Annotated in this window: 105 protein-coding genes, 3 tRNA genes and 1 pseudogene (2 of these 109 only partly in view); 85 read left to right on the forward strand and 24 right to left on the reverse strand. The window is 53.6% G+C overall.

Annotation, left to right across the window (positions count from 1 at the left end; all coding sequences use genetic code 11):
* The 5 genes from FFI61_RS04500 to FFI61_RS04520 form a co-directional block, all read right to left on the reverse strand.
* Nucleotides 1–636, reverse strand: the 5' portion of a protein-coding gene (locus FFI61_RS04500; protein ID WP_200200937.1) for an AAA family ATPase. It extends 276 nt beyond the left edge of the window; 636 of the gene's 912 nt are visible here — the first part of the coding sequence; its start codon is at nt 634–636; the stop codon falls past the left edge of the window.
* Between the two features lie 7 nt (nt 637–643).
* Complete coding sequence (locus FFI61_RS04505) at nt 644–1,579, reverse strand: carbon-nitrogen hydrolase (RefSeq protein WP_200369408.1); 936 nt, start codon at nt 1,577–1,579, stop codon at nt 644–646.
* Nucleotides 1,576–2,628, reverse strand: coding sequence for an agmatine/peptidylarginine deiminase (locus FFI61_RS04510; protein ID WP_200200935.1), 1,053 nt, complete (start codon nt 2,626–2,628; stop codon nt 1,576–1,578). The genes FFI61_RS04505 and FFI61_RS04510 overlap by 4 nt, the downstream gene beginning before the upstream one ends.
* A gap of 110 nt (nt 2,629–2,738) precedes the next feature.
* Complete coding sequence (locus tag FFI61_RS04515; RefSeq protein ID WP_200200934.1) at nt 2,739–3,041, reverse strand: hypothetical protein; 303 nt, start codon at nt 3,039–3,041, stop codon at nt 2,739–2,741.
* A gap of 104 nt (nt 3,042–3,145) precedes the next feature.
* The gene (locus FFI61_RS04520) at nt 3,146–3,733 is read right to left on the reverse strand and encodes a PilZ domain-containing protein (RefSeq protein WP_200200933.1); all 588 of its coding nucleotides are present in this window, start codon (nt 3,731–3,733) and stop codon (nt 3,146–3,148) included.
* Nucleotides 3,734–3,857: 124 nt separating this feature from the next.
* Here FFI61_RS04520 and FFI61_RS04525 point away from each other — a divergent pair, with 124 nt between their 5' ends.
* Together FFI61_RS04525 and lolD are read left to right on the forward strand one after the other, a co-directional pair.
* Nucleotides 3,858–5,099, forward strand: a complete 1,242-nt coding sequence (locus FFI61_RS04525; protein ID WP_200369409.1) for a lipoprotein-releasing ABC transporter permease subunit — start codon at nt 3,858–3,860, stop codon at nt 5,097–5,099.
* 13 nt (nt 5,100–5,112) lie between these two features.
* Entirely contained in the window at nt 5,113–5,802 is a 690-nt protein-coding gene (lolD, locus tag FFI61_RS04530; protein WP_413785000.1) for a lipoprotein-releasing ABC transporter ATP-binding protein LolD, read from the forward strand.
* Here the strand turns inward: lolD and FFI61_RS04535 are convergent.
* A complete protein-coding gene (locus FFI61_RS04535; protein WP_227714590.1) occupies nt 5,790–6,320 on the reverse strand; it encodes a DUF2062 domain-containing protein in 531 nt (176 codons plus the stop codon). The genes lolD and FFI61_RS04535 overlap by 13 nt on opposite strands.
* A gap of 98 nt (nt 6,321–6,418) precedes the next feature.
* On the opposite strand from FFI61_RS04535, the gene FFI61_RS04540 reads away from it, so the two are divergent.
* The 9 genes from FFI61_RS04540 (at nt 6,419) to murB (ending at nt 15,315) form a co-directional block, all read left to right on the forward strand.
* The gene (locus tag FFI61_RS04540) at nt 6,419–8,824 is read left to right on the forward strand and encodes a DNA internalization-related competence protein ComEC/Rec2 (RefSeq protein ID WP_265092082.1); all 2,406 of its coding nucleotides are present in this window, start codon (nt 6,419–6,421) and stop codon (nt 8,822–8,824) included.
* Nucleotides 8,825–8,896: 72 nt separating this feature from the next.
* A complete protein-coding gene (locus FFI61_RS04545) occupies nt 8,897–9,523 on the forward strand; it encodes a MotA/TolQ/ExbB proton channel family protein (RefSeq protein ID WP_200200929.1) in 627 nt (208 codons plus the stop codon).
* Nucleotides 9,524–9,528: 5 nt separating this feature from the next.
* The gene (locus tag FFI61_RS04550) at nt 9,529–9,954 is read left to right on the forward strand and encodes an ExbD/TolR family protein (RefSeq protein ID WP_200200928.1); all 426 of its coding nucleotides are present in this window, start codon (nt 9,529–9,531) and stop codon (nt 9,952–9,954) included.
* A complete protein-coding gene (gene msbA / locus FFI61_RS04555; protein WP_200369410.1) occupies nt 9,951–11,729 on the forward strand; it encodes a lipid A export permease/ATP-binding protein MsbA in 1,779 nt (592 codons plus the stop codon). Before FFI61_RS04550 ends, msbA begins: the two co-directional genes overlap by 4 nt.
* Complete coding sequence (lpxK, locus tag FFI61_RS04560) at nt 11,726–12,763, forward strand: tetraacyldisaccharide 4'-kinase (protein ID WP_200369411.1); 1,038 nt, start codon at nt 11,726–11,728, stop codon at nt 12,761–12,763. Before msbA ends, lpxK begins: the two co-directional genes overlap by 4 nt.
* 19 nt (nt 12,764–12,782) lie before the next feature.
* Complete coding sequence (locus FFI61_RS04565; RefSeq protein ID WP_200369412.1) at nt 12,783–12,971, forward strand: Trm112 family protein; 189 nt, start codon at nt 12,783–12,785, stop codon at nt 12,969–12,971.
* A 27-nt stretch (nt 12,972–12,998) separates the two neighbouring features.
* On the forward strand, nt 12,999–13,814 hold the full coding sequence (gene kdsB, locus FFI61_RS04570) for a 3-deoxy-manno-octulosonate cytidylyltransferase (RefSeq protein WP_200369413.1): 816 nt from the start codon (nt 12,999–13,001) through the stop codon (nt 13,812–13,814).
* On the forward strand, nt 13,811–14,290 hold the full coding sequence (locus FFI61_RS04575) for a low molecular weight protein-tyrosine-phosphatase (protein WP_200369414.1): 480 nt from the start codon (nt 13,811–13,813) through the stop codon (nt 14,288–14,290). The genes kdsB and FFI61_RS04575 overlap by 4 nt, the downstream gene beginning before the upstream one ends.
* Nucleotides 14,287–15,315, forward strand: a complete 1,029-nt coding sequence (gene murB / locus FFI61_RS04580; protein WP_200369415.1) for a UDP-N-acetylmuramate dehydrogenase — start codon at nt 14,287–14,289, stop codon at nt 15,313–15,315. The genes FFI61_RS04575 and murB overlap by 4 nt, the downstream gene beginning before the upstream one ends.
* A gap of 92 nt (nt 15,316–15,407) precedes the next feature.
* On the opposite strand, the gene FFI61_RS04585 is transcribed toward murB, so the two are convergent.
* Nucleotides 15,408–17,138, reverse strand: a complete 1,731-nt coding sequence (locus FFI61_RS04585; protein WP_200369416.1) for a proline--tRNA ligase — start codon at nt 17,136–17,138, stop codon at nt 15,408–15,410.
* A gap of 99 nt (nt 17,139–17,237) precedes the next feature.
* Entirely contained in the window at nt 17,238–17,735 is a 498-nt protein-coding gene (locus FFI61_RS04590; RefSeq protein ID WP_200369417.1) for an Lrp/AsnC family transcriptional regulator, read from the reverse strand.
* 146 nt (nt 17,736–17,881) lie between these two features.
* Here FFI61_RS04590 and leuA point away from each other — a divergent pair, with 146 nt between their 5' ends.
* Nucleotides 17,882–19,588, forward strand: coding sequence for a 2-isopropylmalate synthase (gene leuA, locus FFI61_RS04595; protein WP_200200919.1), 1,707 nt, complete (start codon nt 17,882–17,884; stop codon nt 19,586–19,588).
* A gap of 84 nt (nt 19,589–19,672) precedes the next feature.
* Here the strand turns inward: leuA and FFI61_RS04600 are convergent, their stop codons facing one another.
* The 3 genes and pseudogenes from FFI61_RS04600 to xseA all read right to left on the reverse strand — a co-directional run bounded on the left by FFI61_RS04600 (nt 19,673) and on the right by xseA (nt 23,323).
* Complete coding sequence (locus FFI61_RS04600; protein WP_200200918.1) at nt 19,673–19,882, reverse strand: cold-shock protein; 210 nt, start codon at nt 19,880–19,882, stop codon at nt 19,673–19,675.
* Nucleotides 19,883–19,982: 100 nt separating this feature from the next.
* Nucleotides 19,983–21,860 (reverse strand): annotated as a pseudogene (locus FFI61_RS04605) (acetate--CoA ligase); the annotation flags it as partial.
* A 107-nt stretch (nt 21,861–21,967) separates the two neighbouring features.
* Nucleotides 21,968–23,323: an exodeoxyribonuclease VII large subunit gene (xseA, locus tag FFI61_RS04610; protein ID WP_200369418.1), complete on the reverse strand. Its 1,356-nt coding sequence runs from the start codon at nt 23,321–23,323 to the stop codon at nt 21,968–21,970.
* 223 nt (nt 23,324–23,546) lie between these two features.
* On the opposite strand from xseA, the gene guaB reads away from it, so the two are divergent.
* From guaB to FFI61_RS04625, 3 genes are all read left to right on the forward strand, one after another.
* Nucleotides 23,547–25,010 (forward strand): IMP dehydrogenase, encoded by a 1,464-nt coding sequence (guaB, locus tag FFI61_RS04615; protein WP_200369419.1) that lies wholly within the window; start codon nt 23,547–23,549, stop codon nt 25,008–25,010.
* A gap of 62 nt (nt 25,011–25,072) precedes the next feature.
* The gene (gene guaA, locus FFI61_RS04620; protein ID WP_200369420.1) at nt 25,073–26,650 is read left to right on the forward strand and encodes a glutamine-hydrolyzing GMP synthase; all 1,578 of its coding nucleotides are present in this window, start codon (nt 25,073–25,075) and stop codon (nt 26,648–26,650) included.
* Nucleotides 26,651–27,000: 350 nt separating this feature from the next.
* Nucleotides 27,001–28,605 (forward strand): phospholipase D family protein, encoded by a 1,605-nt coding sequence (locus FFI61_RS04625; protein ID WP_200369421.1) that lies wholly within the window; start codon nt 27,001–27,003, stop codon nt 28,603–28,605.
* A gap of 111 nt (nt 28,606–28,716) precedes the next feature.
* Here the strand turns inward: FFI61_RS04625 and FFI61_RS04630 are convergent, their stop codons facing one another.
* Entirely contained in the window at nt 28,717–29,748 is a 1,032-nt protein-coding gene (locus tag FFI61_RS04630; RefSeq protein ID WP_200369422.1) for a zinc-dependent alcohol dehydrogenase family protein, read from the reverse strand.
* Between the two features lie 180 nt (nt 29,749–29,928).
* On the opposite strand from FFI61_RS04630, the gene FFI61_RS04635 reads away from it, so the two are divergent.
* The 7 genes from FFI61_RS04635 (at nt 29,929) to FFI61_RS04665 (ending at nt 38,496) form a co-directional block, all read left to right on the forward strand.
* On the forward strand, nt 29,929–31,296 hold the full coding sequence (locus tag FFI61_RS04635) for an efflux RND transporter periplasmic adaptor subunit (protein ID WP_200369423.1): 1,368 nt from the start codon (nt 29,929–29,931) through the stop codon (nt 31,294–31,296).
* Nucleotides 31,293–34,394, forward strand: a complete 3,102-nt coding sequence (locus FFI61_RS04640) for an efflux RND transporter permease subunit (RefSeq protein ID WP_200200911.1) — start codon at nt 31,293–31,295, stop codon at nt 34,392–34,394. The genes FFI61_RS04635 and FFI61_RS04640 overlap by 4 nt, the downstream gene beginning before the upstream one ends.
* 25 nt (nt 34,395–34,419) lie before the next feature.
* Complete coding sequence (locus FFI61_RS04645) at nt 34,420–35,031, forward strand: TetR/AcrR family transcriptional regulator (protein ID WP_200200910.1); 612 nt, start codon at nt 34,420–34,422, stop codon at nt 35,029–35,031.
* Between the two features lie 124 nt (nt 35,032–35,155).
* A complete protein-coding gene (tadA, locus tag FFI61_RS04650; protein ID WP_200369614.1) occupies nt 35,156–35,659 on the forward strand; it encodes a tRNA adenosine(34) deaminase TadA in 504 nt (167 codons plus the stop codon).
* 6 nt (nt 35,660–35,665) lie between these two features.
* Nucleotides 35,666–36,664: a UDP-glucose 4-epimerase GalE gene (galE, locus tag FFI61_RS04655; RefSeq protein ID WP_200200908.1), complete on the forward strand. Its 999-nt coding sequence runs from the start codon at nt 35,666–35,668 to the stop codon at nt 36,662–36,664.
* 34 nt (nt 36,665–36,698) lie between these two features.
* Nucleotides 36,699–38,042, forward strand: a complete 1,344-nt coding sequence (locus FFI61_RS04660) for a UDP-glucose dehydrogenase family protein (protein WP_200200907.1) — start codon at nt 36,699–36,701, stop codon at nt 38,040–38,042.
* A gap of 22 nt (nt 38,043–38,064) precedes the next feature.
* Nucleotides 38,065–38,496, forward strand: a complete 432-nt coding sequence (locus tag FFI61_RS04665) for an HIT domain-containing protein (protein ID WP_200369424.1) — start codon at nt 38,065–38,067, stop codon at nt 38,494–38,496.
* A gap of 23 nt (nt 38,497–38,519) precedes the next feature.
* Here FFI61_RS04665 and fabR read toward each other — a convergent pair whose 3' ends face one another.
* Entirely contained in the window at nt 38,520–39,143 is a 624-nt protein-coding gene (gene fabR / locus FFI61_RS04670; RefSeq protein WP_200200905.1) for an HTH-type transcriptional repressor FabR, read from the reverse strand.
* A 197-nt stretch (nt 39,144–39,340) separates the two neighbouring features.
* On the opposite strand from fabR, the gene aspS reads away from it, so the two are divergent.
* From aspS to nadA, 32 genes are all read left to right on the forward strand, one after another.
* Nucleotides 39,341–41,143, forward strand: coding sequence for an aspartate--tRNA ligase (gene aspS / locus FFI61_RS04675; RefSeq protein ID WP_200369425.1), 1,803 nt, complete (start codon nt 39,341–39,343; stop codon nt 41,141–41,143).
* A gap of 27 nt (nt 41,144–41,170) precedes the next feature.
* Nucleotides 41,171–41,698: a crossover junction endodeoxyribonuclease RuvC gene (gene ruvC, locus FFI61_RS04680; RefSeq protein WP_200200903.1), complete on the forward strand. Its 528-nt coding sequence runs from the start codon at nt 41,171–41,173 to the stop codon at nt 41,696–41,698.
* A gap of 30 nt (nt 41,699–41,728) precedes the next feature.
* The gene (ruvA, locus tag FFI61_RS04685) at nt 41,729–42,358 is read left to right on the forward strand and encodes a Holliday junction branch migration protein RuvA (RefSeq protein ID WP_200369426.1); all 630 of its coding nucleotides are present in this window, start codon (nt 41,729–41,731) and stop codon (nt 42,356–42,358) included.
* Nucleotides 42,359–42,498: 140 nt separating this feature from the next.
* Nucleotides 42,499–43,536 carry a Holliday junction branch migration DNA helicase RuvB gene (ruvB, locus tag FFI61_RS04690; protein ID WP_200369427.1) on the forward strand — a complete coding sequence of 346 codons (1,038 nt, stop codon included), beginning with the start codon at nt 42,499–42,501 and terminating at the stop codon, nt 43,534–43,536.
* Nucleotides 43,533–43,967 carry a tol-pal system-associated acyl-CoA thioesterase gene (ybgC, locus tag FFI61_RS04695; protein WP_200369428.1) on the forward strand — a complete coding sequence of 145 codons (435 nt, stop codon included), beginning with the start codon at nt 43,533–43,535 and terminating at the stop codon, nt 43,965–43,967. Before ruvB ends, ybgC begins: the two co-directional genes overlap by 4 nt.
* A gap of 37 nt (nt 43,968–44,004) precedes the next feature.
* Entirely contained in the window at nt 44,005–44,694 is a 690-nt protein-coding gene (tolQ, locus tag FFI61_RS04700; RefSeq protein ID WP_200200899.1) for a protein TolQ, read from the forward strand.
* Between the two features lie 34 nt (nt 44,695–44,728).
* Nucleotides 44,729–45,175: a protein TolR gene (gene tolR, locus FFI61_RS04705; protein WP_200200898.1), complete on the forward strand. Its 447-nt coding sequence runs from the start codon at nt 44,729–44,731 to the stop codon at nt 45,173–45,175.
* A 22-nt stretch (nt 45,176–45,197) separates the two neighbouring features.
* Nucleotides 45,198–46,229, forward strand: a complete 1,032-nt coding sequence (gene tolA / locus FFI61_RS04710) for a cell envelope integrity protein TolA (RefSeq protein WP_413784997.1) — start codon at nt 45,198–45,200, stop codon at nt 46,227–46,229.
* Nucleotides 46,230–46,302: 73 nt separating this feature from the next.
* On the forward strand, nt 46,303–47,559 hold the full coding sequence (tolB, locus tag FFI61_RS04715; protein ID WP_413785021.1) for a Tol-Pal system beta propeller repeat protein TolB: 1,257 nt from the start codon (nt 46,303–46,305) through the stop codon (nt 47,557–47,559).
* Between the two features lie 67 nt (nt 47,560–47,626).
* Nucleotides 47,627–48,196 (forward strand): peptidoglycan-associated lipoprotein Pal, encoded by a 570-nt coding sequence (gene pal, locus FFI61_RS04720; protein ID WP_200369430.1) that lies wholly within the window; start codon nt 47,627–47,629, stop codon nt 48,194–48,196.
* A gap of 27 nt (nt 48,197–48,223) precedes the next feature.
* Complete coding sequence (gene ybgF / locus FFI61_RS04725; RefSeq protein WP_200369431.1) at nt 48,224–48,994, forward strand: tol-pal system protein YbgF; 771 nt, start codon at nt 48,224–48,226, stop codon at nt 48,992–48,994.
* Between the two features lie 83 nt (nt 48,995–49,077).
* A tRNA-Lys gene (locus FFI61_RS04730) sits at nt 49,078–49,153 on the forward strand.
* Nucleotides 49,154–49,228: 75 nt separating this feature from the next.
* Nucleotides 49,229–49,304 (forward strand) — tRNA-Lys (locus tag FFI61_RS04735).
* 346 nt (nt 49,305–49,650) lie between these two features.
* Nucleotides 49,651–50,013 (forward strand): ethanolamine utilization microcompartment protein EutS, encoded by a 363-nt coding sequence (gene eutS, locus FFI61_RS04740; protein WP_200369432.1) that lies wholly within the window; start codon nt 49,651–49,653, stop codon nt 50,011–50,013.
* Nucleotides 49,992–50,561, forward strand: a complete 570-nt coding sequence (locus tag FFI61_RS04745; RefSeq protein ID WP_227714592.1) for a EutP/PduV family microcompartment system protein — start codon at nt 49,992–49,994, stop codon at nt 50,559–50,561. Before eutS ends, FFI61_RS04745 begins: the two co-directional genes overlap by 22 nt.
* Before the next feature lie 24 nt (nt 50,562–50,585).
* A complete protein-coding gene (gene eutQ, locus FFI61_RS04750; protein ID WP_200369433.1) occupies nt 50,586–51,281 on the forward strand; it encodes an ethanolamine utilization acetate kinase EutQ in 696 nt (231 codons plus the stop codon).
* Between the two features lie 14 nt (nt 51,282–51,295).
* Complete coding sequence (eutT, locus tag FFI61_RS04755; RefSeq protein WP_200369434.1) at nt 51,296–52,120, forward strand: ethanolamine utilization cob(I)yrinic acid a,c-diamide adenosyltransferase EutT; 825 nt, start codon at nt 51,296–51,298, stop codon at nt 52,118–52,120.
* Nucleotides 52,117–53,100, forward strand: a complete 984-nt coding sequence (gene pta, locus FFI61_RS04760) for a phosphate acetyltransferase (protein WP_200200890.1) — start codon at nt 52,117–52,119, stop codon at nt 53,098–53,100. The genes eutT and pta overlap by 4 nt, the downstream gene beginning before the upstream one ends.
* A gap of 23 nt (nt 53,101–53,123) precedes the next feature.
* On the forward strand, nt 53,124–53,420 hold the full coding sequence (eutM, locus tag FFI61_RS04765) for an ethanolamine utilization microcompartment protein EutM (protein ID WP_200200889.1): 297 nt from the start codon (nt 53,124–53,126) through the stop codon (nt 53,418–53,420).
* Nucleotides 53,421–53,511: 91 nt separating this feature from the next.
* Complete coding sequence (gene eutM, locus FFI61_RS04770) at nt 53,512–53,832, forward strand: ethanolamine utilization microcompartment protein EutM (RefSeq protein WP_200201290.1); 321 nt, start codon at nt 53,512–53,514, stop codon at nt 53,830–53,832.
* A gap of 31 nt (nt 53,833–53,863) precedes the next feature.
* Nucleotides 53,864–54,169, forward strand: a complete 306-nt coding sequence (locus FFI61_RS04775) for a EutN/CcmL family microcompartment protein (protein ID WP_200200888.1) — start codon at nt 53,864–53,866, stop codon at nt 54,167–54,169.
* Nucleotides 54,170–54,228: 59 nt separating this feature from the next.
* Entirely contained in the window at nt 54,229–55,620 is a 1,392-nt protein-coding gene (locus tag FFI61_RS04780) for an aldehyde dehydrogenase family protein (RefSeq protein WP_227714593.1), read from the forward strand.
* Nucleotides 55,621–55,633: 13 nt separating this feature from the next.
* Complete coding sequence (eutJ, locus tag FFI61_RS04785; RefSeq protein ID WP_200200886.1) at nt 55,634–56,479, forward strand: ethanolamine utilization protein EutJ; 846 nt, start codon at nt 55,634–55,636, stop codon at nt 56,477–56,479.
* Between the two features lies 1 nt (nt 56,480).
* The gene (locus tag FFI61_RS04790; RefSeq protein ID WP_200200885.1) at nt 56,481–57,719 is read left to right on the forward strand and encodes an iron-containing alcohol dehydrogenase; all 1,239 of its coding nucleotides are present in this window, start codon (nt 56,481–56,483) and stop codon (nt 57,717–57,719) included.
* Between the two features lie 31 nt (nt 57,720–57,750).
* Nucleotides 57,751–59,049, forward strand: a complete 1,299-nt coding sequence (gene eutH / locus FFI61_RS04795) for an ethanolamine utilization protein EutH (RefSeq protein WP_200200884.1) — start codon at nt 57,751–57,753, stop codon at nt 59,047–59,049.
* Nucleotides 59,046–60,479: an ethanolamine ammonia-lyase reactivating factor EutA gene (locus FFI61_RS04800; protein WP_200200883.1), complete on the forward strand. Its 1,434-nt coding sequence runs from the start codon at nt 59,046–59,048 to the stop codon at nt 60,477–60,479. Before eutH ends, FFI61_RS04800 begins: the two co-directional genes overlap by 4 nt.
* Before the next feature lie 14 nt (nt 60,480–60,493).
* Nucleotides 60,494–61,858 carry an ethanolamine ammonia-lyase subunit EutB gene (locus tag FFI61_RS04805; RefSeq protein ID WP_200200882.1) on the forward strand — a complete coding sequence of 455 codons (1,365 nt, stop codon included), beginning with the start codon at nt 60,494–60,496 and terminating at the stop codon, nt 61,856–61,858.
* A 10-nt stretch (nt 61,859–61,868) separates the two neighbouring features.
* Nucleotides 61,869–62,813: an ethanolamine ammonia-lyase subunit EutC gene (gene eutC, locus FFI61_RS04810; RefSeq protein ID WP_200200881.1), complete on the forward strand. Its 945-nt coding sequence runs from the start codon at nt 61,869–61,871 to the stop codon at nt 62,811–62,813.
* 74 nt (nt 62,814–62,887) lie between these two features.
* On the forward strand, nt 62,888–63,544 hold the full coding sequence (gene eutL, locus FFI61_RS04815; protein ID WP_200200880.1) for an ethanolamine utilization microcompartment protein EutL: 657 nt from the start codon (nt 62,888–62,890) through the stop codon (nt 63,542–63,544).
* Nucleotides 63,541–64,890: a 4Fe-4S dicluster domain-containing protein gene (locus tag FFI61_RS04820; protein ID WP_200369435.1), complete on the forward strand. Its 1,350-nt coding sequence runs from the start codon at nt 63,541–63,543 to the stop codon at nt 64,888–64,890. The genes eutL and FFI61_RS04820 overlap by 4 nt, the downstream gene beginning before the upstream one ends.
* Nucleotides 64,891–64,924: 34 nt before the next feature.
* Nucleotides 64,925–65,479 carry a BMC domain-containing protein gene (locus tag FFI61_RS04825; RefSeq protein ID WP_200200878.1) on the forward strand — a complete coding sequence of 185 codons (555 nt, stop codon included), beginning with the start codon at nt 64,925–64,927 and terminating at the stop codon, nt 65,477–65,479.
* A gap of 68 nt (nt 65,480–65,547) precedes the next feature.
* On the forward strand, nt 65,548–66,609 hold the full coding sequence (gene nadA / locus FFI61_RS04830) for a quinolinate synthase NadA (RefSeq protein ID WP_200369436.1): 1,062 nt from the start codon (nt 65,548–65,550) through the stop codon (nt 66,607–66,609).
* Between the two features lie 2 nt (nt 66,610–66,611).
* On the opposite strand, the gene FFI61_RS04835 is transcribed toward nadA, so the two are convergent.
* A complete protein-coding gene (locus tag FFI61_RS04835) occupies nt 66,612–68,087 on the reverse strand; it encodes a M48 family metalloprotease (RefSeq protein WP_200200876.1) in 1,476 nt (491 codons plus the stop codon).
* Between the two features lie 159 nt (nt 68,088–68,246).
* Here FFI61_RS04835 and FFI61_RS04840 point away from each other — a divergent pair, with 159 nt between their 5' ends.
* The 7 genes from FFI61_RS04840 (at nt 68,247) to FFI61_RS04870 (ending at nt 74,271) form a co-directional block, all read left to right on the forward strand.
* Nucleotides 68,247–68,474 carry a sulfurtransferase TusA family protein gene (locus FFI61_RS04840; RefSeq protein WP_200200875.1) on the forward strand — a complete coding sequence of 76 codons (228 nt, stop codon included), beginning with the start codon at nt 68,247–68,249 and terminating at the stop codon, nt 68,472–68,474.
* Between the two features lie 16 nt (nt 68,475–68,490).
* On the forward strand, nt 68,491–69,570 hold the full coding sequence (locus tag FFI61_RS04845; RefSeq protein WP_200369437.1) for an AI-2E family transporter: 1,080 nt from the start codon (nt 68,491–68,493) through the stop codon (nt 69,568–69,570).
* Nucleotides 69,571–69,635: 65 nt separating this feature from the next.
* Complete coding sequence (dapA, locus tag FFI61_RS04850; protein ID WP_200369438.1) at nt 69,636–70,514, forward strand: 4-hydroxy-tetrahydrodipicolinate synthase; 879 nt, start codon at nt 69,636–69,638, stop codon at nt 70,512–70,514.
* Between the two features lie 47 nt (nt 70,515–70,561).
* Entirely contained in the window at nt 70,562–71,689 is a 1,128-nt protein-coding gene (bamC, locus tag FFI61_RS04855; protein WP_200369439.1) for an outer membrane protein assembly factor BamC, read from the forward strand.
* 49 nt (nt 71,690–71,738) lie between these two features.
* Nucleotides 71,739–72,452 (forward strand): phosphoribosylaminoimidazolesuccinocarboxamide synthase, encoded by a 714-nt coding sequence (gene purC, locus FFI61_RS04860; protein ID WP_200200871.1) that lies wholly within the window; start codon nt 71,739–71,741, stop codon nt 72,450–72,452.
* Nucleotides 72,453–72,497: 45 nt separating this feature from the next.
* Nucleotides 72,498–73,220 (forward strand): TIGR04219 family outer membrane beta-barrel protein, encoded by a 723-nt coding sequence (locus tag FFI61_RS04865; protein WP_200369440.1) that lies wholly within the window; start codon nt 72,498–72,500, stop codon nt 73,218–73,220.
* Nucleotides 73,221–73,263: 43 nt separating this feature from the next.
* Nucleotides 73,264–74,271 (forward strand): NAD-dependent epimerase, encoded by a 1,008-nt coding sequence (locus FFI61_RS04870; RefSeq protein ID WP_227714594.1) that lies wholly within the window; start codon nt 73,264–73,266, stop codon nt 74,269–74,271.
* Nucleotide 74,272: 1 nt separating this feature from the next.
* Here the strand turns inward: FFI61_RS04870 and FFI61_RS04875 are convergent, their stop codons facing one another.
* Nucleotides 74,273–74,668 (reverse strand): glutaredoxin family protein, encoded by a 396-nt coding sequence (locus FFI61_RS04875; RefSeq protein ID WP_200200868.1) that lies wholly within the window; start codon nt 74,666–74,668, stop codon nt 74,273–74,275.
* 108 nt (nt 74,669–74,776) lie between these two features.
* On the opposite strand from FFI61_RS04875, the gene FFI61_RS04880 reads away from it, so the two are divergent.
* Nucleotides 74,777–75,460 (forward strand): cytochrome b/b6 domain-containing protein, encoded by a 684-nt coding sequence (locus FFI61_RS04880; RefSeq protein ID WP_200200867.1) that lies wholly within the window; start codon nt 74,777–74,779, stop codon nt 75,458–75,460.
* A gap of 31 nt (nt 75,461–75,491) precedes the next feature.
* Here FFI61_RS04880 and FFI61_RS04885 read toward each other — a convergent pair whose 3' ends face one another.
* The 6 genes from FFI61_RS04885 to FFI61_RS04910 all read right to left on the reverse strand — a co-directional run bounded on the left by FFI61_RS04885 (nt 75,492) and on the right by FFI61_RS04910 (nt 80,825).
* Entirely contained in the window at nt 75,492–75,959 is a 468-nt protein-coding gene (locus tag FFI61_RS04885; RefSeq protein ID WP_227714595.1) for a c-type cytochrome, read from the reverse strand.
* A 277-nt stretch (nt 75,960–76,236) separates the two neighbouring features.
* Nucleotides 76,237–76,313 (reverse strand) — tRNA-Val (locus FFI61_RS04890).
* A 167-nt stretch (nt 76,314–76,480) separates the two neighbouring features.
* Nucleotides 76,481–77,314, reverse strand: a complete 834-nt coding sequence (locus FFI61_RS04895) for a VWA domain-containing protein (protein WP_200369442.1) — start codon at nt 77,312–77,314, stop codon at nt 76,481–76,483.
* Between the two features lie 238 nt (nt 77,315–77,552).
* On the reverse strand, nt 77,553–78,503 hold the full coding sequence (locus FFI61_RS04900; protein WP_200369443.1) for a DMT family transporter: 951 nt from the start codon (nt 78,501–78,503) through the stop codon (nt 77,553–77,555).
* A gap of 117 nt (nt 78,504–78,620) precedes the next feature.
* A complete protein-coding gene (locus tag FFI61_RS04905; RefSeq protein ID WP_200369444.1) occupies nt 78,621–79,709 on the reverse strand; it encodes a hypothetical protein in 1,089 nt (362 codons plus the stop codon).
* A gap of 39 nt (nt 79,710–79,748) precedes the next feature.
* Entirely contained in the window at nt 79,749–80,825 is a 1,077-nt protein-coding gene (locus FFI61_RS04910; RefSeq protein WP_200369445.1) for a hypothetical protein, read from the reverse strand.
* Nucleotides 80,826–81,047: 222 nt separating this feature from the next.
* On the opposite strand from FFI61_RS04910, the gene FFI61_RS04915 reads away from it, so the two are divergent.
* Nucleotides 81,048–81,464 (forward strand): helix-turn-helix domain-containing protein, encoded by a 417-nt coding sequence (locus FFI61_RS04915; RefSeq protein WP_200200863.1) that lies wholly within the window; start codon nt 81,048–81,050, stop codon nt 81,462–81,464.
* A 32-nt stretch (nt 81,465–81,496) separates the two neighbouring features.
* On the opposite strand, the gene galU is transcribed toward FFI61_RS04915, so the two are convergent.
* The gene (gene galU / locus FFI61_RS04920; RefSeq protein WP_200200862.1) at nt 81,497–82,333 is read right to left on the reverse strand and encodes a UTP--glucose-1-phosphate uridylyltransferase GalU; all 837 of its coding nucleotides are present in this window, start codon (nt 82,331–82,333) and stop codon (nt 81,497–81,499) included.
* A 318-nt stretch (nt 82,334–82,651) separates the two neighbouring features.
* On the opposite strand from galU, the gene FFI61_RS04925 reads away from it, so the two are divergent.
* The 11 genes from FFI61_RS04925 to prpD all read left to right on the forward strand — a co-directional run bounded on the left by FFI61_RS04925 (nt 82,652) and on the right by prpD (nt 97,823).
* Nucleotides 82,652–83,806, forward strand: coding sequence for a ShlB/FhaC/HecB family hemolysin secretion/activation protein (locus FFI61_RS04925; RefSeq protein WP_200369446.1), 1,155 nt, complete (start codon nt 82,652–82,654; stop codon nt 83,804–83,806).
* Nucleotides 83,807–83,888: 82 nt separating this feature from the next.
* Complete coding sequence (locus FFI61_RS04930; protein ID WP_227714597.1) at nt 83,889–85,442, forward strand: glucan biosynthesis protein G; 1,554 nt, start codon at nt 83,889–83,891, stop codon at nt 85,440–85,442.
* A 48-nt stretch (nt 85,443–85,490) separates the two neighbouring features.
* A complete protein-coding gene (locus tag FFI61_RS04935) occupies nt 85,491–85,805 on the forward strand; it encodes a hypothetical protein (RefSeq protein WP_200369447.1) in 315 nt (104 codons plus the stop codon).
* Nucleotides 85,798–87,903, forward strand: coding sequence for a glucans biosynthesis glucosyltransferase MdoH (gene mdoH, locus FFI61_RS04940; RefSeq protein WP_320159556.1), 2,106 nt, complete (start codon nt 85,798–85,800; stop codon nt 87,901–87,903). The genes FFI61_RS04935 and mdoH overlap by 8 nt, the downstream gene beginning before the upstream one ends.
* Nucleotides 87,904–87,949: 46 nt before the next feature.
* Entirely contained in the window at nt 87,950–89,536 is a 1,587-nt protein-coding gene (locus FFI61_RS04945; protein WP_200369448.1) for a glucan biosynthesis protein, read from the forward strand.
* Between the two features lie 122 nt (nt 89,537–89,658).
* Complete coding sequence (locus FFI61_RS04950) at nt 89,659–90,339, forward strand: GntR family transcriptional regulator (protein ID WP_200200857.1); 681 nt, start codon at nt 89,659–89,661, stop codon at nt 90,337–90,339.
* Nucleotides 90,340–90,355: 16 nt separating this feature from the next.
* Entirely contained in the window at nt 90,356–91,243 is an 888-nt protein-coding gene (gene prpB, locus FFI61_RS04955) for a methylisocitrate lyase (RefSeq protein ID WP_200369449.1), read from the forward strand.
* Nucleotides 91,244–91,260: 17 nt separating this feature from the next.
* A complete protein-coding gene (prpC, locus tag FFI61_RS04960; protein ID WP_200369450.1) occupies nt 91,261–92,391 on the forward strand; it encodes a 2-methylcitrate synthase in 1,131 nt (376 codons plus the stop codon).
* Between the two features lie 24 nt (nt 92,392–92,415).
* Nucleotides 92,416–95,028 carry a Fe/S-dependent 2-methylisocitrate dehydratase AcnD gene (acnD, locus tag FFI61_RS04965; RefSeq protein ID WP_200369451.1) on the forward strand — a complete coding sequence of 871 codons (2,613 nt, stop codon included), beginning with the start codon at nt 92,416–92,418 and terminating at the stop codon, nt 95,026–95,028.
* Between the two features lie 17 nt (nt 95,029–95,045).
* Nucleotides 95,046–96,224: a 2-methylaconitate cis-trans isomerase PrpF gene (prpF, locus tag FFI61_RS04970; RefSeq protein ID WP_200369452.1), complete on the forward strand. Its 1,179-nt coding sequence runs from the start codon at nt 95,046–95,048 to the stop codon at nt 96,222–96,224.
* Between the two features lie 102 nt (nt 96,225–96,326).
* Complete coding sequence (prpD, locus tag FFI61_RS04975) at nt 96,327–97,823, forward strand: 2-methylcitrate dehydratase (RefSeq protein ID WP_200369453.1); 1,497 nt, start codon at nt 96,327–96,329, stop codon at nt 97,821–97,823.
* 16 nt (nt 97,824–97,839) lie between these two features.
* Here prpD and FFI61_RS04980 read toward each other — a convergent pair whose 3' ends face one another.
* The gene (locus tag FFI61_RS04980; RefSeq protein WP_200369454.1) at nt 97,840–98,877 is read right to left on the reverse strand and encodes an ExeA family protein; all 1,038 of its coding nucleotides are present in this window, start codon (nt 98,875–98,877) and stop codon (nt 97,840–97,842) included.
* Nucleotides 98,878–98,908: 31 nt separating this feature from the next.
* Entirely contained in the window at nt 98,909–99,817 is a 909-nt protein-coding gene (locus FFI61_RS04985) for an XrtA system polysaccharide deacetylase (RefSeq protein WP_227714598.1), read from the reverse strand.
* A 302-nt stretch (nt 99,818–100,119) separates the two neighbouring features.
* Here FFI61_RS04985 and FFI61_RS04990 point away from each other — a divergent pair, with 302 nt between their 5' ends.
* The 11 genes from FFI61_RS04990 to asnB form a co-directional block, all read left to right on the forward strand.
* On the forward strand, nt 100,120–101,526 hold the full coding sequence (locus tag FFI61_RS04990; RefSeq protein ID WP_200200850.1) for a TIGR03013 family XrtA/PEP-CTERM system glycosyltransferase: 1,407 nt from the start codon (nt 100,120–100,122) through the stop codon (nt 101,524–101,526).
* 49 nt (nt 101,527–101,575) lie between these two features.
* Nucleotides 101,576–102,214, forward strand: a complete 639-nt coding sequence (locus tag FFI61_RS04995) for an XrtA/PEP-CTERM system exopolysaccharide export protein (RefSeq protein ID WP_200200849.1) — start codon at nt 101,576–101,578, stop codon at nt 102,212–102,214.
* Nucleotides 102,214–103,791 carry an XrtA system polysaccharide chain length determinant gene (locus FFI61_RS05000; RefSeq protein ID WP_200200848.1) on the forward strand — a complete coding sequence of 526 codons (1,578 nt, stop codon included), beginning with the start codon at nt 102,214–102,216 and terminating at the stop codon, nt 103,789–103,791. Before FFI61_RS04995 ends, FFI61_RS05000 begins: the two co-directional genes overlap by 1 nt.
* Nucleotides 103,791–104,669 carry a polysaccharide biosynthesis protein gene (locus tag FFI61_RS05005; protein ID WP_200369455.1) on the forward strand — a complete coding sequence of 293 codons (879 nt, stop codon included), beginning with the start codon at nt 103,791–103,793 and terminating at the stop codon, nt 104,667–104,669. The genes FFI61_RS05000 and FFI61_RS05005 overlap by 1 nt, the downstream gene beginning before the upstream one ends.
* 211 nt (nt 104,670–104,880) lie before the next feature.
* The gene (locus tag FFI61_RS05010; protein WP_413785022.1) at nt 104,881–106,029 is read left to right on the forward strand and encodes a hypothetical protein; all 1,149 of its coding nucleotides are present in this window, start codon (nt 104,881–104,883) and stop codon (nt 106,027–106,029) included.
* A gap of 55 nt (nt 106,030–106,084) precedes the next feature.
* Nucleotides 106,085–107,080 carry a polysaccharide deacetylase family protein gene (locus tag FFI61_RS05015; protein WP_200200845.1) on the forward strand — a complete coding sequence of 332 codons (996 nt, stop codon included), beginning with the start codon at nt 106,085–106,087 and terminating at the stop codon, nt 107,078–107,080.
* Complete coding sequence (locus FFI61_RS05020; protein WP_200200844.1) at nt 107,077–108,903, forward strand: carbamoyltransferase; 1,827 nt, start codon at nt 107,077–107,079, stop codon at nt 108,901–108,903. The genes FFI61_RS05015 and FFI61_RS05020 overlap by 4 nt, the downstream gene beginning before the upstream one ends.
* A 21-nt stretch (nt 108,904–108,924) precedes the next feature.
* Nucleotides 108,925–110,052, forward strand: coding sequence for a GNAT family N-acetyltransferase (locus FFI61_RS05025; RefSeq protein WP_200369457.1), 1,128 nt, complete (start codon nt 108,925–108,927; stop codon nt 110,050–110,052).
* Nucleotides 110,042–111,157, forward strand: a complete 1,116-nt coding sequence (locus FFI61_RS05030; RefSeq protein WP_200369458.1) for a FemAB family XrtA/PEP-CTERM system-associated protein — start codon at nt 110,042–110,044, stop codon at nt 111,155–111,157. Before FFI61_RS05025 ends, FFI61_RS05030 begins: the two co-directional genes overlap by 11 nt.
* Complete coding sequence (locus FFI61_RS17745) at nt 111,154–113,523, forward strand: glycosyltransferase (RefSeq protein WP_227714599.1); 2,370 nt, start codon at nt 111,154–111,156, stop codon at nt 113,521–113,523. Before FFI61_RS05030 ends, FFI61_RS17745 begins: the two co-directional genes overlap by 4 nt.
* A protein-coding gene (gene asnB / locus FFI61_RS05045) for an asparagine synthase (glutamine-hydrolyzing) (protein WP_200369459.1) crosses the window boundary here: on the forward strand, nt 113,523–115,343 show its 5' portion. The gene runs 75 nt beyond the window's last position; 1,821 of the gene's 1,896 nt are visible here — the first part of the coding sequence; the start codon lies at nt 113,523–113,525; the stop codon falls past the right edge of the window. Before FFI61_RS17745 ends, asnB begins: the two co-directional genes overlap by 1 nt.

The following is a 115,343-nucleotide window of genomic DNA, read 5'->3' on the forward strand; positions in this document are numbered from 1 at the left end:
TACACGGGTTACTTCTTCCTGAAGTTTTGCCAGGTCATTTTCAGAAAGCAGGGTGCCAAGTCGATCTGTCATTGTCCGGCGATCTTCGCCTTCCAGCAACTCCCGCTCGGCTCGGGGGTCGGGGTAGCCAAGCCTTATGCGCATCAGAAAACGATCAAGTTGGGATTCCGGCAACGGGTAGGTGCCACCTTGTTCTGTAGGATTCTGGGTGGCAATTACAAAAAACGGATGGGGTAGTGGTCGGGTTTCGCCTTCAATGGATACCTGGCGCTCTTCCATTGCTTCCAGCAGTGCGCTCTGTGTTCGTGGCGACGCGCGGTTGATTTCGTCTGCCAGGACCACTTGGGCAAAAATAGGGCCCTGGTGGAATACCAGGCTCCCTGCTTGTTTGTCGTACATGGAATAGCCCAGCACGTCTGCAGGCAACAAGTCGTTCGTAAACTGAATGCGCTGATAGCTGAGCCCCATTACTTTGGCCAAGGCATGGGACAGGGTGGTTTTGCCCATGCCAGGAATGTCCTCAATCAGCAGGTGACCGCTGGCGAGCAAGCCGCAGAGGGCCAACCGAACCTGCCGTTCTTTGCCCAGCAGTATCTGATTCAGTTCGGTAACTACGTTGTCCACCAGGTTTTTCATGCCGGGTTCAGTCCCTCACTCTTTTTAGAATGTCGCCGTAGGCGTCGATGCGCCGGTCTCTGAAGTACGGCCAGATGCGGCGAATAGATTCAGTGCGGTGGCGATCAAGTGTGACGCTCAGTATGCACTCGCTGCTGTCGTCGGCCCGGGCGAGGAATTCGCCTTGAGGGCCGCAGATGAAGCTGTTACCCCAGAACTGTATACCGTCGGAATGCCCTGTGGGATCCGGTTCTGTGCCTACCCGGTTGGGCGCAACTACCGGGAGGTTGTTGGCCACGGCGTGGCCCCGTTGAACGGTGACCCAGGCTTCCAGTTGACGGGCTTGCTCATCCTGGGTGTCTGTTATGTCCCAGCCGATGGCGGTGGGGTAAATCAGTATTTCGGCGCCGGCGAGCGCCATCAGGCGTGCCGCTTCCGGGTACCACTGATCCCAGCAAACGAGAACCCCAAGCTTACCTACCGAGGTTTCTATGGGGGAGAACCCGCTGCGGCCGTCGTTGAACTCGGCATCACCCGGGGTGAAATAGAATTTCTCGTAGAACCCCGGGTCGTCCGGAATGTGCATTTTGCGATACAGGCCGGCAATGGATCCGTCGGTCTCAAGGACTACAGCCGTATTGTGATAAACACCGTTCATGCGTCGCTCAAACACAGAACCCACGATAACGACGTTCAGTTCCCGGGCCAGGTCTGATAGCTTTTCACTTGTGGGCCCAGGGATGGGCTCAGCCAGGTCGAATATGCGAGTGTCTTCGGTTTGGCAAAAATACTGGGTTGCGTGAAGTTCCTGCAGAATAATCAGCTCAGCGCCACCGGCGGCCGCTTCGCGAACCAGCATTTCAGAAGTGGCAAGGCTGGCAGCTTTGTTTTCACTGCAGGCCTGCTGAATTGCAGCTACTACGAGCTGGCTTGAATTCCGGGTGCTGCCAAGGTTTTGGCTCATGGCGTGACAACTCCTTCCGGGATCTGCATGGTAACGCAGTGGAGGCTGCCGTGCTGTTTGACCAGCGGGCGGCAGTTAATGGGGATTATCTCTCTATCAGGAAATATCCCGTTCACAATGCGAATGGCTTCTTCATCCTGAGGCACATCGTATATCGGCAGCAGCACTGCGCCATTAATAATCAGAAAGTTAGCGTAGGTTGCAGGAAGGCGTTCGCCTTCGTCACCGAATACCGGGTCGGGCCAGGGTAGTGCTGTGAGCTTGTAGGGCGAACCATCCCGCTGGCGGAACTCCTGAAGGTCCTCTTCCATGGCGGCCAAGGCGCTGTAATGCTCATCTGCCACGTCCGGGCAGGCCACGTAGCAGATATGATCCGGTGCACAAAAGCGCGCCAAAGTATCAATATGGCTGTCCGTATCGTCGCCGGCCAGATAACCATGGTTTAGCCACAGAATCCGGTCTGTCCCCAGCATTTCAGACAGTAACTGCTCAATGGCGCCGCGGTCCATGGAGGCATTGCGCGAAGGTGTCAAAAGGCACTCGCTGGTGGTTAATAGAGTGCCTTCACCGTCAGATTCGATGGAGCCACCTTCCAGCACAAAGTCCACAGTTTGCATGGGGGTAGTGCCAAATACACCGAAGTTCGCAAGGTGGCGATTGAGCGCATCGTCTTTTTCCCAGGGAAATTTGCCACCCCAGGCATTGAAGCGAAAGTCCAGCAAGGTGGGGGTGCCATCGGTCACTACAGTGATCGGGCCGTGATCACGAGTCCAGGTGTCGTTTGCCGGCGCTGGCACCGCATGCACGCGTCCTGGCAGGTCCTGCTGGCTGGCCCAGGCGTTTAGTTCGCGCTCAAGATCCTGCAGTCGAATCACATGCTCACAGCTGATAACCAGATGCTGGAAGCGGAGAACCGAGCGGGCAATTTCCAGGAATACGGGCTCCACTTCATCAATAATCCCTGCCCAGTCGGTACCCGGATGAGGCCAGGTAAGTACAACGGCGCTTTGGGGTGCCCATTCAGCGGGCAACACGCGTAGGGATGTCACTTTACAGTCACCTTAAAATTGCAAAAGCCGCCATTCTAAACAAAAGGCGGCATGTCGTCAGGATGTGTGCCCGGAACTGGTGGGCGGGAAGAACACTGTACCGAAAAATGTCAGCGCTGTGGCGTCAGTACTGAGTGTATGACGCGATCATTTTCGAAATAGACTACAAAGTTGCCATAATTCCACTGGCTGATCGCCGGTTCGCCAACAGGGCCTTTAACGGAAGCTGGCTGGCCCCACGAAGCTCTTACCGAAGCCTGTGTTGTGCCTACCCGGGGCACATTTTGTTCGCCTCGGTCAGCTTGGCTGCCAACAGGTACACGGAGTTCTTCCGCAAGCGCGCCGGAAATCGGGGTCAGAGTCATAAACATTGCCGATACCAGGGTGCCGGTCAGGACTCGCTTTATTGTCATTGATCGTTCTCCACTCATACTTGGGTCACCGGTGAGCACTCCGGGGACATGGATAAAACGTAATATCCGAGAATTACACGCAAAAGTCACATGTTTTCGCCAGTCTACTCTTTTTGGCGCTGGCGAATCTGCCAACGCATCACATGTCTGGCGATTTGCTGACGATCTCCATCCTGTATCTGGATAAAGCCGGTATGAACCCTTGCTCCGCCTGTTTCGGTGGCCTGTACATCCAAAACCTGTGCGACGCCACGGGGCTGGAATAGTTCTGGCGGCAGGGTCATGCGAACTGCAAGCTTGTCGCCAGTCTGCCATGCTTGTGGGCTACCCGAAAAGGCCAGCCCGCCCTCGCTCAGTGTTACGTCTTGCCAGTCGCCCGGTTGCAAGGGATTTTGCTGAAAGGCCATAATGCGCGCTAGCGTATCCAGCTTGCCATTCAACGACTTTACCAGACCGGTAAGCAGGCGGTCCTGATCGGCAAGGCTGGCGAGCTGCGATTTGATGTCCTGATCCAGCCGTCTGAAGTCCGCTTTCAGCGTCTCGATATGCTCGTCGTTGAAGTGGTTGTCGTTGAACTCGGCTGAAGGCGACAGCTTACGGACTTCCAGGCCAATCCGGTCTTCGATGCGGAAAAATTCCCGGCGCTCAGGTAGATTGTCTGTGGTTTCGTAAGGCGTGTCTTCGGTGTGCATTCAGGGCTCCGCAAGCAAGGATTTCAGCCAGTAGTAAAAGTTTAGCAGTTTCCTACCGCACTGAAAGGCTGCGATGGGAATTCCAGACCACGACCGATCTGAAGGTAGCGACAGGCACCTCTCCATGTTCAGACCCTTATCGTTTTATATCGGCTTGCGTTACACCGCGGCCAAAAGGCGTAATCATTTTATTTCCTTTATATCTCTCACATCCATGATCGGGCTGATGCTCGGCGTGGCAGTACTCATTATTGTGCTGTCCGTAATGAATGGTTTTGATCGGGAACTCAAGCAGCGCATCCTGGGCATGGTTCCTCATGCCATTATTCAGGGCAGCGGGCCACTGGATGATTGGGAGTCGGTAGATGCTCAGGTGCAGAAGCATCCCAGAGTGTTAGCCGCTGCTCCGTTCATTCAGGGGCAGGGCATGGTTACCGGTGGTGGTGACGTGCAGGGCGTTATGCTCAACGGCATACTTCCTGAGGAAGAGCGCTCGGTCTCCATCATCGAAAACCACATGATTGAAGGCAAATTGGACGATCTGGTTGCTGGCGAGTTCGGCATTATTGTGGGCCGTACCATGGCGGCGAGCTTGCGTTTGCAGCTGGGCGATAAAGTGACCGTGGTGCTGCCTGAAGCCTCAGTTACCCCCGCCGGCGTGTTGCCTCGTCTCAAGCGCTTTACCGTAAAAGGGGTTTTCAGTGTTGGCGCAGAGTTGGATGGCAATTACACGCTTATTCACATGGATGACGCAGCGAAGCTGATGCGAACCGGAGGTAAAGCGCAGGGTGTTCGGTTATTGGTCGATGACCTTTTTGCCGCCCCCAAGGTTGCAGAAGAGGCCGCTAGAGAACTCTCTGGCCGTTATTACATTTCAGATTGGACGCGCACCCACGGAAATCTTTTCCAGGCCATTCGCATGGAAAAAACCATGATTGGTCTTCTGCTGATGTTTATCGTTGCAGTGGCTGCGTTCAACATCGTGTCCACGCTGGTGATGGTGGTGACTGATAAAACCGCGGATATCGCCATTCTCCGTACTATGGGTGCTACGCCAGGGCACATTATGCGGATTTTTATCGTACAGGGGGCGGTCATCGGTGTGTTTGGCATTCTGATTGGCACCACGCTTGGCGTTTTGGGTGCTCTCAATATCAGCGCATTTATTTCGTGGCTTGAAAGCGCGCTTGGGCAGCAATTCCTGAGTGCGGATGTGTATTTCATCAGTTACTTGCCTTCCCAGTTGCAATGGAATGACGTAGTCATAATCAGCGGTGCAGGCCTTGCAATGAGTTTGTTGGCGACTATCTACCCGGCGTGGAGAGCGTCGCGAGTGGATCCTGCGGAGGCTCTTCGTTATGAATAAGGAACCTGATGCCATGAAGGATGTCCCCTTGGTAATCGATTGCCGACAGGTTACCCGCACCTACACTCAGGGGCCGGAAAAGCTGACCATCTTCTCCGACATTTCGCTTGAGGTTACAGCGGGGGAAACTGTGGCCATCGTTGGCAGTAGTGGTGCCGGCAAGACTACACTGCTTAACCTTCTTGGTGGGCTCGACAAGCCCTCTACCGGTCAGATTTCTATCTGTGGCAAGGATATTCACCGCCTGTCTGAAGCGGGGCGGGCCCGTTTCCGCAACCGTCATCTTGGTTTCGTATATCAGTTCCATCATCTGTTGCCGGAATTCACTGCGCTAGAGAACGTCATGATGCCCTGTGCACTGGGCGGGATGTCCATTAATGATTCCCGTTCCCGTGCACAGTCAATTTTGCAGAGGGTTGGATTGGCGGAGCGCCTGGAGCACAAGCCTGGGGAGCTATCCGGTGGCGAGCGCCAACGTGTTGCTATAGCCCGGGCGCTGGTTAACGAGCCAGATTGTGTGCTGATGGATGAGCCCACGGGCAACCTTGACGAACACACAGGTGAAGGGGTTCGTGCACTTATAGAGTCTTTGAGGGATCAGCTTGGGATTGCGTTTGTTATGGTGACCCACGATATGAAGATGGCTCGGAGCCTGGGGCGGGTGCTGAGGCTTGAACAGGGTCGGTTGGTTCAGGAGGCCTGATCGCGGGAGCGCCGGAGCTCTCTGCGGGCCCGGCGGCGCAGTTGCCAGTCGGTGCGGATTTTCCGGCGCCAGATAAACTGAATTGCCAGATACGCTATGCAGGCTGAAATTGTGGCGACAATCAGCGAACCCAGGTAGAGGGGAATGCCGATATCCACCAAGCGCTCACTGAGCCACGACCACGAGAGATGTATATCGAAACTCAGAACGGGCCGATTTAGTGCCCAGGCTCCCACCTTGTAATTGAAATAAAACAGGGGTGGCATGGTAATCGGGTTGCTGATCCAGACCAGCACTACGGATAGCGGCAGATTGGCGTTGAACCAGATGGCAAAGAAGGCTGCGGCAATCATCTGGAAAGGCATGGGAATTAAAGCGAAAAACACCCCGATCAGGAATGCTCTGGAAACACTGTGACGGTTGATATGCCATAAGTTGGGTTCATGCAGGATATCGCCAAGAAAATCAAGCGACTGCATCGCTTGCACCTTCTCAGGTGTTGGCAGATAACGTTTCATGAACTTCTTCGGCATTGGGAATGCTCTACCTTCGAGTAGAATGAAACATCCGGCGTCAAGGAAGTCGCCGACGGATAAGGTCATCGGGAGGACACGGATTGTCCGGAAGCTCTACAGTAATAGGCGTTTTCGCTTTTTCCTGCGGCGTTATCTTACTTTATAGGTTGGCGGTGTTGCCAGCTCAAGTATGCCTGCTCCTGGCCATAATCCCGGCTTTGTTGTGGTTTTTGCCCTTTCGCAGGATGCTGCCCGGATCATTCCGGGCGCTTGTAATTGGCATGGCATTAGGTATCGCCTGGGCATTTTTGTGGGCCAGCGATCGTCTGGAACACAGGCTCCCCGAGGGGCTTGAGGGGGATCGCACCCAGGTTTCGGGTTATATTTGCGACCTCCCTTCTGTTGGAAGTTTTAACAGCATCCGCTTCAGCTTTTGCGTGACTCGCTGGTACGGGCTTTCACTGACCCCAGAGGCTTATGATTCACTGCCCACGACATTGCGTCTTGCCTGGTATGGTAAGCCCGATCTTGTGCTTCCGGATTATCGCCTGCGACTTGACGTAGTTTTGAAAAATCCCCACGGCACACTGAATCCTGAGGGTTTCCGCTACGAAGACTGGCTGTTCCGCAAGGGGTATCGTGCAACAGGTAGTGTGCGCAGTGCGATTCCTGATCCATCTGTCGTTTGTACGCCAGAGTGCCAGTATCATCGCCTTCATGCCCGACTGGCGGATTGGGTAGACAGTCAGTTTGCCGAGGCCCGTCACCTAGCATTAATCGCCTCGTTGCTGATCGGCAACCGTGGGCATTTGTCTTCGGAACATTGGGATGTGCTAAAGGCAACGGGAACCATACATCTGGTGGCTATATCGGGGCTACATTTGGGGCTGGTTGCTTTGGGCGCAGGGTTTGCAGCTCGTCGTGTTCTATTGGCAGTGTCGTCGACCCGGCTCAGCGAACGCTCTGTTCGCGTAACAGTGTTTGCTGTGGTGCTTGTTTGTAGTCTGTTGTATGCATTAGCGGCAGGATTCACGGTGCCAACCCGCAGAGCCCTTATTATGGTGGCCGTTGGTAGCTGGTATCTCTTGAACGCCTGGCAGGTGCCTGTTTGGCACTCGCTTGTGATTGCGCTTGGGGCTGTACTCCTGTTTGACCCTTTTGCGCCCCTGGACCAAGGGTTCTGGCTATCCTTTGGAGCCGTCTCTGTCCTCATGTGTGTTTTTGCGGGTCGGCTGGGAGGTACAGGCTGGCTGGCCGGCCTGTTTATTGCTCAGGTCGCTGTGTTTGCCGGGCTTTGGCCACTGCTTGAGCTGGTCGGCCAGGGGCAGCCAGTTGCTGGCCTGCTGGCGAATATTTCAGCTATTCCCTGGGTTTCTCTCGTGCTCATGCCAGTACTTCTCATTGGTGGGATTGCTGTCGCCCTGTTTCCGGCTCTGACAGGGCTGATTGTCCCGTTGATGGATGCGCTGCTTGACGTCCTTTGGAGATTTCTTGGCGGGGTTGCCAACATGAGTTGGCCCGATCTCTATGGCAGCACCCTGGAAATTATCGGGTTTGCCATATTGGTGCTGTTAACTGCATTGGTGCCGATTCGGACATTCCAGGTGGTTGGGGTTGCTATTGTGGCGACCTGGGTGGTTGCAGCGAGTTTCCAGGAGAGGCCTGATAATCCGCACCTTGCTGAGCCCGAAGTCCGGGTTTGGGATGTTGGTCAGGGCCTCTCAGCCATGTTGAGGGCAGGCGACCAGGTGTTGCTCTATGACACAGGCCCTGAAGTTGAAGGTGTGTTTTCTGCTGCAGAGTCCGTCCTGATACCCAATCTCAAAGCCTTGGGGGTAGCGCGCATCGACACGCTGGTTATAAGCCATGCCGACAATGATCATTCCGGCGGGATTAACCAGATACTGGAGCATTTTGACGTTGGCCATATTGTGACAGGCGAGCCAAAGGCTGTTCGTGACAAGCTGAAGCGGGCAGGGGCGGTAAGCATCGTTGAGTGTGGGGGCGAGGACGAGTTGGGCGGTGAGTTGGCACTCTCGTTTTGGCGTGCAAAAGGCGAGTTAAAAGGTAATGACGCATCCTGTGTTCTTACCGCCCGGCGGGGTATGGAAGCAGAATGGGTGTTTCCTGGTGATATCAGTTCCCGTGTTGAGGCGAAATATCTTAGAGTATCCCGTAACCTTGCGGCCAAAAGTCAGCCCCGTGAACGTGTTGTTATCGCGCCGCACCATGGCAGTAAAACGTCGTCATCCAGAGCTTGGGTTGATGAACTGAAACCCGACGTGGTGATCTACACGGCTGGATACCGGCATCGATACGGGCATCCCCACAAGGATGTAACGGCGCGCTACCGGAGTGCGGGCGCAACAGCGTTCAACACTGCCTGCTCGGGCGGGTTAGTGTTGACCCTGGACAGTGGCACTGTAAAAACCATCGAAGCCCGTCACTCCGCGCCCTTCTGGATTGGCGGCCCGGGTCTTACCAGGGCCGAGTGTAAAATACCGTGACATTGCGGGTGTAGCCTCGACCTGCAGCTATGCTAAAGTAGCGCGGCTTGTTAACAATCAGGGAGATCAAGCGTGTTCGAGCTGTTGAAAGCTGGTGGCATTCTTATGGTGCCAATTGTTGCCTGTTCCATCCTGGCACTCGCGATTATTCTGGAACGTTTCTGGACGCTTCGGGCGTCACGTGTCGCACCGCCGCAGACCATTAATGAACTCTGGCGCTGGATCAAGAAAAAAGAGCTTAATAGTCGCAAGCTGAAGGCACTGCAAGGCTCATCACCCTTGGGCCGCGTACTTGCGGCGGGTCTCATGAATGCCAAACATGGCCGTGAGATTATGAAGGAGAGTATTGAGCATGAAGCTACTCAGGTAATTCACGAACTGGAGCGCTTTTTGAATCCTTTAGGCACAGTTGCGACCATTACACCATTGCTTGGTCTTCTTGGTACTGTGATTGGCATGATCAAGGTGTTTGCTGAAATCCAGCTTGCAGGTGTGGGTAATGCAGGCAACCTCGCGGGGGGCATCTCCGAAGCTTTGATAACCACTGCGGCCGGGCTGAGCATCGCTATTCCTGCACTGATTTGTCACCGTTATTTTATCCGCCGGGTAGATGAGCTGGTGGTGGGGATGGAGCAGGAAGCTATCAAGCTGGTTGAAGTTGTGCACGGTGACCGTGAAATCGACGTAGAAGGGGCCTGAACGCCGTGAAGTTCACACGCCAGAGAAGCCAGGAAGTTGGGGTAGACCTGACGCCGCTGATCGATGTGGTGTTCCTGCTGCTGATTTTCTTTATGGTCTCAACGACTTTCACCCGGGAAAGCCACTTACAGGTGGTACTGCCAGAGGCCAGCGGTGAGCCGTCTGCCGCATCCGAAGTGAGGCAGATTGACGTTGTAATCAATGCTGAAGGCCAGTACATACTCAACGATAAAGCGCTCGTGAATAATCGTCGTGAGACGCTTGAGCGGGGAGTGAGTGAGCTGGCTGCAGGCGATACGGCCTTGCCATTCGTAATTACAGCAGATGCCCGAACGCCCCATGAATATGTGGTCAGAGCTATGGATGTTGCCGGGCGCCTTGGTTTTGCAAAGCTCAGTATTACGACAGAACGCGAGGCAGAAACCCAGTGAGCCAGGCTGTTCCGCCAACAGAACCCAAACCGGTTAAACCTGGCGAAAGTTGGGAAACCTACAAGCGCTTGTTGGCGTATGTAAAACCGTTTTGGCTGGCGTTCTCGCTTGCGGTTGTCGGTAACATTATTTATGCAGCGGCCTCTACGGGCATGGCCGCTGCCATGGAATATGTTATAGCGGCCATCGAAAATCCCACTGAACAAAACCGCATTTTGCTGACCGCCTTGATCATAGGTATGTTTACCTTCCGTGGAATTGGGACTTTCCTGAGCCAGTATTTCATCAGCTATGTTGGCCGACAGGTTATCAACTCCCTCCGCACGGATGTGTTCAACCGGTTGATGACCCTTCCATCCCGGTATTTTGACGAAAACGCTGCCGGAAGGCTGGTGTCCAAGCTCACGTTTAACGTAGAACAGGTGGCGGAAGCCACTACCAATGCCGTCACCATAACCCTAAGGGAAGGTCTGACAATCGTCGGCCTACTCAGCTTTATGCTGTATACCAACTGGAAATTGACCCTGATATTCCTCGCAGTTGGGCCGCTGATCGGGGCGGTTGTGAGTTATGCCAGCAAGCGTTTTCGTAAAATCAGCCAGCGCATTCAGGGTTCGATGGGTGACATAACCCACGTGGCTTCTGAGTCCATTACCGGGTATCGGGTTGTTCGAACCTTTGGTGGCGTGGAGTATGAACAGCAACGTTTTCAGAAGGTTAACGATCGAAACCTGAAGCAAAGCCTGAAGATGGCGTCAACCCAGGCGATCAGTGTTCCGGTGATTCAGACCTTGGTGGCAGTGGCAATAGCCGCGCTTGTATGGACCATGTTGTCCCCGGAGATACGGGGCGAGATGAGCACTGGTCAGTTGGTTGCCTTCATTACTGCAGCCACTACCATGGCCAAGCCGATACGTCAGGTGACTTCTGTTCACGCGCAAATACAGAAGGGTGTGGCAGCGGCCTACGATGTGTTTGAAACCATCGATGAGGCCCCCGAGCAGGATCCTGGCACTTTTGCCCCCGAGCGTGTGGAAGGCAATATTGAATTTGATGACATGTCTTTTCGCTACCGTGATCAACTTGACAATGTGCTGGAGGGTATCTCTGTTGATATTCCCGCGGGGCAGAGTGTGGCTCTGGTGGGACGCTCCGGTAGCGGTAAATCAACCCTTGTGAGCCTGCTGCCCAGGTTTTATGAATATACCGGTGGTGATATCCGCATTGATGGGCACTCCCTCAAAGATTTTTCCCTGAAAGCCTTGCGAAGCCAGATTGCACTGGTGACGCAGAACGTGGTGCTGTTTAACGATTCGATTGCCGCCAACATTGCCTATGGCGCGCTTCGGGATTGCAGCCGGGAAGAAATACGTGAAGCGGCGGCCAAAGCCCACGCGTTGGAGTTTATCGACCGAATGCCTGAAGGGCTCGACACCATGATTGGTGATAACGGTGTGATGCTCTCAGGTGGGCAGCGGCAAAGACTGGCTATTGCAAGGGCCTTGCTGAAAGATGCCCCAATTCTGATCCTGGATGAAGCCACCTCCGCTTTGGATACTGAATCTGAGCGCCATATTCAGAAGGCGTTGGAAACCGTTATTCAGGGCCGAACCACACTGGTTATTGCCCACAGGCTTTCAACCATTGAGAGCGCTGACAGAATATTGGTTATGGACAACGGCCGTATTGTTGAATCCGGTCGCCATGAAGAGCTTCTTGCCAAGAAAGGCGCTTATGCCCAGCTGCATCAAATGCAGTTTAGTGAACACTCATGACATCCCTTGTCGATCGCCTATGGTATGGCAAAGGCCGCCCCTTGGCCTTGCTGTCACCGCTTTCGTGGCTCTATCGGGTTATTGCTGAAGCGCGGCGGCGCAAAGCGATAACGGCTTATACCGAAAAGCTGCCGGTTCCGGTCGTGGTGGTGGGTAACATCACAGCTGGCGGTACGGGTAAGTCGCCGTTAACGGCCTGGCTGGTCAGCACTATGAAAACTGAAGGCTGGCATCCCGTGGTTCTTAGTCGCGGATACGGAGGCAGAGCGCCTGACCACCCGCTTTTGGTAACCCCGGATACCTTGCCTTCTCTTGCAGGAGACGAGCCGGTTATGCTGGCTCAGGCAACCGGCGTACCAGTGATTGTTGACCCAGACAGACGCAGAGGTGCTGCGTTTGTGCTCGACAATGCGCTAGGCGATGTACTGATCAGCGATGATGGCCTGCAGCACTACAAGCTACCACGGGATATCGAACTATCAGTATTTGATGGTGCCCGCGGAGTAGGCAACGGTGCCTTGATACCTGTAGGTCCATTGCGGGAGCAGGTAAGCCGGTTGGATTCGGTTGATTTTGTGATCGTTAACGGCGCAATCTCTGCAGATGAGACGGGGCGGGTGCCTCCGGAAGCACTGGCGGGCATCCAGCACCCACACTTGTATGCCATGAAGCTTCAGCCAACGCGCCTGGTAAATCTCAAAACCGGTGAAACCCGCTCTCCCGAAAGCCTGCAGGGGCAAAAGATCCGTGCCATAGCGGGTATAGGAAACCCTACACGTTTTTTTGATACGCTCAAAGGCCTTGGCGCAAAGTTGATTGCTGTGCCTTTTCCTGATCATCATCGTTTCCGCCCGGAAGATCTTGGATCCGAATCTGGTCACATGCTGGTGATGACGGCTAAAGATGGCGTTAAATGCAGCAGTTTTGCACCGGACAATGCCTGGGTGCTTCATGTTGAAGCAACATTGCCTGAGGCGTTTAAAGCGGCTGTTCTTGAAAAATTGCGGGCGAGCTCCGGAACGCCTGCTTCCTAACTGTCAGTGAGATAGCACTATGGACAAAAAACTCGTGGCTCTGCTTGCTTGCCCGGTATGCAAGGGCGAGCTGAAATTGAATGACGCAAAAACCGAACTGACGTGCTTTGCGGACGCCATGGCATTTCCGATCCGCGAGGGTATCCCGGTTATGCTGGCCACTGAGGCGCGCACTTTAAGCACCGATGAACGTCTTCACAAAAACTGAGTAAGCTCTCTGCAGGATTGAAGTCCCATGTCTTTTACGGTTGTGATTCCAGCTCGTTATGCCTCTACCCGGTTACCTGGTAAACCGCTGCTGGATATTGCAGGCAAGCCCATGATTCAGCACGTGTGTGAGCGTGCTTCAGAAAGCCGGGCAAGCCGCGTGGTTGTTGCTACGGATGATTCGCGTATCCAGGCCGCCTGTGAAGCTTTTGGCGCTGAAGTCGTCATGACGTCTCCCAACCATGTTAGTGGTACTGATCGCCTTGAGGAGGTAGTACGCCAACTCGGGTTGGATCCTGATCACCGTGTGGTGAACGTGCAGGGAGATGAACCCTTGATTCCGGCGGCATTGATTGATCAGGTGGCTGAAAACCTGGAGCGCTATCCGGAGGCGGCAATTTCAACGCTCTGTGAGCGGCTCCATGACATCGAACATGTGTTCAACCCCAACGTGGTAAAGGTTGTGTTTGATGCAGAGGGGATGGCCCATTACTTCAGCCGGGCGCCAATCCCCTGGGCACGGGATCACTGGAGTGATTTTGGAAAAGATAACCTTGCATCGCCCAATGCGGGAGCCGCCCTTAAGGATGGCACCGGGTATTTCCGCCATATTGGTATTTATGGTTACCGTGCGCGCGTTCTGAGTCAGTTCGTTTCCTGGCCGCCTGCGCCTACCGAACAGGCGGAGTCCCTGGAGCAGCTAAGAGCCTTGTATAACGGGGCGCGCATTCATGTTGAAGTGGCCGCTGGAACGCCGCCGGCGGGCGTTGATACAGAGGCTGACTTACAGCGGGTAAGAGCCTGGATGGCTAAGTCGGTTGAAACAGGAGAAAGTAAGGCATGAGTAAGCAGGTCAGTGTCCTTTTTGTGTGTCTTGGTAATATTTGTCGGTCGCCAACCGCAGAGGGGCTGTTTCGGAAGCTGGTGCAACAAGCTGGATTGCAGGACAAGGTTTTCATCGACTCCTGCGGAACCAGTAACTGGCACATAGGAAAGGGGCCTGATGCCCGCTCAATTTCAGCTGCCAACAACCGTGGCGTTGATATTAGTGCTCTTAAAGCGCGTCAGTTTACAGAAAAAGATCTGGACACCTTCGACTATATAATCGTAATGGACCGTCAGAATCTGGCTGATGTAAAGGATATATGGCACCAGAATGGAGGCACTAAACCGACGCTTTTTCTGGAATACGGCAGCTCAGACCTCACTGAAGTTCCTGACCCTTATTATGGTGGTGAAGAGGGTTTTGAGCATGTGCTTGATCTGATTCAGGATGCCGGCGAGGGCCTGCTACGGGATATTCAGGAGCGCATGGCGTGAGTTTTGGAGCGGAACTTCAGGAGAGCGTGGGGCTTTTGAAACTCAACACCCTGAGCGTGTCCGCTACAGCAAAATACTACATGGATGTCGAAAGCCTGGACGACTTGCGCAGCGCACTGGCATGGGCCCGCGAAAATGGCCACCAGACACTGGTCCTCGGAAGTGGCAGTAATCTGGTTTTTGCCGGAGACTTTAATGGCCTGGTGATTCGCGTGCGAATAGCAGCCCGATACTGGGAGCAGGTAGACGACACTGGCGCTACCCTGGTTCTGGGAGCTGGCGAGAGCTGGCATGAGGCGGTTCTCTATGCGGCTGGATCTGGTTACAAGGGCATAGAGAACCTGGCGCTTATTCCCGGAACGGCGGGTGCTGCACCAGTACAAAATATAGGTGCTTACGGCGTAGAACTATGCGATACGCTAATTTCGGTAACAGCCTGGGATCGCGATTCTGCTCAACTGGTTTGTCTTGATAACGCAGAGTGCGGCTTTGCCTACCGGGATAGCCTGTTCAAACGCTCACCCGGGCGTTACATCATTACCGAGATCAGGCTTCGTTTGTCCCGTACCAAACCTCTAAAGCTTGGATACCGAGATCTGGAAGAATACTTTGGGGATGCGGCCTCGCAGGATCTGGATGCACTGACCGTGGCTGAAGCGGTAATGGCAGTGCGCCGTCGAAAATTGCCAGACCCTGAGATAATTCCTAACGTAGGCAGTTTTTTTAAAAATCCCGTGGTCCCAGCCGGGAAGTTTGAAGAACTACAAGCTATGTATCCCGACGTAGTTGGTTATCCGCAGGCTGAGACCGTAAAGCTCGCAGCCGCTTGGCTGATTGACCAATGCGGTTGGAAGGGCTTTCGGAATGCCACCGTGGGTGTTCATAACCGGCAAGCACTGGTTTTGATAAATCATTCCGGCGGGACAGGGAAGGATGTGCTGGATTTGGCTTCAGAGATTCGCGAGTCAGTGCGGGAACGTTTTGGCGTGGCTTTGGAAATGGAGCCAGGAATTGTAGGGGGCTGACAGTCTCAAACAACGTCCAGCCCCACACATGCTAACAGTAGTCCAAGGCCATGTTTCAGGCCTTGAACCCCGCTTGGTTACTTCCGCTTACTTCAGCCTTTTTGTGGTGATGCCTTGGCAAGAACAGGCAGAGCCTCTTCAATTGCAATGTCCTGCTTGTCAGCGTCTCTGCGGCCCTTATATTCCAACGTACCGGCAGCTAGCCCACGATCAGAAATAACAAATCGGTGGGGAATGCCCATCAGCTCCATATCGGCAAACTTTACGCCAGGGCGCTCTTTACGGTCGTCCAGTAGCACATCATAACCAGCTTGCTGCAACTGTTCGTAGAGCTTCTCGCCGGCTTCCGCCACTGCGGGTGTTTTGTGGGCATTCAGCGTAACGATTGCCACCTGGAAGGGAGCGATGGCATCTGGCCAGATAATGCCTTTGTCATCGTGGTTCTGCTCAATAGAAGCCGCCACAATGCGAGAAACACCAATCCCGTAACAACCCATGTCCATGATTACGGTTTTGCCGTTCTCATCCAGTACTGTGGCGTTCATTGCCGTGCTGTACTTGTTGCCCAGCTTGAAGATATGCCCAACCTCAATGCCTCTGCGAATCTCCAGAGTGCCTTTGCCGTCCGGGCTGGCGTCGCCTTCCACAACATTACGGATATCTTCAACCCGGTCCAGTGGCAGATCACGCTCCCAGTTTACGCCCGTCAGGTGGTAGCCTTCTTTGTTTGCGCCACATACAAAATCTGCAAGGTGCGCTGCGCTGCGGTCCACGATAACCGGGACTTTCAGGTTTACCGGGCCGATGGAGCCGGCTTTGCAGCCAACAGCGGACTCGATCTCTTCATCGGTCGCCATGGTCAGAGGTTCTGCCACGCCTTTCAGGTTCTCTGCCTTGATCTCGTTCAGGGTGTGGTCGCCACGCAAAATCAAGGCGATGAGGCCCGCGTTGCCTTCTTCATCGGCTTCTGCTTTAACCAGCAGGGTTTTCACCGTGCGGGTAGCATCGATATTCAAAAACTCGGAAATGGCATCAATAGTGCGTTGATCCGGTGTTGCAATTTGCGTCATCTCTTCAGCGGGAGCCGCTCGCTCTCCCGCTGGAGCTACCGCTTCGGCCTTTTCAATATTTGCCGCATAGTCGCTGTCTGTACTGAATACGATATCGTCTTCGCCAGAATCTGCGAGTACGTGGAATTCATGGGAAGCACTGCCTCCAATAGCGCCTGAGTCAGCCTGTACCGGGCGGTAATTCAAGCCCAAGCGGTCAAAGATGGCGCAATAGGTGCGATGCATTACCTGATAGGTCTCATCCAGCGAGTCGGCATTTATATGGAAGGAATAGGCATCCTTCATGATGAACTCACGGGCGCGCATAACGCCAAAGCGTGGGCGGCGCTCATCACGGAATTTGGTCTGGATCTGATAGAAGTTGGCAGGCAATTCCTTGTAGCTTTTCAGCTCATTGCGGATCAGATCAGTAATCACTTCTTCATGGGTAGGACCGAAGCAGAACTCACGGCCGTGGCGGTCGTTCATGCGCAGCAGTTCACCGCCGTATTCTTCCCAGCGGCCAGACTCTTGCCAAAGCTCTGCGGGCTGAACTGCTGGCATCAGAACTTCCTGAGCGCCGCTTTTGTCCATTTCTTCCCGAACAATCCGTTCAACCTTGCGCAAGGTTCTCAAGCCCATGGGTAGCCAGGTGTAAAGGCCGGCTGCCAGCTTTCGGATCATACCTGCACGCAGCATCAACTGGTGGCTTATAACCTCCGCGTCAGACGGTGTCTCTTTCTGGGTTGCAATCAGATAACGGCTTGCTCGCATTGTGGTTTCCGTTCATTGGTGTTTCGTAGAAGGATGTTTCGTAAAGTGGTGTTTATTGTACGGAGCCTGCCGCACAAGGTACAGATAGCGAATGTGGTATCAGGATAAATAGCCCAGGGGCAGGGCGGTGCTGTCTAGCACTCGCTTCAAGACGAAGCTCGAGTGAACACCGCTTACCCCCGGAATCCGGGTAATGCGGTTAAGCAGAAAGTGGTGGTAGTGATCCATGTCTGGCACCACCACCTTCAACATATAATCGGCATCGTGACCTGTCACCAGATAGCATTCGAGAATTTCCGGGAATTCGCTTACCTGCTCTTCAAATGCGGCAAAGCGCTCGGGGGTGTGTCTGTCCATCCCGATGAGAATGATTGCAGTCAGCGAAAGGCCAAGCTTTTTGTGATCAAGCACGGTAACCGTGCGCACAATAATGCCGGCTTCTTCAAGGGCGCGCACCCGTCTGAGGCAGGGTGACGGAGATAGCCCCACTTTTTCGGCGAGCTGCTGGTTGGTTAAGGACGCATCTTTTTGTATCTGTTCCAGAATACGCCGGTCAATTTTGTCGATTTGTATGAGGGTTTCTTTGTTCTTAAGCATAGAATTGCCGAATCTCGTTTACTTGTAGAATATATGGCTAATAAGCTACGCTTTCTGGCGTAAGTTCGCAATCCCATGGCGCTGGCAAAGCGTTAAACTGGTGTCCTTACTGGAATACATCTGAACTGCTACGGAGTACAACAAACATGGCTTTTGATCATCGCAAATATGTAGCCTTCCGCCCGGTCGCTAAACCCGACCGTCGCTGGCCAGACAAGGTTATCGAAAAAGCACCTGTGTGGTGCGCGGTGGATCTTCGCGATGGCAACCAGGCACTGGTCAAGCCCATGAATGTTGCCCAGAAGCAGCGCTTGTTCGACTTGCTGGTAAAGCTTGGGTTCAAGGAGATCGAAATCGGCTTTCCGGCAGCCAGCCAGCCGGATTTTGATTTTTGCCGCAAACTGATTGAAGAAAATCGGATTCCTGAAGATGTGAAAATCCAGGTGCTGACCCAGGCCCGCCCTGAGTTGATTGAGCGCACTTACGAGGCGCTTAAAGGTGCAAAGCGCGCCATTGTTCACGTATATAATTCTACCTCAACGGTGCAGCGGGAGCAGGTGTTCGGGCTGGATCGTGCGGGCATTCGTGATATAGCAGTAAACGGCGCGCAAGTGGTTAAAGACCTGGCTGCCCAGAACCCGGATACCGAGTGGACATTCCAGTATTCTCCTGAGAGTTTCACCGGCACAGAACTGGATTTTGCCGTTGATGTTATTGATGCGGTATCCGCAGTATGGCGACCGGATCAAGGGCAGCCGGTTATCATCAACTTGCCTGCAACTGTGGAAATGTCTACGCCAAACGTGTTTGCGGATCAGATTGAATGGGTGTGCGACAACATTCGCCACCGGGAACACATCAGTATCAGTGTTCACACTCACAACGACCGGGGTTGTGGCGTAGCTGCGGCCGAGTTGGCAGTGATGGCCGGTGCAGATCGCGTAGAAGGCACACTGATGGGTAACGGTGAGCGCACAGGCAATATGGACCTGGTGACCATGGCCATGAACCTTTACTCCCAGGGCATCGACCCGATGCTGGACTTGTCGGGTATGGCGGAAATTACCGAGGTTGTAGAAGCCTGTACCGAAATCTCCACCCATCCGCGCCATCCGTATGCAGGTGAGTTGGTGTTCACAGCCTTCTCCGGTAGCCATCAGGATGCCATCCGCAAGTGCCTGGCTCTGAGAAAAGAGGGTGATCCGTGGAATGTGGCCTACCTGCCTATTGATCCGTTTGATCTGGGTCGCCGGTACGAAGAAGTTGTACGTATCAACAGCCAGTCAGGCAAAGGCGGAGTGGCTTATGTGCTTGAACGAGATTACAACATCAGCTTGCCACGCTGGTTGCAAATCGAGTTCAGTAAGGTAGTTCAGAAAGCTGCAGAAACCAATGGCGGTGAAATTGATTCAATGGCCATCCACAACCTGTTTGAGCAACGCTACCTGAAGGTTCACGATGCCTGGGCGCTGCGTGGTTATGATCTGCGCAGAGACGAACACGGCGTGCACGCTGAAGTAACCTTTGGTAGCGAGTCAGCGCCGGTGCGCCTCGAGGGGCAAGGGCTTGGGGCAGTAGAGGCAGTTTCTGCCGCACTTGATAAGCGTTTTGGATTGGCTATAGCGGTGGAGGCCTACGATGAGTTTGCATTGGGAGAGGGTACCCGTGCCAACGCGCTTGCCTGCATACGCCTGACAGCTGGAGGCAAGCATTGCAGCGCAGCTGCTTTGGCTGAAGATACAACGTCTGCAACGCTACAAGCACTGTTTTCAGCTGTTGCCCAAGCGGCTGGAGATATTGAATCAATGCAAGGTAAGTCGGAGAAGATTACAGCGGGCGCTGTAAGCGCGTAACCAATAAAACACTAAGCCGGCACAAGTGCCGGCTTAGTGTTGGGTCTCATGCCCGTGAGGGGCAGAGGGAGGAAAAATAACGCCTTAAACAGGTGTTACGTTTTCCGCCTGAGGGCCTTTAGGCCCCTGTGTTACGGTGAACTGCACCTGCTGACCTTCTGTCAGTGTGCGGAAGCCGCTTGAGGTAATGGCGCTGTAGTGCACGAAAACGTCACTTCCACCATCCTGAGCTATAAAGCCGAAACCTTTGGCTTCGTTAAACCACTTTACCGTGCCTGTTACTGTATCTGACATTGAACTTTCCTGTATCTCTGAGATTTCCCCCCACGGGGCACTGAAGATTTTCCACAGCAAATTGAGTATAGACCGACTTTGAAGGTCGTCAACATCAATCTCAGCGGCGGAGTTGTTCGCTGATTTCCTCCAGAATTGCCGGGTCATCAATGGTGCTTGGAACCGCATATTCTTCTCCGTCAGCGATCTGGCGGATAACCCGTCGCAGTATCTTTCCGGAGCGGGTCTTGGGCAAACGATCTACCACGAGCGCCCTGCGGAAACAGGCAATTGCACCGATTTTCTCCCTTACCATCTCAACAAGCTCTTCTTCCAGCTCGTCGTGGTCAATGGTTGCGCCGTCCTTGATGAGCACCAGGCCAAGAGGAATCTGGCCTTTCATGTCATCGTGTGCTCCAACCACGCAGCATTCTGCAATCGCCGGGTGAGAGGCAACCACTTCTTCCATTTCACCCGTAGAGAGACGGTGGCCGGCAACGTTAATTACATCGTCTGTACGGCCCATAACAAAGACATAGCCATCGTCATCAACGTAACCGCCATCACCTGAGCTGTAAAAGCCAGGTATGAGGTTGAGGTAGCTGTCCTGGAAACGCTTGTCATCACCCCAAACCGTTACCAGACACCCTGGAGGAAGTGGAAGTTTGACGGCAATCTGGCCTTGCTCACCTGCAGGTACCTGGCTACCACGCGAGTCAACAACCTGTACGTTATAGCCAGGTGACGGAAATGTCGCCGAGCCCGGTTTGGTAGGCATGGTTTCAATGCCTACCGGGTTGCAGCAAATAGCCCAGCCAGTTTCTGTTTGCCACCAGTGGTCCAGGATGGGGAGTTGCGTATGCTCTCTTAGCCAGTCGTACGTGGGCGGGTCCAGGCGCTCACCCGCCAGGAAAATGCGTCTGAGAGAGCTTATGTTATAGCGTGAAAGCTGATCGGCTTCCGGGTCTTCCTTGCGGACAGCTCGGAAAGCAGTGGGAGCGGTAAACAGCAGGTTTACATTGTGCTCCTGAACAACGCGCCAGAATGCCCCGGCATCAGGGGTCCTTACCGGTTTGCCTTCATAGAGAATGGTCGTGCAGCCAGCAAACAAGGGGGCGTACACAATATAGCTGTGACCTACTACCCAGCCTACATCTGAGGCGGCCCAGAACACGTCACCCGGGTTGGCGTCATAAACCAGCTTCATGCTGTATTTCAGAGCCACCGCATGACCACCGTTGTCTCTTACCACGCCTTTGGGTTTGCCGGTGGTGCCCGAGGTGTACAGTACGTAGAGCGGATCGGTCGCCTTCACTGGAACCGGTTCAACGGGTTCAGCAGTGGCCATCAGGTTGCTCCAGTCGTGGTCGCGGCCATCCTGCATTTGAGCTTTTACTTGCGGGCGCTGATAGACCACACAGAAATCGGGCTTGTGTGATGCCTGCCCAATGGCCTTGTCCACCAGAGGCTTGTACTCGATAACCTTGGCAACTTCTATGCCGCAGGATGCCGTGATCACCGCTTTGGGTTGCGCGTCATCGATTCTGACTGCGAGTTCGTGGGCTGCAAACCCACCAAACACTACTGAGTGGATTGCACCGATCCGCGCGCAGGCGAGCATTGCAATGGCGGCTTCCGGAATCATCGGCATATAGATGATGATCACATCGCCCCTTGCTACGCCTTGAGCGGCGAGGGCGCCGGCAAAACGTGCGACTTCGTTCGTCAGCTCTGTATAGGTATAGCTGCACTTGGTGCCTGTAACCGGTGAGTCGTAGATGAGCGCTTTTTGGTCGCCCCGGCCAGCTCGAACGTTGGCATCCAGGGCTACGTCAGACGTATTAAGAGTGGCGTCAGGAAACCACTGGCCGTGTCCATTATCGGTAGCTTGCCAGATGGCTTCAGGCGACTGTATCCAGTCAATATCGCCTGCCTTTTCACGCCAGAACTCTTCCGGTTTATCAATCGATCTCCGGAACTCTGAGTTGTAGTTCATACAATCTGCCTCGTAGTACCTGCTGGAATTTTTGTTGTCAGTTGTCCAACTTTAGGCGCTTTGAAGCAGTGAACCAGTAGACCATCGGATTAGTCGAAAGGGTTTCGGGGTTAGTCGTTTCCTTGGCTCACGGATGTTACCTCGGCTGTAATTGTACCGTTTGCAACCCTTGTGGAGATTTGATCGCCAGCTGCAAGGTCTGCTGCGTTGCGGATGATGCGGCCCTGATCATCGCGAACGATGGCATACCCACGCCCCAGCGTGGCTAATGGGCTTACAACGTTGAGCGTGCCTGCGGTGTGTTCCAGTCTGTCCTGAAGCTTTGCCAGGATTCGCTCCATGGCTTTGCCCAGTTGCAAGCAAGAGCGATCAAGCGCTTCGCGGCTGTTGGCAAGTTGTTTGCGGGGGGATTGCATGGCAAGCCGTTGGGTCAGATGCGTGCTTCGCACCTGGGAGCGATCCATGCGTTGCGCTATGGCTTTACCAAGGCGCATCTCCAGGTCGTCCAGCCTCTGGGCCTTCTCCAGCAGCTCACGCCTTGGATCGCGCAAACGCGCAGAGAGATGCTCCAGTTTTGTATTCAGACGCTGAAGGGCTCGTCTGGTAGCGTTGGCTAGCCGGAACTCGCAATCATTCACCTGCCGGAGCATGTCGTTTTGGTCGGGGGAGATTTTTTCGGCAGCGGCCGACGGTGTCGGTGCCCTCAAATCTGCCACAAAATCTGCAATGGTAACGTCTGTTTCATGGCCAACGGCGCTTACGGTGGGTATGGCGCAGGCTGCAATGGCTCGTGCAACGGCTTCTTCGTTGAAACACCAGAGGTCTTCCAGAGAGCCACCACCGCGCCCAATAACCAGAACATCGGCCACACCGTGGGCCTGGGCCAGTTCAATTGCACGGGCAATTTCTGCCGTTGCCGGCTTGCCTTGCACGGTTGTGGGGTAGAGGGTGACCGGTATCGCAGGGCAACGCCTTGCCAAAACGGTGAGAATATCGTGTATGGCGGCACCGGTAGGGGAGGTGACCACACCAATGTGGGTCGGCAAGGTCGGGATCGGCTTTTTACGGCCCACCTCGAACAATCCTTCTGACTGCAGCTTGCGTTTTAACTCTTCAAATGCCTGTTGCAGTGCGCCAAGGCCGGCGGGCTCCATGTGTTCAACAATTATCTGAAAGTCGCCCCGGTTTTCGTACAGGGTTACCTTGCCGCGAATGCGAACCTGATCGCCTTCCTTTGGTAAAGGACGAATGCGCTGGTTCAGCCCCCGGAACATGGCGCAGCGAACCTGGCATTTCTGGTCCTTCAGGGAAAAATACCAATGCCCGGAAGACGGCCGGGAAAAGCCTGACAGTTCACCCTCAACCCACACCTGCATGAAGCTGGATTCCAGCAGGTGTCTGGCCTGATGGTTCAACTCACTGACGGAGAGGGCCCTGGGCCGAGTGTCCGGAAACACGTTTTTCACCAAAAACTCCTAACCGGCTTATACGCAATAGCCGAAAAATTTGAGTGTAAATTGCTGGAATTTCAAACGCATGCGGTAAGTGACAGGAAATTGTGCAGTTTACTGACCTGCGACACCTCTTTATAATAGGCCGATTACGCATTTTACTTTGCGGCTGCACCCTTTTTAGTCATGGGTGCTCCCCGGAAGGTTTAAATTTAGCACGTTCAAAAGGCCGATCCCAATGCTGCGAATTGTCGAAGAAGCTCTCACATTTGATGATGTTCTGTTGGTGCCCGGTTACTCCGAGGTTCTACCACACCAGGTGGACCTGCGCACCAAACTTACCCGGACGATCACGCTGAACATTCCGCTGGTGTCTGCGGCCATGGATACGGTAACCGATGCAGAGCTGGCAATTGCCATGGCCCAGGAGGGCGGCATAGGCATCATGCACAAAAACATGAGCCCGGACTATCAGGCTGCGGAAGTGCGCCGAGTGAAAAAGTTCGAAAGTGGCGTGGTAAAGGACCCGATTACTGTTAGCCCGAAAAACACCGTGCGTGAGCTGGTGGAAATCACCATGGCCAACAACATTTCCGGTTTGCCTGTGGTTGATGGCACCGAACTGGTTGGCATAGTGACTGGCCGCGACATTCGTTTTGAAAGCAGTATGGATACACCTGTACACCAGATTATGACACCGAAAGACAAACTGGTGACCGTGCAGGAAGGCGCAAGCCTCGACGAAGTCAAAGAACTGCTGCATCGCCATCGCATTGAAAAAGTGTTGGTGGTTAATGCGGATTTCCAGCTTCGCGGCCTGATTACCGCTAAAGATATTCAAAAGTCGAAAGACTACCCGATGGCGTGCAAAGACAGTCAAGGGCGTTTGCGTGTGGGTGCTGCCGTTGGCACCGGCGGCGACACTGAAGCACGCATTATTGCACTGGCCGATGCCGGCGTGGATGTGATTGTTGTAGACACAGCTCATGGTCACTCAAAGGGTGTCATCGATCGCGTTCGCTGGGTTAAAAAGCACTATCCGGATCTTCAGGTGATTGGCGGTAACATTGCTACCGGAGAAGCGGCTGTCGCATTGGCTGACGCGGGAGTGGATGCTGTTAAAGTGGGCATAGGCCCGGGCTCCATTTGTACTACCCGGATTGTGGCTGGCGTAGGTGTGCCGCAGATTTCTGCCGTTTCCAGCGTTGCTGAAGCACTGAAAGACCGTGATATTCCAATTATTGCGGATGGTGGCGTGCGCTTCTCCGGCGATATCTCCAAAGCGATTGTTGCGGGTGCCCACTGCGTGATGATCGGCAGCTTGCTGGCGGGAACCGATGAGGCGCCTGGCGAAATCGAACTCTATCAAGGCCGAAGTTACAAAGCCTACCGTGGTATGGGGTCGTTGGGCGCTATGGGGCAGGGGTCAAGCGACCGTTACTTCCAGGATGCCAGCAAAGGTATTGAAAAACTTGTGCCGGAAGGTATTGAAGGCCGTGTTGCCTGCAAAGGCCCCATGCGCAATATCATCCATCAGTTGATTGGCGGCCTGCGTGCATCCATGGGTTATACAGGTAGCGCGAACATGCCTGAAATGCGCACCAAACCCAAGTTTGTTCGCATTACCGGTGCTGGTATGCGTGAAAGCCACGTGCACGACGTAACCATCACCAAAGAAGCGCCAAACTACCGCGTTAGCTGAGAACAGACTGCCTGAGTGCGGCTCGGATTTGAGCCGCACAGCTTATTTTTTTCGAGGACTCTATGGCCAATAACATTCACGACCACCGTATCCTGATTCTGGATTTTGGTTCTCAGTACACTCAGCTGATTGCACGCCGTGTGCGCGAAATAGGTGTTTACTGCGAAGTTCGCGCGTTCGATATCACAGATGAAGAACTCAAAGAGTTCAACCCGAAAGGCATTTTGCTGGCTGGTGGTCCTGAATCGGTTACAGAGCTGGATTGCCCGCGCGCCCCGGACGGGCTGTTTGAGCGTGGCATTCCGGTATTGGGTATCTGTTATGGCATGCAAACCATGGCCGAACAGCTAGGTGGCCGGGTTGCAAGTTCTGAAAAGCGTGAATTTGGCTATGCCCAGGTAAAAGTGCGCGCCAAAGGCCCGCTGCTACAAGATATTACTGATCACCTTACGTCAACGGGCGATTCCCTGCTCGACGTGTGGATGAGCCATGGTGACAAGGTTGTCGCTATGCCAGAGGGCTTTGAGCTGCTGGCCTCAACAGAAAGTGCGCCTATTGCGGCCATGCAAGACGTGTCTCGCAACCTTTACGGGCTGCAATTCCACCCGGAAGTGACCCACACCCTGCAAGGCAAGCGCATTCTTGAGCACTTTGTACTGTCCATTTGTGGCTGTGAAGCTTTGTGGACCCCCGCCAAGATCGTTGATGATGCTGTCGCCAAGATTCGCGAACAGGTGGGTACTGACAAAGTTCTACTGGGCTTGTCTGGCGGTGTGGACTCCTCGGTCACAGCGGCGCTGTTGCACAAGGCGATTGGCGACCAGCTTACCTGCGTATTCGTTGATAACGGCCTGCTTCGCCTGAACGAAGGTGATCAGGTAATGGATATGTTCGGCAACAGCATGGGTGTAAAAGTCATCCGGGCCGATGCGGAAGATCTCTTCCTTGCCAACCTCAAAGGTGTTAGCGACCCGGAGCAGAAGCGCAAGGTTATTGGTAACACCTTTATTGATGTGTTCGATGAAGAAGCCGCCCGTATCAAGGACGTAAATTGGTTAGCCCAGGGCACCATCTACCCGGACGTAATCGAGTCAGCCGCATCCAAAACCGGCAAAGCTCATGTGATCAAGTCCCACCACAACGTGGGTGGACTGCCGGAAACCATGAAGCTGAAGCTGGTAGAGCCCCTGCGCGAACTGTTTAAAGACGAAGTACGCCGCATTGGCCTTGAACTGGGTCTGCCTTACGACATGGTGTATCGTCACCCCTTCCCGGGGCCAGGTTTGGGCGTGCGCATACTGGGTGAAGTGAAAAAGGAATACGCTGAAATTCTTCGCCGCGCCGATGCCATCTTCCTTGAAGAGCTGCACCGTGCAGATTTTTACCACAAAACCAGTCAGGCGTTTGCCGTATTCCTTCCGGTGAAATCTGTGGGTGTTGTGGGCGATGCCCGTCGCTATGAGTGGGTGATTGCACTGCGCGCCGTTGAGACCGTAGACTTCATGACAGCTCGTTGGGCGCATCTGCCATACGAACTTCTGGAAACCGTGTCTAATCGCATTATCAATGAGATCAGTGGTGTATCACGGGTGACTTATGACGTGTCTTCCAAACCGCCGGCAACTATAGAGTGGGAGTAAAAAAGAGCCGAACAGCTCTTGATTCCTGCCCTTGATCAGATCACCGATAACAAAATACCCGGCACAACTGTTCCGGGTTTTTTTATGGGTTATATTCGCGGGCAAATTTGTCGTGATATGCATTAACCTGAGTAGAGTGTGCATACCTGGTGAGTTGTTCGTTGGCTGAGTGTCGACTAAAATTATTTTTATACTTCGACTACGCTTGCCTTGCGAGCCCTGCACTGGTTGATTATCAGCGGCGTGGCTGCCTGTTTCCAAAGCAGGAATAGATTCAATACCGATGAGCGAAGCATTGTTGTTCGCTTGCAGCTTTTCAATTTCAGGCAGCATATCCAGGGACCGTAAACATGAACGGTGATCGCACAGTATTGTCTCTAAAGCACACGCTATTGCCGTGTCTGAAAAAAATATCTCTGGGTCTGATGTGCCGGTTGCTTCCAGCAATAATGTTGGTACTTGGTGGCTGTGCCTCACTGCCGAATGACGCTCAACGAACAGAGTCCTATGCATTGGAAAATACAGAAGACACCCATCTGGGCAGGTCCCTTGCTCCGCTGTTAGCTCAGCACCCCGGCCTGTCTGGTTTTAATATTCTTTCCTCGGGGCAAGATGCTCTGGCGGCTCGGATAGCCTTGATTCAGGCCGCTCAACGGTCACTCGATCTCCAGTATTACATTTGGCACGATGACCTGGCTGGGCGGGCCCTGCACAATCAGTTACTGGAGGCAGGCGACCGGGGTGTTCGCGTGCGCCTGCTGCTGGACGATATGGATACTGCCGGCAAGGAAACTATACTGTTCGCCCTTGATGCCCACCCGAATATTGAAATCCGCCTTTACAACCCCTTCAAATATCGCAAAAGGCGGGCGATGGATTTTCTCGTACGGCCCTTCCGCGTTAATCATCGCATGCACAACAAGGCGCTTATTGCCGACAACCAGGCCGTCATCCTTGGTGGTCGCAACATAGGTGATGAGTATTTCAGTGTTTCTGAGGATGTAGTGTTTGATGACGTTGATGTCATGGCTGCAGGAGGCATCACCCAGGAAGTTTCCTCTTCGTTTGATCAATACTGGAACAGTCCCTGGGTACTACCTCAGGCAGCGTTTGTGCCCGATGACTACAACGGAGTAGAAGGGCTGCAGGCTCTGCGCCTGCGTTCAGAGAAGTATTGGCGTGATGCCCAGGATTCAAAGTATTCAGAGTCGCTCAAGCACACCCGGATCTTGCAGTATGCCAATGTTGGTGAACTCCCGATTATCTGGAGTCGTTGGGTTTTTGTTGGTGACGATCCCGGTAAGCTTGAAGCGGTCAAGTTGACCAAAGATACCTATCTGGCGCCGAATCTGAAAAGAGCTTTTGATGGGGCGACCAAAGATTTGATCATCGTTTCTCCCTATTTTGTTCCTGGCGATGCGATCAAGGAATATCTAATAGACAAGGTGTCTTCAGGGGTGCGGGTGCGCATCCTTACCAACTCATTGGCGGCCACAGATGTGTCGATGGTGCATGCCGGGTACATGGGGTACCGCAAGGATTTGCTGGAAGGCGGAGTGGAGCTTTATGAATTCCGGGCGACCCAATCGGCCGAAGAGAAGCGAGAACATGGTTGGATTGGTTCCTCTCAGTCGAGCCTGCATGCAAAAAGCTTTGCCTTTGATGAGCACTATATTTTTGTCGGATCGTTCAACCTGGACCCGCGCTCGATATCCTTGAACACGGAACTCGGCGCCTACTTTGAGGCCCCGGATTTCGCCGCACAGTTTTCACGTGAGTTTGATCAGAAAGTACTGAAGGTGGCCTATCGGCTTGAGTTGGAAGAAGGCCAGCTGGTGTGGACAACCCTGGAAAACGGAACAACGATACGTTTCAACAAGGAGCCTGACACCAGCTGGTGGAAGCGTTTCTTTACGGGCTTTATGTCGATCTTTGTGCCAGAGAGCATGCTGTAACTAAACGATCTACATAGAACTCTACGATTTGCCCAGGGATCATATTCTTACAATGATCCCTGATTAACAGATCGAGAGTACCGCAGTTTTTGTTTCGTCAGTTTTCAGTCCTTATTCGGCAGTCAGTAACATCTTGATCGCCTTCTCCTTCGCCGCTTCAGCAAAGATATCGTAGGCCTTTTCGATGTCGTTGAGTTTGAAGCGATGAGTGACCAGATCCTCGGGCTTCACGCCGCCGCTCTCCACCACTTTCATCAGAACCGGAATCGTATCTGTGTTCACCAGCCCGGTTCGCAGGGTAATGTTCTTTATCCACAAATCCTGCAGCTTGAACTCAACGCTCTTGCCATGCACACCGATGTTGGCCACATGGCCGCCCGCGCGGACAATGCTCTGGCATATATCGAAGGTTTCGGGGATGCCGACCGCTTCCATAGCTACGTCTACACCCTCACCATTTGTCAGTTTTTTGATGGCCTCAATGGGGTCCCGGGAAATGGTGTCAGTGGCGCCGAGCATTTTGGCCATGGCCAGGCGATTTTCGTCCGGGTCGACCATGATGATCCGCGCTGGAGAATAAAAGCGTGATGTCATCAAAGCAGCAAGACCTATAGGGCCAGCGCCGACGATAGCCACTGTGTCTCCGAGTTTTACCTCGCCGTTCAGCGCGCCAATCTCGTGGCCTGTGGGAAGGATGTCGCTGAGCATGACGGCTGCAGCGCGGTCCATATCATCGGGCAGCAGGTAAAGGCTGTTATCCGCATGTGGTATGCGCACGTATTCGGCCTGGGTTCCGTCGATCAGGTGGCCGAGAATCCAGCCTCCATCGCGGCAATGGGCATAGATACCACGTTTGCAGTAGTCACATCGGCCACAGGAAGTGACGCAGGAGATCAGCACTTCGTCTCCAACCTTGATGTTGCTTACCCCTTCACCTACCTGCTCAACAACGCCCAACCCCTCGTGCCCAAGAATGCGGCCGGGCGTTACTGCAGGCACGTCGCCTTTCAGTATGTGAAGGTCTGTGCCGCAGATGGTTGTGTGGGTGATGCGAACCACCGCATCCGTGGGGTTTTCAATCATTGGCTTCGGTTTATCTTCCCAGCTGCGCTTGCCGGGCCCGTGAAATACCAGTGCTTTCATGACACTTTCTCCTTTGGAGGTTCAAAACTGCCAATACCAAGTACTGCTGCTTCAACCTTGCACGGGCGGCATGAAGGGCGCTTGATCCACATCAAAATCCGAGCCGATGCGTGGGTTGTATAAAAGATAGTGACTGATTACTATCTTTTATATCGAGTAATTTAATGAAGAGAAGATAAAATGGCGCTGCGGCAGCTTGGTAACAGAAAGGCGTTGGCTCTGGTTGGCCTGATTGGGGGCGTTCTTCTGATTGCGCTTCTGGTTTTCTTGCGCGAGGGGCCGGCTCACAATGAGACCAGCTCCCAGCCTCTGCACCTGACCGTTATTGAGGTGCAGCCAATGCCGTTCAAGCTGACGGCGCGGGGCTTTGGTATTACTCGCCCGGTACAAACCTGGCAGGCTGTGGCCAATGTCGCCGGGCGTGTTGTGCATCGTCATCCGGAGCTGAATAGCGGTACATTACTGCCGGCAGGCACATTACTTTTGGCGCTGGATCCAGGTCGCTACCAGTTAGCAATAGCAGAGACGGAAGCCGAGTTGGCATCCCTGGCGGCAGAGCAAGCCAAGCTTGCGGCTGAAGCGCAAAATACCCGCCACCTGATACAGCTGGAACGCGAGCGGCTGGCCTTGTCTGAAGGCGAACTCAGCCGTATTGAGCGACTTCTTAAAACAGGTGCCGTGTCCCGATCACGCCTTGATGAACAGTTGCGCGCAACGCTTTCACAGCGCCAACTTGTGCAGTCTTTGGATAACCAGCTTTCGCTGTTGCCGTCGCGGCAGCAGTATCTTGATGCCCAGATACAGCGCGCAAATACACGCATGGAGCAGGGGCAGCAGGATCTTCAAGATACCCGCTTTATTGCCCCCTACGATTTGCGTGTTCGTGCCGTTGAGGTAGAAGAGCATCAATACGCGGGCCTCGGGCAACCGCTGTTTCTTGCTGACGGGATTGAGCAGGCTGAAATAGAAGCGCAGGTGCCACTCACTATGTTGCGCAGGCTCATGTCCGCGGTATCAAAGCCCGATAATTCCCAGGAACCTGCACTGGATATCACCGAGAAGTTCGAGTTTTTGGCCATCCAGAGCGAGGTGCAGTTGACAGGTTTTCCTGCCGTGCGCTGGCCCGCAACTGTCAGCAGGGTAGCCAGTGGTCTGGACCCCGGCACGCGTAGCGGGCGAGTCGTGGTCACCGTGGACCAGCCATACAGCCTTGTGCAATTACCCGAGCGCCCCGCACTGCAGCGTGATATGCACGTTCAGGTCAATTTTGCAGCCGATAGCCCAACGTCCATGCTGGCGGTGCCTTCCTCTGCGCTGCACCAGGGTGAGGTGTACATTCTGGGTGAGGACAACCTTCTGCAGCGGCGCCCGGTTGAGGTGGCCTTTGAGCAGAATGGTCTGGCGGTGATTGAAAGTGGGTTGGCGGCCGGAGAGCTGCTGATCACAGACGACCCTGTGCCTGCGATTACAGGCATGAAGGTTGAGCCCCATCGCAATGAGGACCTTGAGAAACACCTGCAGCGACGTGCACTGGGTATAGCACAATGATCCGCTGGTTTGCTGGCCATCCGACAGCGGCTAACTTGCTGCTATTGCTGATGTTGGCGGCAGGTTTGTTTGCAGCGCCAACGCTCAAGCGCGAAACCTTTCCTGATTATCGCCCGGTTGAAGTCAGTATCGATGTTGTCTATCGCGGCGCCAGCGCGGCAGACGTTGAAGATGCGGTCTGTCGTCGCTTGTACGATGCCGTCAAAGGCGTGGATTTTCTCGATGAAATTGAGTGTGTGGCGCAGGATAATCTTGCCCGTGCAACAGTCACTATGGAAGCGGCTGGGGACTCTATCCGCTTTCTCAGCGATATCGACACTGAAGTTAATGCGCTTACGGATCTGCCAGCGAGAGCTGAAAGGCCGGTAGTTCGGGAGCTTCATCGCAGTGATCTGGTAGCCGCCGTTGCTGTTTATGGCGACATGGCAACTAATCAGCTCGAAGACTACGCACTGCAACTTGAAGAGCGCATCATGACGCTGCCTGGTGTGGCTCAGGTAACTCTGCAGGGGCTTTCCCAGCGGCAGTGGCAGGTTGAGGTGCCACGGGCCGTGCTGGCTCAATATGGGTTATCGGCCAGCGATTTGGGGCAGCGCCTCAGGCAACAGAGCATCGATGTGCCGCTGGGCACCCTGGAAACTCCGGACCGCGACATATTGCTGCGCTTTACAGACCAGCGGCGCAGCTTGCAGGAGCTTGCAGACCTGGTGGTGGTCTCAGGCAGTGGCGGTGGCGAGCTCACCTTGGGGGAGATCGCAACACTGCGGGAAACCGGCGAACGGCCTGAGGCGCAGATCTATTTCAATAACCAGCGCGCGATCGTACTGGAAGTCAGCAAGACACTGCAGGATGACTCGCTAAATGTGCTTGAAGAGCTGACAACCCTGATAGACACAGAGCGCCAGCGTATCGACGGGCCATTGCAACTAACGCTAACCCAGAACATGACCAGCATCGTGCGTGAGCGCTTGGAGATGTTGGTCAGCAACGGTATCGCGGGGCTTGCCTTGCTGATTGTTGTGATGGGGATGTTCTTTCGCCCACGCCTGGCTCTGTGGGCGGTGCTGGGTCTCCCCGTTGCCTTTATGGGCGCCTTCTTTGTGATGAGCCTGAGTGGCTTGTCGTTGAACATGATTACGCTGGTGGCTCTGCTGATGGCGATTGGTATCGTGATGGACGATGCCGTTGTGATTGCCGATAGCATCGCAATGCAAGCGAAAGCGGGAGCCTCACCACTGGATGCCGTGGTTGAAGGCACTCGACAGGTGCTGCCGGGCGTTGTGTCGTCCTTCCTGACAACCGTGTGGGTATTTGCGCCTTTGGCGTTTCTTGTGGGCGAATTGGGCGCGGTACTTAAAGTATTGCCGGTGGTATTGATTGCCGCCTTGTTTGCCAGCCTTATAGAAGCGCTTTGGGTTCTTCCTCATCATCTCAGGGGCAGTATTTTACCCTTGCAAGCCAGCACTCAGTCCCGTTTCCGGACAGCGTTTGAGCGACACTTTGCTGTGTTTCAGGAGCGCGTTGGCAGGCTCGCAGACAAAGCGGTTAGCTGGCGTTATGCAGTGCTGGGTGGTGTGTTGCTCGTATTGTTGGGTACGGCGGGCTTCATGGCTGGCGGCCATGTCAGCACCGAAGCCATGCCAGATCTCGACGGCGATACTCTGGAAGCCCGGATTCTCTTACCCCAGGGAACACCGCTGGCCCGTACAGAACTTGCTGCAACCCGGATAGCAGATGCCATGTGGCACCTCAATGATGTCTATACCCCGGAACAGCCAGATGAGGCTCCGCTGGTTGATGCCATTCAGGTTCGCTTCAATTACAACCCCAGCGCCCGGGAGGCGGGCGCTCATGTTGCAACGGTCATGGTTGATCTATTGAGCGCCGAACGCCGAACCATGGACCTGAATGAGCTGACCGTCGCATGGCGCAAGCAGATAGGTGATATCCCGGGGCTGTCCAGCCTGATCATTCAGGAGCCTGGCTTTGGCCCGGCGGGAATACCCATTGAGGTTCGCCTGAAAGGCGCGGATCTGGCAGATCTCAAAGCGGCGTCGCTGGATGTGAGTGAGCATCTGACCGGCTATGAGGCTGTCTATAACATCATCGACGATCTGCGCCCCGGCAAACCTCAGCGAACATTCACCCTGACAGATGGCGCACTGGCATCAGGGCTGACTGCCGAGATGGTCGCTTCGCAGTTGCGTGCGGCCTTTCTTGGGGAAATTGTAGATACCCAGCGCATTGGCAGGCGCGATGTGGACATATTGGTACGCCAAGGGGAAGAAGACAGATCCAGCCTCGAAGACCTTGCCGATCAGACCATTTTAATGCCCGATGGTCGTCAGATGCCGCTGGAAGTTGTGGCGAAAATACACGACCAGCGCGACTGGGCCATGATCACACGGGTGGGTGGCCAACGTACCGTGACAGTTCAGGCCAATGTGGACGCCCGCGAAGCCAGTGCCCAAGCGGTTGTTAATGATATGAGCGGTCAATGGCTGACGGAGTTCAAGCAGCGCCACCCGAATGTTGATATCAGCTTTGAGGGGCAGGTTGCCCGTTCCGCAGAAACCGGCGGTTCCATCGCGAGGGGATTGCTGATTGGGCTGCTGGGTGTGTTCGTTATACTGTCATTTCAGTTCCGCAGTTACGCCGAGCCGCTTATCGTGATGCTGGCCATCCCGTTGGCTTTTGTGGGCGCCTTGTGGGGGCATGTGCTGCTGGGTTGGTATATTTCAATGCCGTCAATGATTGGGGCCGCCTCGTTAGCCGGCATAGTCGTTAACGATTCCATCCTGCTGGTCCAGTTCATCAAGGAACACCGTAGCAAGGGCATGAGTGCAATTGTTGCCGCAGGGCAGGCCAGTCGCGACAGGCTTCGGGCCATTCTGATTACGTCTATCACCACCATTGCAGGTCTATTACCCTTGTTGGCCGAAACCAGCGTTCAGTCAGCGGCAATAAAACCTCTGGTGATTTCCGTGGTCTTCGGTTTGCTGGCCACTACCGTGCTGGTGCTGGTGATGATTCCTGCAGTGTACGTGCTGTTCGATGACTGGGGCTGGACAAGTAAAGAGCCTGCTAAACCGGAATAATTGTTAGCGATTTTCAGAGAGTGTGATGCAAAAAACCAGACAGAAGAACCTTCCAGCCGACGAGCGCAGAAACGTTACAGTTGAGGCTGTTATCGACCTTGCTGCAACGACAAACCCTGGCGACATAACAACGGCAGCTATCGCCAAACACATGAAGCTGACACAGGGAGCGTTGTTCAGGCACTTTCCGAACAAAGAGGCTATCTGGGCGTCGGTTATGCAGTGGGTCGCTGAGCGCCTGATGTCGCGCATTGAGAAAGCTGCAGAGGGCATTGACTCACCTCTTGAGGCAATGCGGGCCATGTTTCTGGCTCATATCAATTTTGTTTCAGCGCACCCCGGTGCACCACGGATGCTATTTGGCGAGCTTCAGGGGGCCAAATCGACACCGGCAAAGCGCTTGGCGCATGAGTTGCTCAAGCAGTATGCGGAGCGCTTGCACCGACTTATTGAACTGGCGAAGGAGAGCGGAGAGTTACCACAAAACCTGGATAACCATGCAGCCGCCATCCTGTTTATTGGCACTATTCAGGGGTTGATCATGCAATCGCTGATCTCCGGTGAGATGGAACAAATGCGAAGAGACGCGCCCGGCGTGTTCTCCATATACCGGCGCGGTATTGCAAACGTCGAATAGGGCGAAAGCAGGGGATGCATATGCGGATCGCTTGGTAAAAAAACCGAATAATGGTATTTTCGTGGCGCTTTCTGGCCTGGCCAGTATCATATTTGTACAGGGCGCTATCAGCAGAGCCGCGTTTATGCCGGATATACACAACACTGACGAGTACTGGATGGCCCGTGCGCTTACTTTGGCAGCCCGCGGGGCTTCCGTGGGCGAGGTGCCCGTTGGTGCGGTTGTTGTCCGTGATGGAAAAGAGCTGGGCACCGGCTTCAATGTGCCAATTACCGGCTGCGACCCCACTGCTCACGCAGAGATCTGCGCATTACGCGATGCTGCAGCTCGGGAAGGGAATTATCGTCTTACTGGGGCAACGCTTTATGTCACCCTGGAACCCTGCACTATGTGCGTTGGCGCCATAGTGCACAGCCGCATCAGTCGTCTTGTTTATGGTGCTCTTGAGCCCAAGGCTGGCGCGGTTGAATCCGCCCGGCGCACTCTGGATGAACCTCAGCTGAACTGGCAAGTGGAAACCACGGGTGGCATCTTGCAGAATGAGTGCAGCCAGATAATCAGCGACTTTTTCAGCCGTAGACGGGCCGAAATCCGGCAGCGGCGCAAACAGAATTCAGGGGAGGAGTAGTTCTGCATGAAAGTATTAGTAACCGGCGGTGCCGGGTATATTGGCAGCCATGTGGTGCGCCAACTGGCCAAGGCCGGTCATGATATTGTCGTTTTTGATAATCTCTCAACAGGTTACCGCTGGGCAGTCACTGCCGGTGAGCTGGTTGTGGGTGACCTGGCTAACGAAGACGAGATTGACCAGGTGTTTGCCAGCCACCAATTTGAAGCAGTACTGCACTTCGCTGCGAACATCGTTGTACCCGAGTCTGTAACCAACCCGCTCAAGTATTACAGCAATAACACTCGCAATACCCTGAACCTGCTGAAGGCTGTTGATAAGTATAAAGTGCCGTACATGGTATTTTCCTCAACCGCCGCAGTTTACGGAATGCCGGAGCAGACCGTTCTCACGGAAGATTTGCCCCTTGCCCCCATCAACCCCTATGGCGCATCCAAGATGATGAGCGAGCGGATGATCATGGATCTGGCAGCCGCTTCTGGCCTTAACTATGTTGTGCTGCGCTACTTCAATGTGGCTGGTGCCAATCCGGATGGCCTACTGGGTCAGGCAACGCCGGAAGCGACTCACCTGATCAAAGTGGCCTGCGAATGCGCAACCGGGCAGCGAGACGGCATGAGCATCTTCGGCACAGATTATGACACCAGCGATGGCACCTGCGTGCGCGATTATATTCATGTGGAAGATCTCGCCAGTGCCCATGTAATGGCGCTGGATTATATGGCCGGTGGTGGCGAGTCTAAAGTTATGAACTGCGGCTATGGCCGTGGGTTTACCGTTCGCGAAGTGATTGATGTGGTCCGTAAACTGTCCGGTGTGGATTTCCCGGTAACTGAAACGGGCCGCAGAGCCGGTGACCCCGGAGCACTGATGGCGGATAATGCACTGATTAAAAAGACCCTTGGTTGGCAGCCTGTCTACGATAATCTGGAAACGATTGTTGGTACTGCGCTGGCCTGGGAAGCGATCTGGCAAAAGAAAAAAGATGCGGTTGGCCAGCACTAAACTGTTTTTAAATTAAAATATCGGGATTTAACGGATGAAAATAACGATTTTTGGTACCGGATATGTCGGGCTTGTTACCGGAGCGTGTCTGGCAGATGTTGGCCATGAAGTACTTTGCATGGACGTTGATCAGGCCAAGATCGACAAGCTGAAGAATGGCCAGATACCTATTTTTGAGCCTGGGCTGGATAACATCGTAAAACATACTGTGGAGGCCGGGCGCCTGGCGTTCACAACGGATGTTCAGGAAGCCGTTAAGCACGGCACGCTTCAGTTCATCGCAGTCGGTACACCACCGGATGAAGATGGCTCTGCAGATATGCAGTATGTAACGGCCGTCGCCAAGTCTATCGGCCAGTACATGGACGATTACAAGGTTATTGTGGACAAATCCACAGTACCGGTTGGTACAGGCGATAAGGTGGCTGCTGCCGTTCGTGCCCAGCTTGAAAGCCGTGGTCTTGAGCTTGAGTTTGATGTGGTTTCCAACCCGGAGTTCCTCAAGGAAGGCGCGGCGATCAACGATTTTATGAAGCCGGACCGCATCGTCATAGGTACAGACAGCGAAAGGGCTGCAGACCTGCTGCGGGAAGTGTATTACCCATTCAACCGCAGCCATGATCGTATGATTTTCATGGATATCCGTTCGGCAGAACTGACCAAGTACGCAGCCAACTCCATGCTGGCAACCAAGATCAGCTTCATGAACGAGATTGCGAACCTGGCTGAGCGCTTGGGCGCCGACATTGAAGCGGTCCGTCGTGGCATAGGTTCAGACCCCCGAATCGGCTACCACTTCATCTATCCTGGTTGTGGTTACGGTGGCTCGTGTTTCCCCAAAGATGTTCAGGCGCTGGCCCGGACCGCTGCAAACTCCGGGTACGATGCCCGTTTGCTCAATGCTGTAGAAGCAGTGAACTACGCTCAGAAACATGTACTGTTTGACAAGATCAGCCATTATTTCGATGGCGACTTGAAGGGTAAAGTCGTGGCAATTTGGGGGTTGGCTTTCAAGCCAAATACCGACGACATGCGCGAAGCTTCGGCACGCACGTTGATGGAAGATCTCTGGAAGGCCGGTGCTACTGTTCAGGCGTTTGATCCTGAGTCCATGGAAGAAACCCAACGCATCTACGGTGATCACGAAGGTTTAACGCTTTGCGGTACAAAAGAGCAGACACTTCGCGGTGCAGACGTGCTGGCGATTTGTACGGAATGGAAAGAGTTTCGTTCTCCGGATTTCGATGCCATCAAATCAACACTGCGCGAGCCTGTTATATTTGATGGTCGAAATCTTTACGAGCCGGAAATACTGGATCGCCACGGATTGGTTTACTACGCCATCGGTCGCGGACGCAATCAATTCCAGTCGAAGTAATCCGTCAGGCAGGAGCCCGGTGATGACTCAGGATCAGGAATTTCATCTTCATGAGCGGCTGGCTGCCGATACCGTCAGCCTTGGCCGTAGCAGTCTGTGCGAAATCAGGCTGATGAACGATAGAACCTGGCCCTGGGTTTTGCTGGTGCCGGCGCTGGTCGGCATTCGCGAGATCTACGAGTTAAGCGCAGAGCAGCAGCATCAGTTGATGCGCGAATCCTCAGCCCTCAGTCGTGGGATGATGCTAGCCTTCGGTGGTGACAAGATGAACGTGGCCGCCCTCGGGAATATGGTTCCCCAGTTACATTTACATCACATCGTCCGTTTTGAGGGTGATCCTGCCTGGCCGGGGCCTGTGTGGGGTAAGCAGCCTCCGGTACCTTACGAAGAGTGCGAGCTGGCGGAAGTCAGGCGCTCTTTTGCAGCTGTGTTGTCTGAAATCGGCGCCAGCTGAGCATATTTGTTTGCTGGCGGTCTTTATCGTATAGATGCGTGCCGGGCCATCATTTGTGAGCCGATCAAAATCATCCTGAGCTCGGTCTTCAGCTTGACTTTTAATTCCTCCCGCTCTTTCGGCGTAGCATCCAGCGCGTCTGCTCCCTGGTTGAATACCAGTGTTACCATAGCTTCAGCGACCATTCGTGCATCAGACAGGGGTTTGTTCTGTTCTTCCGCAAATCGTCGTAAGTCGTCGGCCAGTTCTGTTACGAAATGATCAATTTCGGCTTTGATAGCCGTCCGAAAGGGTTTGGAGCCGCCCGTGCGCTCCCGGAGCATCAGCCGGAAAAGGTTGGCGTTTTTGCCAAGATACTCCATGAACGTTTCTACAGAGGTTGAAATGGCACTGCCATCCCGGGCGATCCGCTTGCGGGCCTGGCGCATCAACTGCCGCAAAGCCACTCCGCCTTCGTCTACCAATACCAGCCCCAGTTCGTCCAGGTCGACAAAATGGCGATAGAAAGATGTCGGCGCAATGCCAGCCTCTCGCGCTACTTCCCGAAGGCTGAGGCTTCCGAATCCACGGTCCGGGCTCAATTGGGCAAGGGCCGCATCCATAAGGGAGCGCCGGGTGAGGAGTTTCTGCTCGGCTCTGGTTGACAAGGTTGGGGCTCCAATAACTCATGAATGCTGTAGTCTAGCGGTCTGTTAACCGGGAGGGAACCTTTGAAGAAAGTCTGCATCCGGGTGTTTGCAGTTTTTGTTCGGAGGCTAAACAGGCCTGATTTTCGCCGCCATTATGTTTATAATAGGCGGCTTTTAAACTTTATTCTCAGACACCAGACACTACGGGAACCGGTATGCGCAGTCATTATTGCGGTGGGATCAACGAATCTCACATTGATCAGGAAGTTACACTTTGCGGATGGGTACACCGCCGCCGTGACCATGGTGGGGTTATCTTCCTGGATCTGCGCGACCGGGATGGTATTTCCCAGGTGGTTGTAGACCCGGATACACCCGAAAGTTTCGCCCTTGCCGAGAAAGTGCGCAGCGAGTACGTGGTGAAGATCAAAGGCCTGGTGCGTCGTCGCCCTGCAGGCACTGAAAACAGCAACATGCCCACGGGCCAGGTTGAAATGCTCGGTAAAGAGGTCACCATCCTGAATGCCGCGGCAACGCCTCCGTTCCCGCTGGATGAGCATGTGGATGTCGGAGAAGACGTGCGTTTGCGCTACCGCTTCGTGGACTTGCGCCGTCCGGAAATGCTGAACCGCTTGCGTTTTCGCTCACGGGTAACCAGCTATATCCGTAACTACCTCGACAGCAACGGCTTTATGGATGTGGAGACCCCCATCCTGACCCGTGCCACGCCGGAAGGCGCCCGCGACTATCTGGTGCCCAGCCGTACCCACGAAGGGTCATTCTTTGCGCTTCCTCAATCGCCCCAGCTGTTCAAGCAGATGCTGATGGTGTCGGGTGTGGATCGCTATTACCAGATTGCCAAGTGTTTCCGTGATGAAGATTTGCGTGCCGATCGCCAGCCTGAATTTACCCAGGTCGATATCGAAGCATCCTTCATCAACGAAGAAGATTTGATGAACCTGAACGAGGGCATGATTCGTGCTCTGTTCAAGGATGTTATGGATGTTGAGCTGCCAGCGTTCCCGCGCATGCCTTACGCAGAAGCAATGGATCGTTTCGGTAGCGATAAGCCTGATCTTCGCATTCCCTTGGAACTTCAGGATGTGGGCGATCTGGTGGCCGGTGTTGATTTCAAGGTATTCGCCGGCCCTGCTAATGATCCAAAAGGTCGTGTTGCCGCTCTGCGCGTGCCCAAGGGCGGCGAGTTGAGCCGTAAGCAGATCGACGAATACACCAAGTTTGTTGGTATTTACGGTGCAAAAGGCCTGGCTTACATCAAAGTGAACGAGCTGGCCAAAGGCGTGGAAGGTTTGCAGTCGCCTATCGTCAAGTTCCTGGGCGATGATGTTGCCATGGCTGTTATCGAACGCACCGGCGCAGAAGACGGTGATATCGTATTCTTCGGTGCCGATAAGACTACCGTTGTAAACGAAGCGCTTGGCGCGCTGCGTATTCGGGTTGGCCACGACCTGAAGATGCTGACCTGCGAGTGGGCACCTATGTGGGTGGTGGACTTCCCGATGTTTGAAGTTCTGCCGGATGGCGGCCTGACTGCTATTCACCACCCGTTCACGGCACCAAGCTGTAGCCCGGAAGAGTTGGCTGAAAATCCCGAAACTGCCTTGTCACGTGCCTACGACATGGTTCTTAACGGAACCGAGTTGGGTGGTGGCTCTATTCGTATTCACAGTGACACAATGCAGAAAGAAGTCTTCCGCATTCTGGGCATTGGTGAAGAAGAGTCTCGCGCCAAGTTCGGATTCCTGCTCGATGCACTCAAGTACGGTTGCCCGCCACATGGTGGTTTGGCGTTCGGCCTTGATCGCTTGATCATGCTTATGACCGGTTCCAGCTCCATTCGGGACGTGATCGCCTTCCCGAAAACCCAGAGCGCAACCTGTCTGATGACTCAGGCACCGGGCGAAGTAGATGAAAAACAACTGCGTGAGCTTCATATTCGCCTGCGCAAGCCAGTAAAGCCCGTTGAAGGCAATGTGCCAATCTCTGGCGAAGAGTAAAATTTAAGGCAATAACAGGGCTCTGATGTGGCAATTATTCTGGGTGTCGACCCCGGCTCAAGGATCACCGGTTACGGTATTATCCGCGTCGAGGGTCGGCACATAGAGTATATCGACAGTGGTTGTATCCGCATGGGTGAACAGCCCATGCCGGAGCGCCTGAAGATCATCTTTCAGAGCCTGGTAAGCCTGATCACTGAATTTCAGCCGCAGGAGTTTGCCATCGAGCAGGTTTTTATGGCTCGAAATCCGGATTCAGCTCTCAAGCTTGGACAGGCCCGTGGAGCGGCGATTGTTGGTGCCGCAACCAGTGGGCTGGCGGTACACGAGTACTCTGCCCGACAGGTCAAGCAGGCTGTGGTTGGCAAGGGCAGTGCCGAAAAATCCCAGGTACAGCACATGGTTCAAGTGTTGCTGTCACTCTCCCGAAAACCCCAGGCAGACGCCGCGGACGCATTGGCTATTGCGTTGTGTCACGCACACATGAATCAAAGCATACTGAGAGTGGCAAACGGTGCGGGTAAGGCGCGCAGCGGGCGCGTGCGACAACAATAAACTGCTCTACGGAGCGGCAGGAGGCAATCCTTGATAGGTCGTATCCGAGGTATTCTGGTCGAAAAAACACCCGGGCAAGCATTGGTAGAATGTGGCGGTCTGGGTTACGAAGTTGATATTCCTTTCACTGCTTTCTATCACCTGCCAGAACCCGGGCAGGAAGTTACCCTTCATACACATTTTGTGGTTCGAGAAGACGTTCAAAGCCTGTATGGGTTTGCCTCAAGGCTTGATCGGGACCTGTTTCGTTTGCTGATCAAGGTGAACGGTGTTGGTCCGAAGATGGCCGCCGGCATACTTTCAGGGTTGGAGGCGCAGCAGTTCATACACTGCGTGGAGGCTCGCGACATCAAGTCATTGGTGAAGCTGCCTGGTGTTGGCAAGAAGACAGCTGAGCGTCTGCTGATTGAGATGACAGACCGCATCAAACAGCTTGAAGGGCAGTTTATACCTGCTTCTGCAGGTGCCGAGGGCGGTCTTGCAGACCCGGCTCAGCTTACAATTACCTCACACAACCCTGCCGACGAAGCAGAGGCCGCACTCATAGCGCTTGGGTATAAACCCCAGGAAGCTGCACGGGCGATTAGCAAGGTGGCAGAAGAGGGGATGACCAGCGAGGCGCTGATTCGTCTGGCTCTGCGCAACATGATTCCTGCTTGATGACGTGACTTTAATATGTCGCCTGTATGGCGCCAAACCTGTAGAGAGCGTAACGTGACACGCAGGTGGCTGTTTGTACAATTGGGTCACTTTTTGGTTTTAAGTGGCAATCTATTGATTCCCGATAAGCGGATAAGTTCATGATTGAATCCGACCGACTGATCTCAGCCAGGGCCGGTGATAACGAAGAGGTTCAGGATCGCGCTATCCGGCCAACGTTGCTTGCGGAGTATGTTGGGCAACCCGCGGTGCGGGAGCAAATGGATATCTTTATCTCGGCGGCTCGCGGTCGTCGGGAAGCCCTGGATCATGTTCTGATCTTCGGGCCTCCGGGGCTGGGGAAAACTACGTTAGCCAATATCATTGCCAATGAAATGGGTGTTTCAATAAAGACAACGTCCGGGCCGGTACTTGAGAAGGCCGGAGATCTTGCTGCAATGCTAACCAATCTGGAAGAGGGTGATGTCCTCTTCATTGATGAGATTCATCGCCTCAGCGCTGTGGTAGAGGAAATACTGTATCCGGCGATGGAAGACTATCAGCTGGATATTATGATTGGCGAGGGGCCGGCAGCCCGTTCGATCAAGCTTGATTTGCCGCCTTTTACGCTGGTGGGCGCAACCACACGGGCTGGCCTGCTAACGTCCCCTCTGAGGGACAGGTTCGGGATCGTTCAGCGACTGGAATTCTATAATACGGCGGATCTCACACACATTGTCAGTCGCTCAGCGCGGCTTTCAGGTGTTGATATGGATGAGGAGGGCGCCTACGAAATAGCGCACCGCTCCAGAGGCACGCCCCGGATAGCCAATCGCCTGTTGCGACGAGTGCGAGACTATGCGGAAGTGCGAGCGGATGGGCACATCAACGCAGCGATAGCCGATCAGGCACTGAACATGTTGAAGGTAGACAGCCAGGGCTTTGATCACATGGATCGGCGATTGCTACTTGCGATGATTGAAAAATTCGACGGCGGGCCAGTGGGTGTTGAAAGCCTTGCAGCAGCGATCAGTGAAGAGCGCGGAACGATCGAGGATGTTCTTGAACCGTTTCTGATCCAGCAGGGCTTTATGGTGCGCACACCCCGTGGTCGCATGGTTACTTCCCATGCGTATCAGCATTTTGGCATTGTGCGGGAAGCACCGGATGCACCCGCTTCAGAAGGGGGTGCTCTTTGAGCGAGAGCGAAGCAGCGGCACCCTTCAGGTTGCCAATCCGCGTATACATTGAAGATACAGACGCTGGCGGCATTGTTTACCATGCCCGCTACCTGCATTACATGGAGCGCGCACGCACCGAGTGGGTGCGAAGTTGCGGAATAGGCCTTCGGGCCGGGTTGGCTGACAACATAAGTTATGTTGTGCAACGTTTGTCGATTCATTATGTCTTGCCAGCTGTGCTTGACGATGAGCTTACTGTCACCGCAGAACCAGTGGCCTTTGGCCGCGTCTGGATGGATTTCAGGCAGCGGGTGGTGCGGGCAAAGGACGGCAAGCTGCTGTGCGAAGCAAGCGTAAGAGTTGCTTGTATAGCCCTTGATAGCGGGCGACCAAGGCGCTTGCCTGAAAACATGCTGGAGCTGTTGGGCAGTAATTGCCCGACGCTTTAAAAACGAAACAAAACACGAAATAACCCAGGAGTAAGTGGTGGATTCGGAACTGTCAGTCTGGAGTCTGATTGCAAATGCCGGTGTGTTGGTTCAGCTGGTTATGTTGTTACTTGCCGCTGCATCGGTAATGTCCTGGGCGCTTATTTTTCAGCGCTTGCAGGTATTTCGTAAAGCCCGGCAGGCACAGTTGGCGTTTGAAGAGCGCTTTTGGTCTGGCATGGATCTGGGGCAACTCTATCGTGAAGTAAACGCCGAACCCACTCCTTTCTCGGGCATGGAGGCCTTGTTCCGTGCCGGGTTCAAAGAGTTCTCCCGACTGCGCCAGCAGAGCCGTGATGCCGATGCAGTGATGGAAGGTGCGCAGCGCGCCATGCGAGTGGCTTTCTCCCGTGAGCAGGAACGGCTGGAGACCCACTTGCCGTTTTTGGCAACGGTTGGCTCTACGAGCCCTTATGTTGGTCTGTTTGGTACCGTGTGGGGCATTATGAACTCGTTCCGCGGGTTGGCCCAGGTTCAACAGGCCACGCTTGCAACGGTTGCTCCGGGCATATCGGAAGCTTTGATTGCAACGGCCATGGGTTTGTTCGCAGCAATTCCCGCCGTTATCGCGTACAACCGGTTTTCCGCCAAGTCAGACGCCCTGCTCAAAAACTACGAAACCTTTGCGGAAGAGTTTTCCAGCATTCTGCATCGCCGTGTACACAGCGCCGAGAAGGGCGCAGCCTGATGACATTTTCGGCTAACAGACGGAGCACAGCGCTATGAAAGGCATGGGGATGATGCCCGAAAACCGAAAGAAGCCGATGTCGGAAATCAACGTTGTTCCGTACATTGACGTGATGCTGGTGTTGTTGATTATTTTCATGGTTACGGCACCCATGCTTACCCAGGGCGTGAAGGTTGATCTTCCGGAGACCTCTTCCGCGCCAATTACCGCCGACAAAAATGTGGAATCCATCATAGTGTCGGTGGACTCAAATGGTGCCTATTACGTGGAAGTTGGAGATAAGGGGAGTGATCCAATGCCCCTGGCTGAAGTTCGAGCGCAGGTGGCAAAAATCCTTTCCCAAAGAACCTCCAGCGAAATTCTTGTGCGAGGTGATGAAAACGTTGATTACGGCACCGTTGTCCGCTTGATGGCGGCTTTACAGGGCGCAGGTGCGACCAGTATAGGGCTGATTACTGATTCAGCCCCGGACGAAACGTGACATCAGCGCAGGCGGAATGGTTGTGACAGGTCAGGAACGGGAATACACCAGTACGGGAGTGCCGGCCTGGAAATCGCCAGTCGCGCTCTCAGTGGCTTTGCATCTGCTCATTGCGGGCGTGGCCCTTGCGGGTTGGTCGTGGTCGAATCCTATCCAGGAACCGCCCCCCAACAGTATTTCAGCGCGCCTGATCACCCAGCAGAAGCCTGAGCCAAGCCCGGTTGTGGAGCCTGTTGACCAGCCAGACAAAGAGCAGGAACGTAAAGAGCTGGAAAAACAGAAACAGGCGGAGCTGCAGAAGCGCCAGAAAGAGGAAGAAGTACGCAAGGCTGCGGAGCAGAAAAAGCTTGAAGAAGTGAAGCGTAAAGAACAGGAGCGCAAGCAGGAGCAAGCCAAGGCTGAAGAGTTGAAAGCTAAAAAGGCTCAGGAGGCCGCTCGCCTAAAAGCCGAGGCAGAAGCAAAAGAACGAGAACGCCGCAAAGCAGAAGCAGACGCTGAGAAAAAGCGCCAGCAAGAAGCCAAACGCAAGGCAGAAGAGGAAAAGCAGCGCAAGGAAGAGCAGCGAAAGCGCGAAGAAGCAGAACGTAAAAAGCAGGAAGAGCTGGCTCGCAAAGAAGCTGAGCGCAAACGGTTGGATGCAGAACGCAGGCTACAGGAGCAGCAACTGGAGGCTCAGGCAGAGCAAGCCAGAAAGGCCCGTGCAGATGAGGCGCGACGTCAGGAACAGGCGGCAGCGGCCAAGGCCCGGGAAGCGCAGATGCTGTCTGATAGCCAGAAATATCAGGCGCTGATTCGTGAGAGGCTAAGCCAGGCGTGGTATCCACCTTCGTCCGCGACAGAAGAGATGACCGCTCGTTTGCAGATTACCTTGCTGCCAACCGGTGAGCTCGCCAGCGTGAAATTAGTGGCCAGTAGTGGGAACACAGCCTTCGATAACTCCGCCCTGGGAGCAGTAAGGTCCCTGAACCGGTACCCAGTGCCATCTGAGCGGGACACGTTTGAAACCTATTTCCGCCAGTTTACGATCGAATTCAATCCTAAACGATTGAGATAAGGATACGGGTAACACCATGAAGCAAAAATCATCATTCAGGCTGCCGACCATTATTATCGCAGCAATTGCAGTGATGCTGGCAGCCGCTGGCAGTGCTCAGGCAGAGTTGTTGATTCGTATTACCGAGGGTGCAGATTCTGCAATTCCGGTATCTGTGGTTCCGTTTGCTGAAAATGGCAGCATGCCTGTAGGGGATAAATTAAGCAGTATTGTGCAGGCAGATCTGGCAATGAGCGGTGAGTTTCGCCCCTTGCCCCCGGAGAAGATGCTTAGCCTTCCATCCAAACGATCCGATGTGTATTTCCGGGATTGGCGCCTGCTCGGGCAGCGCTATGTGCTGGTAGGTGAGCTTACACGCAACGGCGACAGGGTAGAGGCGCGCTATGAGCTATTTGATGTGAATCGAGAGGAACGAATACTGGGTGAGACCGCTGGTGCCCCGGCCTCTAATATCCGTTCATTGGCTCACCACGTTAGCGACAAGGTGTATGAAGCGATTACGGGCGTTCCCGGAGCATTTTCCACCAAACTGGCTTACGTAACGCTTGAGCGGGAAAACGGCAAATCACGCTACCGGTTACAGGTGAGCGATATAGATGGCAAGCGCGCGCGAATTCGCCTTGAGAGCAAGGAGCCGATTCTGTCGCCGGCCTGGTCTCCGGATGGTAAAAAGTTGGCATACGTTTCTTTTGAAACCGGCAAGCCTGCCATATTTGTTCATGAGCTCAGTTCGGGGCAGCGCATCAAGGTAGCTGACTTCCCAGGACTGAACTCGGCGCCTGCGTGGTCACCAGATGGTCAGTCGCTGCTGATGACTTTGTCCAAAGACGGTAACGCCGAGATCTATGAGATGAATCTTCAGTCCCGCAAGGTGACGAAACTCAGTAACCACTGGGCAATTGATACTGAAGCCGCATGGGATAGTGCAGGTAAGGGTATTTTCTTTACGTCGGACCGTTCAGGTGGGCCGCAGATCTACTACATGGCAAAGCCTGGAGCGGAGCCGCGGCGGATCACCTTTGGCAGCCGATACAACGCTCGCCCGCGCCCTGATAGCACAGGCAAATATGTGTATTACGTACACCAGCGCGATCGGGCATTCACGATCGCTCGCACTAATCTTGAGAACGATGAGGAAACAGTCCTCACTCGCACAGAATCCGATGAGTCTCCCAGCGTGTCGCCAAACGGCCGCATGTTGATATACGCCACCAAGCAAAGTGGTGAAAGCGTACTGACGGTAATTTCAGCAGATGGCGGTGCCGCATACAGCCTTCCCGCTTCGGAAGGGGATGTTCGCGACCCGGCGTGGGGGCCTATTGTTCGGTAGTGGGTGGGTGCAACGGCATCCATCTGAAAAGTCGAAGTTCAAATCAACCAACGGAAAGGAATGAATCATGAAGCTGTCAGCTCAAGCCAAAGTAATTGCACTGCTGTTTTCCGCAGGCCTCTTCGCCGGTTGTAGTACCACTGGCGAAAACATGGACGAAGGAGGTTACGGCTCCGATGTTCAGCCCATCGATCAGGATGGCGGCTCTACCGTTTATGGCGGTGGTGATCAGGGCGGGATTTCTTCATCAGCAATGAGCGAAGATGAGCGCATGGAGATTGAGAGGCAGGCAGAGCAGGCAGCCCTGCGCGACATTACGACCTTCTATTTCGATTTCGACACATCTGAAATCAAGCCGGAAGCCCGTGACGTACTCATGGCTCACGCCCGTTACCTGTCCAGCAATCCTGGCCAGAAGGTTCGTCTGGAAGGCCACGGTGATGAGCGCGGCTCGAAAGAATATAACCTGGCACTGGGTGAGCGTCGTGCGAATGCCGTTCAGCGTTTCCTGATTGTGAATGGCGCTTCACGGGGCCAGATGGAAACCGTAAGCTATGGTGAAGAGAAACCGGCGGTTATGGGCTCTACAGAAAGCGCATGGGCACAAAATCGCCGTGTGGAGCTCGTATTCGAGTAAACGCACATACAACATCAGGTTAAACCCATGAGAAAACAGCTCATGGCGGCAGTGATTTTCCCGCTTGCCTTAGGGCAGGCGGGGATAACGCTGGCGCAATCATCTACGCCCGCATTCCAGAACAATGCCTCAGAAGCCCAGCGCAAGGCCAATACCAGCCAGGCCACGTCTGAATTGTTTTACATGATTCAGCAGCTCCAGGGTGAAGTACGGCGTCTGCAGGGGGAATCGGAAGAGCAGAGGCATCTGATAAAACGTTTGCAGGATCAGGGCAGGGATCGTTACATTGATCTCGACCAGCGCATACTCGATCTTTCAGAGAAAGTATCTGCCCAACCGCAAGCCACAGAAACAGCCAGCGGGGCTGCCGGAAAGAGCAAGCCTGCAGCTATACGAGAGTATCGTCAGCCGCAAGCTGAAGAGCGGAAGGCGTACAACGACATTCAGGACCTTATTCATAGTCAGAAAAAATACGACGAAGCCATTAGCCGCATCTATGAGTTTATAGACAAGTATCCCGAAGGGGATCTTACGGTCAATGCATACTATTGGCTGGGTGAGGTGTATCTGGTCAAGCCTCAGCTTGAGCAAGCCAGGCAGGCGTTCTCCATTGTAGCAACCCGTTATGCGGACCACCGCAAGGCGCCGGATGCCGTGTACAAACTGGGTGTAACCCTTGATCGGCTTGACAAGAAAGCCGAAGCACGCAGACAAATGGAGCAAGTTGTAAACGACTACCCTGAGAGTGATGCAGCAGGACTTGCCAGAAAATTTTTGGGGTCAGGTCAGGCTCAATAAGCTGATAATCGGAAAAAAATCAGAAAACATGACGAGAGGGGGTTGATCGTCAGGGAAAAATCATTACTATATGCGCCTCGCTTGGGTCGTTAGCTCAGTTGGTAGAGCAGTTGGCTTTTAACCAATTGGTCGATGGTTCGAATCCATCACGACCCACCATATTCGATATTTCGGAGCAGTTGCTGAGCCGCTCCGGGATCGATCAGGGTCACCAGGCACTGATCAACCGTTTTAGGGTCGTTAGCTCAGTTGGTAGAGCAGTTGGCTTTTAACCAATTGGTCGATGGTTCGAATCCATCACGACCCACCATTATCAGTAGTACCAAGAATCAAGGTTCGTTAGTTTACAAAGCTTGATTCGGTAGATTGAAAAGCATTGCGAGTTAAAGCTTAAGGGCTGCAGAGATGCAGTCCTTTTTTTTTGCCAATATATCCCTGCATTCCTGCTTTTCGTGCACCTCAGCTGCGCTGCCCACCCAAGCCTTCGAAAGCCCTTTCCCCACCTTTATCATGTATTGACCAGCGTCAATTCCTTATCACATTGCATGAGGGAGGACTGGATTTTAAACGATAACAGACTAACGTGAATACGACGCCAGAGATTTATGCTGGTCGATTAGGCCGTTCAAGCGCCTAACGAAGCGGAGCATTTTATAGTGTCTGCGAGTAATTCCGGTGGTGCATCCGATATAGAACGGATTATTCAGGAGTATGTTCCTGGTAAGCAGGTAACTCTTGCGCATTTGCTTGCGAACCCGACTGAGGAGCTGTGTCACAAAGTTGGGGTTGAGCATGCAGAGGCAATTGGCATTCTTACTCTTACGCCTGGCGAAACGGCCATTATTGCCGGAGATGTGGCAACCAAGTTCGCATCGGTGAAAATCGGATTTCTGGATCGATTTTCGGGCGCCCTCGTCCTTACCGGTAGCATCGGTTCGGTAGAAGAAGCATTGGGCTCCATTCTGTCTACGTTGGAATTGTCACTGGGATACAGAGTATGTCAGGCAACTCGGACTTGAAGGGCAGGGATGTGAGCAAACAACCACTTCATCCTGACTTGGCAGATTTTGTTCTGGTGGGCGATGTCGGCAGCGGCAAAACGGCGCTCACTCTGGCGCTACTGGAGTCCGGTGAGCAAGTGCTGAAAACTCAGGCTGTTGTCTTTCATCCTAGCCAGGTTGTGGATACGCCCGGGGAGTTCATCAGCCGTCCCGCCTATTACGGCGCCTTGCTCTCGACCATCGCGGAGATCAGCACGATTGTGTACCTCCAGCCCGCGAATAGCAGGGCTTTCTCTTTACCTCCTGGCCTGTTGCAGGTTTACCCTGGCAAGCGGGTGATTGGTGTCGTCAGCAAGATCGATTTACCGGATGCCGATACTGATAAAGCCTGCCGAATATTGGCAGATCACAATATTTCTCCACCATATTTTTTGACTTCTACAGCAACAGGTGAAGGTGTTGCTGCTTTGAGGTCCTTTCTGATCAGTTTGCAAATGCCAGACGCCAGTATGGGAGCCAGCGAAAAACCTGCTGAAAGTGCGGGCGTTGGTGAAAACGAATGTTGATTTGAATCTGATAGGGGCCGGATTATGAAATCTCTGCTAACGGCTGAGACGATCAAGGAGCTTCACCGGAACGGGCAGACTGCTGTGGAGGTTGCGCCTCAGCGCACCATCATCACGCCAGAAGCCCGCGATGTCGCCAAAAAGCTGGGTTTGAAAATTGTTGACGTTCCGATCAACAGCGTACCTGAAAAGGACAGCATGTCCTTGGCAGGCAGCCGCCCTGATAGCTTGCAAGCTATTAAAAAGGCCGTCAGGGAAAAGCTTCCGGCCGCGCATCAGAATTCCAGTCTGCTTGACCAGTTGATTGAAAAAGCCCTGAAGGAGTTACAGCACCAGGACACGGAAGGCCCCTCGTGCGAACGGGAGAAAGCGCCCAATGGTGTTGTTCTTGTGCGCGGCGCCTCTGTTAAACCCGGAAAGTTTGATGGCGCGGGTGGCAAGCCTATAGGGCTGACTGATGTGATTGGTTCTGCCGACAACAGCTCTATAGCGGCCGGCTACATGCAGTGGGACAACTGCAGTTTTCCATGGACACTGAATTACGACGAAATTGACGTGGTTCTGGAAGGTGAACTGCACATCACCTGCGGCAATAAGACGCATATCGGAAAGCCGGGGGATGTGTTTTTTATACCCAAGGGCGCGGCTATCGAATTTGGATCGCCAGGGAAAGTACGCTTTGTATATGTGACTTACCCAGCGGACTGGTCAGCGCAATAAAAGGGGTTGTATTGATGCCATCCTGGATTACAGAAACCAGTTTGCGAGCCGAGCATGGTCTGGCCCATGGCAGTGAGGTGCACCTGCCTGCAGGGGCCAGGCTCACTCCTTCTGCAAGTCAGTTGCTCGCTGAGCGCAAAATTCGCATCAAATATATCGGTGATGACGGCCGGGTTTTCCTTCCTGATGAATCTGAAACCGGCGCTAAGCAGAAATCTTCCGTTCACCCCCTCACAAGTGCGAACAAGCGCCCGGGCAATCTTTGCTCGGTTTGCCATAGCCAGGTTGAAAAGAAGACAGAACTGCTGACGCTGCTGGACGGCGAGAAACTGGTTCCCAAGACACACCCCAGAATTGCTCTGCGTGGCAAGCTCGATACGCTCATTTCCCAAACTGTTTGGGTGCAGACCCAGTTCGCCCTGAGCTTTGAAAAGTATCCGATGCTGCGCCATGGGCTCGCAGACCTACGTTCTTTCATGGGGAATCTTCTGCGCAGCGAAGTGACCGGTGAGGCTCAGGATGAAATCAGCATGGGTGACCTGTCTGATGAAATCATTCACCGCATTTCCCATAACCCCCTGAAATATCTCGGGCACGACCATATCGTTCCGGAGCTGAAGCACGGTGCAAATGTGTCATTGCTGAACGTCCTCAGGGCGATGGCCCGAGAGGCGGAAGTAGAAGCCTGCAGAACCTTCCAGACAGACAGCTTTGATCTCACCCGGCCGGATATTGTTCAGGGGCTGAACCGGCTTAGCAGCGCTATTTACGTTTTGATGCTGATGACTCTGGTGGTGGAAACAACCGGATCTCTTCCCGACTTTGGAGGAATTTCATGATCCGGATGATGGAGCAGTGCCAAAAAGCCTGCCGCGAAGCGCCCAAGCGCATCGTTTTTCCTGATGCGCTCGATGCGCGTGTTCTGCAGGCTGCAAATGAACTTCAGCAGCAAGGGCTGGCGCAACCGATTTTCTTATGTAATCCGTTCGAGTTTCGTGATTACGCCCAAAGCGCAGGATTGGCAATGTCGTCTTTTTCAATAGTCGACCCGCAGCGCTCACGCTGGATGGATTCATTCGTCAACGCCTACCTTGCTGAAAACGAGGGAGTGGGCAGGGAGGAAACTTATAAGCTCCTGAGTGATCCGCTGTATTTTGGCGCCATGATGGTTAAGTGCGAACAAGCAGATATATGCATCGCCGGAAATGTATCCACCAGTGGTGACGTAATCCGGGCAGCAATCAAGGTCATCGGAGTTAAGGGCAGTGATAAAACCGTGTCCTCATTTTTTCTGATGTCTTCTGCGGAGGGTCAGGATTTCAGATTGTTCGCAGATGCCGGGGTGATACCTGAGCCCACGGTTGAGCAACTTGCGAGTATTGCCATCGATTCTGCCCGTAGCTTCGAGGCTCTCACTGGCGAGAAGGCGCGAGTTGCGCTTCTGTCATTTTCTACCAAGGGTAGTTCGCAGCATCCAGCAGCCCAGCGGATACGGAAAGCTTTTGAGTTGGCGAGCACCCTGGATCCATCACTGATTATTGATGGGGAGCTTCAGTTTGATACGGCTATTGTGCCTTCGGTTGCTCTGAAAAAAGCGCCCGAAAGCCCCCTGAAAGGTAACTCGAATGTTTTGATATTTCCGTCACTTGATGCCGGGAATATCGCATACAAGGTTGCCCAACGCCTTTGTAACTACACGGCGCTGGGGCCTATGTTGGTTGGTTTGTCGAAACCTATGCATGACTTGTCACGAGGCTGCACTGCCGACGAAATCGTCGACGTGGCCGTAGTGGCGTCATGCCTGGTAAACAAAGTGTAGTAACACCCTGAGGAGAACTACCCATGAACGAAGCACTTGGAATTATTGAAACAAAAGGTCTCACAGCTCTGATTGAGGCGTCTGACGCAATGGTCAAGGCCGCCAGAGTTGAGCTTGTTGGCTATAAGCAGATTGGCAGTGGTTTGGTGACTGCGATGGTACGAGGTGATGTGGCGGCCTGTAAGGCGGCAACAGATGCCGGTGCAGCTGCCGCACAGAGATTGGGCGAGTTGGTGGCTGTACACGTGATCCCACGTCCGCACGGAGACCTGGAAGCGATCTTCCCGATAAATCCGGCGGTCAAGCCTTCCGGTTCCTGAGGAAATCAGGAGGCCCTGACAAAGGTTTATTCAGATGAACGCAGTCTGGAAGCAGGCTTCAGAACAAGCCGTAAGGCGCGAGGGTACTAGCATGATGGAAGCACTAGGCATTATTGAAACCAGGGGTCTGACAGCTCTTATTGAAGCCTCGGATGCCATGGTGAAAGCCGCCCGGGTTGAACTGGTGGGTTATGAGCAGATCGGAGCTGGCTATGTCACTGCTCTGGTCAGGGGTGATGTGGCGGCCTGCAAGGCGGCAACAGATGCAGGCGCAGCGGCAGCACAAAGGCTCGGCGAGCTGATAGCTGTCCACGTTATTCCACGGCCTCACGCGGATCTGGAAGCTATTTTCCCGATTGTGCCGAAGAAGACGGTAGAGCCGGGAAAACCCAACCAGGGTAAGAAAGCATAGGGCCAAGGCTAACTGAACTGGAAGAAATCCCATGAGACTTGCAAAGGTTATCGGTCAAGTCGTTGCTACTGTCCGCAGCGAGCGTTTGGGGATGGATAAGCTGGCGTTGATCAAGTTTATCGATCAGGACGGTAAGGAAGAGAGCTCAGTCATGGTGGCAGCTGACAGGCTTGGCGCAGGGGAAGGTGAGTGGGTGCTGGTAGTCAGTGGCAGTTCCGCCCGGATGTCTGTGGATGGCACCGGCCAGACACCTGTTGACCTGAGTATCGTCGGGATTATCGACGAAGTCACCGGGGGCACTAAAACCTGGTTCAAGAAATACCAGCGAAACTATTAGGCCACCGTTATCGGGCTGTCATCAGTTCTCGGGCAGCCTGGGGGAGATGGAAGATGCAAATGGATGCACAGCAGATTGAGTCCATCGTACGCAGGGTTATTGAGCAGTTGCACTCTCCGCAGCGTGACGGTGAAAGCTACGGCGTTTTCAGAACACTTGATGATGCCGTAGCCGGGGCTCAGGATGCTTATAGAAAGATAAGAACGATGGCGCAGAGAGAAGCGATCATCGCGGCTATCCGGCGCACCGGACGCGAGAATATTCAGGCGCTGTCTGAGCTTGCCGTTCAGGAGACAGGATTTGGCCGGGTAGACGATAAAATCCGTAAGCACCAGTTGGTTCTGGACAAAACGCCGGGCACCGAAGCGGTAGTGCCTATGGCTTTGACAGGTGATCACGGGCTGTCACTTATCGAAAACGCACCCTGGGGTGTAATAGCGTCTGTTACACCGTCAACCAATCCGTCTGCAACCATTCTGAATAACGCGATCAGCATGATTGCGGCAGGCAACTCGGTTGTGTTTTCTCCGCACCCAGCAGCCAGGGCCGTTTCACAGCGCACTATCCAGCTGATCAACCGTGCCTCTGTAAGCGCCGGCGGGCCTGCAAATCTCGTAACCTGTGTTGAAGAACCCACGATTGAAGCGGCCACCCGGCTGTTCAGTTTTCCCGGCATACACCTGTTGACCATTACGGGTGGTGAAGCAGTAGTGAATGCAGCCCGCAAGGTCACCGACAAACGCCTGATTGCTGCGGGGCCGGGCAACCCTCCGGTGGTTGTGGATGAAACCGCTGATATAGAGCGGGCGGCCATCAGCATTGTTCAGGGTGCATCGTTTGATAACAACATCATCTGTGTTGATGAGAAAGAAATCATCGCCGTAGAGTCAATTGCGACAGAGTTGAAAACGGCCATGTGCCGGCACGGTGCTGCGGAGATCAATGCCGATCAGGCTGACGCAGTGGCCAGGCTCGTTCTTGCAGGATACCCGGGGCCGAACCCGCATCCGAAGCCGGAATGGGTAGGGCGCGACGCTGAAAAAATCGCGGCTGCCGCAGGTTTCAGCGTTCCGGCAGGCACTCGCTTGCTCGTCACGGAAACCGAGCGGGATCACGCGTTCGCCACAACAGAGATGATGCTCCCTGTTATTCCTCTGATACGTGCCCGTGACGCCGACCAGGCAATTGATTGGGCAGTGGAACTGGAAGCCGGCAATCGCCACACGGCAGCTATGCACTCCCGCAATATCGATAACCTTTCCCGTATGGCGCTGGAAATCAACTGCAGCCTGTTTGTGAAGAATGGGCCGTGCCTTGCGGGACTGGGCGCGGGCGGAGAAGGCTGGACGTCCATGACGATTTCCACACCCACCGGCGAGGGCGTTACCAACGCCAGCACGTTTGTACGCAAACGGCGCTGCACCATGGTGGATTCGTTCCGGATCGTCTGACAAGGAGAGTGAAATGAGCAGGACAATGGCCGAGGTCAACCGATTACTGAAGAAGACCGCTGGTCTGATCAATAACGACACTGAAAGCCCGTTTCAGGGTGAGTTCAGAGTAGGTGTTGACCTGGGTACCGCAGACATTCAGACAATAGTGCTGGATGCAGCCGGTAATCCGATTGCGGCATTCATGGATTGGGCCAACGTTGTCCGCGACGGTGTGGTTGTGGATTTCTTCGGTGCCAGCCAGATTGTCCGGGAGCAGGTCCGGCGAGCTAACGCGAAGCTGGGGATTAATATTGAACAGGTCATCACGTCTTTTCCTCCCGGTACCGATTCACGTATCTCGACCAATGTCATTGAAGCCGCCGGCCTGGAAGTGGCAGGCGTTATTGATGAACCCAGTAGCGTTGCACAGATGCTGCAGCTTGATCATGCTGCCGTAGTGGATATTGGTGGGGGAACTACAGGCACGGCCATTATTGAGCAAGGCCGGGTGGTTCGGTCGATGGATGACGCCACTGGCGGTCGGCATATTACGCTGACGCTTGCTGGGCATTTCGGTTTGCCTTACGAGGAAGCCGAAGAGATGAAACGCACCAGTAAAGACCTGGCACTGTGTCGGCTTGCTGCACCGGTGATTGGGAAAATGGCTGATATTGTTCACGGCCACATTGAAGGCCACAAGGTACCAGCCATTTATCTGACAGGCGGTTCGTGCGCGCTGCCCGGATTCCTGGAAGTCTTCGCGGCTGAGTTTCCCGGCACCGAAATTGTGATGCCTTCGCACCCGCTTTACCTCACACCCCTTGCCATAGCAACCTATTCGGACGTGATTCGAGCCAAGGAACAGAGGGTCGGATGATATGAGAACGCCCGAGCAGTCGCCCGATAACGCCCTGATCGAAAGCATCGTCACCCGCACGGTAGACGAGCTGGCGCCGCGTGGTCTGTTCAACTTCAACGCTCCGCGCCAGACATTGATGGGCGAAGGTGCGATTCTCAAAATTGGCGAGATGCTCAGTCATCTTGGCGTAATGCATGTGTTGGTGGTCGCTGACCGCGTGGTTCATGAAAAAGGCCTGATGCGGAGCATGGAGAGAAGCCTGGAGCGAGCAGGCATTGAGTTCACTATCTATCCCGGAATTACCCGGGAGCCCGATGAAACTGTTATTGCGACCGCCACAGAATTGCTTACCCGCAATCACGCGGATTTTGTACTGGGTTTTGGCGGCGGCTCCGCGCTTGATGCCGCCAAGGCCATTGCGCTAGCGGGAAGCTGCCAGAGCAGCTTGCAGCAACTGGCAGAGCCGGGATTCAAAGGTCGCCGGGTTATCGGGTTAGGTGCTGTGCCGACAACCGCTGGCACGGGATCCGAAGTAACCGACATCAGTGTGATCATGCGCGCTGATCGCAAGCACAAGTTCGTGATCAAACAGGTCGATCTGATGCCGGATTTCGCCATCGTGGATCCGGGTCTTATGCTGAATCTGCCAGCTTTGGTGACTGCGGCTACCGGCATTGATGCGCTGACCCACGCCATTGAGGCCTACGCGGCACGTAACTCACATCCTCTGGCAAAGGCTTTGGCTATCTGCGCCGTGCAGAGCATTGCAGAGGCGCTACCAGTGGTAGTGGGCAACGGTGGCGATGTTGCAGCCCGTCTCACCATGGCAACTGCGGCCTATAAAGCCGGGCTGGCTTTCAGCAATTCCGGGCTTGGTCTGGTTCATGCCATATCTCATCAGATAGGTGCCCGTTATCGCCTGGCCCATGGCATTGCCAACGGGATCCTTCTTCCTTATGTGATGCGATTCAATGCACTGGTGTGTCAGCAGGAGTATGCGGCCATTGCGCACATGCTCGGTGTGACTCGCACCGGAATGACACAAAGAGAGCAGTGTATGGCGTCAATCGATGCCGTGCGGCAACTTCTTTCAGATATCGGATTGCCTGGAAGCCTTGCGGGGACAAACATTCAGCGTGAGGACTTTGCCGCCATTGCCGCGGATGCATTAGACGATGTGTGTATCAGGGACAACCCGAGGGACGTTACTGAAGCGGACATAGTGCAGTTACTTGAAGAGGCATGCAGTACCAAATAACAACCCTTTGCTAGAAGGCGGAGAGCCGAATATGGAAACGTTAAACCAGATCATTCTTTATATCATGATGACCTTTATGGTCATCGGCGCTCTGGACCGGGTATTCATGCAGTTTGGCGGATCCGGGTTGGTGCTTGGCAAGCTTGGGCTAGGCCGGGTGGGGAAATCCATCTCCGGCGCCGGCAACGAGTTTGAAGAAGGCTTTCAGGCCATGGGTGCTCTGGCTCTGGCCATGGTCGGTATTATCGCCATGGCACCGGTACTGGCCAAAATACTGTCACCGGTCGTTGTGCCCATCTACACCTTCCTGGGTGCTGATCCGGCCATGTTCGCCACTACACTGCTTGCCAACGACATGGGAGGGTACTTTCTGGCCAAGGAAATGGCCACGGCTGTAGACGGTACCGTTAACTATGGTGCCTGGATGTACGCCGGTCTGATTCTCGGCGCCATGATGGGCCCCACCATTGTATTCACCATTCCCGTTGCCGTTGGCATCATCAAAGAACAGGATCGCCCCTACCTGGCGTCCGGGGTACTCGCGGGCATTGTGACCATTCCCATTGGCTGTATTGCAGGCGGGCTGGCTGCCATGGCATCCACGGTTTTGATTCCCGGCACTGAAGAGGCCATACAGTTCAACCTGCCGCTGATTTTCATGAACCTTATTCCGGTCATTATTGTGTCTGCCCTGATTGCAGCCGGCCTGTGGTTTATGCCCAACAAAATGATCAACGGGTTTTCAATTTTTGCAAAGTTTCTGGTTGCCTTTATCACCATTGGCCTTGCGGCTGCAGTGCTGAAAACCACACTGGGCATTACGCTGATTCCCGGTATGGATCCGATTTTCATGTCCCCGGGTGATGAGCCGGGCATAGATATGCGAGCCATCGAAGTCATTGGTTCCATCGCCATCATCCTGTTGGGCGCTTACCCCATGGTGTTGTTGCTGACCCGCTGGTTCGAGAAGCCATTGCTGAAGATGGGCAACGTGCTGAATGTAAACCCCACCGCAGCAACTGGCCTGATTGCCACCCTCGCCAACAACATCCCCATGTTCCAGGTAATGAAGGATATGGACAGCCGCGGCAAGATTCTTTGCTCCGCGTTTGCCGTCAGCGCCGCGTTTACCTTTGGTGACCACCTGGGTTTCACCGCAGCGAATAAGCCAGACATGATCATGGCTGTCATCATCGGCAAGCTCGTTGGTGGCATCACTGCCGTACTGTTCGCCATGCTGCTTGCAGACCGGATGATTGCGTCTATTGAAAAGAACGGCAAGCCGGCCTCTGAGTCATCCACGCCAGAGGAGGCGAAGGGACAACTGTGAATAGAAAAACCGTACACAGTGTCGGTATTGATATCGGCACCACCACAACCCAGGTGATCTTTTCACGGCTCACCATGGTCAACCGGGCGCCTGTTACTCAGGTGCCCCGGTATGAGTTTGTGGAACGGGAGATCTTTTTCCAGAGCCCTGTCAGCCCCACGCCTCTGCAGGAGGATGGAACCGTGAATGTTCCCATGCTGCAGCGGTTCATCGACGATCAGTTTGCGGCCGCTGGTATCACACTCAGCGATATTGAAACCGGGGCCATTATCATCACCGGCGAAACCTCCAAGGTGAAGAACGCCAGGGATACTGTTCTGAACCTTGCAGAGCGGCTGGGCGACTTTGTGGTGGCCACGGCAGGCCCGAACCTGGAGTCTGTGATTGCAGGCAGGGGCAGCGGCGCCGGAGACTACTCCAAACAAAACCATGCACGGGTACTGAACATCGATATTGGCGGTGGCACCAGCAATTACGTGGTGTTTAACAGTGGTCGTGTAGAAGACACCGCCTGCCTTAATATCGGCGGGAACCTGATCAAAACGGACCGCTCAGGATCGGTAACAAAAATCCGTGAGCCTGCGAAGTGGGTTATCGAGTCCCTGTTCGGTGAGTCGTTGCCGGAAGCCCGGATAAGCGCAGATCACCTTGAAAAAATTGTCAGTCGCATGGCGCAACTGGTTGTCGATGTCATCGTCGGCAACCGCTCAGAGTTGTGTCAAAAGCTGATGATGACGTCTGACCTGAAGGAACCAGGTGAGTTCGACGCTGTATTTATAAGCGGAGGCGTGGGTACCAGTTACTACAGCTTGAAAACCGAAGCACTCGAGCCGTTCCACTGGCAAGACATAGGCATATTGCTCGGCGGTGCGTTACTGAAGCATCCCACGTTGTCTGCCATGAATGTCCGCGTACCTTTGCAGACCCAGCAGGCCACAGTTATTGGCGCAGGCGCCTATTCCATGTCGCTCTCCGGAAGCTCGATCTGGCTGAATGTTGATTCGCTGCCTATCCGCAATATACCGGTAGTAGAGCCGCAGATTGATTGGCAGGCAGCCGATCTACCAGCGGTTTGCCAGCAGATTGTCGAAGCAGCAGAACGTATGGATCTGCGCTTGCGAGAGGATAGTTACGCCATTGCGCTGGGAAGGGATATGCCCATGAGCTATCGCGTGGTGCATCACACAGCAATAGAGATTGCAGAATATTATCAGCAGCATGGCAATCGCCAGGCACCTGCAATCATCGTGACGGAAAACGACCTGGGGAAAGTGTTGGGGATGGAGTTGCAGCCCCTGATCGACCCCCAGAAGCTACTGGTTATTGATGAAGTGCGTGCCGTTGCCGGTGACTATATCGATGTCGGCGAAAGTTTTTTTGGCGGGGAAGTTGTGCCATTAACCATCAAATCTCTGGCATTTCCTGCCTAGAGGGGGAGGTTTTCATGATCTTAAAAACAACACTGTTCGGGCAGGTTTATCAGTTCCGTGACGTAAAGGATGTGCTTGCAAAAGCCAACGAACTTCGTTCGGGTGATGTGCTTGCGGGTGTTGCTGCAGAAACGGCTCAGGAGCGCGTGGCTGCCAAGCAGGTATTGAGTGAAATGCGCCTGGAAGTGCTGCGGGAAAACCCGATAGTGCCCTATGAGGAAGACGCCGTAACCCGGGTAATACAAGATGCCGTGAACACCGGGATCTATGATGAGATCAAACACTGGACCGTCAGCGAGCTGAGAGAGTACATACTCTCGGATGTGCCGACCCGCGAGGATTATGAACGCCTGCGCAAAGGTCTGACTGCCGAAATGGTCGCCGCCGTATGCAAGATTTGCTCGAACGGCGATCTCATGGTGGGCGCTAAAAAGCTCTACGTGATCTCCAAGGCAAATTGCACCATCGGCACCCCTGGAACCTTCTCTGCCCGGCTGCAGCCCAACGACACCCGTGACGATCTCGACAGCATTATGGTGCAGGTCTACGAAGGGCTGACATACGGCTGCGGTGATGCGGTAATTGGCGTTAACCCGGTGACCGAGTCCGTAGAGAATACCCTGCGGATTCTGAACGCCATCAAGGAAGCGACCGACAAGTGGAACATACCCACCCAAGGTTGCGTGCTGGCCCACATCTCCAACCAGATGGCAGCGCTTGAAAAAGGCGCACCGGGCGGCTTGCTGTTCCAGAGTCTGTCTGGCACTGAAAAAGGTCTGACCGAATTTGGTGTTACTGTCGATTTGCTCGATGAAGCCTATGAGATGGGCAAGCATTACTGCAAATTGGCCGGTTCCAACATGATGTACTTTGAAACGGGGCAGGGCTCTGCGCTGTCTGCCAATGCCCATCACGGCGCAGACCAGGTGACTGTGGAAGCGCGCAACTATGGTTTGGCACGACGCTATAAGCCGCACATGGTGAATACGGTGGTCGGCTTTATCGGGCCAGAATACCTGTTCAACCACCAGCAAATTACCCGGGCGGCACTTGAAGACCACTTCATGGGCAAGCTGACCGGCATATCCATGGGCTGCGACGCCTGCTACACCAACCATGCGGAAACCGACCAGAACTCCAACGAGAATCTGATCGTTCTGTTGGCCGCAGCGGGCTGCAACTTCACCATGTCTTTGCCCCTTGGCGACGACATCATGCTGAACTACCAGACTACCGGTTTCCACGACATTGCTACGGCCCGGCAGCTTCTGGGTTATCGACCCGCTCCCGAGTTTGAGGCCTGGATGGAGACCATGGGCCTGATGGAGAACGGCAAGCTCACTGCCCGCGCGGGCGACCCATCCATCTTCTTTGATTGAGGTGACGACCATGGACGAGCAAACAATTCAGAGTATCGTCAATTCGGTGTTGCGTGAGTTGGGTGAGCATTCGCTCCCGGCTGGACAGGTAACCCGTGTTCAGCCCCAGAGCAACGGTTCACAGCAAAACAACCCACCGGCTTACAAACCCTCTGAAGCCGCTGGCAGTAAGGCCGAGGTAAAAGATCAGAGCCAGGGGCTGGAAGATCTCAGCCTGGAAAAGTTTGTGCACTGGAATGGTATCGAGAATGGCCACAATGATTCGGTAAACAGCGACATGGTCAAGCAAACGGCCGCGCGGGTTTGTCAGGGCCGCGCTGGCCCAAGGCCTCGCACCCGTTCGCTGCTGCGTTTTCTTGCGGACCACTCACGTTCCAAAGATACGGTAGTCAAGGAAGTAGCTCCAGAGTGGCTTGAGCAGCAAAATCTCTGGGAAGTGCAGACCTGTGTCACCGATAAGAGTGAGTACCTCAGGCGCCCGGATCTCGGTCGCAAGCTTTCCGACGAGGCAAAGAAAACGATCGGAGAACGTTGCAAAAAATCGCCTCAGGTTCAGGTGGTTATTTCTGACGGGCTAAGTACAGATGCCGTCACCAATAACCTCGAAGAAATCATACCGCCTCTGATGAAAGGTCTGGAGAGCGCTGGGTTTACCGTGGGTACACCTTTCTTCTTGCGCTACGGTCGTGTGAAAGCTCAGGATGAAATTGGCAACCTGCTACAGGCCGAGGCTAACTTGCTGTTGATTGGGGAGCGACCAGGGCTTGGGCAGTCTGAAAGTTTGAGCTGTTATTGCGTCTACAAGCCCACCGAGAAGACGGTGGAGTCGGATCGTATGGTGATTTCCAATATCCATACAGGCGGTACACCACCCATAGAAGCGGCAGCTGTTATTGTCGATCTGACACGCAAAATGCTGGAACAGAAAGCGAGCGGGCTGAAAATGAAACGCTGAAGCCAAGGGCTCAGACACATGGTTCGGAGTTCTTTACAAAAAGACTCCCGGCAAGATACGAAAGGAGCACCATCATGGCAATTCGGGACGAAATCAGAGCAACGGTATTGGCTACCCGTGTTATCGCGTCAGTCGATGACGCAATGATGAAACAGTTCAACCTTAAAAAAGAACAGCGCTGCATCGGAATGATCACAGCCGACAGTGATGACGTTACTTATGTGGCGCTGGATGAAGCCACGAAAGCCGCACAGGTTGATGTGGTGTACGCACGGTCATTCTACGCCGGTGCCGCCCACTCATCTGGCTTGTTGTCAGGTGAGGTGATCGGCATCATCGCCGGGCCGGGGCCTGCAGATGTTATCGCCGGGCTCCAGCGCGCGCAGGAAGTTATCGAGAACGAAGCCTGCTTTTACTCCGCTAACGAAGAGGGCAGTATCGCGTATTTTGCCCATCTGGTATCCGCCACAGGTGGCTACCTGTCGAAAGAGGGCGGGATGAAGCGAGGCGATTCGATGGCGTATCTGATTGCGCCACCACTGGAAGCAATGTTCGGTATGGATGCGGCACTGAAAGCAGCCAGCGTTCAAGTGGCTACCTTCTTTTCACCGCCTTCTGAAACGAACTACGGTGGGGGATTCCTGACCGGTAGCCAGGCAGCTTGCAGAGCAGCTTGCGAGGCCTTCGAGGAGGCAGTTCTGGCGGTTGCCAGAAACCCTATTGATATATGAGCGGCTCGATTGACATGAACTCTCTTGTTGAAAAGGTCAGAAGCGCAGGCGTTGTCGGCGCTGGTGGTGGTGGCTTTCCGTCTTACGTCAAAATGCAGGCGCGGGCGGACATCCTGATTGCTAACGGCGCGGAATGCGAGCCCCTGCTGTATAAGGATCAGACAATCATTCAACAGTTTGCAGCCGAACTCCTTAAAGGTATGGCGTTAGTAATGGAGCAAACGGGTGCAAGCCGGGGCTTTATAGCCATCAAGGAGAAGCACCAGGATTCGATATCGCATATCGAAGGGCTCTTGCCGGGTAACATTGAACTGAAACGAATGACAAACATGTACCCGGCAGGCGATGAATACGAACTGGTTTACGAGATAACAGGAGATCGTATCCCAGCGGGTGGTCTGCCAAAAGATGTCGGCGTTGCGGTTCAGAACGTTGAGACGTTGGTGAACATTGCAAGGGCTGCAGAAGGTAAACCGGTTACCAGAACCATGATAACCGTGCACGGAGAGGTGGAGCACCCCTTCACGGCCTGGTTGCCCATAGGCATGCGCTTTGCGGATGTTATCAGTCTTGCTGGCGCCATTACCTGTGATGATCCGGTGGTGATTGATGGCGGTGCAATGATGGGGACGGTAGTTGACGACATGGACGCGTCGATTGCAGCGGTGAGCAGTGGGCTGCTGGTGCTGCCACGGGATAGCTATCTCGTGAGGCGGCGTTCGGAAACCGAGCAGCAATACAAGCGCATCGGAAAATCCGGCTGTGATCAGTGCACACTGTGCACCGAAATGTGCCCCAGGTACCTGCTCGGTTATCCGATACAGCCGCATCTGGTAATGCGCTCTCTGCTGACGACCGGTGTGGTCAGCGAAACCTTGTCAGTCCATGCCCAAGCCTGTTGCGAGTGCAATATTTGTACTTTGTGGGCCTGCCCGGAGCAACTGAACCCCCGGGATATCTGTGTATCAACCAAACGAGACCTCAAGGCCAACGATCTATGGCTGACACCTGAGCAGTTACAGGGCCAGACCCGCGAGGTGCATAGTATGCGTGAGTATCGAGGCGTACCATCGCAACGGCTGACCCGAAAGCTGGGGCTGGCAAAATACGACAGTAAAACTGCGCATTGGAAAGACGTCCAGGTAAATCCGTCGAGGGTGGTTATTTCCTTGCATCAACGCATGGGGCAGCAGCCAGAACCTGTAGTCCGCAGTGGGGATATGGTGAGCGAGGGGGATGTTATTGCAGCGCCGCCCAAGGAGGGTATGGGCATACCATTGCACGCCAGCATAAGCGGCAAGGTGACCCTGACGGGTGACAGTATCGTTATTGACGCCGTCATGTGACGGAGTTTTACAGGGTTCCGGATGGGAAGTAATCATGAGCAATAAAAGTGCGATCGGAATGATTGAAATGAATTCAATCGCAAAAGGTTACGCGGTAGGCGACGCTATGCTGAAGGCGGCAAACGTGGAAATCGTGTTTAACCGAACTATCTGCCCGGGCAAGTTCATGGTCATGGTGGCGGGCGATGTGGCTGCTGTTGAGTCTGCCATGTCTGCGGGCCTGGATTTGGGCAGCGAAACCATTGTGGACGAACTGATCATACCCAATGTTCACCCGTCCGTTTTCGCCGCTATCAGCGGCACCCGGGTGATCGAGGAAACGGCTGCCCTGGGTATCATCGAGACCTTCTCGGTTGCCACCATCATTCAGGCGGCAGACGCTGCGGTAAAAGCAGCCAACGTTGAGTTGATCGATATTCATCTGGCGATGGCGATCGGCGGCAAAGGCTTCCTGACCCTGACAGGCGATGTCGCTGCGGTAACCGCAGCAGTAGATGCGGGAACAGATTTCATCAAGAGCAAGGGGATGCTGGTAGATAAAGTTGTGATTCCTCAGCCGCGCAAAGAGATCTTGCAGGACAAGTTATAGTGCTTACAGTGCTACTGCTGTCTGAAATGATATACTCAGCCGCAGAAAGTAACTGAGAGAAGCTGTACATGACTAAAGTTGAAGACCGAATCCTTGTTCAGGAACACCTGGCCCATGCAGCGGAGCCCAAGCCGCTCAGCGCTGATGAGAAGGCGCGGCTTGAATCCCGCATCAAGGCAGTGCTCAAGGAAAAGGACGCCGTGCTTGTGGCGCACTATTACACCGACCCCGACATCCAGCGCCTCGCTGAAGAAACTGGCGGTTGCGTTGCAGACTCGCTCGAAATGGCCCGTTTCGGGAATCAACACCCCGCCTCAACGGTGGTTGTGGCCGGTGTTCGTTTTATGGGTGAAACCGCTAAAATTCTGAACCCTGAAAAACGAGTCCTGATGCCCACCCTGGAGGCGACCTGCTCACTCGATATCGGATGTCCAGCAGATGAATTTCAGGCCTTCTGCGATGAGCACAGTGACCGCACCGTTGTGGTATACGCCAACACATCCGCGGCTGTAAAGGCCCGCGCAGATTGGGTTGTCACGTCAAGTTGTGCTCAAGCTATTGTTGAAGATCTTGATTTGAGGGGAGAGAAAATACTTTGGGCTCCTGACAAGCATCTTGGACATTACGTGCAGAAAACCACCGGGGCCGACATGTTGCTGTGGGATGGCTCCTGCATAGTGCACGAAGAGTTCAAACACCGCGGCCTGGAAGACCTCAAGGCTCTTTACCCGAACGCTGCCGTTCTGGTTCACCCTGAATCTCCCGATGCGGTTGTGGAAATGGCGGATGTTGTTGGCTCAACCTCGCAGTTGATTCACGCCGTGCAAACACTACCCAATCAGGAATTTATCGTTGCTACCGACAACGGCATTTTCTATAAAATGCAGCAACTGGCGCCCAATAAAACTCTGATTGAAGCACCGACAGCAGGCAACGGTGCTACCTGTCGTAGTTGTGCACAGTGCCCGTGGATGGCCATGAACGGCCTGGAAAACCTTCTGAGTGTGATTGAGAAAGGTGATCAGGAAGTGCTGGTGGATGCGGAAATCCGAGAGGCCGCCCTCAAGCCTCTGCGGCGCATGCTCGATTTCACGGCCGGGATGAACCTGAAGGCAGCGGGTAACGCCTGATTTTAGTTGTTTCTGCGCGTTTGGAGGCGGTTAGTGATCTCTGCTAGCCGCTCACCCACCACCTGTCTTTGAGCCGAACCGGCAGGCAGTTTCTCTTGAGCTTGCCTTAGCTGTCTCTGGGCAGACTCCAGGTCCCCCATAAGAACATCATATTCTGCCCTTGCGCGGTGAACTCCCACGATGTTCCTCGCCATCCCTTCGGCTTCCGCCAGACGCAACCACAGATATTCCTGCTGGGGCATTCTGCGTGTCAGCTGCTTCAGGTGCTCTGCCGCCTGAGTGCCGTTACCTGCTGCTATTTCCGCATCTGCAAGCGTAGAAGTAATCGGGTAGTTGCCAGGGTTCCTGTTCAAGGCTTCTTTAAGCAGAGATCGCGCGTCATCCAGTTTGTTTTCCTGAATGTATATTTCTGCCAGGGTTACCTGCAACGTTATCCGGCCTGGATTAGAGGTCAGTAGTTCTTTGATGACCTTTTCGGCCTCTTCAGGCTGGTTGTTGCTCAAGTAGGCCACTGCCAGCCCATAACGAACGACTTCATTAGACTCGGCGTTTGGCTTTTTCAGATAGTTTTCGAAGGTGTCGACGGCTATCTCGGGAGAGGCTGCATAGTGAACCTGCAAGCGGCTACGCACCAAGTGATATTCCTGTCCATCCCGAATGGTCTTCTCAGGGTATTGTTCTGCCCGGTTGCGGGTGTCGGCCACCCGGCTTTGGGTGAGGGGGTGAGTCGAGAGATACTCCGGCATGTTGTTTCCCTGCAGCCGGTTCTGACGCATCATGATTTCGAACATTTCAGGCATGCCCCTTGGGTCCATCCCGGCAGTCGCAAGAATGTCCAGCCCCACCCGGTCCGCTTCCTGTTCGTGTGAGCGGCTGTAAGCCAGCATGTTTTGTATCGCCAGTGCCTGTGTGCCGGCAATGGCGGCAATGCCTATATCAGATTGAGTGACTGCAGACAGCACGATGCCGGCAATCATGCCTGCAAGTGTTAAGGGTGCGCTGGTCTCCTGCTGTTCCAGTCGGCGGGCGAAGTGCCTTTGACTAAGGTGTGCAAGCTCATGAGCAAGCACCGACGCAAACTGCTGCTCTGTCGCTGCATTGAGAAACAATCCGCCATTCACGCCAACGATCCCACCGGGGACTGCGAAAGCGTTGAGGGCTGGGCTGTCGATTAGCGCGAGTGTGATCTCCCGGTTTTCCAAAGGGGCTGAGGGTACCAGTCGGTAAATAATGGCGCTGAGATAGTCGTAAATCAGTGGATCGGTAATGCGCGGCGCAGATCGGCGGATCGACACCATCACCTGCTGGCCAATGTCGCTCTCCTGGTGTCCGGAAATAAGGCCACCGCCGGTTCCTCCAATGTTAGGGAGGCCAGTGTCCTGAGCTTCTGACACCGGGCTTGATGTCAGAAAAAAAGCCAGAATGATCACGATTGCAACCGTGCGGTACCTGCGAAATTCTATTAGAACGTCGTTCATGTAATGCAGTGTGCTCCTGTTTCGAACTGCTATTGTGACAGCATGTTCTGTCAAAAAATCCGGATCTGATGATTAACAGGTATTGTGATGCAATACAGTATCACTGGAGGCATAATGCCGGCTTGTGAATTTCATGTCTTGTGATGGTGCACCTTCTTTATGGCTGATCGTACACTGGATACGTCCGGGCTTCGCTGCCCTATGCCCCTGCTGAAAACAAAGTTGGAGCTCAATGGCATGTCCCCGGGCGAAACGCTTGAGGTCATTGCCACCGATGCGGGCTCCGCTCGCGATATTCCGGCTTTTCTGGAGTTGTCCCGCCACCGTTTGGTGAGTTCCTCACAAACTGATGGCCATTTCCGCTTTGTGGTAGAGTGCGGCGGTTAATTTTCCGGAGTCCTTGATGTTCAGAATTTTACGCGGTCTTGCGCACAAATACTTTTCAGATGAAGAAGCGGTCATTCTTTTTCTGATTTTGGTCGCGGGTACATTTTTCATTATATGGTTTGGTGCCATGCTGGCACCGGCTATCGCCTCGCTTATCGTGGCGTTTATTCTGCAGGGGCTGGTTACCCGGCTGAACGCTTATGGCGTTCCGGAAGGCTTTGCAATACTGGCGGTGTTTCTGGTGTTCCTCAGCGTACTGGTAGGTTTTATTTTCGGCCTTTTACCGCTGATATGGACCCAGGTCAGCACGCTTGCGGGCGAGGCGCCCCGTATTATTGGAGAGCTGCAGTCGTACCTTGAACTGTTGCCCGAAGAATACCCCCACATGATCTCGGCTGAGGCGGTCCGAAGTCTTTACCAGCAAGTGAGTACCGAAGTGGGGCACATGACTCAGTGGTTAGTGTCTTTCTCGCTGTCCAGCATCCCCGATCTGGTCGCGCTGCTCATCTATATGGTGCTGGTGCCGATACTTGTTTTTTTCTTCCTCAAAGACCGGGAAGTACTGCTCGGGGCTATTTCCAGGCTGCTTCCGCCACAGCGCCCGATGATGGTTCAAATCTGGCATGAGGTGAACCTGCAGTGCGCAAATTATGTGCGCGGTAAAGCGGTTGAAATCCTGATCGTTGGCGGTGCAACTTATGTTGCGTTCAAACTCCTTGGCGTACCCTATGCTGCATTGCTGTCGCTTCTGGTGGGGTTGAGTGTTGTAATTCCATACATTGGTGCGGCTGTAGTGACCATTCCGGTAGCCGTAATTGCACTGTTCGCTTTCGGGTGGGGCAGTCATTTTATCTGGGTAATGGTGATTTACGGCGTTATTCAGGCTTTGGACGGTAACGTACTGGTTCCTGTGCTGTTCTCGGAAGTGAACAGTCTGCACCCGGTTGTTATCATTATTTCGGTATTGTTCTTTGGCGGTATTTGGGGGTTGTGGGGTGTTTTCTTTGCCATTCCATTGGCCACCATGTTGAAAGCTGTATTCTTTGCCTGGCCGGTAAAGAAACCTGCTTTCTCAACCAGTTCGGACGAAGTGTAATTTAATTTCCTTGTGTCAGTTCGTGCCCAACATTACCATATTCGTTTTATTCGGATGGAGCTTTTATGATTACGGGTAGCCTTGTCGCACTGGTCACGCCCATGCATCCAAACGGTGACATTCACTGGGAGCATCTGGACCAGCTGGTCGACTTTCATCTGGACAATGGTACCAACGGTATCGTTGCTGTAGGAACCACCGGCGAATCCGCAACGCTCGATCAACAAGAGCACTGTCGGGTAATTGGTTACATTATCAAGCGTGTGAACGGCCGGATTCCTGTTATCGCTGGCACGGGTGGTAATAGCACACGTGAAGCCATCTATCTGACAACCGAAGCTCATAAACTGGGCGCAGATGCCTGTTTGCTGGTTGTGCCTTACTACAACAAGCCAACTCAGGAAGGTCTTTACCAGCACTTTAAAGCCATTGCTGAAGCTGTTCCCGGCATGAGCCAGATGCTCTACAACGTACCTGGGCGCACAGCCTGTGACATGTTGAATGAAACAGTTCTGCGCTTGGCTGACATCCCGAACATTGTTGCGATTAAAGATGCCACAGGCAATATTCCCAGGGGTGCGGAGCTGATTGAAGCCCTCAATGGACGCCTGGCCGTGTATTCCGGCGACGACGCTACTGCAGCTGAACTTATTCTCGCCGGCGCGAAGGGTAACGTTTCTGTTACCGCAAACGTAGCCCCAAAAGCCATGGCCGATCTCTGCGCCGCGGCTATTGCGGGCAACCGGGAAGAAACGGAGCGCCTGAACGAACTCTTGATGCCTTTGAATCGCAAACTCTTCCTGGAAGCCAATCCCATTCCCGTGAAATGGGCGCTTCAGCGTATGGGCATGATCGGTGAGGGGATTCGGCTTCCGCTGACTCAGTTCAGCGAGAAATTCCACGGAGAGCTGGAAGAAGCAATGAAAGCTTCGGGTGTTCTCTGAGTTTGCCGATACCACATCTGAAACAGTCCTACACAGAGAGAAGGCCGATGCAGGTTCTTTCAAGAACCCGTAAGTTTGTTTCATCCCGACACTTGGCAGTTGTATCCGGGCTTTTGCTTACTATGGCAACAGCCGGGTGCGGCATTTTGGAAGATCGCTCTGAACGCTACGTACACGAGAAAGAGGGAGAGCCGCTGGCTCTGCCGGAAACCGCGGATCCTTCCCGATTTTCCCAGGTAATGCCCGTCCGGAAAATTGACCCGGCAGATGGCAGCAAACTTTATCCGTCTGATATCCCTCGTCCTCCGGACATGACCTCTGAAATTCTCGAAGAGAACTATGTGGTTGAGGAGCTTGATGGTCGTACATGGTTGCTGGTAAACGATGTGCCTGGGCGAATCTGGCCGGCTGTAACCAGTTATATGAACGAACAAGGTCTTGGTGTTGCCCACGACAGTCCGCAACTGGGCTTGTTGCAGAGCGAATTGGCTAATTACAACGTGCGTGCCCGTGAGTTGCTTGAGCTTCCCGGTGTTGCTGTCGATGAGGCCACGGCCGAGCCCAAAGCAATTCTGCAAGTTCGTATAGCTCCGGGCGTCAGGCGTAAAACCACGGAAATCCAGGTGCGCAAGCTCGTTTCCGGGGAAGGCTTGGAGGAAGGAGCATCCTGGCCAGGAGAGTTGATCCCCTGGAGTGGAATTGCCGAGCCCTCTGAAGATCAGATGGCATTGCAGAAGCGACTTCTTGCCAATATGGGTGAGTTCCTGCAGGCCCGTGAAGAAAATAAATCCTTCTCGCGCGCAGCGTCCGGCCTGGTTGCCAAGCCACTGGTAAAACTGATATCTGAAAATGAAAAGGCGCAGGCCATTGGCATGGATCTCGACTACGGCCGTGCTTGGGCTGAGGTGAACCGGGCTCTAACTGAATCGGGCATTGCTGTGCTTGACCTCAACCGAAGTGAAGGCTGGCTTTTCGTCGATTTTCGCAGTGCAGATGAGCTCAAAGGTGGGTGGTTTGGCTGGTTCAGCGACAAAGAAACCCCTCGCCATACCCATACGGTGAATCTGGTGGAGCGGGATGCCGAAGTCAGGGTTACTGCTGAAGTTACTGAGGGGTACAGCGGTGATCATAAGCCAGAGGATTTACTGACACAGCTGTTCGAATACCTATACTGATCTAGAAGGGGTGCCTGCAGAGCGCAGGCCTCCGTTTCGGAGACTTACGATGGAAAAACGCGAAGAACTCTACGCAGGCAAAGCCAAATCTGTATTCCGCACTGATGATCCAGAGCGCTTTGTTCTTGTCTTCCGTGACGATACCTCGGCATTTGACGGTGAAAAGAAAGAGCAGCTAAACCGCAAAGGCATGGTGAACAACCGTTTTAACGCGTTCATCATGGACAAACTGGAAGCGGCCGGCGTGCCAACACACCACGAGGGCTTGTTGTCTGCGACGGAATCGCTGGTTAAAAAGCTCGATATGATTCCCGTAGAATGCGTTGTGCGAAACGTATCTGCAGGCAGCCTTTGCCGCCGTTTGGGGGTAGAAGAAGGGCTGGAGCTTAACCCGCCAACCTATGAGCTGTTTCTGAAAAATGACGCTCTGCACGATCCCATGGTAAACGAGTCGTTGGCTGTCAGTTTTAATTGGGCGACCGAGGCCGAACTCGCACGCATGAAAGAGTTAACCTACAAGGTAAACGGCGTGCTGAAAAACCTGTTTGATGAAGCCGGAATGCTGCTGGTGGACTACAAGCTGGAATTCGGCCGCAGTGGCGGTGAAATTGTGCTGGGTGACGAGTTCAGCCCGGATGGCTGCAGGATCTGGGATAAGGAAACCCGCAAAAAGATGGACAAGGATCGCTTCCGGCAGGGGCTGGGCAACGTGATTGAAACCTACGAAGAAGTCGGTCGTCGCATCGGTATTAGCTTCGACTGATTTTTAACCAGATATTCAAACAGATAATAATGACACAGGTACACCATGCGTAAACTCACACTTGCATTAGGCAGTTCTTTAATCCTGGCCACCCCTCTGGCTCAAGCTGACATGTTGGGTCTTGGTGCTAGTGTGGGTTACTGGGATACCGACGTGTCAGGAAAGGTTTCCACAGGCAGCGATTCGGTTGATGTACATGACCAGCTGCGACTGAAGGACGACGGAAACACCGATGCCAGCATCTATTTTGAGCATCCGGTACCCCTGCTGCCGAACGTTCGTCTGGCCTATACGCTGATCCAGCAAAGTGGTAATGGCACACTTACCAGCGACTATGGCAATGTTGCAGCAGGCAACGTGCGCTCCGACCTTGACCTCGAGCAACTGGATCTTACTCTGTATTACGAAGTTCTCGATAATTGGGTAAATCTGGACCTGGGTTTGACCGTTCGCGACTTTTCAGGTGAGTTGCTGGTCCAGAGTAGTGGTGCATCAGAGAAATCCAAAGCCGATGCTGTTTTGCCCCTGGGCTATATCGCCGCTCGTTTCGATCTACCTCTGACCGGTGCGGCCATTGGTGCTGAAGGTAATTTCATCGCTTTTGACGGTGATTCAATTCGCGATTTCAACGTTTATGGCCAGTACAGCATTTCTCTGCTGCAGCTGCGCGCTGGCTATCGCCAGATTGCAGTTGATTATGAAGATCGAAACGACGTATTCGATGTGAAAATCGATGGCCCCTTCTTCAGCGCAGGCGTTACTTTCTGAGCGTGTTAAACGCCGGTTAGCCGGTTTTAAAGGAGCGAAAGACTTGAAGATTCTGGTAACGGGCACCGCGGGATTTATCGGAGCGCAGTTGGCGCACCGGCTACTTGAGCGCGGAGACGAGGTGATCGGCGTTGACAGCGTTAACGACTATTACGATGTAAACCTCAAGGAAGCCCGGCTTGCACGCCTGACCGGACATCCTGGCTTCACAGAAGTGCGCCAGGATGTGGCAGATCGCGCTGTGATGGCAGATATCTTCGCAAAGCATCGCCCTGAACGAGTGGTTCACCTGGCTGCCCAAGCAGGTGTACGCTACTCAATCGAAAACCCTAATGCCTATGTGGACGCCAACCTGGTTGGCTTTATGAATATCCTGGAAGGCTGTCGCCATAACCAGGTGAAGCACCTGGTATACGCGTCCAGCAGTTCTGTGTATGGCGCTAATGAGGCCATGCCCTTCTCGGTTCACGATAACGTTGATCATCCTCTGAGCCTGTATGCTGCATCGAAAAAAGCCAATGAGTTGATGGCTCACACCTACAGCCACCTTTATAAGTTACCAACCACTGGTCTTCGATTCTTCACCGTCTATGGCCCTTGGGGCCGACCGGATATGGCGTTGTTTATCTTCACCAAGAAGATTCTTGCGGGAGAGCCTATCGATGTGTTCAACCATGGCCATCACAAGCGTGACTTCACATATATAGACGATATTGTAGAGGGTGTTATCCGCACTCTTGATCAGGTGGCACAGCCCAATGATCAGTGGAGTGGGGCAGCGCCCGATCCAAGCTCCAGCAAGGCCCCGTATCGCATCTACAATATCGGCAGTAATAACCCGGTCGAACTGTCCCGCTTCATAGAAATTATCGAAGAGAGGACCGGCAAGAAGGCAATAAAAAACCTTCTGCCCATGCAGCCGGGTGATGTGCCTGCCACCTACGCCAATGTGGATGACCTGATCAGTGACGTAGGCTACAAGCCATCGACGGATGTAGAAGAAGGTATAGCCAAGTTTGTTGACTGGTATCGCGAGTTCTACAAGGTCTGATTCAGGTAGCCTGGCCGAAACGCTCTTCCAGCCAGGCATTAATGTCTGAGGACTCGTACATCCATCGTTCGCTTCCATCCTCATTTTCAATTCGCAAGCAAGGCACTTTTACACTACCACCACCTTGTTCCAGATCGGCCCGGTGGGTTTCGTTGTGCTGTGCATCCCGCTTTTCAATATTCAGATTCAGTTGTGCTATCTGCTTGCGAACCTTGACGCAGAAAGGGCAGGTCTTGAACTGATATAGCGCCAATTTTTCACACGCCGCATCCACTTTGTTTTGTTCTTCGGGGCTGCGTTCTATAGGCTTCCCTCCGCCGAGCTTTTCACTCAGCAGCACAAATGGCGTCAGAATAAGACGTAAGGTCCGAAAAAAATAACGGATAACCAGTCGCATTAAATAAATCCCTAAATTGGTATATGAAATTCAGTGGGCAGTATAAAGCAAAACAGGTATGGTTTCGGGTAAACAGCCTGTATACGTCAGTTTAATAAGGAACTGAAAATGAAGTCGATCTCCTTGTGGGACTTGCCCACGCGACTCTTCCACTGGCTTCTGGTGGCTGCGGTTACCGGTTCATTGGTAACAGTCAAACTTGGTGGTACCTGGATGCTCTGGCATGAACGCTTTGGCATTACCATTGTGGGCCTGATCAGCTTTCGTTTGATGTGGGGGGTTCTAGGCTCCACTTACGCGCGTTTTTTGCAGTTTATTCCGGGGCCTTCGGCAATTGAGGCATATCTGAAAGGTGAGTGGCGAGGACTGGGGCACAATCCGTTGGGAGCACTCTCGGTTCTGGCCATGCTAGGGCTAGTCGGCTTTCAGGCAGTTACAGGGCTGTTTTCGACAGATGCCATTGCGTTTAACGGGCCTCTTTACCGCGCGGTATCAGCTGACTGGAATGACACAATTACCTCTTGGCACAAGTTCTCGGAGTGGTTTATTTACGGCCTGATAGGTCTGCATATTGCTAGCGTTCTTTTTTATACCCTGATTAAAAAAGATAACCTGATTACTCCGATGGTTACCGGGCGTAAAAAAGTAAGCGAGGAGTGCGTTTACAAGAGGACAGGCGGTGGCCTGATAGCATTCGTGATCGCGTTAGCGGTGGCTGTATTTGCTGTATGGGTAGCAACAGGCGGGCTTTTGTCGCCCCCTCCACCGCCAGCACCCGATCTGGGTTGGTAGGCGACAGTGAAGGAGGCTTTACAGGCAGGGCTTAGTCAGCACGGAACTCGTCGTGGCAAGCCTTGCAAGACTTTCCTACCTCGCTGAACTGAGCAGCGAGAGCGCCCTTACCGCCACCATTCGCTGCAACTTCCTGCAGCTTGGTCGCTGCCTGGGCAAAGCCAATAGCAACCTCACGAGCTTTTTCGGGCTTGTCAAAGAACACAGGCTTTAACCTTGTGTTGTCATTTTTGTCATTGGCGGTGCCGGGGCCAAAGAGCGCACCCAAACCAGAGTTGGCCACCGAAGCAATCGCATTCGCCGCTGCAAGAATTTGCTGCTCGTTATAGGCTACACTTCCGTCAATTACCTGAGCCTTGATTTTTCCCATATTCCACGCCGCAAACGTAAATGCGCTCTGGCGTGTTTCAATCTGGTCTTCAACATCGAGCTGAGCACTAGCGGGTGCTGATACGGCAGCACTCATTGCCAAGGCTACAAAAAATCGTGATATACGCATGGTTGGTTCTCTTATTGTGTAAGGTGCTGTGGCTTGGTCGATGTAATGATTCCATAGATACGGCCAAATTTATACCTCAATTCCGCAACCTCTGAAGCCCCGAATTCTGCCTGCCGGCATCTATGGAATCTGCTCACAGGGAAGGGAACGGAAAGATGGTGGCATTATCATTGCCGGTCAAGCGGGTGCCAGAGGTATAGCTGGTGGGATCGTAATCGTGTAACCCTGAAACAAAAAAAGCCACTTGGCTCGCGCCTGAGTGACTTTTTTGCAAAATTGGTAGGACCACCCAGATTCGAACTGGGGACCTCTACCATGTCAAGGTAGCGCTCTAACCAACTGAGCTATGGTCCTGTATTCTGCAACGGGGCGAAATATACTGATTCCGGCGTATATGGTCAACCACTTTTATAGGGAATGCGTATTTGCTAACGGAAAAGAGCAGGGGAGATTGATTTGGAAGATAATTCGGAATGTAAAATAAATCGACGGGGTATTGCGACCCCGCCGATTCTAAAGTATCAAGCAGTTGCTGTGAATTTGCTTAGGCGCCTTCTGAATACCAGTCCACCAAGTGCCAGGCTCAAAAGTCCAAGAGTGCCAGACTCTGGAACATCCTGAGTTGGCAAGCATGCGGGATCAGTCGGGTTCAGATCGCAAAAGTCTAGTGTTTCTTGCAGCTTCTTGTTGGCAAAATCAGTTACAAAAGCCGTGACAACATCGGTGTCCGTGGTGTTGAACAGGTTCAAGTTGAATACTGTGCCACCGTGGCCGGTAATCAGGCTGCTGTACGATTCGATCGTGCTTGAGTTTCTTAGTACACCATTGTACAGCGCATTGTTGTCTGTGAGGATGCTGTCAAGAACGGAGCTATTTACGTTCGCGCCGCCGACTGTTCCATAATATGAGGAGTTGTTCGGGTTATTCGGCTCATCTGTCAAAATGATGATGTTTTTTACAGCGTTGGACCGGAAGGAAAAGAGGTCTGATTGGCCGTCCAGTGCATTTAACGCGAAGGCTGTAGCTAAATAGCCAGGCTCGGTGCCTCCGTTAGTGCGCAATCCGTTTGCTGCAGTTGAGAAATCATCAGCGTCAACGAAGTCAGTAAGCATTCGTGGCGATACGCCGCGGTCACCATAACCGACCAAGCCGTACTGAGCGTCAACTTGCCCCGTTCCGGTCAGTATGCTCGCGAATAGACCAATGTTGGTTCTGAGGTTTCTCTGAACATTCCCCATTGACCCTGATTCATCTACAACGAAGACGATGTCGCTGAGGATGGGTGCAGCATGAACCGGCGCCGCCACAATTGCGGTTCCGAAGACTAGCCCGGATAGTAATTTTTTTAGATTCATGATCGTTATCTCTTCCTGATTGAGTGCGTTGCAGGCTTCCGGCCGTACATCATTAGATCGGGAAAGCTTGCGCTAGGCTGGGTTTCAGCTCAATCATATCTCTGCATATTGTGTGCCTATTTCGTCAGTCTTTAATAAAATGCTATAAAAACAAAAACATAGATGTTGGAGGGGTGCTGTGGGGTGATGGTTTTAGTGAAAGGTGTATGATTTCCTGACATTACCCCAGTCATAACTGTCAGTATGCTTTACCCTTTCTCAGCGAGGCCCTAAGAGCTCTACTCAAAGCACTCCAGCGGTTAACGATCAATGCTGCGAAGATTAATCCACAACCGGCCAATTGCATGGGCGCCATGGTTTCACCAAACCAGCCTGCCGCAAACAGTGACACCCATACAGGCTCCAAGACCAGAATAACGGCTCCGTGGCTATGGGTAGACAGGCTTTGGGCATAGGTTTGCACAAGGAAGCGCCCGGCGGTTCCAACAATCGCACTCGCGAGTACCCACCAGATCAGAAGCGGAGGCGGGTTGCTGAAGGTTGGCTGCCAAGGCTCCATCAGTAAGGATTCAATCAGGGTTAGCAAACCAACGGTAAGCAGTGCGATGGCTGTCAAAGGTAGGGCAGGGATACGACGCCTCTCGACGGATTCGCCCTTACGGTTAATTGTTGTGCGTTGATTTGCCGCGCGGGTGTTGAGCGTGAAATACAGGGCAAAAATGGTTGCTGCCACAACAAAAAATATCTGTCCGGCTTCTGGCTTAAATCCGTTTTTAAGGGACAGCAAAGCCAGCCCCGCTATGGCAACAGGAATGGCCAGCCAGGTGCTCGCAGGTTGGGCCTCTTTGAAAACCAATCGGGCGATAATCGGTACGATCACCACGCCAAGACTTGTTAAGAAGGCGCCTTCACCCATGCTGGTACCGTGAAACAAACCCATCACCCAAAAGCTCATGGCAATGCCAAATACCAGGCCAACGCCAATTCCACGCTTGAGTTGGTCAGCACTGAGGTGGGCCAGCGACCGCCATGCAAAAATAGCCAAAAAACCACCTGCAACCAGAAAGCGCAGCGCCATAAATAGCAGCGGTGGCATGAGTAGAATGGCTTCTTTGGAAAAAATCCAGCTTACTGCGGCAAGGAGGGTAACGGCGACGAGGAGCAAATCCGATTTGTACGAGTCAGACATGGTGTAGGGAGGCACCAGAGTTAGAAAGTGTTATTGCCTGGCAATGTATAGTTTGCGAAGTAAAAAAGAAAGTGGGCTCGTCCTTGAGCTCGGTGAAACCGCTAAAGCCAATGGCTGTTAATTGTTAAGCGTAGTGTAAACAAGTGCAGACATATCCGTTTGATCAGAGCCTGGCACCTCTATGTACTGGTCTTTGGACCCCCACAGTTTCCACCATGGGCGTTTACCGTAGGTTCTGCTGGCAAAATCCACCTGTAGGCCATTTAGAGTTGTGTTATTCACGACTGGAACCGAGATGTTTCCGGTTTCAGAACCCAGCACACCACTATGGCTCACTCCCTCATTCATAAGCACCGGGTAGTGGTTGTAGAAAAGGCCGGCAGGGCCATTCTGGTTGCCGACTTTACCTGCAAGGCTGAGATTGCCAGAGCAGGAATCGATACCCTGCGCAGAGGTGGCGCCGCAGGCTGAATGGGCTGGGACAACGCCATCGTCAGTGCCGGCGATGAATGGTTTGGTAATACCGCCGTAGGATGAGCCACCTGCGACGAACCTCAGCCTTGGGATAGAATTTGGGCTTAGAGCCAGGTTTCTGGCGGTATTGGTTTGCAGATCATTGACTACCCCCAGTTTTCCGGGCTCTGGCTCTATTCCTGTGAACGCCTGCACCGCAGCGCGCAAAGGCCAGTTATACCAAGTGGGGTTATACGCGAGGTTTACAGCCAAGTTAGCCAACTCGGTACCACCACCTGCACCAGAGTAATCTATGGAGGCAAGAATTTTCAGCGGGGGCAAACCTTCGTTCTGCAACCAGCGTGCCTGATTCTCAAGCAGGTAGCGTGTCACCAAATCGCCGGTTGAGTGCGAAACGATTATGCAAAAATTACTGCACAATCCCTGCTGACTGATTTCGCGGATCTGTTCGTAGGCTCTTTGCGCAATGCTGCCTTCCACCCGGCCGTCGCTGGGCCAGTCAATGCGGGCTTCAGATCGTGATAGCCAAAATGTTCGCCAGTAATCCTCGCCCGCGTCTCTGATCGCCTGGAGATCGGCAGGAGGAGTCGCAAGATCTTCCATCTGAAATCCGTGGACCAGTATAACGTTGTGCCCCGCGAGTTGGGCTTGGGCAGTTCCGGCTATCATACTGCTGGTGAGAGCCGCAGCTAGCGTAATTTTACAGGCATTTCGGGTCATTTTTGTTTTCATGATTGCTCCGTTTGCTTGGTTATTATTTTTTTTGCTAACTCAGAACTTGTCAGCCAGCTGTTTTAGCAACGCTGCGCGCTGTTCTGATTCGGGGTTTGCCGCTGGGGTGTCCTGAAGGTCATCAAGATCTGGCGGCTCAAAGTCGAATCCTTCACTCGGACCGTAGGCATAATGGGTGCGGTCACCGGGTTTCGCCGGCAGTTGCCGTATCTGCAAATTTCGCAGTTGAAGTTTTGCATCGAATGATTTGTTGGCAAGTACAGTGCCGTGAGCTCTCAGCAGGATAGTGTCTGAGGTGCGGTCGAGGCGTTTCTCGGCTTGAAGCTGTGCGATTGGTTGTTGGCCGTTGTAGAGCTGTGCAGACAACGCAAAGAAACCAGAATCTTGTGGCGAGAATGTTACTGGAATGACAAGGTTGTTGTTACTCACGTAGGTGTCGTCAAGCCCTTCAAAGTCTCCCAGGTAAGGCTCGATAGTAAGGCTGGAAACGTGTCTGACAGGCTTGCCATCCACTGTTGCCTCAACAACAAGCCGGTAGTCTCCGGGCTGTTGGTCGGAGTTCAGGCTGCCTTGGTAATACCCTGTTTGGGTATCCTGTTCCAGATTTGTGCTTGTGGCCGAGTCTCTGGATTCTGGGCGCTCCAAGCTTGCCTGAAGCAAGGGCCCCATCACCTGTGGACCCTGCAATGAGGCGACAACAAGTATGTCTTCACCCCGGGTAAAACGGAATTTTTCGAGGGTGACAGTAAACTGGCCGCTGTTTTCAAGCGGCAGCACCACTGGCTCGTAATGGTTCCCGCGGTATCCCTTAGCCTGGGCTTCAGTTAACGGCACGGACCAAGAGGGATAACGCACAGACTGAGCATACTCATTCGCTACTTTTGCCAACATGAACCCGACAGGATTGTCTGAGGGTGGTTGTGTCCGGGAGGCGGCCGGTGTTGCGGAGGCTAATGTAGCGGGGGCAGAGCCGGGAGTTTTGTTTTGGCCTTTGTTCCCTGGAGCCATCGACTCCCAGCTAAAAGCGAAGCGGTTTTCTTCCGACAGCAGGTAGCCAGTGCCAATCACTGTGCAGGCAGCAACTAATAGACTGATTGCGAGCGCTTTCGGGAGCATTCATCTGACCTTTTCAGTTATTGGGTTGTCCGTCAAGTGCGGTGTCGTTTAGTCCATACCGGCCAAAATATAGTCAAAATGAGGCGCCCCGTCCCAAATTAGTGTGACGCGCAGCACAAAAACATCAAAAGCACCCGGAACCATTAATTTCCTATAAAGTTATATGTGCGTTACATTTCGTGATTAACTTATTTTTCGAACAATCGTGCAGAGGCGAATACCATGCGTTACCTGCAGACATTCAATAGTCGGTTGCGGCAAATACGTGAGGCAGGGCGTCTATCGAGCAAGGACGTAGCAGAGATCTGCGGCGTTGAAGAAGCCAAGGTTGTAAGTTGGGAAGCGTCGGATGCGAGACAGCGTACCTATCCGGATGTATCCGCACTATTGGATTTCTGCATAAAGACCGAAACGCCTTTGGAAGACATGCTGGATCTTACCGAGCCAGGGGGCGGCGGCCAGCTTGAATTGCCAGGACTCGCTTTCAGCAACAGTGATGACCTGTCAACGGCACTGAAAGAGCTTGAGCAAGAAATAGACAGGATTCAGTTGTCGGATGAGGAGGGTGAACTGCTGCGCCGATTCCGCAAGACGACTGCGGAGAACCGGCGCATGATTCTGCAGATTCTGGGCGCCTGAGCGCCCAGAAATAGCACTTGGTTTTAACCCCATTACTGCTTTTTGTAAATGTTCTCGTAAACGTAGTTGGTCGCTTCTACAAACCCGTCGATACTGCCGCAATCAAAGCGCTGGCCTTTAAATTTGTAGGCCAGAACGCACCCGTTTTTCGCTTGCTCAAGCAGCGCATCGGTTATCTGGATCTCACCGTTTTTACCTGCAGGGGTACGCTCCAGAATATCGAAAATATCCGGTGTGAGAATATAACGACCGATGATCGCCAGATTGCTTGGGGCATCTTCCGGAGCAGGCTTTTCAACCATGTCTGTAACGCGATACAGACCATCTTTCATGGACTCGCCCGCAATAACACCGTACTTGTGGGTTTCGTCCTCAGGAACTTCTTCAATGGCGACAATGGAGCAGCGGAACTGGTTATAAAGTTTAACCATTTGTGCCAATACGCCGTCTTCGCCTTCACCCGGGCCAACGCAAAAGTCATCTGCAAGTACTACTGCAAACGGATTGTCGCCCACAAGGTTACGGCCACTAAGAATGGCATGGCCCAGCCCCTTCATCTCAATTTGGCGAGTAAAAGCGAAGGTGTTGTTGTCAATCAGTTCCCGAATGGATGACAACAAGCCTTCTTTTCCTGAGCCGGCAATCTGGTGCTCAAGCTCGTAGCTTATGTCGAAATGATCTTCGATTGCCCGCTTGCCGCGACCGGTCACAAAACCGAATTCATGAATGCCGGCTTCAGAGGCCTCCTCAACACCGTACTGCACCAGAGGTTTGTTCACTATCGGCAGAATTTCTTTGGGCATCGCCTTGGTGGCAGGCAGGAAGCGGGTACCGTAACCGGCAACCGGGAAGAGGCATTTTTTGATCATTTGGGATTTTTCCTTTGGTCGGGATTTGTAGCGTGTCCATGATTTTGGAGAGTTTACCAAGTTATTTGCCGGAATGGAGAGAGCAAGGAGGAATCATTACGTTCTGTAATCGCCTGTACAGGTAGGGCACTTTATAGAGACCTGGCGCTGGTGTTTAATTAATTACTTCTAAATGTCGCTATAACCTACTGTTTTAATGATTATTAAAATTGTAAGTTTTGGAAATCGGCACTGGATTATCCGATCTCGGTTTTTTAGAGTAACAGGGCGAATCTGTAAGGATCGTCATTCTGACTTTTCACTTCAATGAGGCACAGCGTGAGACCCATCCTGCTGACAACCCTGATATTTGGCCTTTTTACCGGCCAGGCATCAGCTACCAGTGCCAAGTCTCGGGCCGAGTCGCCGTTGTGGGATCTGTATCCGGCCGACCTTCTGCAGTCTGTGACCCAATATGTGGCTTCGCATGTTGAGCTTTCCGGTGACTCCACCCAGAACAACGATAGAGCGGATGGCCGGCTTAACCTGACCAGTAACAACCTGATCTGGTCTCAGCACGTACTTGGTCTTGATTTTAGTGACTCAGTGGCAAGAGAGGGAAGTGCAGAATCGACGACACTGGCGCTACGTTATTCGTTTCCATTGGCGGGCAGTCACTTCCAGGTTGATCTTGAGAATCGGGACTATGCTGGCGCGGTGAACGGTTCCGGCCAGCGTTACGATACTTACGGTGAGCGGCGCAACCTAAAAGTAACCGGTAAACGGGCGCTTTGGACATGGCAAGGGATCGAGGTTGGCAGTCTGTTTTCCTACACCAGTAGCAGAAGTAGTGCCTTCGAAGACGAGATATGGCTTGAGGATGCCTCGCACCAGCTTTCCAGCTTTGGGCTGCAAGGAAGCGCCTCGCAAGAGTTGATGGGCGGCTTTTATGCCACAACATCACTGACCGCCATTGGCGGGGTGGATTCAGAAGAAACAATACGTGCGGAGGGCTACAATAGTGATTCTGAGGGCTTCCATAAATTGGCGGTGGAAGCTTCTCTCAGTCGGGAGGTTTTGAGCTGGAACCTTGGCCTTAACGGTCGATATCAATTCGCGCCCGAAGACTTGCCATCCTCCGAGTATATGGTCGTTGCAGGGCCAAGCCTGATGCGCGGGTTTAACGGCCAGACCCTGCGGGTTGTCGAGGGCGGCTTGCTTCAGATGAATGCTCGTAGTCCTGGCTATCACTGGCCTTTTGGATCCGAGCTTAACTCATCCATCACACTTTCCCTGTTACAAGGCTGGGCACCCTATTCGGAGGCGCAGTCTGACCGGTTTGGCAGCACCAGTTCTGGCGAAATCTCTTTCCAGCTCTATTCCAGAGATTTCCGTGCAGACTTGAGCGTCGGGCAAATGCTTAATGCCTCCAATACTGCACTCCTCATGCCTACAAGCCCGGATCTCTCTTTTTCCATTTCAGTCGGTATCTGACTACCCCCTTACCAAGATGTCACTTGAAGCCTGCCGTGTAGCTGGTGCTACATTGATAAGCTGGCTTACAAGGAGTTCTGGCATGACTGGATCACGGCGAACCGGGTTTCTATCTTCCCTTGCGATTTTAATGGTGCTCTCCGGCAACACTCTGGCGTTCGGGTTCAAAGATGTCTCAGACAAAGCCCAAACCCTGGCCCACGAAAAATACGAGCAGCCAGCGCAAGCACCAGACTTCCTCGCTAACCTTGGTTATTCAGATTACCAATCTATCCGGTTCAAGCCTGAGCAAAGCCTTTGGCGCTCAGGCAAGTCGCGCTTTCAAGTGATGATGATCCCCCAAGGCAGCTTCTATTCCCACGCTGTCAAATTGAACATCATCGATAGTGAAGGCGTGCATCCCGTCGGGTTTGATAAAACCCGGTTTGATTATCCCAATCCTGAAATGGCCAAACGTATTCCGGCTGATCTGGGCTATGCCGGGTTCAAGTTAACCTACCCTTTGTCAGATAAAGGCACACAAAACCAGTTTCTGGTGTTTGGTGGCGCGAGCTACTTCCGTGGTGTTGGTGCAAATCAGAACTTCGGACTTTCAGGGCGGGGCATAGCCGTCGATACAGGCCTGCCATCCGGCGAGCAATTCCCCTCGTTCACCGAATTCTGGATGGAGCGGCCCAAGGCAGACAGCGATGTAATGGTGGTGTATGGCCTGCTTGATGGCGCCAGCCTCACCGGCGCATACCGGTTTGAAATCCATCCAGGGAAAAGCACCCGAATGGACGTGACCGCACAACTGTTCTTCCGGAGTGATATTGAGCAACTTGGCCAGGCACCGCTCACGTCCATGTTTTTCTATGGTGATAACACCTTGAGGCCAAGGGGAGAGTGGCGACCTCAGGTGCATGACTCGGATGGTTTGTTGATCAATGATGGCAAAACCGGCGAGTGGCTCTGGCGCCCGCTGGTCAACCCGGCAGATCTGCAGTTGAGCTATCACCATGTAGAAGACGTCAAAGGCTTTGGTTTGATCCAGCGTGACCGTCAATTTGATGATTTTCAGGATAACGAAGCTCGTTATGATCGCCGGCCAAGCATGTGGGTAGAGCCTGGCGGCAAAAACAGGGAAGGTTGGGGAAAGGGCGAGGTAGTGCTCGTTGAAATTCCCTCCGGTGCGGAATCAAACGACAACATTGTTGCCTTCTTCAAGCCAGCGGAAAAGGTGATGGGTAACCAAAGCCGCCGTCTGCAATATTCAGTAAGCTTTGGCGAGCCAGGTATCACTGAACAACCTAATGCGCGTGCGCTACGTACTTTTGTCGGCACTGACAATGCCGGGGGTAACTCTGGTGAAGCCTTGCGTCTGATTGTGGATTTCGAAGGCGGTGAACTTTCAGAGCTGCCCCCGGATGCCGCCGTTGTAAGTCATGTGACGGGTGGCGAAGGTGTGGAGGTGATGGAGCATTTTGTTGAGTACATCGAAGCCACTGACGTTTGGCGCCTGTCGATTCTCGCAAAGCCACCCACAGAAAAGCCGCTTACGCTCAGGGGCACCCTTAATAAAGACGGCAAAGCCATTACCGAAACCTGGACATATTTGCTCGGACCAAAAACAGGTCTTCGGGGCGTCTCATCATAGGTCACGGGTAGCCAGAACAGACAGTCACTAACGGGCAAGGAGACAAACATGGAGGATATTTCCTTCCAGCATGTATTCAGCCGTGTATATAGCTATCTGTGTGAAGCTGGAATTGAGATGACCAGTGAACGCTGTCGACAGTTGCTTCAGCTAATTGACGACGCCGTCGCGGAGGTTGGCGAAAGCGCTAACCAAAAGGCTTCAGCTGAAACCTTCCACGGCTCCCCAACCCTCGGCGGCCACCGCCTGTTGCGGAGTGCTATGGACAGGCTGCCTGAATACTTCACCCTCCCTGAAGTCAAGATCCCCACGCCGGCACCTGATCTGTGCAGAGGCAGCATCGGGTATCACTGTCGTGGATAAATCCAAGACACAAGGCCCCGGAAAACACCGGTGGCGTCTGGTAGCTAATATGCGCCGGGCAGTATTAATGCTGTTCGTGTTCGGCCAAACCGGTGTTGCCAGCTACTACCTGCTTTGGGTGCTGCCTTACCATGGAGGCACTGCACTGGAAATCGGTATGCTGGCATTGTTTGCCATTCTTTATGCCTGGATCGCTGTGGGCTTCTGGACAGCTGTATTCGGGTTTGTGGTCAGGCTGATAGGTGGAGACCGACACTCCATACTCAAACGCCACCCAGATGCGGAACTTCAGCAGACGCCCATGGCGAAAACCGCTGTTCTGTTGCCCATATACCATGAGCCAGTGCACTGGACTCTGAGTGGCCTGAAAGCGGTATATCGGGATATTGAACGCACAGGCCAGATCGAACATTTCGAGTTTTATATACTTTCAGACAGCCGTGATCCAGATGTGTGGCTTGAAGAACAGGTGACATGGAATAGAGTCGCAAAGGAGTTGGGAGGTGAAGGCCGAATTTTCTATCGTCGCCGGCCCGTGAACCTCAACTACAAAAGCGGCAACGTTGCAGACTTTCTTCGGCGCTGGGGAAAGCGTTGCAAGTACATGGTGGTATTGGATGCAGACAGCCTGATGACCGGCAGCACCATCGTTCGCATGGTTCAGCTTATGCAAAGAGAGCCAGGTGTGGGAATCCTGCAAACCAATCCGAATATCATCAACGGCCAGTCCCTGTTTGCCCGCATTCAGCAATTTGCCAACCGCTTTTATTCAACATTATTTGCCACCGGTCTGGCGGCTATCCAGATGGGCGATGCCGCATTCTGGGGCCACAACGCCATCCTCCGTATTGAACCTTTCATGAAGCATTGCGGTCTGCGCAAACTGCCAGGTATCGGCATTTTTGGCGGCCCCATCATGAGCCATGATTTTGTTGAAGCCGCCTATATGGGCCGTGCGGGTTATGAAGTCTGGCTGGAGCCGGGTTTGAGTGGCAGTTACGAAGAATCCCCGCCAACCCTGGCCGACGAGTTGGCTCGCGATAGCCGATGGGCCAAAGGCAATCTGCAGCACCTATGGGTAATGCTGAGGGAACCGGGTTTACGCTTCGCCCATCGAATGGCGTTTCTTAACGGGATTATGGCGTACGTGGCGTCACCCTTGTGGCTCGGCTTTCTGATTCTTACCACGATTGCTGCCGCCAACATGACCTTGTCACCCATTGAATACTTTCCCGATGGCCATCAGGGACTGTTTCCGCTGTGGCCGGAATGGCGACCAGAGTGGGCCCTGGGGTTGGCGCTCAGTACTCTGGCACTGCTGTTTTTTCCCAAGTTTTTGGCTGTCATCGACGCTGTAATTCACCGGTATACCAAAGACTTCGGCGGGCTGATTCGGCTGTTCTGCAGCGTGATGCTGGAAATCATTATTTCCGTACTGTTAGCGCCGGTGCGCATGTGGGCGCACAGTCGTTACGTGGTGTCAGCCTTATTAAATGTGTCGTTGCAATGGGCCGGGCAGAATCGCACCGAGGAAACCAGCTGGAAAGAAGCACTGATCACCCAATTGCCGGGAATGGTGCTGGGCGCTGGTTGGTCCGCCTTTGCCTGGAGCCTCGACACCATGTTCTTCCTGTGGTCGTTGCCCGTGGCCTTACCCTTGATTCTGGCCGCACCCACCGCCGTGTACCTCAGCCGAAATTCGTTAGGTCAGGCTTTGAAGAAGCGCCGTCTCCTGCTAATACCGGAAGAAAATACCGCCATGGCGTTGCTGGAAGATGCGGTGACATATCGCGCACAGGAACCTGCAGATTCGACCCTTACCCCTCTTGAACAAGCTGTACTGAGGCTCGACCACAACCGCTTGCACCAGGCCTTGGCGTGGGATCACCGGCGTGGTTCCCGCAAGGCTGAGCTGGAACTCTGCGTGGCACGGTGCCTTGAGTTGGGACCCGATGCATTAACGCGTTCTGAAATGAGCCAGATTGTCAGGGACCGTGAGTCTTTAAAGGCATTGCACGAGGGTGCCTGGCGCTCAGTTCCGAGCAGCTTCTGGGGGCGTTCTATCGCTCGACTGAGTGCCCGAGCGAAAGACGCTTAGTATTCACTGCTCCACGGCCGCGACGAGTTACGAAAGGAGAAAAACTATGGATCGACGCACCCTCATGAAGACCCTGATAGCGGGGCTTGGTGCCAGTGCACTGCCACTTGCGCCTCTGGTATTTGCGCGGGAGGCAGAGGTTGATAGTGCTAACAGCGAAAAGCCATTCAGCTATGCGTGGCTGAAAGGCTATGCCCGTGAGTTGGCAGAGCACCCTTACATCTCCCACGAAGGCGAGTTGCCCGAAAGTCTCAAACAGATCAGCTGGGACGACTACCAGGCCATCCGGTTTCGCAAAGATCACGCCCTCTGGGCCGACAGCGACTCGGCCTTTCAAGCGCAACTCTTCCATTTGGGGCTGTATTTTCAATCGCCCGTCACGCTTCAAGAGGTGATTGACGGAAAGGCCACCGTTCTCAGGTATAACCCGGATTATTTTGCCTACGAGGGTAAGCAGCCACTCGGCGACCTTCCAGCCAACCTGGGCTATGCCGGCTTCCGCCTGCACTATCAAACCGACTTCTCCCGCGATCTGGCTGCGTTCCTTGGTGCCAGTTACTTCCGTGCAGTTGGTTCCGAAATGCAGTACGGCATGTCGGCCCGTGGGTTGGCCATTGATACCGCAATAGACGGCGAAGAGGAGTTTCCCCGGTTCAGCGCCTACTGGCTGGAAAGACCAAAGCCAGGCAGTCACGTGATGCGGGTATGGGGTTTGCTCGATTCGCCCAGCACCACAGGGGCCTACGCCTTTGTACTCGACCCCGGGCGTAACATGGTGATGGATGTAGATGTGGCGCTTTACCCCCGAACTGAAATGAAAAGAGCCGGCATTGCACCGCTGACCAGCATGTATCAGGTGGGTGAAAACAGCCGGCGCATGGATTATGACTGGCGCCCCGAGATTCACGATTCCGATGGCCTGGCTATGCTTTCCGGGAGCGGCGAATGGCTCTGGCGGCCCCTCGAAAACCCGGCCCATCTGCGCTTTAACAGCTTCAGCGATAACAACCCCCAGGGCTTTGGCTTGTTGCAGCGGGATCGGAACTTTGATCACTATCAGGACGACGGCGTGTTCTACGAGCGCCGCCCCAGTGTATGGGTGCAGCCGAAAGGCCAGTGGGGCAAGGGCAGTATTGATCTGGTGGAAATACCAACCGTCGATGAAACCTTCGACAACATTGTGGCGTTCTGGCACCCGGAGGAACCACTAAAACCGAAACAGGAGTACCTGTTCGCCTATCGCTTACACTGGGGTGAGCATGCGCCGGTTAATCCGAGCGAGTTGGCAATTGTCGAAGCAACCCGCACGGGATTGGGCGGGGTGATCGGTCAGAAGCGTGAGTATTTTTCGTGGCGCTTTGCCGTGGATTTCGCCGGAGGTGTGCTGAGCATGCTGGGGGAAAGCGCGGAGGTAGAGCCCGTTATAACCGTAAGCCGGGGAGAGGTGGAAATTACCTCGGCGCGGCCATTGTCTGCAATCGACGGGTATCGGGCAATGTTCGATCTGGTCCCGGGCGAGTCGGAAGAGCCCATTAATATACGGATGTATCTACGCCTGGGCGATGAGCCGCTCACGGAAACCTGGGTCTACCAATACACGCCGCCACCGCTTTCAGAACGAAAGTTGTACTGAGAGATCAGAGTCTATAATTCCACTTTGCTATGGATTGTTTACAATAGAAAGCCCGGATTGTTGACAATCCCGCGAGTCCAGCGTAAATTTCGACTCTATCAAGGCCACATTGTCGACAAACCATGCTGGATACTGCACCTCAAACCTACACTCGCGCTGATGAAGCCTTTGATTGTCTGCAAACGGCAATCGTAAAGGGGGATCTTGCGCCGGGCGACAAAATCGGCGAACTGGATCTCTGCTCCCGCTTCGATCTGACCCGTGGCCCGCTCCGGGAGGCCCTTGGCCGGCTGGAGTCCCGCGGGCTGCTAGTGCGACGCCCCCATGCGGGTGTGCGGGTGGTCTCGTTAAGCACCACCGAGTTGGTTGAGTTGTATCGCATACGGGAAATCATGGAAGGCCTTGCCGCACGCCAGGCTGCAGAGCGCATGACTGACCAGGAGATTGCCGACCTCCAAGCCACCCTCGATGCCCACGAAACCATGATCGACGAAGCCCACGGGCAGGCCTATTATCAGGCTGAAGGGGATTACGATTTTCACCACCGCATCGCCACGGGCAGCCGGAACACCAAACTGGCTCAGATGCTACTGGGCGATCTCTATTACATGGTGCGAATGTACCGTTACCGGTTAAGCACCTCCGCTGGTCGCCCCCACCGAGCCCTCGGTGAACACCGCCGTATAGTTGAAGCCATTGCCCAGCGTGATGGTGAGCTCGCAGAATTTCTGATGAAAAGACACATCAACGCCGCTCGAGAAAACATCGAGAAAAAAATTCAGGAAGGCGTTTTAACCATCTGATAAGAGAGGAATAACCATGTCCAATAAGCTCTCCCCAGGCGCGCGTTTTCGCAAAGCCTTGAACGATAACAAACCCCTCCAGATTGTAGGCACAATTAACGCCTACGCTGCCATGATGGCCGAACGCGTAGGGCACCAGGCTATCTACTTGTCTGGTGGTGGCGTGGCGAACGCCTCTTATGGATTGCCAGATCTGGGCATGACCAGCCTGAACGATGTGGTAGAAGATGTACGCCGCATCACCGCAGCAACCGAACTGCCGTTGCTGGTGGATATTGATACGGGTTGGGGTGGGGCATTCAACATTGCCCGCACTATCCAGCAGATGGAACGCGCAGGCGCCGCCGCCGTACATATTGAAGATCAGGTAGCCCAGAAGCGTTGCGGACACCGCCCGAACAAGGAAATAGTTTCCAAAGACGAAATGGTTGATCGCATCAAAGCCGCCGCCGATGCCCGTGTAGACAAAGACTTCTTCATCATGGCCCGCACCGATGCCTTCCAGAAAGAAGGCCTGGAAGCAGCCATCGATCGCGCCAAGGCCTGCATTGAAGCCGGTGCTGATGGTATTTTTGCAGAAGCGGTTACTGAGCTGGAACACTACAAAGCGTTTTCCGAAGCACTGGGCGACGTACCTTTGCTGGCCAACATTACCGAGTTTGGCGCCACACCTCTTTATAATCGCAAAGAGCTGGGTGAGGCCGGTGCCAGCATGGTTCTGTACCCGCTGAGCGCCTTCCGCGCCATGAACAAAGCGGCCGTTACCGTGTACCAGAACATTCTTGAGAAGGGCGATCAGAAAGACGTAGTTGATCTGATGCAAACCCGTATGGAACTCTACGATTACCTGAACTATCACGACTTTGAACAGAAGCTGGACCAGCTGTTCCAGCAGTCAAAATAATTAGAGGAGAGATATCCATGGCAGAAGCAAAGAAACTCGGTGGCGCAGGCCTTCGCGGACAGGTAGCTGGTGAAACTGCACTGTGCACCGTTGGTAAAACCGGAACCGGCCTGACCTATCGTGGTTACGATGTAAGCGATCTGGCAGACAATGCCCAGTTTGAAGAGGTAGCCTATCTGCTGCTGCGCGGCAAGCTACCGAACCAGCAGGAACTGGACGCTTACAAGAAGAAGCTCCAGAGCCTGCGTGGACTGCCTGCAGCACTCAAGACCGTTCTTGAGCAGATCCCCAAAGATGCTCACCCCATGGACGTTATGCGCACCGGCGCCTCCATGCTGGGCAACCTGGAAACCGAGAAGGACTTCAGCGAGCAGGACGACAAAATCGACCGCATGCTGGCTCTGTTCCCGGGCATCATCACCTACTGGTACCGCTTCGCCCATGAAGGCGTGCGCATCGAGACCGACAGTGATGTGGATTCCATTGGCGGTCACTTCCTCGAGCTGCTCCACGGCAAGAAGCCCAGCGAGCTGCACGAGCGTGTGATGAACGTCTCCCTGATTCTGTACGCCGAGCACGAATTCAACGCCTCCACCTTCACGGCTCGCGTGTGTGCGTCTACGTTGTCTGACATTCACAGCTGTGTAACCGGCGCCATCGGTACCCTGCGTGGCCCACTGCACGGCGGCGCGAACGAAGCGGCGATGGAACTGATTCAGAGATTCCAGACACCAGAGGAAGCGGAAGAAGGCCTGATGGGCATGCTGGCTCGCAAGGAAAAGATCATGGGCTTCGGCCACGCGATATACAGCGAATCCGATCCGCGCAACGTGATCATCAAAAAGTGGTCAGAAAAGCTGGCTAAGGAAGTGGGCGATACGGTTCTGTATCCGGTATCCGTGCGCTGTGAAGAAGTAATGTGGCGCGAGAAGAAATTGTTCTGTAACGCCGACTTCTTCCATGCCTCGACCTATCACTTCATGGGCATTCCCACTGAACTGTTCACGCCGATTTTTGTTATGTCCCGTGTTTCCGGTTGGACAGCGCACGTAAAAGAGCAGCGCGAAAATAACCGGATTATCCGCCCAAGTGCGGATTACACCGGGCCGGACCATGCTGAGTGGGTGCCGATTGAGAAGCGGGCTTAAACACTGAACACAAGAGTACTCTTAATGAACACCAACTACCGTAAACCTCTACCAGGCACCGACCTGGATTATTTCGATACCCGCCAGGCCGTTGAAGACATTCAAGCCGGCGCGTACGACAAACTCCCGTACACCTCCAGAATTCTGGCGGAACAGCTTGTTCGTCGTTGCGATCCCGATGCGCTGACGGATTCCCTCAAGCAGTTCATCGAGCGCAAACGTGATCTCGACTTCCCCTGGTACCCGGCTCGCGTGGTTTGCCACGACATCCTGGGCCAGACAGCTCTGGTGGATCTCGCAGGCCTGCGCGACGCCATTGCAGAGAAGGGCGGTGATCCCGCTAAAGTGAACCCGGTTGTTCCAACCCAGCTAATCGTGGATCACTCTCTGGCTGTTGAGCACGCTGGCTTTGAGAAAGATGCGTTCGAAAAGAACCGGGAAATCGAAGACCGCCGTAACGACGATCGTTTCCATTTTATCAACTGGACCAAAAAAGCGTTCAAGAACGTGGATGTTATCCCGCCAGGTAACGGCATCATGCACCAGATCAACCTGGAGAAAATGTCTCCGGTGGTGCAGGCGCGCCCGGATGGTGAAGGCAAGAAGGTCGCGTTCCCGGATACTTGTGTAGGCACAGACAGCCACACGCCAATGGTTGATGCTCTTGGTGTTATCTCTGTTGGTGTTGGTGGCCTGGAAGCCGAGAGCGTAATGCTTGGCCGTGCCTCCATGATGCGCCTGCCGGATATCGTAGGTGTAGAGCTGACAGGAAAGCTGCAGCCAGGCATCACCAGTACCGATATGGTATTAGCTTTGACTGAATTCCTGCGCAGAGAGCGTGTAGTAGGGGCTTATCTGGAATTCTATGGCGAAGGCGCAGACAGCCTGACCATTGGCGATCGTGCCACTATCTCCAACATGACACCGGAATACGGCGCAACGGCGGCCATGTTCTACATCGATGGCCAAACCATCGACTATCTGAAGCTGACCGGCCGTGAAGACGAGCAGGTAGCTTTGGTAGAAAAGTTCGCCAAGCACACAGGCCTGTGGGCAGACGCCCTGAAGACGGCTGAGTATGAGCGTGTTCTGAAGTTCGATCTGTCTACCGTTGTGCGCACACTGGCTGGTCCTTCCAATCCACATGCGCACTTGCCAACCTCCGAGCTTGCTGCACGTGGCATCGCCAGTGAGTGGGAGCAGGAAGAAGGCAAAATGCCGGATGGGGCTGTAATCATCGCTGCCATCACCAGCTGCACCAACACCAGTAACCCCCGAAATATGGTTGCTGCCGGTTTGATTGCCCGTAACGCCAACAAATTGGGCCTCACCCGCAAGCCCTGGGTGAAATCCTCTCTGGCACCGGGTTCTAAAACCGTTGAAATGTACCTCAACGATGCCGGGTTGTTGCCCGAGTTGGAAGATCTAGGCTTCGGTGTGGTGGGGTTCGCCTGCACTACCTGTAACGGCATGAGCGGCGCACTGGATCCGGTTATCCAGAAAGAAGTGGTTGATCGTGATTTGTACGCAACGGCAGTGCTCTCCGGTAACCGTAACTTCGACGGCCGGATTCACCCCTACGCCAAGCAGGCATTCCTTGCTTCACCGCCTTTGGTGGTGGCATACGCCATTGCTGGAACCATCCGCTTCGATATCGAAAAAGATACGCTGGGGTACGATAAAGAAGGTAATCCAGTCACCCTGAAAGATATCTGGCCGGATGATGCAGAAATCGACGCCATTGTGAAAAAGTCGGTGAAGCCGGAACAGTTCCGCAGCACCTACATTCCAATGTTCGACGTAACCCAGGAAGCCCACGCCAACATCAGCCCGTTATACGATTGGCGCCCAATGAGCACCTACATCCGTCGCCCGCCATACTGGGAAGGCGGCATGGTTGGCGAGAAGCAGCTCAAAGGCATGCGCCCGCTGGCGGTGCTGCCAGACAACATCACCACAGACCACCTGTCGCCGTCCAACGCCATCATGATGGACAGCGCAGCCGGTGAATACCTGCACAAAATGGGTGTGCCGGAAGTGGACTTTAACTCCTACGCAACCCACCGCGGCGACCACCTGACCGCCCAGCGCGCAACCTTTGCCAACCCGAAACTGTTCAACGAAATGGTGTTGGATGAAAACGGTAAAGTGAAGCAGGGCTCTCTGGCGCGTATCGAGCCGGAAGGCAAGGTTACTCGCATGTGGGAAGCCATCGAAACCTACATGGAGCGCAAGCAGCCGCTGATTATTATCGCCGGCGCTGATTATGGTCAGGGTTCCTCCCGGGATTGGGCAGCCAAAGGCGTGGCATTGGCCGGTGTTGAGGCCATCGTTGCCGAAGGCTTTGAGCGCATCCACCGCACCAACCTGGTAGGTATGGGTGTTATGCCACTGCAGTTCGAAGAAGGCACAACGCGCAAAACCCTGAGTATTGATGGCACGGAAATTTTCGATGTTGAAGGAAAGCCTGCGCCCGGCGCCAAGCTGACTCTCATCATCACCCGCAAAGACGGAAGTTCTGAGAAGGTGCCCGTTATTTGCAGACTGGATACTGCAGAGGAGTTGCACATTTATTCAGCGGGTGGCGTATTGCAGCGCTTTGCTGAGGACTTTCTTCAGTCCGAAGGTGCGGTTTGAATAATGAGGGCAATGAAATGAGTCACGCACCGCAAATCAAAGTCCCCGCCACTTACATCCGTGGCGGCACCAGCAAAGGTGTATTTTTCCGTTTGGATGACCTCCCTGAGAGGGCCCGTACACCGGGCCCGGCGAGGGATAACCTGTTGCTGCGTGTGATTGGCAGCCCAGACCCCTACCAGAAGCAAACCGATGGTATGGGAGGTGCCACATCCAGCACCAGCAAAACCGTAATCCTGAGCAAAAGCACTCAGCCAGATCACGATGTGGACTATCTGTTCGGGCAAGTGAGCATCGATAAGCCCTTTGTGGACTGGAGCGGCAACTGCGGCAACCTCACGGCAGCCGTCGGCGCCTTTGCGATTAACAGTGGCTTCGTCGCAAACGACCGCATTCCGGAAAACGGCACGGCGGTGGTGCGCATCTGGCAGGCCAACATCCGCAAGACCATCATTGCCAATGTGCCTATCACCAATGGTGAGGTGCAGGAAACCGGTGACTTTGAGCTGGACGGAGTCACGTTTCCCGCAGCTGAAGTGCAAGTGGAATTCATGGATCCAGCCGATGGCGAAGGCTCAATGTTCCCCACCGGCAATCTGGTGGATGAACTGGAGGTTCCAGGCGTTGGCACCTTGCAAGCCACCATGATCAATGCCGGTATCCCTACGGTGTTTATCAATGCGGAGGCCGTCGGCTACAAAGGCACAGAACTGCAGGACGACATCAACAGCGATCCTAAAGCCCTGGCGATGTTTGAAAGCATTCGCGCCCATGGCGCTGTGAAGATGGGGCTGATCCAGAACATCGAAGAAGCCGCCGCCCGACAGCACACGCCAAAAGTGGCTTTCGTGGCACCGCCGGCGGAGTACACTTCATCGAGCGGAAAGAAGATTGCTGCAGGTGACATCGATGTGCTGGTGCGCGCTCTCTCCATGGGCAAGCTACACCACGCTATGATGGGCACAGCCGCAGTCGCCATCGCAACCGCAGCAGCCATTCCCGGAACACTGGTGAACCTGGCAGCAGGCGGCGGCGATCGCACCTCAGTCACCTTTGGCCATCCGTCTGGCACCCTGCAAGTCGGGGCAGAAGCCAAAGAAATAAACGGCCAATGGACGGCTACCAAAGCCATCATGAGCCGCAGTGCGCGCATACTGATGGAAGGCTGGGTTAGGGTGCCTGGAGATAGCTTCTAGCAGTAAGTGAAAAACGGGTAACCGGCTCCTTTCGGTCATTGAGCGCTAAGTTTGCTAGGCTGTATGTAGTAAGCAGACACTCAAATCGAAGGAGCCGGTGCTATGTCAGCCACTACGTCAGCCACATTCGATCTCAACGAACGCCCCGATTACGATGAAGCCCTCCAGAAAATCGCCGATTACGTCCTTACCTATAAAGTAGAAAACAAAGAAGCCTGGAACACGGCGCGCCTTTGCCTGATGGATACGCTCGGCTGCGGCCTGCTGGCTTTACGCTTTCCGGATTGCACCAAACACCTGGGGCCGATCGTGGAGGGCACGATTGTTCCCCATGGTGCCCGCGTTCCAGGTACCTCATTCAGGCTCGATCCTGTGAAAGCAGCCTGGGACATTGGCTGTATCGTGCGCTGGCTAGACTATAACGACACCTGGTTGGCAGCGGAATGGGGGCACCCCTCAGATAACCTTGGCGGCATACTGGCAGTGGCGGACCATCTGTCGCAAAAGCGTGTTGCAGAGGGAAAAGCACCGCTTACCATGCGTGAAGTTCTCGAAGCCATGGTTATGGCCCACGAAATCCAGGGCGTGTTCGCCCTTGAAAACTCTTTCAATCGCGTGGGGTTGGATCACGTTATCCTGGTGAAAGTGGCTTCAACAGCCGTCACCGCGAAGCTCATGGGTGCCACTCGTGAGCAAATGCTGGCGGCGCTTTCTCATGCCTGGATTGATGGCCAGGCGCTACGAACATACCGCCACGCCCCGAATGCCGGGTCCCGGAAATCCTGGGCAGCGGGTGATGCCACCTCCCGTGCCGTTCGCCTTGCGGATATTGCCATGCGGGGTGAGATGGGGGTTCCCAGCGCGCTCACAGCACCCCAGTGGGGTTTCTACGATGTCCTTTTTAGCAAAACCAATAAAGACCAAGCCCTGAAACCGGAAGACAAACGCCGGTTTTCCCTGCCACAGAAGTTTGGTTCCTACGTGATGGAAAACATACTCTTCAAAGTATCTTTCCCGGCAGAATTCCACGCCCAGACAGCGGCCGAAGCGGCTGTAACGCTTCATCCACAAGTTAAAGACCGGCTCGATCAGATCGACCGAATTGTAGTAACTACCCACGAGTCAGCCATACGCATCATTTCCAAGGTCGGTAAATTGGCAAACGCGGCAGATAGGGATCACTGCCTTCAATATATGGTGGCTGTGCCATTAATTTTTGGTGATCTGGTGGCCGAGCATTACGAAGACAGCTTTCACGAGGCCAACCCTCTCATTGATGAGCTCAGAGACAAGATGGAAATTGTCGAGGATGAACGTTACACCCGCGAGTATCTCGAAGCAGACAAGCGTTCAATCGCGAATGCTATCCAGGTGGTCTTCAAGGACGGCTCCAGTACAGAGCAGGTAGCTGTGGAATACCCGATAGGTCACCGCAGGCGAAGGGAGGAAAGTATTCCACTGCTATCAGACAAGTTCCGAGCTAATCTGGCGACCCGTTTCCCGGCGCAACGGTGCGAGCAGATCTTCGAAGTCTGCAAGAACCAGAAGAGCCTGGAGAATACCCCGGTTCAGGAGTTTGTGGGGATGTTCGTTATCTGATCTGGCCGAAGAGTGTTTATTTTCTGCCCGGAGATAGCGGCTTAACATTGTCCGGAACACCAAGGTTTTCCCTGTGGCCAGATTGCTCGTCAGGGAAAATCGTGGCCAGCCTGCTGTCAATACGCTCCAGTGCTTCCGCCATGCGAATCAGCGCCTGGCCTACACCAGCCAAATCGCCAGAAGTCCCGGCATGCTCTGGCGCCGGGTGCTCCCGTTTCTTCACGTCGGTCAACTTCGGGGTGTTCGCGGGCAGATCATCGCCCAGCAAATCCTTGCGTATGGATTTGAGATCATGGGGGTCAATAAATGGCCGGTCCTCTGAGTAGGCACACATCATCATGCCGTCACACAGCTTGTTAATCAGCCGGGGGATACCCTTGCTCAGCTTGTGAATCTCACGAACCGTGTCCACATCAAATAGTTTGTTGCCACCGTGACCGGAAACCAGAAGCCGGTAATCGATATATTCAGCCGTTTCTTTTGGCGAGAGACCTTCCAGATGGAAGAACAGCTTTACCCGCTGAGCCAGCTGAGGGATATCCAGAACAGCCTGCTTAAGTTCTGGTTGCCCAAGCAGGATAACCCTCATGGAGGGCCCACCCATGCTTTCCATGCCGGCCAGCATGCGGATATCTTCAAGGTTTTCCCGGGTAAGGTTTTGCGCTTCATCAATCGTGAGCACCACAGGGGTGCCAGCTTTTGCCATTTGCTCCAGGTAGTCAGAGATCTGGAAAAGCATGGCTACCTTGCTCTCGTCTTCTACCTTCATACCGGCCTTGCGAAGGATCAGACCAAACAGATCCTTGGACTCAAGGTTTGTGTAGGAAATGTTGAGTAGCTTCAGGTTGCCCTCAAGATTGCGAATGGTCTTTTTAAGCAATGTTGTCTTGCCCGAACCAATCTCTCCGCTGATAACCACGAAGCCCTCAGAGCTCCAGATCGCCGAAGACATGTATACATAAGCTCGCGAATGTTGTTGGCTCATGTAAATGAAGTCGTCTTCCGGTGTAATGCGGAAGGGATGTCTATGGAGACCGAAAAATTCCAGATACATAGATAATTCCTGTTCAGCTCATTGCCCTGAATCAGGCGAGGCGAATCATTTGATCGCTGCGCAACAGGGTTTTGTCTGGTTCGTAGGCATTATAGCTTTCACTAACGGTTCCAAACCGGAAGTCTCCAAGCAAACGCTCAAGACGACCGTAACACTGGTCCAGGTTAGTATAATGCCGGAAGCGGGAGAACCAGCTTGCGTTATCGTAACGTGGTTGCTCGGGATCGATTTCCCAAGGGTGCAGGTAAAACATTTGCGGCCGCGCGCCAAAACCAGAAGCATTGCGAAACAAGTATCGGAATACCGGGTAAGGGAACTGACGAAAATAGCCGCCACCCGCCGCTGGTATTGAAAGCCCCATGATGTGTGCTGTGGTTAATGGGAACTCACGGATAATTGCACCGCTGGCGGTCTGGATAGAGTAGGGGGCGGACGGGGAATCAGGAATGCCGTAGTTATCATGCCGAATCGGGAAAATGCTCGAATCCCAGGTAAACCCCGCTTCACTCAATATATCCAGAGCCCACAGAGAGTCACGGGTAATAGAGTAGCTGGCGGCACGATAGCCATCGACAGATTTGCCAGTGATGTCCTCAAGGAGCGCCTTCGAGCGAATGGTTTCTTCTCGAAACACTTCCTGAGTCTGGTTGTAAATGAGCTGGTGGCTGTATCCATGGGACGCTATTTCATGGCCATGATCGGATAATTTCCGAATCAGGGCAGGAAATCTCTCAGCAACCCAGCCGAGCACAAAAAACGTTGCCTTCACCTGATGCTTGTCAAAAAGCGCCAGCAGTCGCTCAGTGTTTTGCTCCACACGGGAGGGTAGTGAGTCCCATTGCGCTGGGCGAATCACACCCGATAGAGCGGCAACGTGGAAGTAATCTTCTACGTCTATGCTCATAGCGTGCAATGGTTGAGGTCTTTCCTGACTTGGCATGGGTACTCCTTTCCAGTGGTACCAATAAAAAAAACAGTACCTAGGCGTTAATTTTCACTTACTGCCCGCACAAATACAATTCTTGATGCAAGTAAAGTCTGCTTGCGACGAAAAACAATGTAAAACTGTGTAACCAAAAGATACAATGAGTTGAGATTCTATGTTGGCCGGCGCAAAATGGGCCACGTAAAAAAAGGAACCGGTGGAAAGGGTGTCGCTCAAAGCTAAACTGAGCGCGGTCTGCCGGAGAATTTGATGTTGGTCTGGCGCAGGTTGTTGTGCAGACGACAAGGAAGTTCCGCGTGACGTATATACGGTTCAGAAAACACTATCTTCATATCCCCTATCTGGTGCTCGCTGCGCTGGAATTTGTCGTTCTATATGCGATTTTCGCTTCTTTGGGGTTGCTGCTTTCCATTGCAGGTGTTGGTTACCCTTCGGTTGATACAAATGTCCTCTCTGCAAGCTTGTTCGCGCTTATTTTGAGTTGTGGAACTCTGGCTATGGGCGGTTATCTCGCCATGGTCCACGAGAGTCTTTCTGCCTTGTTTTTTCGCACACTGGTTGCCTACTGCTTTGTAGGTGGAATCGGCTTGAAACTTCTTTACCTGGTTGTGCCAACCGCAAACCCGGGCAGTACCAATCTGTTCTGGGCCGTTATTTGCGCATCACTGATTGTTATCCTGTTAAGGCTTATATTCCTGCGAGTTGTCGATTCGGAGAAACTCGTTCGTCGTGTAGTGATCTTTGGTGCCGGAGATTTTGCAGCCAATCTTCTCGATGAGTACGAGCGCAACATGCGCGCGCTTGGGGTACGTATTATTGGTTGCATCTCTGACAACCCTAACGGGGCTGTTGGTGCCGATAAACTATTGCCTACGCCTTACGATTTCTACCAGTTTTGTCGGCAAAACAAGGTTTCTGAAATTGTCATTGCCCAGCAGGAGCGGCGCCGAAATGAGGGAGGATGGCTGCCGGTGCCGGACCTGATGGAGTGTAAACTTCGTGGTATTGCCATCACCAACGGCGTAGATTTCTACGAGCGAGAGCTGAAAAAAGCGAAGCTCGATATGGTGCATCCCTCCTGGATTGTATTTTCGGAAGGTTTTAAAGCATCAAAATCCCGGGCTTTCGCCAAGCGATCTCTCGATTTGTTGATCAGTCTCACGCTCCTTGCTGTGATGATACCTTTTATTATTCTCACAGCGATTGCGGTGTTTCTGGAAACCGGGCGGCCCATACTCTATAGCCAGACTCGCGTGGGCATGCTGGGTAAAGAATTTCGCATCTACAAGTTTCGCAGCATGCGCCAGGATGCAGAGAAGGACGGCAAAGCTCAATGGGCCTCAGCGAATGACAATCGGATTACCCGGGTAGGTGCATTCATACGCAACACCCGCCTGGATGAACTACCGCAAATCTATAATGTGATCAAAGGCGAAATGAGCATCGTCGGGCCGCGCCCGGAAAGGCCAGAGTTTGTCTCTGAACTGAAAGAGAAGATTCCGTTTTACGATACCCGGCACTATGTAAAACCTGGCCTGATGGGTTGGGCGCAACTTAAATATCCCTATGGTGCATCCGTTGAAGACGCCCGGGGCAAGCTGGAGTACGATCTTTACTACTCCAAAAATCACAGCCTTTTGATGGATTTTCTGATCATGATCCAAACAGTGGAAGTGATCCTTCTGGGTAAAGGCGTACGGTAACGGTTCTGTCATACTGAACTATAGAACAACAAAGGATTGGAGGGCGTTTATGACTAGTTTCACGTTTATGCGGATGGGCTTGGTTGCAATTCTGGGTCTGCTTGTCACTGCCTGCGCAGGGCTGCCGTCTTCCGCCGAAATGCCTCCGGCATCCGAGTTGGAGGCAGAGCCTTATGAGATAGGCGTTGGGGATACCATCTCTATTCACGTTTGGCGCAACCCGGAATTGGGGCAATCGATTGTGGTTCGCCCGGATGGTTATATCTCCATGCCTCTGATGGGTGATGTGAAAGCCGAAGGTAAAAAGCCTGAGCAGTTGGCTGCGGAAATCAGTGACAACCTTGGCGAGTTTATCCGCACACCAGAAGTCACAGTGATGGTTACCAACCCACTCAGTAAAGAGTTCCGTAACCGGATTCGCGTAACCGGCCAAGTGGGAGCGCCCCAGTCAGTAGCTTTTCAGCCCGGCATGACTGTTCTCGATGTTGTACTGATGGCGGGTGGCGTTACGGATTTTGCAGCGGATAATCGCGCCATTTTGCATCGCGAGATCAACGGCGAGTATAAGAGCTTTGGTTTGGACCTCGAAGCCATCCTCACCGATGGCGATATGCGCACGAATCATAGTTTGCAGCCAGGGGACGTTATAAGCGTGCCACGCAAGCAGTTGTTCCGAGGCGAGCTCTGATGGATCTACAGTTCATTCTCGACACCCTCCGCGCGGTAAAGCTTGAGCTTTACCGGCACAGGCTGGCTGCGGTAATCATCTTTATGACCGTGACCGCAGGGGTGTTGACGCTGGGCTATGTGACACCGAAAAGCTATACCTCCCAGGCTGTTCTGTACGCAGACCAATCCAATATCCTGCAGCCATTGCTGCGGGGCCAGGCTGAGGTTACCCAGCTTGACCGCATCAATGAAGCTCGGGAAATGATGCAGAGCCGAACATTCCTTGAGCAGATCGCTCTGGATACCGGGCTTATCCGGGGCGGCGAAACCGATGCTATTCGAAATGGAAAAATCAGCGACTTGCGCAAGCAGGTTGGTATTCGGGTATCCAACCGGAACTTCCTCGAACTAAGTTACACAAGCGGTAGCCCGGACGAATCGTTTCAGGTTCTCAGCGCGGTGCTGAACCGCTTTATCGAACGTACTGTGCGCAAAAAGCGTTCCGAGAGTCAGGGTGCGTTTGAGTTTATAGATTCTCAGGTTAAGTCCTATCAGCGCCAGCTTGAAGAGGCTGAGCAGCGGCTGAAGGAATTCAAGTCTGGTAATCAGGACGGCACTGAGAGTAGCGTGCTCGCAAGAATTGAAAATCTCCGCCGGGATATTGAAAACCTCAAGCTGGAAATCCAGCAAACTGAATCCGAAGTCACGCTTACCCGTCGCCAACTGGATAACGAGCAGCCGGTGCGCCGCATCACAGTAGACCCCGGCAAGTCGTCTGCTGAGCGACGGCTGGTTGCTATGCGGCAGGAATTGGACTCATTACTCTTGCGCTACCACGAACGTCATCCCGATGTAGTGAGCATTCAAGACCAGATTGCAGATCTGGAAAGCCGCGTTTCCACGCAAACAGACGATGACCGGGATGGCGGTGTTACCGAGGTATTGGAAAACCCTGTTTACGAGAACCTTAAAATTCAGCTTTCTGATAGCACCACCCGTTTGGCCGTTCAGAAAAACCGCCTGGCCTCACTGGAAAGACTTCTTGATGAGTCGTTTGTTCGCTCGCAACGAGTTGCAGAGAACCAGGCACAGCTTTCAGAGCTAACCCGGGATTACGACGTTACCCGAGATGTCTACGAAGACATGCTGCAGCGCCGGGAAAAAGCTCGGTTGTCTATGACGCTGGACGTTCAGGGTGAGGGTGTAAGCTACAAAATTCAGGAGCCCGCTACATATCCTACGCATTGGGATGGCCTGCAATTGTATCAGGTCGGCCTTGCGGGGCCGTTCCTGGGTAGTGCCATGGTGTTGGGGTTGTTGGTAATGCTCGTGATGTTTGATCAACGTGTTCGCTCGCCCCGTGCTCTGCAATTGGCCTTGCCGGAATCCATTCCCGTGCTGACCAGCATTCCCCATTATAGGAGCACCTGGAAAGATCGCTTGCTACGCAAAGATGTGTTGTCGATTCTGTTGATGCTGGCGGTGTTTATGACAGCGTATCTGGCCGTTCTTGTTTTCAGTGTGATGGGCATAACCCCCGAACAGCTGATTAACAAACTCAGTGAGCTGACCGGTTCAGGGGGAGGCGTCAACTGATGGATGATAACAAGCTCTACAATGCGCTTCTCAAAAGCCAGGAGCAGCAGCGCCAACTTAAGCATGACCGTGGTGAGGCCAAGTCGGAGGACAACTTTCGAAAAGAGCGCCCCTATGCTGGTTCCGACAGGGACAAACCCAACTGGACCCGAGTTGACACAAACGCCAACGAACATCCACCTACGGTGTATGACTCATCTGTGTCTCTGGCACTGATTGGTAACCCCAGGCCCTGGAGTCGTGAGCAGTTACGCGAGCGGAAAATAATTTATTCCGGCATGGCTGATAAAGAAGTCATGGATGCCTACCGGGAGCTGCGTATACAGCTGCGAAATCGGGCAGGTGAAGGCAAAAGCTTCACAGTCATGTTCAGTAGTTTAGGTAGCGGCCCGGGTGGCCTGCTGACAGCATACAACCTGGCGACCGCGTTTGCGTTGGATTCACAGACCTCCGCTTTGCTTGTCGACTGCGACCCTTACAGTAACGAATTGGCAGGATTGGTTTCCAGCCCTATGGAAGCGGGCGTTACGGATTTTGTTGCCGATCGGTCGATGGCTATCAAATCCATCCTCTATTCCAGTGGTGTCGAGCGGCTAACAGTGATCCCTGCAGGCACCCAGGCATCTTCCGCAGTTGAGCTGTTCTCTGCCGTGCGTATGCGAGAATTGATGACCGAACTGAAAGCTCGTTATCCGGATCGCTGCATTGTCCTGAATGCACCCCCTTTCCGGGAAAATACCGAAGCACGGATTCTTGAGCGTTTTGCAGATCAGATAGTATTTGGCGTTCCATTCGGAGAAGTCACCGCAGAAGTCATTGAAGATTCCGTGGATGCGCTTGGATCTGATAAATTCTCCGGCCTGATTTTTCAGGAGTAGCACGGTGGAGCAACGAGCAGGGATAGCAAGCAATTACCGTCTCACCAGTCTACTGGCGGGATCATGCTGTGCCATCTGGTCTTTCGCAGCCCCGGCGCAGAGCCTCAGTGACGACATTTCGGTGCTCTCTGGCTCTGCGTCAGTATTCACGGCTGTTACACACACACGCACAGACCAAGGCACATACACAGATACAAACACAGAGCCAGGAGTGGGTTTGTCCGGGGTTGTAGGTGGCACTCTGGAGCGAGGCGCTAATGCGTTGACACTGCAGTATGGCGGCACGGTTGATACCAGTTGGGAGTCTGCCGACTCAGATCAGTCAGATAACAGCACCATTACCGGGGCCGCCCTTTACACCCACCAGGACCCCGGCAGTCGGTTAGATTTTAATCTGGGCCACACAGTCAACTCCGTACGCAACGACACAGGATTTGTGGTTAACCCTTCGAGTTATGACGTGCAGAACAATTTGAGCGGGGGAGCCGGGCTAAGGTTTTACCCTGGCGAGCTCACAACACTGCGTTTTTCAGGCCAGGCGGGTCGCTCGTTTGGCGAGGACACGTTAAACGATCAGAAGTCGGTCACGGCCAGCAGCCAATTGTCACGAAGGCTGACCGAACGCTCCACGGGCAGCCTTAACGCCAGCCGCAGCTGGTCTGAAGAGCGGCGCACAGATATAACCATAGACACAGTACAACTCGTTTACAGCTATGAAGCAGAAGGCGGCTTCTTCAGCATCGGAGGCGGTGGTAGCAAGGCAAACTCAGAATACCCGGACGGTACAGTCAGTGAAAACGAGGCGATAACCGGCTTTTTGGAGCGCTCCTGGGTGACTTCCGATTGGAGAACAGCCATAGCGTACGATCGAAGTATGTCTGATAGCGCCACGGATCTTTCAACAGGTTTGCCCCCGGAGTTTTCATTCCTGCCAGATACTGTTCGGTTGCGAGAGCTGGTTGTTACCGACTCACTACTCTTTACGCACAACAACCAACGGATTTGCGATGTATGTGATCTTGGGATCTATGCCGAAGGCTCAATCCTGGAATCGCAGGTTTCCGGCGCCACCACCCACGAATACCGTGCCGGCACCACCCTTGGGGTTCAGCTTACCGCACTGCAAAGGCTCAAGTTCGGATACAGCTGGGAGGCAGATGCAGATGAAGATGCCAATATTATAGTTGAGCAGCTTCACCGCTTTACCACGAGCTGGAGCCGACAGTTGGCCGAAAACACCACCTTTGGAGTTCAGCTCGACCAATCGTATTTGCGCTCGCGCCTGGCCCGGAGTGATGAGGAGCAATTTGAACTGCGTTTTGTGCTGACTCACGGTTTTGCAATGAGCAGGCAGCGTTGATAGCTAGTAAAGCTAAGGGTAATAGCGCGGCGACATAACAGTCAGGAATGGAATCATGTTTGAGCAAAAGAAGGAAATACGGCTCCCTTCGGAGACACCACCACAATTGATCGTGGTGATTGATACTGAAGAAGAGTTTGATTGGAGCGCCGAGCCAGACGCCAAGGCAAATCGGGTGTCAGCCATGGCACATATTGATCGTGCCCAAAAGATCTTTAATGAGTACGGCATTCGCCCTTGTTACGTAATTGATTACCCGGTAGCCAGCCAGCCTCAGGGCTATGGGTTGCTCAAGCAGTTTGCCGAGAAAGATCAGTGTGAAATTGGTGCCCACCTCCACCCTTGGGTGAACCCGCCCCAGGAAGAAATTCTGTCCCGCTCAAACATGTATCCCGGCAACTTGCCTGAAGGCCTGGAGCGGGAAAAGCTCCGTGTGTTGCGCGACACCATAGAGCAAAATTTCGGAAAGGCGCCGGTTGCATACAAAGCCGGGCGGTATGGTTTCGGGCCGAATACCACGGGTATTCTTCAGGAATTGGGGTTCAATATTGATCTGTCTGTTTGCCCACCTCTGGATTCGCGGGCAGATGGCGGGCCGGACTATCGTAGATACAACGCGCACCCGTTCTGGTTTGGCGGTTCGGACAAACCTATCCTCGAGATTCCCTGTACTGGTGGGTTTATCGGCTGGGCTCAACCGGTTGCTGTTCCTTTGTATGAGGCCGCGCAACGGCTGCGTAAGTTCAAGGCGCCGGGCATTCTCGCTCGAGTAGGTGCAGTAGACCGGCTAATGCTTTCTCCGGAAGGCTTCACATCTGCCGAGCACATCAAGCTTACAAGAGCGCTTTACAATCAGGGCGTGCGAACATTTACCTGGAGTTTTCACAGCCCCAGCGTAGTCCCGGGCAACACGACTTATGTGCAGAACGAAGCGCAGTTAAAGGTGTTTCTGGACAGTTTTCGGCAGTTTTTCGATTTCTTTTTCAATGAATTAGGCGGCCAGGCGTCATCGCCCACCCGCATTCGCAAGTATATGGAGAGTAAGGCATGAAGGTGCTAGGGATATCCCCGCTAGACAAAGACTCAACGGTTTCAATTGTTGAAGATGGCAAGATTCTTTTTGCCGCTGGTGAAGAACGTTTCACCAGAACGAAACAGCAGTCGGGCTTCCCCCGCTTGGCTCTGGAAAAAGCGCTTTCATATACCGGCCTCTCCATGAGTGACTTCGATCAGGTGTGTTACCCGTTTCTTACCTGGGAAAATGAACAGAAATTGTTCACAAAGAACCTGGAAGATGAGAAAGCCTTTATCAAAGGTTTTCAGCCGAAGGATCTAGGGCCACAAATCAAAGAAGCATTGGGCCGGGTGCCAGATCGCAACCAGCCGATTCACGGGCTGCAGCACCCCAACGCCATTATGGAAAAGGGCTTTTTGCACAACTCCTACTACAACATGGCAGGCGTGCAGAAGCTGGCGTCTAACAATGCGGCTTTGAAATCCTCCAAACAGTGGGGAGAGGGCGCTACTGAGTCGTTCCAGCAGTGGGAAAAAGAACTCGTTCAAGGCTTGAGCGAGATGGGTTGGACCAAGCCGGTTAAACGCATGGACCACCATCTGTCTCATGCTGCCAACAGTTTTCTGTGCAGCGGCTATGAGCGGGCATTGTGTGTAACTCTGGATGGCTATGGGTCTGGGTTGGCCGGTTCCGTAAGTGAAGGGCGAGATGGCAAAATACACCGTCTGCACGGGCTCCCTTATCCGAATTCACTAGGAACACTTTACGAGCATGTTACGTCTAGCCTTGGTTTCAAACCTAGCCGACATGAAGGCAAGATTGTTGGTTTGGCCTCCTATGGCGACCCTGAAATTCTGGGAGAAATCCTTCTCTCTCGCATAGAGCAGAAGCCCGGGGATTTCCGGATTTACGAATCCAATAACGTATTTTTCTCCCGCTACCTGGCATCCAAGTTCCCTAAGATCGACGTAGCTGCGGCATATCAATATGTGCTTGAAAAAGTAGCCACCAACTACATTCGCTACTGGGTAGAAAAAACCGGCATCGACACCATCGTGCTGTCTGGCGGTGTAACTGCAAACGTAAAACTGAACCAGCGTATTTTTGAAATCGAAGGTGTTAACCACATTTTTGTTTATCCGAATATGGGCGATGGAGGCTGTGGAACAGGCGCTGCGCTCTATCACAGCTGGCCGGGCGGAGTTAAACCTTCCATAGCGAACGCTTATATGGGCCCTGATTACTCCGAAGCCGAAATGGAAAAGGCATTGAAGGCGGAAAACCTTCAGTATCGTCGGCCTGAAAATCTTGCTGCTGAAGTTGCCGCGCTGATTCACAGTGGCCAAGTAGTCGCAAGGTTTGATGGCCGTATGGAATACGGCCCAAGGTCCTTGGGGAATCGCTCTATTCTTTATCACGCCCGCGAACCGGAAGTTAACCAGTGGTTGAACAAACGTCTTGGCCGTACCGAGTTCATGCCCTTCGCCCCGGTTACGCTCTACGAAGCCCGAGAGAAGTGCTACCACAACATCAAGGGCGCAGAGCACGCAGCTGAATTCATGACGGTGACCTTCGACTGCACCGACTTCATGAAAGAAAACTGCCCGGCTGCCGTGCACGTGGATGGCACAGCCAGGCCGCAGCTTATCCAGCGCGAAGCCAATCCCGGCTACTACGACATTCTGAGCGAATATGAAAAGCTGAGTGGCATTCCAAGCCTGATCAACACCAGCTTCAATATGCACGAAGAGCCCATCGTCAACTCCCCGGAAGACGGGGTGAGAGCCTTTATTCAGGGTGCTCTGGACTATCTCGCCATAGGTCCATTCCTGGTAAAACATCCGAACCCCGGGCACTGAACAGGCAACGGACGTAGCACCATGACAGCAGGACTGCTGACCGTGACAACAGAACCAGCCAGTAAATGCGCAACCTTGCGCAGCGACTGGCTGGATCTGGAACACCGTGCACAACCCACCGTGTTTCTATCCTGGCAATGGCTAGGGCATTGGCTGCAAGTATACAAGCCAGATGCCTTGGTGCTTCGTGTAATGGAAGGAGAGCGTCTGGTTGGCTTGGGGCTGGTAGTAGAGAGCGAAGAACGCCGGCACGGCCTGTTGAAATCCCGCTGCCTGCGCCTGCATCAAACTGGCCACAAACTACTTGATCAAATCTGGATTGAGTACAACGGGTTTCTGGCTGAACGCGGAAAAGAAGACGCGGTTGCGAAAGCCTCCCTGGAACACCTGTGCCGCACCATGCCTGAATGGGACGAGTTTATTCTGGGGGCAATTGATGCTGACGAGGCAGACCATTACGCGAAAATAACTGGCCTTTACAAGCATCTGCGCTGGGAAGCACCTTGCTTTGGTGTGGATCTTGATAGCTTGCGCCAAAGCGGTGGAAACTATCTCGACACTCTTTCTCGGAACACCCGCCACCAGATAAACCGTGCGCACCGGCTCTATAGCGAGCGGGGCGAGGTAAGCCTGGTCCGCCCTGGCTCCGTAGAGGAGGCCTTGGCTGTATTTGATGCTATTGGTCCCAGGCACCTCGAACGCTGGGGCAATGGGCCGGACCAGAGCGGGTTTGCCAATCCGGATTTCGTGCGGTTCCACCGGGAATTGATTCGTGAACAGTGGGCAGAGGGCGGCGTTGATCTGATCTCTGTAATGGCAGGGGATGAAGAAATTGCTTTTTTCTACAACCTGCTCCACAACAAAGTGGTGTATTTTTACCTGGGTGGCATGGCCGTTGAAACCGATAACCGCCTCAAACCTGGCTTGGTGGGCCATGCTCTGTGCATTGAAGACTACCGCAACCAAGGGTTCGACTATTACGACTTTATGGGTGGCGACGAGCGTTACAAATCCAACCTTGGCCACTTTCATCGCAACCTGGTTCAGATTGCCTTGCAGCGCCCCCGCTTCAAACTGAAGCTTGAGGATGTCGCCAGGCGCGCAAGAAACCGCTGGATTGGGGAGGCAAGTGCTAACAATGAACGCTGAACTTCACCTCCGGGCCTCCAGATTTAACGCATTCCCGGTAAATGACTACAACCAGTATGTTGCAGGGCATGCTGCAGCAACGCCGTACCACCGCAGTGCCTGGTTGCAGGCGACTGAGCAAGCTTATGGTCATACAGGTTGGGTGATCAGCGCGCATCAGAACGAAACTCTGTGCGGCATATTGCCCTTGGTGGAAGTAAAACCACCCATCGGCACCAGCAGCCTTGTGACATTGCCATTCTGCGATCTTGGCGGTGCACTGGCAGACAACGCAGACATTCGGCAAAGGCTGATATCCGAAGCCAAAACCCTGACTAAAACAAATCGCATCAAAATCCTCGAAATACGTGAGGGTGGTGTGGCGCATAGCATCGACAAAGATGCCTCAGGCGACCAAAACAAGCAGAGCGCTAGTGCGCTGCCTGGAAACACTAAAGTAAGAATGCTGTGCGACTTACCGGAAAACAGCGAAGCCCTGTTCAAAAGCTACAAGCCCAAGCTGCGGAGCCAGATTCGCAAGGCTGAGAAAAATGGGCTGAGGGCCGAACTGCGTACAGAAGCAGATGCGGTAGATCTGTTTTATGAGGTATTCGCCCAGAACATGCGCAGGCTGGGTTCACCAGTGCATAGCCTGCGGTGGTTTCAGGAATTGAAAGCCGCCTACGGCGAGCACATGCTGATTGGTATTGTTTTCCAGGCCGATAAGCCTGTGGGCGCGGGCATCGTATTGCTGGGGGGTAAAGAAGCCTGCATTCCCTGGGCTTCCACGCTGGAGGAGTTCAACCGGCTTGCGCCCAACATGCTGCTGTACTGGACCTTGTTAAGCCATGTGTGCGATCTGGGGTACACCCGGTTCGACTTCGGCCGATCAACACTGGATGAAGGCACCTACCGGTTCAAGAAACAGTGGGGCGCTCAGCCCTATGAGCTGATCTGGTCCGAATACCCCGCCGGCAAACTTAACCTGCCGAGGGCGGATTCAAATAGCAGTGGGGCATCCGTAGCCTCCAGGCTCCGGCCCCTCATTGAAAACATCTGGCGTCGGCTACCGCTGTCGTTTGCCAACTGGCTTGGCCCAAAATTGAGACGATACATTACCTTATGACGTTAGTACTGCTGTTAACCCTGCTTTGCCTTGCCGTTCCCGTGTACGTTTACTTCGGGTACCCGGCCATATTGTGGCTGCTCACCCGGGGCCTGCCGGATATCACCCATCGCCGGGGCGAACACAAACCTTCAGTGGCGCTGATTATTTCCTGCTACAATGAAGAAGACGTCATTCGAGAGAAGCTTCAAAACACACTGGAGCTAGACTACCCCCAAGAGCTGCTGCAGATCATAGTGGTGTCAGACGGTTCAGATGACGGTACCGATGAGGCCGTAAACGAGTTTGAAGACGATCGAATCCTGTTGATCCGCCAGGAAGGCCGGCTGGGCAAAACTATGGGCATCAACCTTGCCATGGAGCAGGTGAAAGCCGACATCACCGTGTTCAGCGATGCCAACGCCATGTACGCCAGCGATGCCATCAACAAACTGGTGCGCAACTTTGCAGATCTCGATGTGGGTTACGTGGTGGGCGCAGCCTTATACACAGACGGCAACGAGGGCGCCAGCGCCCGCAACGAAAACCTCTACTGGCGCTACGAACTGGCCATCAAAGCCATGGAATCCCGCCTGCATTCCGTAGTGGGTGGAGATGGCGCCATCTACGCCATTCGCACCAAACTGTGGGAGCCGCTGCAGCAGCAGGACATCAACGATTTTGTGAACCCGCTGCAAATCATCGCCAAAGGCTACCGGGGCGTGTTCGATGCAGACGCAAAGTGCTTTGAAGAAACCGCCGGCGATTTTGATCGGGAAGTCGCTCGCAAAGAGCGCATCGTAAATCGCAGTATTCGTGGGCTGATGCGGGTAGGGCAGGTAATGAACCCCGCGAAATCAGGCGTGTTTGCGTTTGAGGTTGTTTCTCACAAGTTGCTGCGCTGGCTGATCCCTTTGTTCTTGCTTGTGGGTGTTGCAGGCAGCGTACTTTTGGCTTTTTCCGGCCTGGGTCTGTTCAAACTCATCACGGCAGGCACGGTGCTTATGTTAGTGCTAACGCTTGTGGGGCACCTTTCGCAAAATCGCAATGAATTGCCAACCTGGATTGCCACGCCTTACTACTTTGTGATGGTGAACGGCTATGCAGTTCGGGGAATTTTCAGAGCGCTTCAGGGGCGTACACAAGTCACCTGGAATAGCGCAAGAAACACAGAAGCAGGGAGCCTTCAGAGCGATATGCCAGAAAGTAAGCTACGAGTACTTCAGTTCATTACTCCCGCAGGCTTTTACGGCGCAGAGCGCTGGGTTCTGGCATTGGCGAATAACATCAATCAGAACGATGTTATTTGCGATCTTGCCGTGACCCGGGAATCGCCTGATCAGGATCTTTCAGTCGCCGAATACTACCCTCGTACAGAAGGCCAGCAGGTTCACTATCTGGATATGAACGGCCGTTTCGATTTTCGGGTGGTTAGCCAGTTGTGCAACGTTATTCGCGACAACAATATTGATGTTATCCACACTCACGGCTACAAATCCGACATATTAGGGCTTCTGGCTGCCAAGCGCGCCGGAATTGCTTGTGTGGCAACACCCCATGGTTTTGCTGGTGACGTTGGCTTCAAGCTTGCCACGTTTATTCGTATCGGCACCTATATGCTGCGCTACTTCGACCGAATTGTGCCGCTTTCGGAAGAGCTCTTGGACGATATGAAGCGATTCAAAGTCCCCGAATCCAGAACATCGTTGATCCGCAATGGCGTAGATCTGACGGAAATCGACGCGGCTTTGGCAAGCCTGCCTCAGGGAAATACCACTGATAAAGATTCCCCCGTCATTGGCTTTATCGGCCAGATGATTCCCCGCAAGGGAATACCGGATCTGATAGAGGTTTTTGATCAAATCTACCAAGCGCAGCCAAACCTTCGATTGCAACTGCTGGGCGATGGCAGTCAACGATCAGAATTGGAACAGCAGGCGGCACAACTGAAGAGCGTTAATGCCATAGAGTTTTTGGGCTTTCGAAGTGACCGCCTGGAACTGCTTTCCAAATTCAGCTTGTTCGTTATGACCTCCTCACTGGAGGGTATTCCCCGGTGCATGATGGAAGCCATGGCAGTGGGCATTCCTGTAGTCGCCTATGATATTCCCGGCGTTGATCAGCTGGTAGAGCATGGTAAAACCGGCATGTTGGCACCCTTTGGAGACAAGGCTGCACTGGCGGCATGTTGCAAGCAGGTTCTGGAAGATCCCGAGCTGGCAGCCACCCTTAGCCAAAATGCCAGGGAAATGGTGCATGCACGCTACTCCGCTGCCCGTATGGCCGATGAATATGAAGCCTTGTTCCGCGAGCTGACCGGGAAAACCAAACCCGTACCCGCGACACAGCCCCAAGCCCAGTCCCCAGAAAAGGGAGAGGTGGGTTAATGTGTGGATTGGCCGGTTTTCTTCGCACTGCTTCAACACCTGGTAGAGAAGCCCATCAGGGCTGGCTCGACACCATGGGGCAGGCAATCCTTCACCGGGGCCCAGACGCGGGCTCAACGTGGCTCGACGACGCAGTTGGCTTGGTACATCGCAGGTTAAGCATTCTTGATCTTAGCGATGCCGGCACTCAGCCCATGGTATCCACCTCCGGGCGTTACGTTATTGCCTACAACGGCGAGATTTATAACTTTCAGGAACTGCGCGACGACCTGATTAGCCAAGGCCATAGCTTCCGCACGCGCACGGATACCGAAGTGCTACTCGCGCTCTACGAGATTCACGGCCCGGAATGCCTGCAACTACTGAATGGCATGTTCGCACTGGCCATTTGGGATCGCACAGCAAGAAAACTGTTCCTGGCACGGGATCGCCTTGGCAAGAAACCGCTGTACTTTTACGAAGCCAATGGGCAGTTTGCATTTGCCTCGGAGTTAAAAGCCCTAACACCCGCACCTTTTGTTAAAACTGAATTGCGGCACGATGCAATCAAGGAGTTTTTCTTCTACCAATATGTGCCAGACCCCAAAACCATCTACAAAAACGTCCACAAACTGGCGCCCGGCCATTGGCTAGAAACAGACGGCACCCACACACACCAACAACAGTATTGGGATGTGTCTTTCGGTTCGCCTTCAAGTGCCAGCCTGGATGAACTGCAGGATGGCCTCTACAACCTGATTGACGATGCCGTTCGCCTGCGCATGGTGAGCGATGTGCCTCTTGGGGCATTCCTCAGTGGCGGAATTGATTCAAGCGCGGTGGTTGGCTTGATGGCAGGCCACACCAGCACACCCGTGACAACCTGCGCCATCGGCTTTGACTCAAAACGGTTCGACGAAGTGCACTGGGCCAAGAAAGTTGCCGAACAATTCAAAACCGATCACCACGAATTCACCGTAAAGGACAATGTTGCACAAAGCCTCGCCAGCATTGCACGGTTCTTCGATGAACCCTTTGCAGACCCATCTTTTGTACCCACGTATTTTGTATCGCAGTTAGCCAGGCAAAAAGTAACGGTGGCGCTGGCAGGAGATGGCGGTGATGAGAACTTTGCGGGCTACAGCAAATATTACATAGATCACGTTGAAAACCGGTTAAGAGGCCTGTTTCCCGCCGGAATTCGCCACAATCTATTCCCCGGGCTCGCTCGCCTGGCAGGCTTGATCAATTCCGGCCCTACGCGAAAGGCAAAATCCCTTCTCGGAACCCTGGCGCTCGATCCCGACGAAGCATTTTTCATCACAAACAGTTTCTTCCGTAGAGATGTCTGGAATGACCTCGTTACCGGTGAACTGAAACGTGAAACCCGGGATTACGATCCTGCGGATATCACCCGCGCCCATTACAAAAATGCGGACACAGACGACCACCTATCCAGCATTCTGTACACCGACATAAAAACCTACCTTCCCGGTGACATTCTGGTGAAAGTAGACCGCATGAGCATGGCTAATTCACTGGAAACCAGGGCCCCACTGCTGGACTACCGGGTTGTGGAATATGCAGCCCAGATACCCGCCGCGCTCAAACTCAACGGTAAAGAGAAGAAATACATTCTGAAGAAAGCCTTTGAGCGGATGTTGCCGGAAGACATTCTGTACAGAAAGAAAATGGGCTTTTCAGTGCCCTTAGCCCATTGGTTGCGCCATGAACTGAGCCCTACCGTTGAGCACCTTTTGCTGTCCGCAAATAGCGGAGTTGCTAATTTCTTTGAGCCTGCGGGCATCCGCAATCTCTGGCAAAGGCACTTGGCAGGGGAT

It is taken from the genome of Marinobacter sp. DY40_1A1 (assembly GCF_016597815.1).
Classification (GTDB): domain Bacteria; phylum Pseudomonadota; class Gammaproteobacteria; order Pseudomonadales; family Oleiphilaceae; genus Marinobacter; species Marinobacter xiaoshiensis.

Coding starts and splice junctions, on each gene's coding strand:
- FFI61_RS04875 (WP_200200868.1), bottom strand. CDS start 74,668: ATGCGACTGGTTATCCGTTATTTTTTTCGGACCTTACGTCTTATTCTG.
- prpB (WP_200369449.1), top strand. CDS start 90,356: ATGTCCAATAAGCTCTCCCCAGGCGCGCGTTTTCGCAAAGCCTTGAAC.
- ruvB (WP_200369427.1), top strand. CDS start 42,499: ATGATTGAATCCGACCGACTGATCTCAGCCAGGGCCGGTGATAACGAA.
- guaB (WP_200369419.1), top strand. CDS start 23,547: ATGCTGCGAATTGTCGAAGAAGCTCTCACATTTGATGATGTTCTGTTG.
- purC (WP_200200871.1), top strand. CDS start 71,739: ATGGAAAAACGCGAAGAACTCTACGCAGGCAAAGCCAAATCTGTATTC.
- FFI61_RS04980 (WP_200369454.1), bottom strand. CDS start 98,877: ATGTATCTGGAATTTTTCGGTCTCCATAGACATCCCTTCCGCATTACA.
- FFI61_RS05030 (WP_200369458.1), top strand. CDS start 110,042: ATGAACGCTGAACTTCACCTCCGGGCCTCCAGATTTAACGCATTCCCG.
- FFI61_RS05025 (WP_200369457.1), top strand. CDS start 108,925: ATGACAGCAGGACTGCTGACCGTGACAACAGAACCAGCCAGTAAATGC.
- guaA (WP_200369420.1), top strand. CDS start 25,073: ATGGCCAATAACATTCACGACCACCGTATCCTGATTCTGGATTTTGGT.
- FFI61_RS17745 (WP_227714599.1), top strand. CDS start 111,154: ATGACGTTAGTACTGCTGTTAACCCTGCTTTGCCTTGCCGTTCCCGTG.
- eutJ (WP_200200886.1), top strand. CDS start 55,634: ATGAGCAGGACAATGGCCGAGGTCAACCGATTACTGAAGAAGACCGCT.
- FFI61_RS04805 (WP_200200882.1), top strand. CDS start 60,494: ATGATCTTAAAAACAACACTGTTCGGGCAGGTTTATCAGTTCCGTGAC.
- galE (WP_200200908.1), top strand. CDS start 35,666: ATGAAAGTATTAGTAACCGGCGGTGCCGGGTATATTGGCAGCCATGTG.
- FFI61_RS05005 (WP_200369455.1), top strand. CDS start 103,791: ATGGATGATAACAAGCTCTACAATGCGCTTCTCAAAAGCCAGGAGCAG.
- ybgF (WP_200369431.1), top strand. CDS start 48,224: ATGAGAAAACAGCTCATGGCGGCAGTGATTTTCCCGCTTGCCTTAGGG.
- FFI61_RS04525 (WP_200369409.1), top strand. CDS start 3,858: ATGTTCAGACCCTTATCGTTTTATATCGGCTTGCGTTACACCGCGGCC.
- prpF (WP_200369452.1), top strand. CDS start 95,046: ATGAGTCACGCACCGCAAATCAAAGTCCCCGCCACTTACATCCGTGGC.
- lolD (WP_413785000.1), top strand. CDS start 5,113: ATGAAGGATGTCCCCTTGGTAATCGATTGCCGACAGGTTACCCGCACC.
- eutQ (WP_200369433.1), top strand. CDS start 50,586: ATGAAATCTCTGCTAACGGCTGAGACGATCAAGGAGCTTCACCGGAAC.
- galU (WP_200200862.1), bottom strand. CDS start 82,333: ATGATCAAAAAATGCCTCTTCCCGGTTGCCGGTTACGGTACCCGCTTC.
- kdsB (WP_200369413.1), top strand. CDS start 12,999: ATGTCTTTTACGGTTGTGATTCCAGCTCGTTATGCCTCTACCCGGTTA.
- FFI61_RS04995 (WP_200200849.1), top strand. CDS start 101,576: ATGACTAGTTTCACGTTTATGCGGATGGGCTTGGTTGCAATTCTGGGT.
- eutC (WP_200200881.1), top strand. CDS start 61,869: ATGGACGAGCAAACAATTCAGAGTATCGTCAATTCGGTGTTGCGTGAG.
- FFI61_RS04845 (WP_200369437.1), top strand. CDS start 68,491: ATGTTCAGAATTTTACGCGGTCTTGCGCACAAATACTTTTCAGATGAA.
- eutT (WP_200369434.1), top strand. CDS start 51,296: ATGCCATCCTGGATTACAGAAACCAGTTTGCGAGCCGAGCATGGTCTG.
- FFI61_RS04590 (WP_200369417.1), bottom strand. CDS start 17,735: ATGCTTAAGAACAAAGAAACCCTCATACAAATCGACAAAATTGACCGG.
- FFI61_RS04515 (WP_200200934.1), bottom strand. CDS start 3,041: ATGACAATAAAGCGAGTCCTGACCGGCACCCTGGTATCGGCAATGTTT.
- FFI61_RS04665 (WP_200369424.1), top strand. CDS start 38,065: ATGACTCAGGATCAGGAATTTCATCTTCATGAGCGGCTGGCTGCCGAT.
- FFI61_RS04645 (WP_200200910.1), top strand. CDS start 34,420: ATGCAAAAAACCAGACAGAAGAACCTTCCAGCCGACGAGCGCAGAAAC.
- eutH (WP_200200884.1), top strand. CDS start 57,751: ATGGAAACGTTAAACCAGATCATTCTTTATATCATGATGACCTTTATG.
- FFI61_RS04820 (WP_200369435.1), top strand. CDS start 63,541: ATGAGCGGCTCGATTGACATGAACTCTCTTGTTGAAAAGGTCAGAAGC.
- FFI61_RS04895 (WP_200369442.1), bottom strand. CDS start 77,314: ATGAATCTAAAAAAATTACTATCCGGGCTAGTCTTCGGAACCGCAATT.
- FFI61_RS04880 (WP_200200867.1), top strand. CDS start 74,777: ATGAAGTCGATCTCCTTGTGGGACTTGCCCACGCGACTCTTCCACTGG.
- lpxK (WP_200369411.1), top strand. CDS start 11,726: ATGACATCCCTTGTCGATCGCCTATGGTATGGCAAAGGCCGCCCCTTG.
- FFI61_RS04935 (WP_200369447.1), top strand. CDS start 85,491: ATGGAGGATATTTCCTTCCAGCATGTATTCAGCCGTGTATATAGCTAT.
- tadA (WP_200369614.1), top strand. CDS start 35,156: ATGCCGGATATACACAACACTGACGAGTACTGGATGGCCCGTGCGCTT.
- FFI61_RS05015 (WP_200200845.1), top strand. CDS start 106,085: ATGTTTGAGCAAAAGAAGGAAATACGGCTCCCTTCGGAGACACCACCA.
- tolR (WP_200200898.1), top strand. CDS start 44,729: ATGAAAGGCATGGGGATGATGCCCGAAAACCGAAAGAAGCCGATGTCG.
- FFI61_RS04520 (WP_200200933.1), bottom strand. CDS start 3,733: ATGCACACCGAAGACACGCCTTACGAAACCACAGACAATCTACCTGAG.
- FFI61_RS04905 (WP_200369444.1), bottom strand. CDS start 79,709: ATGAAAACAAAAATGACCCGAAATGCCTGTAAAATTACGCTAGCTGCG.
- FFI61_RS04945 (WP_200369448.1), top strand. CDS start 87,950: ATGGATCGACGCACCCTCATGAAGACCCTGATAGCGGGGCTTGGTGCC.
- FFI61_RS04660 (WP_200200907.1), top strand. CDS start 36,699: ATGAAAATAACGATTTTTGGTACCGGATATGTCGGGCTTGTTACCGGA.
- pta (WP_200200890.1), top strand. CDS start 52,117: ATGATCCGGATGATGGAGCAGTGCCAAAAAGCCTGCCGCGAAGCGCCC.
- FFI61_RS04950 (WP_200200857.1), top strand. CDS start 89,659: ATGCTGGATACTGCACCTCAAACCTACACTCGCGCTGATGAAGCCTTT.
- FFI61_RS04600 (WP_200200918.1), bottom strand. CDS start 19,882: ATGTCAGATACAGTAACAGGCACGGTAAAGTGGTTTAACGAAGCCAAA.
- FFI61_RS04840 (WP_200200875.1), top strand. CDS start 68,247: ATGGCTGATCGTACACTGGATACGTCCGGGCTTCGCTGCCCTATGCCC.
- FFI61_RS05020 (WP_200200844.1), top strand. CDS start 107,077: ATGAAGGTGCTAGGGATATCCCCGCTAGACAAAGACTCAACGGTTTCA.
- prpD (WP_200369453.1), top strand. CDS start 96,327: ATGTCAGCCACTACGTCAGCCACATTCGATCTCAACGAACGCCCCGAT.
- bamC (WP_200369439.1), top strand. CDS start 70,562: ATGCAGGTTCTTTCAAGAACCCGTAAGTTTGTTTCATCCCGACACTTG.
- FFI61_RS04835 (WP_200200876.1), bottom strand. CDS start 68,087: ATGAACGACGTTCTAATAGAATTTCGCAGGTACCGCACGGTTGCAATC.
- FFI61_RS04630 (WP_200369422.1), bottom strand. CDS start 29,748: ATGAAAGCACTGGTATTTCACGGGCCCGGCAAGCGCAGCTGGGAAGAT.
- FFI61_RS04505 (WP_200369408.1), bottom strand. CDS start 1,579: ATGAGCCAAAACCTTGGCAGCACCCGGAATTCAAGCCAGCTCGTAGTA.
- FFI61_RS04885 (WP_227714595.1), bottom strand. CDS start 75,959: ATGCGTATATCACGATTTTTTGTAGCCTTGGCAATGAGTGCTGCCGTA.
- FFI61_RS04775 (WP_200200888.1), top strand. CDS start 53,864: ATGAGACTTGCAAAGGTTATCGGTCAAGTCGTTGCTACTGTCCGCAGC.
- dapA (WP_200369438.1), top strand. CDS start 69,636: ATGATTACGGGTAGCCTTGTCGCACTGGTCACGCCCATGCATCCAAAC.
- aspS (WP_200369425.1), top strand. CDS start 39,341: ATGCGCAGTCATTATTGCGGTGGGATCAACGAATCTCACATTGATCAG.
- eutL (WP_200200880.1), top strand. CDS start 62,888: ATGGCAATTCGGGACGAAATCAGAGCAACGGTATTGGCTACCCGTGTT.
- FFI61_RS04780 (WP_227714593.1), top strand. CDS start 54,229: ATGGATGCACAGCAGATTGAGTCCATCGTACGCAGGGTTATTGAGCAG.
- FFI61_RS04625 (WP_200369421.1), top strand. CDS start 27,001: ATGAACGGTGATCGCACAGTATTGTCTCTAAAGCACACGCTATTGCCG.
- FFI61_RS04900 (WP_200369443.1), bottom strand. CDS start 78,503: ATGTCTGACTCGTACAAATCGGATTTGCTCCTCGTCGCCGTTACCCTC.
- FFI61_RS04635 (WP_200369423.1), top strand. CDS start 29,929: ATGGCGCTGCGGCAGCTTGGTAACAGAAAGGCGTTGGCTCTGGTTGGC.
- FFI61_RS04535 (WP_227714590.1), bottom strand. CDS start 6,320: ATGAAACGTTATCTGCCAACACCTGAGAAGGTGCAAGCGATGCAGTCG.
- acnD (WP_200369451.1), top strand. CDS start 92,416: ATGAACACCAACTACCGTAAACCTCTACCAGGCACCGACCTGGATTAT.
- FFI61_RS04745 (WP_227714592.1), top strand. CDS start 49,992: ATGTCAGGCAACTCGGACTTGAAGGGCAGGGATGTGAGCAAACAACCA.
- FFI61_RS04640 (WP_200200911.1), top strand. CDS start 31,293: ATGATCCGCTGGTTTGCTGGCCATCCGACAGCGGCTAACTTGCTGCTA.
- nadA (WP_200369436.1), top strand. CDS start 65,548: ATGACTAAAGTTGAAGACCGAATCCTTGTTCAGGAACACCTGGCCCAT.
- FFI61_RS04985 (WP_227714598.1), bottom strand. CDS start 99,817: ATGCCAAGTCAGGAAAGACCTCAACCATTGCACGCTATGAGCATAGAC.
- leuA (WP_200200919.1), top strand. CDS start 17,882: ATGGCTTTTGATCATCGCAAATATGTAGCCTTCCGCCCGGTCGCTAAA.
- FFI61_RS04910 (WP_200369445.1), bottom strand. CDS start 80,825: ATGCTCCCGAAAGCGCTCGCAATCAGTCTATTAGTTGCTGCCTGCACA.
- eutM (WP_200200889.1), top strand. CDS start 53,124: ATGAACGAAGCACTTGGAATTATTGAAACAAAAGGTCTCACAGCTCTG.
- prpC (WP_200369450.1), top strand. CDS start 91,261: ATGGCAGAAGCAAAGAAACTCGGTGGCGCAGGCCTTCGCGGACAGGTA.
- FFI61_RS04790 (WP_200200885.1), top strand. CDS start 56,481: ATGAGAACGCCCGAGCAGTCGCCCGATAACGCCCTGATCGAAAGCATC.
- FFI61_RS04915 (WP_200200863.1), top strand. CDS start 81,048: ATGCGTTACCTGCAGACATTCAATAGTCGGTTGCGGCAAATACGTGAG.
- FFI61_RS04930 (WP_227714597.1), top strand. CDS start 83,889: ATGACTGGATCACGGCGAACCGGGTTTCTATCTTCCCTTGCGATTTTA.
- FFI61_RS04565 (WP_200369412.1), top strand. CDS start 12,783: ATGGACAAAAAACTCGTGGCTCTGCTTGCTTGCCCGGTATGCAAGGGC.
- eutM (WP_200201290.1), top strand. CDS start 53,512: ATGATGGAAGCACTAGGCATTATTGAAACCAGGGGTCTGACAGCTCTT.
- FFI61_RS05000 (WP_200200848.1), top strand. CDS start 102,214: ATGGATCTACAGTTCATTCTCGACACCCTCCGCGCGGTAAAGCTTGAG.
- FFI61_RS04825 (WP_200200878.1), top strand. CDS start 64,925: ATGAGCAATAAAAGTGCGATCGGAATGATTGAAATGAATTCAATCGCA.
- pal (WP_200369430.1), top strand. CDS start 47,627: ATGAAGCTGTCAGCTCAAGCCAAAGTAATTGCACTGCTGTTTTCCGCA.
- FFI61_RS04865 (WP_200369440.1), top strand. CDS start 72,498: ATGCGTAAACTCACACTTGCATTAGGCAGTTCTTTAATCCTGGCCACC.
- FFI61_RS04575 (WP_200369414.1), top strand. CDS start 13,811: ATGAGTAAGCAGGTCAGTGTCCTTTTTGTGTGTCTTGGTAATATTTGT.
- tolB (WP_413785021.1), top strand. CDS start 46,303: ATGCTGGCAGCCGCTGGCAGTGCTCAGGCAGAGTTGTTGATTCGTATT.
- FFI61_RS04585 (WP_200369416.1), bottom strand. CDS start 17,138: ATGCGAGCAAGCCGTTATCTGATTGCAACCCAGAAAGAGACACCGTCT.